This is a genomic window from Luteibacter sp. PvP120 (genome assembly GCF_054055715.1).
This window is the reverse complement of sequence record NZ_JBSRXP010000008.1, coordinates 56,304-162,568: the sequence shown is the minus strand read 5'-3', so window position 1 is coordinate 162,568 and position 106,265 is coordinate 56,304. Positions and strand designations below refer to the sequence as shown.

101 protein-coding genes, 10 tRNA genes and 1 riboswitch (1 of these 112 only partly in view) are annotated in these 106,265 nt (G+C 65.8%); of the genes, 68 read left to right on the top strand and 43 right to left on the bottom strand.

All coding sequences use genetic code 11. The features are described 5' to 3' along the window. Positions 1-276: 276 nt before the first annotated feature. The 9 genes from ACVKN3_RS16265 to ACVKN3_RS16225 all read right to left on the bottom strand — a co-directional run bounded on the left by ACVKN3_RS16265 (position 277) and on the right by ACVKN3_RS16225 (position 10,966). Positions 277-1,011 (bottom strand): UDP-2,3-diacylglucosamine diphosphatase, encoded by a 735-nt coding sequence (locus ACVKN3_RS16265; protein WP_354516525.1) that lies wholly within the window; start codon positions 1,009-1,011, stop codon positions 277-279. Next, complete coding sequence (locus tag ACVKN3_RS16260) at positions 1,008-1,748, bottom strand: peptidylprolyl isomerase (protein ID WP_354516523.1); 741 nt, start codon at positions 1,746-1,748, stop codon at positions 1,008-1,010. The genes ACVKN3_RS16265 and ACVKN3_RS16260 overlap by 4 nt, the downstream gene beginning before the upstream one ends. An 83-nt stretch (positions 1,749-1,831) precedes the next feature. After that, positions 1,832-3,352 (bottom strand): Ppx/GppA phosphatase family protein, encoded by a 1,521-nt coding sequence (locus ACVKN3_RS16255; protein ID WP_036142777.1) that lies wholly within the window; start codon positions 3,350-3,352, stop codon positions 1,832-1,834. A gap of 45 nt (positions 3,353-3,397) precedes the next feature. Then, positions 3,398-3,904: a hypothetical protein gene (locus tag ACVKN3_RS16250; RefSeq protein WP_036142774.1), complete on the bottom strand. Its 507-nt coding sequence runs from the start codon at positions 3,902-3,904 to the stop codon at positions 3,398-3,400. Then, positions 3,901-5,046: an MGDG synthase family glycosyltransferase gene (locus ACVKN3_RS16245; RefSeq protein WP_354516520.1), complete on the bottom strand. Its 1,146-nt coding sequence runs from the start codon at positions 5,044-5,046 to the stop codon at positions 3,901-3,903. Before ACVKN3_RS16245 ends, ACVKN3_RS16250 begins: the two co-directional genes overlap by 4 nt. Beyond that, on the bottom strand, positions 5,043-7,139 hold the full coding sequence (gene ppk1, locus ACVKN3_RS16240; protein ID WP_456992103.1) for a polyphosphate kinase 1: 2,097 nt from the start codon (positions 7,137-7,139) through the stop codon (positions 5,043-5,045). Before ppk1 ends, ACVKN3_RS16245 begins: the two co-directional genes overlap by 4 nt. A gap of 78 nt (positions 7,140-7,217) precedes the next feature. Continuing rightward, positions 7,218-8,495, bottom strand: a complete 1,278-nt coding sequence (gene phoR, locus ACVKN3_RS16235; RefSeq protein WP_036142768.1) for a phosphate regulon sensor histidine kinase PhoR — start codon at positions 8,493-8,495, stop codon at positions 7,218-7,220. A gap of 60 nt (positions 8,496-8,555) precedes the next feature. Continuing rightward, on the bottom strand, positions 8,556-9,245 hold the full coding sequence (phoB, locus tag ACVKN3_RS16230) for a phosphate regulon transcriptional regulator PhoB (protein ID WP_036142766.1): 690 nt from the start codon (positions 9,243-9,245) through the stop codon (positions 8,556-8,558). Between the two features lie 68 nt (positions 9,246-9,313). Further along, on the bottom strand, positions 9,314-10,966 hold the full coding sequence (locus ACVKN3_RS16225; RefSeq protein ID WP_285406399.1) for a M48 family metalloprotease: 1,653 nt from the start codon (positions 10,964-10,966) through the stop codon (positions 9,314-9,316). Between the two features lie 103 nt (positions 10,967-11,069). On the opposite strand from ACVKN3_RS16225, the gene grxC reads away from it, so the two are divergent. From grxC to ACVKN3_RS16210, 3 genes are all read left to right on the top strand, one after another. Beyond that, positions 11,070-11,339 carry a glutaredoxin 3 gene (grxC, locus tag ACVKN3_RS16220; protein WP_285406401.1) on the top strand — a complete coding sequence of 90 codons (270 nt, stop codon included), beginning with the start codon at positions 11,070-11,072 and terminating at the stop codon, positions 11,337-11,339. Continuing rightward, positions 11,339-11,728, top strand: coding sequence for a carboxymuconolactone decarboxylase family protein (locus ACVKN3_RS16215; RefSeq protein ID WP_354516515.1), 390 nt, complete (start codon positions 11,339-11,341; stop codon positions 11,726-11,728). The genes grxC and ACVKN3_RS16215 overlap by 1 nt, the downstream gene beginning before the upstream one ends. A gap of 127 nt (positions 11,729-11,855) precedes the next feature. After that, positions 11,856-12,878 (top strand): isocitrate dehydrogenase, encoded by a 1,023-nt coding sequence (locus ACVKN3_RS16210; RefSeq protein WP_285406403.1) that lies wholly within the window; start codon positions 11,856-11,858, stop codon positions 12,876-12,878. Between the two features lie 560 nt (positions 12,879-13,438). On the opposite strand, the gene ACVKN3_RS16205 is transcribed toward ACVKN3_RS16210, so the two are convergent. The 6 genes from ACVKN3_RS16205 to ACVKN3_RS16180 form a co-directional block, all read right to left on the bottom strand. Beyond that, positions 13,439-14,635, bottom strand: a complete 1,197-nt coding sequence (locus ACVKN3_RS16205) for a M35 family metallo-endopeptidase (protein WP_354516513.1) — start codon at positions 14,633-14,635, stop codon at positions 13,439-13,441. Positions 14,636-15,130: 495 nt separating this feature from the next. Continuing rightward, a complete protein-coding gene (locus ACVKN3_RS16200; protein WP_354516511.1) occupies positions 15,131-16,081 on the bottom strand; it encodes an aspartyl/asparaginyl beta-hydroxylase domain-containing protein in 951 nt (316 codons plus the stop codon). A gap of 76 nt (positions 16,082-16,157) precedes the next feature. Further along, a complete protein-coding gene (thiD, locus tag ACVKN3_RS16195; RefSeq protein WP_354516508.1) occupies positions 16,158-16,955 on the bottom strand; it encodes a bifunctional hydroxymethylpyrimidine kinase/phosphomethylpyrimidine kinase in 798 nt (265 codons plus the stop codon). Between the two features lie 139 nt (positions 16,956-17,094). Beyond that, complete coding sequence (locus ACVKN3_RS16190) at positions 17,095-18,483, bottom strand: PhoH family protein (RefSeq protein WP_354516506.1); 1,389 nt, start codon at positions 18,481-18,483, stop codon at positions 17,095-17,097. Positions 18,484-18,565: 82 nt separating this feature from the next. Then, entirely contained in the window at positions 18,566-19,027 is a 462-nt protein-coding gene (locus ACVKN3_RS16185) for a peroxiredoxin (RefSeq protein WP_354516504.1), read from the bottom strand. Positions 19,028-19,049: 22 nt separating this feature from the next. After that, positions 19,050-19,652: a glycine cleavage system protein R gene (locus tag ACVKN3_RS16180; RefSeq protein WP_036142741.1), complete on the bottom strand. Its 603-nt coding sequence runs from the start codon at positions 19,650-19,652 to the stop codon at positions 19,050-19,052. Between the two features lie 137 nt (positions 19,653-19,789). Between ACVKN3_RS16180 and dapA the strand changes: the two genes are divergently transcribed. From dapA to ACVKN3_RS16165, 3 genes are all read left to right on the top strand, one after another. Next, entirely contained in the window at positions 19,790-20,683 is an 894-nt protein-coding gene (gene dapA / locus ACVKN3_RS16175; protein WP_354516502.1) for a 4-hydroxy-tetrahydrodipicolinate synthase, read from the top strand. Positions 20,684-20,711: 28 nt separating this feature from the next. Next, positions 20,712-21,296, top strand: a complete 585-nt coding sequence (locus tag ACVKN3_RS16170) for a hypothetical protein (RefSeq protein WP_354516500.1) — start codon at positions 20,712-20,714, stop codon at positions 21,294-21,296. 234 nt (positions 21,297-21,530) lie between these two features. After that, positions 21,531-22,628, top strand: coding sequence for a hypothetical protein (locus ACVKN3_RS16165; protein ID WP_354516498.1), 1,098 nt, complete (start codon positions 21,531-21,533; stop codon positions 22,626-22,628). 317 nt (positions 22,629-22,945) lie between these two features. Here ACVKN3_RS16165 and ACVKN3_RS16160 read toward each other — a convergent pair whose 3' ends face one another. Further along, positions 22,946-23,029: a DUF3470 domain-containing protein gene (locus ACVKN3_RS16160; protein WP_354516528.1), complete on the bottom strand. Its 84-nt coding sequence runs from the start codon at positions 23,027-23,029 to the stop codon at positions 22,946-22,948. 921 nt (positions 23,030-23,950) lie between these two features. On the opposite strand from ACVKN3_RS16160, the gene ACVKN3_RS16155 reads away from it, so the two are divergent. Further along, positions 23,951-24,181: a hypothetical protein gene (locus ACVKN3_RS16155; protein WP_354516496.1), complete on the top strand. Its 231-nt coding sequence runs from the start codon at positions 23,951-23,953 to the stop codon at positions 24,179-24,181. Between the two features lie 121 nt (positions 24,182-24,302). Here the strand turns inward: ACVKN3_RS16155 and fdxA are convergent, their stop codons facing one another. Together fdxA and ACVKN3_RS16145 are read right to left on the bottom strand one after the other, a co-directional pair. Further along, positions 24,303-24,626, bottom strand: a complete 324-nt coding sequence (fdxA, locus tag ACVKN3_RS16150; RefSeq protein WP_354516494.1) for a ferredoxin FdxA — start codon at positions 24,624-24,626, stop codon at positions 24,303-24,305. Positions 24,627-24,655: 29 nt separating this feature from the next. Beyond that, positions 24,656-24,731: transfer RNA gene (locus ACVKN3_RS16145), tRNA-Glu, on the bottom strand. A gap of 210 nt (positions 24,732-24,941) precedes the next feature. Between ACVKN3_RS16145 and pcnB the strand changes: the two genes are divergently transcribed. The 7 genes from pcnB (at position 24,942) to ACVKN3_RS16110 (ending at position 31,953) form a co-directional block, all read left to right on the top strand. Then, positions 24,942-26,276: a polynucleotide adenylyltransferase PcnB gene (gene pcnB, locus ACVKN3_RS16140; RefSeq protein WP_456992096.1), complete on the top strand. Its 1,335-nt coding sequence runs from the start codon at positions 24,942-24,944 to the stop codon at positions 26,274-26,276. Continuing rightward, positions 26,273-26,770 (top strand): 2-amino-4-hydroxy-6-hydroxymethyldihydropteridine diphosphokinase, encoded by a 498-nt coding sequence (gene folK / locus ACVKN3_RS16135; protein ID WP_285401178.1) that lies wholly within the window; start codon positions 26,273-26,275, stop codon positions 26,768-26,770. Before pcnB ends, folK begins: the two co-directional genes overlap by 4 nt. A gap of 55 nt (positions 26,771-26,825) precedes the next feature. After that, positions 26,826-27,653, top strand: a complete 828-nt coding sequence (gene panB, locus ACVKN3_RS16130; protein ID WP_285401176.1) for a 3-methyl-2-oxobutanoate hydroxymethyltransferase — start codon at positions 26,826-26,828, stop codon at positions 27,651-27,653. A 9-nt stretch (positions 27,654-27,662) separates the two neighbouring features. Continuing rightward, positions 27,663-28,508 carry a pantoate--beta-alanine ligase gene (gene panC / locus ACVKN3_RS16125; protein ID WP_354516491.1) on the top strand — a complete coding sequence of 282 codons (846 nt, stop codon included), beginning with the start codon at positions 27,663-27,665 and terminating at the stop codon, positions 28,506-28,508. 138 nt (positions 28,509-28,646) lie between these two features. Beyond that, complete coding sequence (gene panD, locus ACVKN3_RS16120; protein WP_036142722.1) at positions 28,647-29,027, top strand: aspartate 1-decarboxylase; 381 nt, start codon at positions 28,647-28,649, stop codon at positions 29,025-29,027. 118 nt (positions 29,028-29,145) lie between these two features. Then, positions 29,146-30,780: a glucose-6-phosphate isomerase gene (gene pgi / locus ACVKN3_RS16115; protein ID WP_285401171.1), complete on the top strand. Its 1,635-nt coding sequence runs from the start codon at positions 29,146-29,148 to the stop codon at positions 30,778-30,780. Between the two features lie 165 nt (positions 30,781-30,945). Continuing rightward, positions 30,946-31,953 carry a hypothetical protein gene (locus ACVKN3_RS16110; protein ID WP_285401169.1) on the top strand — a complete coding sequence of 336 codons (1,008 nt, stop codon included), beginning with the start codon at positions 30,946-30,948 and terminating at the stop codon, positions 31,951-31,953. 14 nt (positions 31,954-31,967) lie between these two features. On the opposite strand, the gene parE is transcribed toward ACVKN3_RS16110, so the two are convergent. Together parE and ACVKN3_RS16100 are read right to left on the bottom strand one after the other, a co-directional pair. Beyond that, positions 31,968-33,857 carry a DNA topoisomerase IV subunit B gene (gene parE / locus ACVKN3_RS16105; protein ID WP_354516488.1) on the bottom strand — a complete coding sequence of 630 codons (1,890 nt, stop codon included), beginning with the start codon at positions 33,855-33,857 and terminating at the stop codon, positions 31,968-31,970. Between the two features lie 167 nt (positions 33,858-34,024). Next, complete coding sequence (locus ACVKN3_RS16100) at positions 34,025-35,824, bottom strand: aminopeptidase P family protein (RefSeq protein WP_354516486.1); 1,800 nt, start codon at positions 35,822-35,824, stop codon at positions 34,025-34,027. Between the two features lie 104 nt (positions 35,825-35,928). On the opposite strand from ACVKN3_RS16100, the gene ACVKN3_RS16095 reads away from it, so the two are divergent. From ACVKN3_RS16095 to truD, 8 genes are all read left to right on the top strand, one after another. Beyond that, complete coding sequence (locus ACVKN3_RS16095) at positions 35,929-37,608, top strand: CTP synthase (protein ID WP_285401162.1); 1,680 nt, start codon at positions 35,929-35,931, stop codon at positions 37,606-37,608. Then, the gene (gene kdsA / locus ACVKN3_RS16090; RefSeq protein WP_285401160.1) at positions 37,605-38,435 is read left to right on the top strand and encodes a 3-deoxy-8-phosphooctulonate synthase; all 831 of its coding nucleotides are present in this window, start codon (positions 37,605-37,607) and stop codon (positions 38,433-38,435) included. The genes ACVKN3_RS16095 and kdsA overlap by 4 nt, the downstream gene beginning before the upstream one ends. A 116-nt stretch (positions 38,436-38,551) precedes the next feature. Beyond that, positions 38,552-39,850 (top strand): phosphopyruvate hydratase, encoded by a 1,299-nt coding sequence (eno, locus tag ACVKN3_RS16085; protein ID WP_354516483.1) that lies wholly within the window; start codon positions 38,552-38,554, stop codon positions 39,848-39,850. Positions 39,851-39,872: 22 nt separating this feature from the next. After that, entirely contained in the window at positions 39,873-40,205 is a 333-nt protein-coding gene (gene ftsB, locus ACVKN3_RS16080) for a cell division protein FtsB (RefSeq protein WP_036144740.1), read from the top strand. Next, the gene (gene ispD, locus ACVKN3_RS16075) at positions 40,205-40,894 is read left to right on the top strand and encodes a 2-C-methyl-D-erythritol 4-phosphate cytidylyltransferase (RefSeq protein WP_285401156.1); all 690 of its coding nucleotides are present in this window, start codon (positions 40,205-40,207) and stop codon (positions 40,892-40,894) included. Before ftsB ends, ispD begins: the two co-directional genes overlap by 1 nt. Then, positions 40,894-41,367: a 2-C-methyl-D-erythritol 2,4-cyclodiphosphate synthase gene (gene ispF, locus ACVKN3_RS16070; RefSeq protein WP_036142695.1), complete on the top strand. Its 474-nt coding sequence runs from the start codon at positions 40,894-40,896 to the stop codon at positions 41,365-41,367. Before ispD ends, ispF begins: the two co-directional genes overlap by 1 nt. Next, on the top strand, positions 41,364-42,791 hold the full coding sequence (mgtE, locus tag ACVKN3_RS16065) for a magnesium transporter (protein ID WP_354516481.1): 1,428 nt from the start codon (positions 41,364-41,366) through the stop codon (positions 42,789-42,791). Before ispF ends, mgtE begins: the two co-directional genes overlap by 4 nt. A 9-nt stretch (positions 42,792-42,800) precedes the next feature. Next, positions 42,801-43,832, top strand: a complete 1,032-nt coding sequence (truD, locus tag ACVKN3_RS16060) for a tRNA pseudouridine(13) synthase TruD (RefSeq protein ID WP_354516479.1) — start codon at positions 42,801-42,803, stop codon at positions 43,830-43,832. Between the two features lie 3 nt (positions 43,833-43,835). Here the strand turns inward: truD and ACVKN3_RS16055 are convergent, their stop codons facing one another. Next, positions 43,836-44,378 carry a Smr/MutS family protein gene (locus tag ACVKN3_RS16055; RefSeq protein ID WP_354516477.1) on the bottom strand — a complete coding sequence of 181 codons (543 nt, stop codon included), beginning with the start codon at positions 44,376-44,378 and terminating at the stop codon, positions 43,836-43,838. Positions 44,379-44,495: 117 nt separating this feature from the next. On the opposite strand from ACVKN3_RS16055, the gene surE reads away from it, so the two are divergent. From surE to ACVKN3_RS16035, 4 genes are read left to right on the top strand one after another with little or no spacing between them, the layout of a single operon-like run. Beyond that, the gene (surE, locus tag ACVKN3_RS16050) at positions 44,496-45,278 is read left to right on the top strand and encodes a 5'/3'-nucleotidase SurE (protein ID WP_285401147.1); all 783 of its coding nucleotides are present in this window, start codon (positions 44,496-44,498) and stop codon (positions 45,276-45,278) included. A gap of 49 nt (positions 45,279-45,327) precedes the next feature. After that, positions 45,328-45,963, top strand: a complete 636-nt coding sequence (locus ACVKN3_RS16045; protein ID WP_354516474.1) for a protein-L-isoaspartate(D-aspartate) O-methyltransferase — start codon at positions 45,328-45,330, stop codon at positions 45,961-45,963. 29 nt (positions 45,964-45,992) lie between these two features. Further along, on the top strand, positions 45,993-46,601 hold the full coding sequence (locus ACVKN3_RS16040; RefSeq protein ID WP_285401143.1) for a YqaA family protein: 609 nt from the start codon (positions 45,993-45,995) through the stop codon (positions 46,599-46,601). Positions 46,602-46,624: 23 nt separating this feature from the next. Continuing rightward, entirely contained in the window at positions 46,625-47,674 is a 1,050-nt protein-coding gene (locus ACVKN3_RS16035) for a peptidoglycan DD-metalloendopeptidase family protein (protein WP_285401141.1), read from the top strand. 105 nt (positions 47,675-47,779) lie between these two features. Here the strand turns inward: ACVKN3_RS16035 and panE are convergent, their stop codons facing one another. The 3 genes from panE to ACVKN3_RS16020 are packed head-to-tail and all read right to left on the bottom strand — an operon-like array spanning position 47,780 to position 49,406. Beyond that, complete coding sequence (panE, locus tag ACVKN3_RS16030) at positions 47,780-48,721, bottom strand: 2-dehydropantoate 2-reductase (protein WP_354516472.1); 942 nt, start codon at positions 48,719-48,721, stop codon at positions 47,780-47,782. Positions 48,722-48,725: 4 nt separating this feature from the next. Beyond that, on the bottom strand, positions 48,726-49,103 hold the full coding sequence (locus tag ACVKN3_RS16025) for an Mth938-like domain-containing protein (RefSeq protein ID WP_285401137.1): 378 nt from the start codon (positions 49,101-49,103) through the stop codon (positions 48,726-48,728). A gap of 6 nt (positions 49,104-49,109) precedes the next feature. Beyond that, positions 49,110-49,406 (bottom strand): YhbY family RNA-binding protein, encoded by a 297-nt coding sequence (locus ACVKN3_RS16020; protein ID WP_036112039.1) that lies wholly within the window; start codon positions 49,404-49,406, stop codon positions 49,110-49,112. A gap of 85 nt (positions 49,407-49,491) precedes the next feature. On the opposite strand from ACVKN3_RS16020, the gene rlmE reads away from it, so the two are divergent. The 10 genes from rlmE to ACVKN3_RS15970 all read left to right on the top strand — a co-directional run bounded on the left by rlmE (position 49,492) and on the right by ACVKN3_RS15970 (position 55,925). After that, complete coding sequence (rlmE, locus tag ACVKN3_RS16015) at positions 49,492-50,142, top strand: 23S rRNA (uridine(2552)-2'-O)-methyltransferase RlmE (protein WP_285401134.1); 651 nt, start codon at positions 49,492-49,494, stop codon at positions 50,140-50,142. Further along, complete coding sequence (gene ftsH, locus ACVKN3_RS16010) at positions 50,139-52,073, top strand: ATP-dependent zinc metalloprotease FtsH (RefSeq protein WP_285401132.1); 1,935 nt, start codon at positions 50,139-50,141, stop codon at positions 52,071-52,073. Before rlmE ends, ftsH begins: the two co-directional genes overlap by 4 nt. Before the next feature lie 232 nt (positions 52,074-52,305). Then, a tRNA-Arg gene (locus ACVKN3_RS16005) sits at positions 52,306-52,382 on the top strand. 142 nt (positions 52,383-52,524) lie between these two features. Then, positions 52,525-52,601: transfer RNA gene (locus tag ACVKN3_RS16000), tRNA-Pro, on the top strand. Between the two features lie 23 nt (positions 52,602-52,624). Beyond that, positions 52,625-52,701: transfer RNA gene (locus ACVKN3_RS15995), tRNA-Arg, on the top strand. A gap of 14 nt (positions 52,702-52,715) precedes the next feature. Further along, positions 52,716-52,792: transfer RNA gene (locus tag ACVKN3_RS15990), tRNA-His, on the top strand. Between the two features lie 28 nt (positions 52,793-52,820). Further along, positions 52,821-52,896 (top strand) — tRNA-Lys (locus tag ACVKN3_RS15985). A 94-nt stretch (positions 52,897-52,990) separates the two neighbouring features. Beyond that, positions 52,991-54,640, top strand: a complete 1,650-nt coding sequence (locus ACVKN3_RS15980; protein ID WP_285401130.1) for a phosphoethanolamine transferase — start codon at positions 52,991-52,993, stop codon at positions 54,638-54,640. Between the two features lie 235 nt (positions 54,641-54,875). After that, positions 54,876-55,727: an alpha/beta hydrolase gene (locus ACVKN3_RS15975; RefSeq protein ID WP_456992110.1), complete on the top strand. Its 852-nt coding sequence runs from the start codon at positions 54,876-54,878 to the stop codon at positions 55,725-55,727. Between the two features lie 113 nt (positions 55,728-55,840). Further along, positions 55,841-55,925, top strand: a tRNA-Leu gene (locus tag ACVKN3_RS15970). 16 nt (positions 55,926-55,941) lie between these two features. Here ACVKN3_RS15970 and ACVKN3_RS15965 read toward each other — a convergent pair. The 4 genes from ACVKN3_RS15965 to ACVKN3_RS15950 all read right to left on the bottom strand — a co-directional run bounded on the left by ACVKN3_RS15965 (position 55,942) and on the right by ACVKN3_RS15950 (position 59,130). After that, the gene (locus ACVKN3_RS15965) at positions 55,942-56,610 is read right to left on the bottom strand and encodes a hypothetical protein (RefSeq protein ID WP_354516466.1); all 669 of its coding nucleotides are present in this window, start codon (positions 56,608-56,610) and stop codon (positions 55,942-55,944) included. 473 nt (positions 56,611-57,083) lie between these two features. Beyond that, a complete protein-coding gene (locus ACVKN3_RS15960) occupies positions 57,084-57,302 on the bottom strand; it encodes a hypothetical protein (RefSeq protein ID WP_354516464.1) in 219 nt (72 codons plus the stop codon). A gap of 167 nt (positions 57,303-57,469) precedes the next feature. After that, positions 57,470-57,628, bottom strand: coding sequence for a hypothetical protein (locus tag ACVKN3_RS15955; RefSeq protein ID WP_354516462.1), 159 nt, complete (start codon positions 57,626-57,628; stop codon positions 57,470-57,472). 116 nt (positions 57,629-57,744) lie between these two features. Next, the gene (locus tag ACVKN3_RS15950; RefSeq protein ID WP_354516460.1) at positions 57,745-59,130 is read right to left on the bottom strand and encodes an MFS transporter; all 1,386 of its coding nucleotides are present in this window, start codon (positions 59,128-59,130) and stop codon (positions 57,745-57,747) included. Between the two features lie 92 nt (positions 59,131-59,222). Between ACVKN3_RS15950 and soxR the strand changes: the two genes are divergently transcribed. The 10 genes from soxR (at position 59,223) to fabV (ending at position 69,926) form a co-directional block, all read left to right on the top strand. Then, positions 59,223-59,657: a redox-sensitive transcriptional activator SoxR gene (gene soxR, locus ACVKN3_RS15945; RefSeq protein ID WP_354516458.1), complete on the top strand. Its 435-nt coding sequence runs from the start codon at positions 59,223-59,225 to the stop codon at positions 59,655-59,657. Between the two features lie 180 nt (positions 59,658-59,837). Further along, complete coding sequence (gene tig, locus ACVKN3_RS15940) at positions 59,838-61,130, top strand: trigger factor (protein WP_285401002.1); 1,293 nt, start codon at positions 59,838-59,840, stop codon at positions 61,128-61,130. A gap of 54 nt (positions 61,131-61,184) precedes the next feature. Further along, positions 61,185-61,811 (top strand): ATP-dependent Clp endopeptidase proteolytic subunit ClpP, encoded by a 627-nt coding sequence (gene clpP / locus ACVKN3_RS15935; protein WP_369931343.1) that lies wholly within the window; start codon positions 61,185-61,187, stop codon positions 61,809-61,811. Positions 61,812-61,916: 105 nt separating this feature from the next. After that, positions 61,917-63,212: an ATP-dependent Clp protease ATP-binding subunit ClpX gene (gene clpX, locus ACVKN3_RS15930; protein ID WP_285400999.1), complete on the top strand. Its 1,296-nt coding sequence runs from the start codon at positions 61,917-61,919 to the stop codon at positions 63,210-63,212. A gap of 170 nt (positions 63,213-63,382) precedes the next feature. Further along, positions 63,383-65,890, top strand: coding sequence for an endopeptidase La (gene lon / locus ACVKN3_RS15925; protein ID WP_285400997.1), 2,508 nt, complete (start codon positions 63,383-63,385; stop codon positions 65,888-65,890). Positions 65,891-66,221: 331 nt separating this feature from the next. Continuing rightward, complete coding sequence (locus tag ACVKN3_RS15920) at positions 66,222-66,494, top strand: HU family DNA-binding protein (RefSeq protein WP_036112061.1); 273 nt, start codon at positions 66,222-66,224, stop codon at positions 66,492-66,494. Positions 66,495-66,510: 16 nt separating this feature from the next. Beyond that, positions 66,511-66,585 (top strand) — tRNA-Val (locus tag ACVKN3_RS15915). 9 nt (positions 66,586-66,594) lie between these two features. Next, positions 66,595-66,671 (top strand) — tRNA-Asp (locus ACVKN3_RS15910). Between the two features lie 86 nt (positions 66,672-66,757). Continuing rightward, positions 66,758-68,668, top strand: a complete 1,911-nt coding sequence (locus tag ACVKN3_RS15905; RefSeq protein ID WP_285400992.1) for a SurA N-terminal domain-containing protein — start codon at positions 66,758-66,760, stop codon at positions 68,666-68,668. A 52-nt stretch (positions 68,669-68,720) separates the two neighbouring features. After that, entirely contained in the window at positions 68,721-69,926 is a 1,206-nt protein-coding gene (gene fabV, locus ACVKN3_RS15900; RefSeq protein WP_354516453.1) for an enoyl-ACP reductase FabV, read from the top strand. Positions 69,927-70,002: 76 nt separating this feature from the next. Here fabV and ACVKN3_RS15895 read toward each other — a convergent pair whose 3' ends face one another. Beyond that, positions 70,003-71,298 carry a transglycosylase SLT domain-containing protein gene (locus ACVKN3_RS15895; RefSeq protein WP_354516451.1) on the bottom strand — a complete coding sequence of 432 codons (1,296 nt, stop codon included), beginning with the start codon at positions 71,296-71,298 and terminating at the stop codon, positions 70,003-70,005. After that, a complete protein-coding gene (gene gloB, locus ACVKN3_RS15890) occupies positions 71,295-72,062 on the bottom strand; it encodes a hydroxyacylglutathione hydrolase (protein ID WP_354516449.1) in 768 nt (255 codons plus the stop codon). The genes ACVKN3_RS15895 and gloB overlap by 4 nt, the downstream gene beginning before the upstream one ends. Before the next feature lie 163 nt (positions 72,063-72,225). Between gloB and ACVKN3_RS15885 the strand changes: the two genes are divergently transcribed. Genes ACVKN3_RS15885 through dnaQ form a run of 3 tightly spaced genes read left to right on the top strand, consistent with a single transcriptional unit; the run spans position 72,226 to position 74,116 of the window. After that, a complete protein-coding gene (locus ACVKN3_RS15885) occupies positions 72,226-72,918 on the top strand; it encodes a methyltransferase domain-containing protein (protein ID WP_036142590.1) in 693 nt (230 codons plus the stop codon). 5 nt (positions 72,919-72,923) lie between these two features. Beyond that, positions 72,924-73,394: a ribonuclease HI gene (gene rnhA / locus ACVKN3_RS15880; RefSeq protein WP_285400985.1), complete on the top strand. Its 471-nt coding sequence runs from the start codon at positions 72,924-72,926 to the stop codon at positions 73,392-73,394. Then, entirely contained in the window at positions 73,391-74,116 is a 726-nt protein-coding gene (gene dnaQ, locus ACVKN3_RS15875) for a DNA polymerase III subunit epsilon (RefSeq protein ID WP_354516446.1), read from the top strand. The genes rnhA and dnaQ overlap by 4 nt, the downstream gene beginning before the upstream one ends. 24 nt (positions 74,117-74,140) lie before the next feature. Here the strand turns inward: dnaQ and ACVKN3_RS15870 are convergent, their stop codons facing one another. After that, complete coding sequence (locus tag ACVKN3_RS15870) at positions 74,141-74,845, bottom strand: PP2C family protein-serine/threonine phosphatase (RefSeq protein ID WP_285400981.1); 705 nt, start codon at positions 74,843-74,845, stop codon at positions 74,141-74,143. A 144-nt stretch (positions 74,846-74,989) separates the two neighbouring features. On the opposite strand from ACVKN3_RS15870, the gene ACVKN3_RS15865 reads away from it, so the two are divergent. Beyond that, positions 74,990-75,079: transfer RNA gene (locus ACVKN3_RS15865), tRNA-Ser, on the top strand. A 737-nt stretch (positions 75,080-75,816) separates the two neighbouring features. Here ACVKN3_RS15865 and ACVKN3_RS15860 read toward each other — a convergent pair. Together ACVKN3_RS15860 and ACVKN3_RS15855 are read right to left on the bottom strand one after the other, a co-directional pair. Continuing rightward, the gene (locus ACVKN3_RS15860) at positions 75,817-76,560 is read right to left on the bottom strand and encodes a DUF5343 domain-containing protein (RefSeq protein ID WP_354516444.1); all 744 of its coding nucleotides are present in this window, start codon (positions 76,558-76,560) and stop codon (positions 75,817-75,819) included. Between the two features lie 1,275 nt (positions 76,561-77,835). Then, positions 77,836-79,221, bottom strand: a complete 1,386-nt coding sequence (locus ACVKN3_RS15855) for an MFS transporter (RefSeq protein ID WP_354516442.1) — start codon at positions 79,219-79,221, stop codon at positions 77,836-77,838. A gap of 324 nt (positions 79,222-79,545) precedes the next feature. Here ACVKN3_RS15855 and ACVKN3_RS15850 point away from each other — a divergent pair, with 324 nt between their 5' ends. Together ACVKN3_RS15850 and ACVKN3_RS15845 are read left to right on the top strand one after the other, a co-directional pair. Beyond that, positions 79,546-80,094 (top strand): hypothetical protein, encoded by a 549-nt coding sequence (locus ACVKN3_RS15850; RefSeq protein WP_354516440.1) that lies wholly within the window; start codon positions 79,546-79,548, stop codon positions 80,092-80,094. Between the two features lie 288 nt (positions 80,095-80,382). Continuing rightward, a complete protein-coding gene (locus ACVKN3_RS15845; protein WP_354516438.1) occupies positions 80,383-80,991 on the top strand; it encodes a hypothetical protein in 609 nt (202 codons plus the stop codon). Between the two features lie 53 nt (positions 80,992-81,044). Here ACVKN3_RS15845 and ACVKN3_RS15840 read toward each other — a convergent pair whose 3' ends face one another. Next, entirely contained in the window at positions 81,045-83,000 is a 1,956-nt protein-coding gene (locus ACVKN3_RS15840; RefSeq protein WP_354516436.1) for a WD40 repeat domain-containing protein, read from the bottom strand. Positions 83,001-83,076: 76 nt separating this feature from the next. Between ACVKN3_RS15840 and ACVKN3_RS15835 the strand changes: the two genes are divergently transcribed. Continuing rightward, on the top strand, positions 83,077-84,084 hold the full coding sequence (locus ACVKN3_RS15835) for a hypothetical protein (protein WP_354516434.1): 1,008 nt from the start codon (positions 83,077-83,079) through the stop codon (positions 84,082-84,084). 14 nt (positions 84,085-84,098) lie between these two features. Here the strand turns inward: ACVKN3_RS15835 and ACVKN3_RS15830 are convergent, their stop codons facing one another. From ACVKN3_RS15830 to ACVKN3_RS15820, 3 genes are all read right to left on the bottom strand, one after another. Then, on the bottom strand, positions 84,099-84,485 hold the full coding sequence (locus ACVKN3_RS15830) for a nuclear transport factor 2 family protein (protein WP_285400962.1): 387 nt from the start codon (positions 84,483-84,485) through the stop codon (positions 84,099-84,101). Between the two features lie 96 nt (positions 84,486-84,581). Next, positions 84,582-85,655: an alpha/beta hydrolase family protein gene (locus ACVKN3_RS15825; RefSeq protein WP_354516433.1), complete on the bottom strand. Its 1,074-nt coding sequence runs from the start codon at positions 85,653-85,655 to the stop codon at positions 84,582-84,584. Further along, a complete protein-coding gene (locus ACVKN3_RS15820; RefSeq protein ID WP_354516431.1) occupies positions 85,649-86,488 on the bottom strand; it encodes an AraC family transcriptional regulator in 840 nt (279 codons plus the stop codon). The genes ACVKN3_RS15825 and ACVKN3_RS15820 overlap by 7 nt, the downstream gene beginning before the upstream one ends. 155 nt (positions 86,489-86,643) lie before the next feature. Continuing rightward, positions 86,644-86,709: riboswitch (Fluoride riboswitch) on the top strand. Between the two features lie 71 nt (positions 86,710-86,780). On the opposite strand from ACVKN3_RS15820, the gene ACVKN3_RS15815 reads away from it, so the two are divergent. From ACVKN3_RS15815 to ACVKN3_RS15785, 7 genes are all read left to right on the top strand, one after another. Further along, positions 86,781-88,097, top strand: coding sequence for a voltage-gated chloride channel family protein (locus ACVKN3_RS15815; RefSeq protein WP_354516429.1), 1,317 nt, complete (start codon positions 86,781-86,783; stop codon positions 88,095-88,097). 96 nt (positions 88,098-88,193) lie between these two features. After that, entirely contained in the window at positions 88,194-88,592 is a 399-nt protein-coding gene (locus tag ACVKN3_RS15810) for a DUF2946 domain-containing protein (protein WP_354516427.1), read from the top strand. A 78-nt stretch (positions 88,593-88,670) separates the two neighbouring features. Continuing rightward, positions 88,671-89,603, top strand: a complete 933-nt coding sequence (locus ACVKN3_RS15805) for a hypothetical protein (RefSeq protein ID WP_354516425.1) — start codon at positions 88,671-88,673, stop codon at positions 89,601-89,603. 20 nt (positions 89,604-89,623) lie between these two features. Beyond that, positions 89,624-91,006, top strand: a complete 1,383-nt coding sequence (locus ACVKN3_RS15800) for a PepSY-associated TM helix domain-containing protein (RefSeq protein WP_354516423.1) — start codon at positions 89,624-89,626, stop codon at positions 91,004-91,006. Positions 91,007-91,088: 82 nt separating this feature from the next. Continuing rightward, positions 91,089-91,589, top strand: coding sequence for a YciE/YciF ferroxidase family protein (locus ACVKN3_RS15795; RefSeq protein ID WP_354516421.1), 501 nt, complete (start codon positions 91,089-91,091; stop codon positions 91,587-91,589). Positions 91,590-91,648: 59 nt separating this feature from the next. Continuing rightward, positions 91,649-91,882, top strand: a complete 234-nt coding sequence (locus ACVKN3_RS15790; protein ID WP_354516419.1) for a hypothetical protein — start codon at positions 91,649-91,651, stop codon at positions 91,880-91,882. A 38-nt stretch (positions 91,883-91,920) separates the two neighbouring features. Next, positions 91,921-92,145 carry a hypothetical protein gene (locus ACVKN3_RS15785; RefSeq protein WP_354516417.1) on the top strand — a complete coding sequence of 75 codons (225 nt, stop codon included), beginning with the start codon at positions 91,921-91,923 and terminating at the stop codon, positions 92,143-92,145. Between the two features lie 91 nt (positions 92,146-92,236). Here ACVKN3_RS15785 and ACVKN3_RS15780 read toward each other — a convergent pair whose 3' ends face one another. Continuing rightward, positions 92,237-93,787: a PAS domain-containing hybrid sensor histidine kinase/response regulator gene (locus ACVKN3_RS15780; protein WP_354516415.1), complete on the bottom strand. Its 1,551-nt coding sequence runs from the start codon at positions 93,785-93,787 to the stop codon at positions 92,237-92,239. An 87-nt stretch (positions 93,788-93,874) separates the two neighbouring features. Beyond that, positions 93,875-94,117, bottom strand: coding sequence for a hypothetical protein (locus tag ACVKN3_RS15775; RefSeq protein ID WP_285400942.1), 243 nt, complete (start codon positions 94,115-94,117; stop codon positions 93,875-93,877). A gap of 263 nt (positions 94,118-94,380) precedes the next feature. Here ACVKN3_RS15775 and ACVKN3_RS15770 point away from each other — a divergent pair, with 263 nt between their 5' ends. Next, positions 94,381-94,815: a DUF3757 domain-containing protein gene (locus ACVKN3_RS15770; protein ID WP_354516413.1), complete on the top strand. Its 435-nt coding sequence runs from the start codon at positions 94,381-94,383 to the stop codon at positions 94,813-94,815. A gap of 12 nt (positions 94,816-94,827) precedes the next feature. On the opposite strand, the gene ACVKN3_RS15765 is transcribed toward ACVKN3_RS15770, so the two are convergent. Beyond that, the gene (locus ACVKN3_RS15765; RefSeq protein ID WP_354516411.1) at positions 94,828-96,147 is read right to left on the bottom strand and encodes a dicarboxylate/amino acid:cation symporter; all 1,320 of its coding nucleotides are present in this window, start codon (positions 96,145-96,147) and stop codon (positions 94,828-94,830) included. A 107-nt stretch (positions 96,148-96,254) separates the two neighbouring features. Here ACVKN3_RS15765 and ACVKN3_RS15760 point away from each other — a divergent pair, with 107 nt between their 5' ends. Then, positions 96,255-98,897 carry a PAS-domain containing protein gene (locus tag ACVKN3_RS15760; protein ID WP_456992108.1) on the top strand — a complete coding sequence of 881 codons (2,643 nt, stop codon included), beginning with the start codon at positions 96,255-96,257 and terminating at the stop codon, positions 98,895-98,897. Here ACVKN3_RS15760 and ACVKN3_RS15755 read toward each other — a convergent pair. Continuing rightward, complete coding sequence (locus ACVKN3_RS15755; protein ID WP_285400935.1) at positions 98,894-99,547, bottom strand: response regulator; 654 nt, start codon at positions 99,545-99,547, stop codon at positions 98,894-98,896. The two genes, ACVKN3_RS15760 and ACVKN3_RS15755, sit on opposite strands and share 4 nt — an antisense overlap. Positions 99,548-99,641: 94 nt before the next feature. Between ACVKN3_RS15755 and ACVKN3_RS15750 the strand changes: the two genes are divergently transcribed. Next, positions 99,642-100,673: a YihY/virulence factor BrkB family protein gene (locus tag ACVKN3_RS15750; RefSeq protein WP_354516407.1), complete on the top strand. Its 1,032-nt coding sequence runs from the start codon at positions 99,642-99,644 to the stop codon at positions 100,671-100,673. 36 nt (positions 100,674-100,709) lie between these two features. Further along, a complete protein-coding gene (locus tag ACVKN3_RS15745) occupies positions 100,710-101,993 on the top strand; it encodes an Nramp family divalent metal transporter (RefSeq protein ID WP_354516405.1) in 1,284 nt (427 codons plus the stop codon). Here the strand turns inward: ACVKN3_RS15745 and ACVKN3_RS15740 are convergent. Then, entirely contained in the window at positions 101,983-102,951 is a 969-nt protein-coding gene (locus ACVKN3_RS15740; protein WP_354516403.1) for an NAD-dependent epimerase/dehydratase family protein, read from the bottom strand. The two genes, ACVKN3_RS15745 and ACVKN3_RS15740, sit on opposite strands and share 11 nt — an antisense overlap. 89 nt (positions 102,952-103,040) lie before the next feature. Here ACVKN3_RS15740 and ACVKN3_RS15735 point away from each other — a divergent pair, with 89 nt between their 5' ends. Both ACVKN3_RS15735 and ACVKN3_RS15730 read left to right on the top strand, forming a co-directional pair. Further along, positions 103,041-103,940: a LysR family transcriptional regulator gene (locus ACVKN3_RS15735; protein WP_456992073.1), complete on the top strand. Its 900-nt coding sequence runs from the start codon at positions 103,041-103,043 to the stop codon at positions 103,938-103,940. 41 nt (positions 103,941-103,981) lie between these two features. After that, entirely contained in the window at positions 103,982-104,392 is a 411-nt protein-coding gene (locus ACVKN3_RS15730) for a DUF6165 family protein (protein WP_036142521.1), read from the top strand. Here the strand turns inward: ACVKN3_RS15730 and ACVKN3_RS15725 are convergent. Beyond that, complete coding sequence (locus ACVKN3_RS15725; protein ID WP_354516399.1) at positions 104,389-105,465, bottom strand: glycosyltransferase family 9 protein; 1,077 nt, start codon at positions 105,463-105,465, stop codon at positions 104,389-104,391. The two genes, ACVKN3_RS15730 and ACVKN3_RS15725, sit on opposite strands and share 4 nt — an antisense overlap. A 44-nt stretch (positions 105,466-105,509) precedes the next feature. On the opposite strand from ACVKN3_RS15725, the gene ACVKN3_RS15720 reads away from it, so the two are divergent. Both ACVKN3_RS15720 and ACVKN3_RS15715 read left to right on the top strand, forming a co-directional pair. Then, entirely contained in the window at positions 105,510-106,238 is a 729-nt protein-coding gene (locus ACVKN3_RS15720; protein WP_354516397.1) for a 3-deoxy-D-manno-octulosonic acid kinase, read from the top strand. Next, positions 106,235-106,265, top strand: partial view of an MBL fold metallo-hydrolase gene (locus ACVKN3_RS15715; protein WP_354516395.1) — the 5' portion only. The gene runs 728 nt beyond the window's last position; 31 of the gene's 759 nt are visible here — the first part of the coding sequence; its start codon is at positions 106,235-106,237; its stop codon lies beyond the right edge, outside the window. Before ACVKN3_RS15720 ends, ACVKN3_RS15715 begins: the two co-directional genes overlap by 4 nt.

Below are 106,265 nucleotides of genomic sequence, written 5' to 3'. Positions count from 1 at the left end.
GTGCTCAAGGCACCGCGCACAATCGGCCTGCCACACTCCGCTCTCGACTTCGAATCTACCCCATCGAAAAGACACAAGCGCACGCACGTGCGCGACATCTTCTCGCGATGACCTGGGGCTGGCGCGTGAATCCGGGCGCTTGGCCTCAACAGATGTCGCGCACATCGTGCGCTCCTACATAGGCGCGGTCGCATGCGCGTATGTATGCGCGCGCGATAGGCGCGGTCGCATGCGCGTGTGTATGTTCGCGCGATGTGCGCGATCACATCAGTGCGTTCACATGTGTGCGTTGTGGAATCCGCGGAGCTGCGCGTCGGTGGCGTCGATGGTCAGCACCGAGCCCTGGTCGTACCAGTCGCCCAGCACGATGCGCCGGGCCGGACGGCCGTCGAGGTCGAAGGTGTGGATGGCGGGGCGGTGGGTATGCCCGTGCACCAGGCGCTGCACGCCGGCGCTGCGCATCGCGGTTTCGACGGCGGCCTGGTTCACGTCCATGATGGTCTCGTCGGTGCGCCCTGTGTGCGACTTGCTGTCGCTGCGCGCCTTGGCGGCGAACGCGCGGCGCGCCTCCAGCGGCATCGACAGGATCTGCGCCTTCCAGGCGGGCGTGCGTACCTGCGCACGCACGGTCTGGTACGCCACGTCGTCGGTGCACAGCACGTCGCCATGCATCAGTAGCGTCGGCACGCCTTCGATGTCGTGTACCGTGCCGTCGTCCAGCAGGGTCAGGCCGGCACGCTCGGCAAAGGCGTCGCCCAGCAGGAAGTCGCGGTTGCCGGCCATGAAGTACACCGGCACGCCGGCGTCGCTCAGGCGACGCGTGGCGGTGGCGATGCGGGTCGGCAGTTCGGCATCGTCGTCGTCGCCGATCCACGCTTCGACCAGGTCGCCCAGGATGTAGAACGCCGAAGCGGTGCGTGCTTCATCGGAGGCGAGGAACTGCTCGAAAAGCGTGGTGATGGCGGGCCGTTCATCGTCCAGATGCAGGTCCGCGATGAACAGCGTGCTCATGCGGCCTTCGGCGTCGCGGCCTTCTTGTCGGCCTTCTTCGTGGCTGGTTTGGCCGGAGCCGCGTTGCTCTTGGTGGCTGCCGGCGTTGCGGCGGCCGCAGAGGACGCGTGGGCCGGAGCGGCCTTTTCCTCGCCGACCACGTTGGCCGAATCGATGATCACCAGCGGGTTGGGGACATCGCCGACGAACGGCCCTTGAGCGCGTGTGGGCAGGGCGGCGATCTTGTCCACCACGTCCATGCCCGAGACGATCTTGCCGAACACGGCAAAACCCCAGGTGAGGCCGCTCTGGTTGCTGACGTAGTCCAGCCGGCGGTTGTCGACCAGGTTGACGAAGAACTGCGACGTGCCGGAGTTGGCGTCGGCACCACGGGCCACGGCCACCGTGCCGCGGAGGTTGGACAGACCGTTGTCCGCCTCGCTGGGAATGGCGGCGCGCGTGCGGCGCTGGGTGAGGTCGCGGCCGTAGAGGCCGCCCTGTACCAGATAGCCGTCGACCACGCGATGGAACACCGTGCCGTCGTAGAAACCGTCACGCACGTACTGGAGGAAGTTGGCAACGCTCTTGGGTGCCTTTTCCGGGTACAGCTCCAGGGTGAAATCGCCCTGCGTGGTGTGCATCACCACCCGGGGATGCTCCGCGGCACCGGTGGCCGGGGCCGTGGGTTTCGCGGGTTGCTGGGCCAGGGCGCCAAGGGGCAGGGCGAGCAGGACGCTGGCAAGGACGGCTTTGAACATGGGTGACCGATCGCGGCGGCGGAACAGGTCACCGATGATACGCCCCTTCGCGAAAGCGTTCGCGCGCACGGGGGCGATTGCGCTCATTCGGTCACGATTTCCAGCTCCAGGCCCAGCTCGGCCAGCGGTTCGCGCTCTTGGTCGAGGTCGGCCTCGGTCAGCGGGTGCTGGTCCAGCCAGTCGGCGGGCAGGGTGAGGCGCAGGCGCTGGCGCGTGGCGACGGCACGGATGCGTGGCAGCGCCTCGGCACGGCGCGCACGACGGAACAGCACGCCCAGGCGCAGGATGGCGGTGATATGCCGGGCCAGCATGCGGTAACGCACGGGAAGCGCGGCGATGACGGATTTTTCCGGCTTGCGTCGGTGCGATTCGACGATCGCCGCCAGCAGCTGTTGCTCCTGGCGCGAGAAACCCGCCAGGTCAGCATGGCGCAGGATATAGGCGCCGTGTCGCTGGTGCTGGCTGTGCGCGATGGCAAGACCCAGCTCGTGCACGCGCGCGGCCCACGACAGCCACTCGCGACCGTCGTCGTCCAGTTTCCACACCTTGGCCAGCTGGTCGAACAGGCCCAGCGCCGTGGTCTCGACGCGCCGTGACTGCGCGCGGTCCACGCCGTAGCGTGCGGCCAGCGCGTCGATGCTGGCCATGCGCGGGTCGGTGCCGGCCGAGCGGCCGATCAGGTCCCACAGCAGGCCTTCGCGCATCGAGCTTTCCGACACGCGCAGGCGTTCGATGCCCAGCGCCTCGAAGGCGGCCTCGTAGATGGCGACGCCGCCGGCGAAGACTTCGGCGCGATCCTCGGGCAGCCCCGGCAGCTTGAGCGCGCCGCCGGATGCACCCTGCTCGATCAGGGCCTCGCGCACCGCGGCCAACGCTTCCGGGGTGATGCCGTCGTCGGAGAGCTTCATCGCGCGGACCACGGCACCGATGGCCTTGGAGGTGCCCGAGGAGCCGTAGGCATCCGCCCAGCCGGCTTCCCGGTAATCCTCGGAGAACTGCTGCAGCAGCACGCCGATCTCGCGACGCGCGCGCAGCCAGCGCTTGCGGGTGATCTTGCCGCCCGGGAAGAACCGCAGGGTGCTGGCGATGCAGCCCACCTGCACGCTTTCCGTCAGCAGCGGCGACGTGCCGCGGCCGATGATGAACTCCGTGCTGCCGCCGCCGATGTCGATCACCAGGCGATGGTCGCGCGAGGCCGGCAGGTCGTGGGCGGCACCGAGGAAGATCAGGCGGCCTTCCTCGCGACCCGACACGATCTCGACCGGATGACCCAGCGCCGCTTCCGCCGCGGACAGGAAGGCATGCGGGGAGGCCAGCCGGCGTACGGTGTTGGTCGCCACCGCGCGGACGTGCAGGGCGGGAATGCCGGCGATGCGCTGGCCGAACCGCGCCAGGCTGGCCAGCGCCGCGGCGCGATGGCCGGCGTCCAGCGTGCCGTCCGGTCGCAGGCCGATCGCCATGCGCACCGAGTCGCGCAGGCGGTCGATCACGCGGGGCTCGCCGTGCTCGTAGCGGGCCACCACCATATGGAAGCTGTTGGAGCCCAGATCGACCGCGGCGAGGAATTCACCGTCGTTGATCTGCGATTTGCCTGTAGATGCCAAAAGGGATGTCCGCAGCAACGTATCGACGGATTCTGGCACGGTCCGTCAGCGTGGGGTAGGCGCACGCTGCGGTTTGGGCAGCGCGGACAGCACGAAAAGCACGACGCACAGGAAGCCGAACACCCAGTAATCGGCGGGCGCCGGGCCCCACCAGTGGCGATGCCAGGGCACGTCGACGGGGTCGAAACGAGCCAGCCCGAAGGCGGGGTTCAGCACGAACCACAGGCCGTCTTCCACGACCCAGAACAGCATGATGCAGGCGATCGTCCGTACCTGCGCGCGCCAGCTCCAGTAGCCCTGGAACACCATCGGGAAATGGAAGAACAGCGCGATGAACGGAAACACGTAGGCGTGGTAGCCGGTCATGGCGCGACCGCCCCAGAACAGGTCGAGCAGCCAGTGGTGTTCGATCCGCCAGGTGGGCAGGCTGGTCGCCCAGCCATGCGCGCCCTCGATCTCGATCTCCACATGCGCGAACAGGAAGGCCAGCAGCAGGGTGAAGGCCGCGGTGGCGAGCACCGCCAGCGCGCGTCGTCCCGGGGCATGGATCATGCGGTGCCCCGCAGGTCGAGCACCCGGGCGATCACGTCGCGTGCCGCATGGGGCCGCCCGATGGCGCGGGCGCGGGCGGCCATGGTGGCAAGCAGGTCGGGTGCGTCGCGCAGCACGTCGACGCGCCAGGCCAGGGCCACGGCGTCGATCGCCTTCCACGCCGCGCCCTGTTCCAACAGGTAGTCGGCATTACGTTCTTCCTGGCCGGGTATGGGGGCGTTGACGATCATGGGCAGGCCCATCGCCAGGCACTCCGAGGCGGTCAGGCCGCCCGGCTTGGTGATGGCCAGGTCGCAGCAGGCCATGACCTCGTCGACGCGACGCGTGAAGCCCAGGGGGAACAGGCGCCCCGCATGCCGGGTCGCGGCCAGGGCGCGCAGGCGTTCAAGCATGGCGGCATTGCGTCCGGCGAGCACCACCAGCTGGAAGGTGCCGCCGGCGGCCAGCAGCGTGTCGGCCAGCCGGTCCAGTTCGCCCACCCCGGCGCCCCCACCCATCACCAAGAAGGTGGGGCGCGACGGATCCAGGCCGAAGCCGGCGGCCAGTGCCTGGCGATCGTGTGGACCGGCAAAGGCCGGCATCAGCGGGATGCCGGTGGTATGAACGCGGTCGGCCGGCAGGCCCACGGCTCGCATGCGGTGAGCGATCTCGGGACTGGCCGCGAAGTAACCGGCCATGCCGTGCACCACCCACAGGCGGTGCAGGTCGAAGTCGGTGACCTGCAGCCATACCGGGGTATCGATGCGGCCCTTGCGGATCTGCCGGGCCAGCATCTCGGCCGGCAGGAAATGCGTGCAGACGATGGCATCCGGCGCGAACGCGGCGATCGCCGTGCGCAGGCGCCGCGTGTTCAGGCGCTCGATGGTGCGCCGCATGCGCGCAGTCACGGCATCCGGATGGGTGTCGTCGGTGATGCGATAGAGCATGCCCCACAGCCGCGGATAGCGCGTGATCAGGCTGAGGTAGAAGTCGGCGTAGATGCGCCGGAACGTGGCGGGCACGTAGTGCATCACGTCCAGGTGCTTCGCCTCCACGTCGTGGCCTTCAGCAGCCAGCGCCGCCACCGTGGCCTCCAGTGCCTCCGCGGCGCGCACGTGCCCGGCGCCGGCGGAGACCGACAGGAACAGGACGCGCCGGGTCACCCGCAATACGCCGAGAGCAGCGCCTGCTGCGCGCTGTGCGGTGCCTCGCCCATGGCGGGCTGGTTGCGCGTGTAGCGGCCATCTGCGCCGAGCAGCCATGCCTGCGTGTTGTCGCGCAGGTAGTTTTCCAGGGTTTCGCCGTAGACGCGGGCGGCCAGCTCCGTGTCGAGGATCGGCACGGCCACTTCGATGCGGCGCATCAGGTTGCGCTCCATCCAGTCGGCGCTGGCGCAGTAAAGCTCCGGCGCGCCGTCGTTGCCGAACCAGTAGACGCGGCTGTGCTCGAGGAAGCGACCGATGATCGAGCGCACGCGGATGTTGTCCGACACGCCCGGGATGCCCGGGCGCAGGGTGCAGGCGCCACGAATGATCAGGTCGATGCTGACGCCGGCCATGGAGGCGCGGTAGAGGGCTTCCACCACGTGCGCCTCGTTGAGCGCATTGAGCTTGGCGACGATGCGTGCGGGCCGGCCGTTTCGTGCGTGCTCGATCTCGCGTTCGATCTTGCCCATCACGCTGCTGTAGAGGGTGAACGGCGAATGCAGCAGGCGCTTCAGCTGGATCATCGGGCCCAGGCCGGACAGCTGCTGGAACACCTTGTGGATGTCCTCGCCGATATCCGCGTTGGAGGTCATCAGGCCGATGTCGGTGTAGCCTCGGCTGTTGCCCTGGTGGTAGTTGCCCGTGGACAGGTGCACGTAGCGGCGCAGCCCGCCGGCTTCGCGACGCACGATCAGCAGCATCTTGGCGTGGGTCTTGTAGCCGACCACGCCGTAGACCACCTGCACGCCGGCCTCCTGCAGGCGCGTGGCCAGGCCGATGTTGGCTTCCTCGTCGAACCGGGCGCGCAACTCGATCACCACCGTGACGTCCTTGCCGTTACGCGCCGCTTCCACCAGCAGATCGACCAGCGGGGAATCCTTGCCCGCGCGGTAGAGGGTCTGCTTGATCGCCAGCACGCCCGGGTCCGTCGACGCGCGGCGCAGCAGCTCGATCACGGAGACGAAGGATTCGTACGGGTGGTGCAGCAGCACGTCGCGCGCGCCCAGCACGTCGAATTCGTTGACGCCTTTGCCGAACGCCGGGGAAAGGCGGGGCGTGAACCGCGGGAATTTCAGGTCCGGGCGGTCCACCTGGTCGTAGATCAGGCCCGAGCGGATGATGTTGACCGGGCCGTCGCAGCGGTAGACGTCGGCGTCTTCCAACTGGAAGTTGGCCACCAGCATCTCGGTGATCGCACGCGGGCAGTCCGCACCCACTTCCAGGCGCACCGGGCGCGCGTAGCCACGGCCGACCAGCTCCTCGCTCAGCGCGCGGGCGAGGTTCTCCACCTCGGCTTCCTCCACCACCAGTTCGCTGTTGCGGGTGACGCGGAACTGATAGGCCGCGCAGACGCGGAAGCCGGGGAAGATCTCGTCCGCGAACGCCTGCAGCACTTCGGCCAGGAACACGAAGTCGCCGTCGTTGCCGTCCACTTCGCCGGGTACGTGGATGATGCGCGGCAGCGAGCGCGGCGCGCGGACCAGCGCCATGTGGCCCTCGCGACCGAACGCGTCGCGGCCTTCGAGCACCACGGCGAGGTTGAGCGTCTTGTTGAGGATGCGCGGGAACGGGTGGGCCGGATCGAGGCCCAGCGGCGACAGCACCGGCATGATCTCGTTCTGGAAATAGCCCTGCAGCCAGCGGCGCTGGCGATCGCTCCACGCTTCGCGGGTCAGGAAACGGATGCCCTCCCGTTCCAGTGTGGGCAGCAGTTCCTCGTGCCAGATGATGTAGAGCTCGCCGACCAGTTCCAGCGTGCGCTGGCGGATGCGGGTGAGGAGATCCGCAGACGAGAGCCCATCCGCGCCAGGCACCGCCGCGCCCAGGGCATGCTTGTGCTTGAGCACGGCCACGCGAACCTCGAAGTATTCGTCGAGGTTGTTGCTGACGATGGTCAGGTAGCGCAGGCGCTCCAGCGCGGGGACATCGGGATCGCGGGCCTGGGCCAGCACACGGAAGTTGAATTCCAGCGCCGCCAGTTCACGGTTGATGTAGAGGTCGGGGTGGCCGAGGTCGACGGGCTCGCTCATTCGTTCCGCTGGTCCTTTCATGACGTCCGATGGTGGCGCATGGACGATCATGCCGGAAAGCGGCGTCGCAGCAACCCGCCGTCGCGTGCCGGCCACGAATCAGCCGTGCAGGCCGGCGGCTTCGTGTAGCCGGGCCGCATCGGCCAGGCGTTCGCTGCCGAAGACGCAGGCGAAGGTGGAGCCCTTGCCGGGTTCGCTCTCGATCACCAGCCGTGCCTGGTGCAGATTTAGCACGTGCTTGACGATGGACAGGCCCAGGCCGGTGCCGCCGGAGTCGCGCGAGCGGCTGGACGATACGCGATAGAACCGCTCGGTCAGCCGGGCGATATGCGAGGCGGGAATGCCGAAGCCGGAATCCTGTACCGAGAATCGGGCCCCTTCCTCGACCGCGGCCCAGCGGATGACGATCTTGCCGCCCGTGGGGGTGTAACGCACCGCGTTGCTGACCAGGTTGGAAAACGCGCTGTGCAGGTCCTTCGGCGAGCCCATCAGGTCATGCCCCGTGGCCACGTCCAGCGACACGGTATGGCGGCCCTGGCTCAGCGCCTCGGCCTCCTTGCGCAGGCTGGCCAGCAGGGGTGCCATCGCCACGGGCTCGTCGGCGACGTGTTCCTGGGTTTCCAGCCGCGACAGCGTGAGCAGGTCTTCCACGATCTGGCCCATCCGCTTGGACTGCGCGCGCATCTCGTCCAGGACCGGGGCAAGCTCAGGCACGTCTTCGGGGTCGAGCAGTTCCAGGTAGCCGTGGATCACCGTCAGCGGGGTGCGCAGCTCATGCGACACGTTGGCCACGAAATCCCGCCGGATCTGTTCCAGCCGGGTGAGGTGGCTGGTGTCGCGTGCCAGCAACAGGCGCTGGCGGCTCCCGAAGGGCAGCAGCGTGGCGGTGACGTGCCGGTTCGGATGCCCGGGCGCGGTTACGTCATTGAGCGGTTCGCGCGCGCCGTCGGCCAGCCATTCGGACAGGTCGGTGTTGCGCATCAGGTCGGCCAGCACCCGGCCACGGTCGCGCGCCTGTTTCAGCCCGAGCAGTTCCTCCGCCGCATGGTTGAACCAGCGCACGTGGTGCGAGTGGTCCAAAAGGACCACGGCATCGGGCAGGGTCCCCGCGGCGCTGCGCAGGTCACGCAGGCGGGAGGCGATTCGGCGGGTGCGGGTCATGAGACGGTCATACTCGGGGGCGTGCGTGGCGGTCGAAGGCAACATTGGCCGTGTGTTGTGACGGAACAGAGACAGCAGCACGACGATTTGCCCCAGCGCGACCACGGTCACACCGACCAGGGGCGCGTGCACCAGCCAGCCGGCCACGCCGCCCAGAACGAGTAGGGCCGCGCAACCGGCGGGAAGGCGCCAGGAATAAAGGAAACGGTGTGACATGACGGGTACGGCCGGTGGTCGTTCAGATGCTCGGACCATAGCGTGCCCGCCCGCGCAAACCTAGGTGCTGGCGGAGAAGCGATAGCCCGCGCCGCGCACCGTTTGCACCATGTCGTCGAGTTTCCACGGCTCCAGCGTCTTGCGCAGGCGCCGGATATGCACATCCACGGTGCGTTCCTCGACGTAGACGCTGCCTCCCCAGACATGGTCCAGCAACTGGGCGCGGGAGTAGACCCGCTCCGGATGCGTCATGAAGAAGAACAGCAGCCGGTACTCGGTCGGGCCGATGGGCACGGCCTCCTCGCCGGCGAACACGCGGTGGGCGGGTCCGTCGATGCGCAGGCCGCCCAGCTCGACCACGCCTGAGCCGTCGTCGCCCTGGCTGCGGCGCAGGACCGCCTTGATGCGTGCGATGAGTTCGCGGGTGGAGAAGGGCTTGATGACGTAGTCGTCCACCCCGGCTTCCAGGCCGTTGACCCGATCCATCTCCTCGCCGCGGGCGGTGAGCATGATGATCGGGATTTCCCGTGACAGTTCTTCCCGTCGCAGGCGTCGGGCCAGTTCCAGTCCGCTGGTGCCGGGTAGCATCCAGTCGAGCAGGATCAGGTCCGGAACCCGCTCGGAAATGGCCATCTGTGCGGCGCGGGCGTCCGCGGCGTGAGCCGCGTCCATACCCGCCTTGCGAAGTGCGAACGCGACCATGTCGCGGATCGAAGCTTCGTCTTCTACGATGAGAATGCGCTTATGCACGCGTGGGCCGCTCGGTGGCTGTGACCGTCATATTGCAGCCTTGCAGTGTTACACGGGAATGACAACGGTCACATTCCGTTTCTCAGCAAGGTACGAGACCCGGCCCACTGGCTACGGCCGTCGGGGTTGTCGTCCGTTGTAATGCGCCGTTTGCGCAGCTCCAGCAGCAGCGGGGTGAGGTCCGCGATGCGCGCCTGGACGCGCGATCGCTGGTAATAATCCAGGTCGTTGCGACCCAGCAGCCGTTTCAGCTGCTCCATGGCGTCGAACGGCCGGCCGGAGAGGTAGGCGCTGTCGGCATACGCTTCCGCGGCCCGGACGCCGTCGCCTGACAGCTCGCTGGCCCGTGCGAAGGTGCGGTAGATGTCCGGGTCCTCGCTGTCGTCCAGCATCGGCCGGAGCATGGCGGTGGCGATGCGGGCGTCCTCGACCCGTCCGGTGCCGGTGAGGGCACGGGCGTAACCCAGGGCCACCGCGCGGTTACGCGGCGAGTTGTCGTGCAGGGCCTTGTAGATCGCCATGGCGTCGCCGTGGCGGCCCGCGTTCTCGTAGGCGTCGGCCAGGCCCAGGCGCAGCACGACGCTGGATGGCGCCTTGGCCAGCAAGGGCTGCAACTCGGCGGCGGCCTGGGCGCCCTGGCCGATGCGCAGCAGGCAGAGGGCGTAGCCGTAGCGGTTGGCCGCGGTGTCGAAATCCTTCCGCTTCAGGTTGGTCGCGTAATACGGCGCCAGCTGGCGTGCATCGCCCGAGAGCACGCGCACGCGCTCGCGCATCAGCGCGTAGGTGTCGTCGACGCCGTCCCGGGCCACCTTGCCCGAGGGCGATATCAGCGTGGTCGGGTCTTTCACGAAGAGTACGGGCGCCGTGCTCTTCTCCCAGGTGGCCTTGTCCAGCGTCGGCTGGCGCGGCCGGTTGGCCTGGGCCTCCTCCAGCGTGCGGGCGCGCGCCTTGGCCTCGCTGATGCGCGCCAGGGTGACCGGATGGGTCTGCAAGAGTGCGGGCAGGGCTTCTTCGCCCTGGCCCACGCGCAGCGTGTCCTGCATGCGGCCGAAGAAGTCGCCCATGGCCTCGGGATCGTAGCCGGCACGGGATAGGGTCTGGATGCCCACGCGGTCGGCTTCCACCTCGTCCTTGCGGGTGAAGTTGATCTGCCGCTGCATCAGCAGGCCTTGGCCGCCCATCAGTACGGCCGGTGCCGCATCGCCCATGCCGCCGCCGGCACCCGCTGCGATGGCGCCAAGCAGCACCAGGGCCATCAGCGGCGCGTTCTTTTTGGAGTCCTCGAAGGCGCGGTAGAGGTGGTTCTGGGTGATGTGGCCGATCTCGTGGGCCATGACGCCGGCCAGTTCGCTCTCGTTCTGCGTGATGTTGATCAGGCCGGCATTGACGCCGATGTAGCCACCGGGCGCGGCGAAGGCGTTGATCTGGGTGTCGCGGACGATGAAGAACTGGAAATGGTCCTTGGGCCGGTCGCTCGCGGCGACCAGCCGATAGCCCAGATCGTTGATGTACTGGTCCAGCAGGGCATCGTCCACCGTCAGGTCGAGCGCATGCATCTGGCGCAGCATCATCGCGCCGTATTCGTCGGCCTCCCGCGGGCTGATCAGCGCATTGGCCGAGCTGCCCAGGTCGGGCAGGCGGACGTTGTCCTGCGCGCCGGCGGCGAAGGTGGCGAGCGCGGCGGCGGCGATCAGGGGCAGGCGGAGACGTGGGGTACGCATAGGTGCGAGGACGATACCATCACCCGGTGGCGAACGATTGCCTTGTAAAATAGCCCCCGGATCGCCATTTTTCATCCTCATCCCGGCTTGGAGTTCCCCTCCCGTGTCCACCCCCGACATCACCATCTATTCCACCGCGGTGTGCCCCTACTGCGTGGCCGCCAAGAATCTCCTCAAGGCCAAGGGCCTGGCCTGGAACGAGGTGCGCATCGACACGGACCCGGCCCAGCGCGACCTCATGCTGGAGAAGAGCGGCGGCCGCCGCACGGTGCCGCAGATCTTCATCAACGGCACCCATGTGGGCGGGTTCGACGACCTGGCCGCGGCCGACCGCAGCGGCCGGCTGGCCGAGATACTCGGGGCGGCGCACTGATGGCCGATAAGCGCGTCGAGGAATTCACCTCGTTCCGCCAGCGGATGAACGAGCGCATCCTTGGCGAGGACAACCAGGTGGTGCGCCGCTTTTTCGCCCTGGACACCCAGACCTACCGGGCAGGCGCGCTGGACGTCAAGACCAAGGAAATGCTCGGCCTGGTCGCCTCCATGGTGCTGCGCTGCGACGATTGCATCAGCTACCACGTGGCCCAGTGCAAGGAGGCGGGGGTGAACCGCGACGAGTTCTTCGAGGTGTTCAGCGTCGGCCTGGTGGTGGGCGGCTCCATCGTCATTCCCCATCTGCGTCGCGCCGTGGATTTCCTCGACTCGCTCGAGGGCGAACCCGCCACGGATGCCGCCGCCTGCGCGGATCATCCCGCCGCCTGATCGACCCTGGCGCCCGCCGGGCGCCATCCTTGAAGGAAGAGGGCCGGATCGCCGATAATTGGGCGATTTTTCTCCCCACGCGTGCGCTTCGGCACGTGTCATGCGACACACCTTCAGGAGTACTCCCATGAGCAAGACGATTGCCGTGATCCCCGGCGACGGCATCGGCCCCGAGATCATGGACGCGACCATCCGTGTCCTCGACGCCCTCGACTGTGGCCTGTCCTACGAGTATGTGGACGCCGGCGTGGTCGCGCTCGAAAAGCACGGCGACCTGCTGCCGCAGGCCACGATCGACACCATCGCCAAGCACAAGGTCGCCCTGAAGGGGCCGCTGACCACCCCGATCGGCGGCGGCTTCACCTCGATCAACGTCACCCTGCGCCGCAAGTTCGACCTCTACGCCAACGTGCGTCCGGCGATCAGCTTCCCGGGCACCAAGGCGCGCTTCGAGAACATCGACATCATCACCGTGCGCGAGAACACCGAAGGCGCGTACCTCGCCGAAGGCCAGACGCAGACGGGCGAGGGCGACAACGAAGTGGCCGTGTCGATGATCCGCAACACCCGCCCGGGCATGCAGCGCATCTGCCGCTACGCGTTCGAGATGGCCCGCCAGAAGGGCCGCAAGAAGGTCACGGCGGTGCACAAGGCCAACATCATGAAGACCTCGTCGGGCCTGTTCCTGACGGTGGCGCGTGAAGTGGCCAAGGATTACACGGACATCGAGTTCAACGAGATGATCGTGGACAACGCCTGCATGCAGCTGGTGATGAACCCGTACCAGTTCGACGTGATCGTCACCACCAATCTCTTCGGTGACATCCTGTCCGACCTGTGTGCCGGTCTGGTCGGTGGCCTGGGCCTCGCGCCGGGCGCGAACATCGGCAAGGATGCGGCCATTTTCGAGGCCGTGCACGGTTCGGCGCCGGATATCGCGGGTCAGAAGAAGGCCAACCCGTGTGCGTTGCTGCTTGCCGCGGCGGATATGCTGGATCACCTCGACATGGTTGCCAAGGCTACCCGCCTGCGCAGCGCGATCCGCGATGTGATGGATGCTCGTGATCGCACGACGCCGGATGTCGGTGGTACGGGTACGACGGATACGTTCGGCGATGCTATCGTGGAGCGTATTCGCGCTACGGCGTAAGGCTCGATCGTTCTTGAAAGACCTCGCGAGATTCGCGAGGTCTTTTTTTTGACTATTTTGGGCGTGTAGGGCTCGCCTTCGGCATCGCGCTGGGCCTTGGAGCCTTGGGGCGTGGAGCAAGAGCCGGCGGGTGCCACCCTCGGGGCCACGCCTGCGGCGACCCGTAGGAAAGGCCGCTAGCGCGGCCGTGTATCTGGTTCGCGCACATCGTGCGCTCCTACGCGCGGCCGTGTATTGATTGCCCTTCGGGCCCGGGTCGGGCTTCGAACGGGGATTTTCAATTCGCCATCCCTGGCTCAGCGAAATGTCCGGCCGTCCTGGCCGGCCCCCTTCGGGCCTGATCCGTTCGAACCCCTCGCCTGCGGCTACCGGCCCCGAGGGTGGCACCCGTCGGCTCTTCCTACCGGTAAGGCGTGTGGTAGGAGAGCGCGGTGTCGGTATGCCTTAGCTGTGATGGCAAAAACACTATTTTGCTTGGTCGAAGCAGATCCTCGCCTGCAACGAATTCTAAATTCTACTACCAGGGCATCTGAGAAGAATTTTCCTGCTTGATACTCTTCTCAAGGCTGGACGAGTGCATTAAAAGTTCCGACGTAGTACATCACGTTGTCAGCATTACGTACTGCGTTTTTTCTGTTTTTAGTTGTCAGATTGTGTGCCCCCGACATGCCATAGGCATAGTCTCCAGTTGACGATTCCCGCCAGTCGACGAAGTGTGAGTATTCATGGACTAGCGTCAGTAGTTTGCTGTCGTAGGGGCCATTGCTGCCGGGTAGTGCGAAGAAACGATCGCACAGATTTATCGTACTGTTACTGGTGTTGGTCCATGCCGCCGTTTCAGGCGAATACTCACTCGAGCAGCCGCAGAGATAGCTTTCCGCGCCGACACGGAGATAAATAGCGTTGACGCTTTTTATCATGACGAAGTCGTCATTGTCCTTCCAGTAGTTGGTATAGCTAGGGCGGCTCAGGTAAGCCTGACCTCGGTTTTCGGGCAACCCAAACCAGTATGTATACGCATTGTCTGCCCTGATCTGGCCAGTGTATGTTTTATTCCCGACGTCGTCCTTTCCTTCCTTTACTTCGAAGAGCCCTTCAAGTGCGTGGAGTGCCTTCATGGTCAGGCCTGGCGCCGCTCCACGAGCGGCTGCAACGATGTTCATCTGATTTGCGGTGCAGGTTGCCCCTACGCCACTGGCCGACGCTTCGTTTCGCTTAAGAAGTGCCATGCCTTTATCGGCGACGATCTCTTCGGTATTGCTCACTTCTACAGCGTCCGAGCTGTTGGCTATTTCTCCCGAAGCATCTGTTTCTATTGTCCTGACAAAATCCTGGCTGTAGCGAACCCGGTAACGTCCTCCTGCCGTCAGGTCGTAGTCCGCTGCCAGGTCCAGATGGTGCGACAGCATCTGTCCGGGATCGATGCGAACAAAGAAGTGTGAGGGATTGACAGGTGATATGCGGACATACCGTCCAATAAACGTTGCGGGACGTCCTTGCTGATCCGTGACCTCGAAGACATTCCCCATCAAGTGGCCATCAGGCGTGAACAATGGCGTGCGGTGACGAGGGAGGTAAACAGGGTGGTCGCTCACGTTACGGATCGTTACGGTCAGCTGGTTCGACGATACGGCCCCTTGTAGTGCTTGGCCATCAATGTGGACCTGGAGCGTTGTACCGTCCTGTGCGAAGGCGGGCAGTGCGACGACCAAAGCGACCCATACAGCAATCCGGCGAAAAACCTTGCAGCGTTCCATTGAGAAATTCCTTCTTCAAAGCGTGTACATAAGAATGCTCTACACGATCGACGAATGCAGCGATTTTGAAATAAAAGTCCATTTTTTCAGATTTATTCTATGTTTTCGTATTCATTACGCAGGAGCGATGCGTGATGGATATTTCGACGTTGGCATGGGTAGATCGACTAGGCCCGGTGTGACGACTCATCCGTTTCACCACAGCAAGCGCTCGCCTGCGCCGGATACTTCTCGCCGCACCATGTCTGCCACTTCCGCGTATTCCGCGTGCGCTGGCTGGGTAGCAGGTGGCCGTTCTGTGGGCCGAAGCCGCGGCCGGTGATGACCCTGAGTACGAACTCCAGGCCGTCGTGGACGTACCACGGCTGGGCCTGGCGATCGCGCGAGCCGACACGGCGGACCCAGATGGATTGTTCGGGGAGGCGTCGGTCGTCGACGAGGTGGCCGATGACGTTGGCACGGTGGAAGCAGGCGGTACGACGTCGGAGCGGTGGATCAGCCGCGATAGAACGGGTAGGGCGCCAGGAAGATCAGCCAGATTGCCAACACGATGCAGACGTACTTGACCAGCCGGAACAGCTTCGGGTGGGCTTTCTTGAAGCGGCGGGTGCGCTCGCGGCCGCGCTTGTTGAGGGCGAACATACGGTTGACGAAGCCGACCTGTTCGTTGCCGTCGTCGCTGTTGGGCGAGGCGGTGATGGAGCCCATGAATGCGCCGACGCGCTTGTTGATCGCCGTCATCATGCCGCTCTTCAGGGGGCGCTCGACATCGGCGAACAGGATGACGCGGGTCTGGTCGGTACGGTTTTCCGCCCAGTGCACGTAGGTTTCGTCGAAGACGACATCCTTACCGTCGCGCCAAGCGTGCATCTCGCCGTCGACGAAGATGCGGCACTCGTCGGAGTTGGGCGTGATCAGGCCCAGGTGGTAGCGCAGCGAGCCGGCGAAGGGGTCGCGATGCGGGTTGAGCTTGCTGCCGGGTGGGAGCAGGGCGAACATCGCGGCCTTCACGCTGGGGATGGCGTTGAGCAGCTTCACCGTTTCGGGGCAAAGCGTTTCGGCGGAGGTCAGCGGCTCGCCGTACCACTTGAGGTAGAAGCGCTTCCAGCCTTGCTTGAAGAAGGAGTTGAACGAGGCGTCGTTGTGTTTCTCTGCGGAGCGGATGAAGCCCTCGTCGAACAGGTGCATCGCTTCGGCGCGGATCGCCTGCCAGTTGGTCTGCAACAGGTCGAGCTGCGGGAAGCCGCTGCGGTCCAGGATGGGGCGGGCCGGCACAGCGGAGAACGCGTACATCAGCAGGTTGTACGGGGCGAAGATGGCGGAGTGATCGACCAGCTGGCGATCGAAGCGCAGGCGCGAGCGACCGCGCAGGTGCACCCGCAGCACGCACAGGGTGAACAGGATCAGGACGTACAGGACGATGAAGCGGGGTCCGAGCAAATTCATGTGCGGCGACTCGACGTGGACGAGCGATACATGCGGCCGAAGCGGCCCGTATCAACGCGTCTAGGATACTCCGCCGTCAATGGCCGAGCACGTGAACCTCGCCGCCTCCGGGTTTCCAGGCGCGCCGGAATGCCCCGTTCGTCCATGCGATGGCCTCACGGACGGCGGCGCGCGGCGATTTGCCTCGGGCCAGTGCGGCCGTGACGGCGGCGGCCAGGGTACAGCCGCTGCCGTGGCCTTCGATCGGCAGGCGCGGATGGCGCAGTTCGATGACGCCACGGGCGTCGTAGTAGCGATCGACCAGTTCCCGCCCTTTGCCGTGGCCACCCTTGAGCAGCACGCCACGGGCGCCCAGGGCGAGCAGGTCGGCACCGGCGGCGTCCAGGTCGCGCCCGAGCGGCCTGCCGAGCAGCACCTCGGCTTCGGGACGGTTCGGCGTGAGCACGTCGGCCAGCGGGACCAGGCGGGTGACCAGTGCCTCCAGCGCGTCCTCGTCCAGCAGGTGCCGTCCGCTGGTGGCCCGCATGACCGGATCGACCACCAGCCACGCAGGCTGCCGGCGCCGCATCTGCGTCGCCACGAGTCGGGTGATCGCGGCGCTACCGAGCATGCCGGTCTTGACCGCGGCGATGGGGAAGTCGTCGAACAGTGCATCCAACTGGCTGCGCACATGGGTCACGGGCACCGTGTGCACGGCGGTGACGCCGCGCGTGTTCTGCGAGGTGACGGCGGTGACCGCGGTGAGCCCGTGCGTGCCGCGTGCGTGGAAGGTTTTCAGGTCGGCCTGGAGGCCGGCGCCGCCGCCGGCATCGGAGCCGGCGATGGTGAGGGTGTTGGGGCGGACGGCGGGGCGGGCATTGGGGCGGAGGGGCATGGGGCTGATGATAGCCTGGCCTCGGAAGGCGGCCCTGGTAAGGGACCCCGGCCCGGTCTTTGGGGACCGGGGCGGGGTTGCTTCGCGAGCAGGCTCGCTCCTACAGGGTCGCGAGCAGGCTCGCTCCTACATTTCCTCTTTAAAGCGCTTCGGAGGCGAAGTCGGCGAGTCTGGAGCGCTCGCCGCGTTTCAGGGTGATGTGCCCGGAATGGGCCCACATCTTGAAACGGTCCACGGCGTAGGTAAGGCCGGAGGTGGTTTCGGTGAGGTACGGCGTGTCGATCTGCTCCACGTTGCCCAGGCAGACGATCTTGGTGCCGGGGCCGGCACGGGTGATCAAGGTCTTCATCTGCTTCGGCGTGAGGTTCTGCGCCTCGTCGATGATCAGGTAGCGGCTGAGGAAGGTGCGACCGCGCATGAAGTTGAGCGAACGGATCTTCACGCGCGAGGCCAGCAGGTCGTTGGTGGCCTGGCGTCCCCACGAGCCGCCTTCCTCGGGATTGGCGAGCACTTCGAGGTTGTCGGTGAGCGCGCCCATCCACGGCGTCATCTTTTCTTCTTCCGTACCGGGAAGGAAGCCGATGTCCTCGCCGACCGACACCGTGGCGCGGGTCATGATGATCTCGCGATAGCGCTGCTGGTCCATCACCTGGGCCAGGCCGGCGGCGAGCGCGAGCAGCGTCTTGCCGGTGCCGGCGGTGCCCAGCAGGGTGACGAAATCGACGTCCGGGTCCATCAGCAGGTTGAGCGCGAAGTTCTGCTCGCGGTTGCGCGCCGCGATGCCCCACACGCCGTGCGCGGCGTGGGTGTGGTCGTCCAGCAGCACCAGCTTGGCCTTGCGGTCGTCCTCGTCGCCGGTGATCTCGAGCACGCGCAGCTCGACGTCGTTCTCGCCCGGCATGTAGAGGCATTCGTTGGCGTACCAGGGCTCGTCCTCGCGGACGCTCACCTCGTAGAACGTGCGGCCTCGCTCGTTCCACGAGCGCAGTTCCGGATGCCGGCTCCAGAAATCCTCGGGCAGGGCATCCGACCCTGTGAACAGCAATGCGAAATCGTCCAGCGCACGGTCGTTCTCGTAGTCTTCCGCATCGATGCCGTAGATCGACGCCTTGATCCGGAGGTTGATGTCCTTGCTGACCAGGATGACCTGCCGGTCGGGGTACTGGTCGCGCAGGTCGATCACCGCCGCCAGGATCTGGTTGTCCGCCTTGCCGTTGCCGTGGCCGGCACGCTGCTGGAAGAACAGCCTGCCCACCGCGCCGCGTTTCAGCTTGACGCCCTGCGGGTTGGATAACTCGATGCCGCCGCGGATGCCTTCGCCGCCACCGCGCTCGATCAGCTCGTTGATGAACCGACTGACCTGCCGGCCGTTGCGCGAGACCTCGGAGCCGCCTTTCTTCTTTTCGTCCAGTTCCTCCAGCACCGTCATCGGTATGAAGACGTCGTGTTCCTCGAAGCGGAACAGCGAGGTCGGATCGTGCAGCAGCACGTTGGTGTCGAGGGCGTAGATGCGCTTGCTTCCGGTCATACGGAAGTCACCTCATGTGGAGGTTGCGAAGACCGGCCGCACGGCGACGGCCGGGGGTGGGAGCCGCATGACGCGGAATCCGTCACGCGGTGGGAACACGCTCTAGCACGGCCTGCGCATGGCCGGGGACCTTCACCCCGCGCCACTCCGCGGCGACCTTGCCATGGGGATCGATCAGGAAAGTGCTGCGCACCACGCCCAGGTAGCGCTTGCCGTAGAGCACTTTCTCGTGGATGACGTCGAACGCCTGGCACCAGGTTTCGTCGGCATCGGAGACGAGTGGGAAGGGCAGGGACTGCTTGGCGGCGAAATTGGCGTGCGAGCGCACGGAATCGCGCGATACGCCGACAACTTCGGCGTTACGGGCCTGGAACTCCGCGTAGAGGTCGCGGAAATCCTTCGCCTCGCTGGTGCAGCCCGGGGTGCTGTCCTTGGGGTAGAAGAACACCACCACCCATTTTCCCTTCAGCGCGGCCAGTGACAACGACGAGCCGTCGCCGAGGGTACCTTCGAGTTTCGGAAGCTTCGTGGTCTTTCCGGTCATGCGTGGGTGTCGATCCTTGGGCTCAGAACTTCACGGGGTCCATGATGGCGTCGAGGTTCAGGCCATCGCACAACTCGAGGAAATCGTCGCGCAGCGCGGCGATGTGGGTTTCGGACGGAATGCCGATGGTGATCTGGGCCTGGAACATCTCCGCGCCCGTCTGCATGGCCTGGTAGCGCATGGACGACAGCTGCTCGACGCTGATGTCGCGCCGGGAGAAGAACTCGATGATCTTGACCAGGATGCCCGGACGATCGGCGGCGATCACCTCGACCAGGTAGGGCAGCAGGTGCGACGTCGGCTCGCGCGGGGTGGTGCGGTAGTGGACGATCTGCAGTTCTTCGTCGCGCGCCAGCTTGCCGAGCGAGGTTTCCAGCTTGGCCACGGCATCCCAGGCGCCCGATGCCAGCAGCATGACCGAGGTGTCGTTGCCGATGGTGGAGACGCGGGCATCGGCCAGGTTGCAGCCGGAATCCGCGATGCGCTTGGCCAGCGCGAGGATGGGTGCGCGGTGCGCCGGCGACAGCGTCGAGATGAGAAGCTGGTTGTCGGTGGTGGTGGTGCGTGCTGCGGAACGATTCAAAGGCTTAGGTACCCATGGCGCGTCCCGCGGGGGCGGAACCATCGCTTCGGCGCCAGCTTACTTGCCCCCGTCGCACGCTAGCAAGACACCCGCGCGGGATCGCCGCCCGATCGGCCGAATGGACTACCCGGAAACGCCCCGGTAACATGGGAACGGCTGATTACTCAACGGGTTCCACCTTGGATATCTCTGGAAGCATCACCGCGCTGGCCACCCCCTTCGCCGCGGACGGTTCCCTCGATCTGGATGCCTTCGGCCGCCTGCTGGACCAGCAGCTTGCCGGTGGCACGCAGGGCGTGGTGGTGGCGGGCTCCACGGGCGAGGCGCATTTCCTCGAGCACGACGAGTTCGAGCGCCTGCTGGCGTTCGCCGTCAAGCACGTGGACCATCGCATTCCGGTCATCGCCGGCACGGGCGAGGCCGGCACCGCCCGCACCGTCGCCACTACGCGCCGCGCGAAGGCGCTGGGCGCGGACGCGGCACTGGTCGTGGCGCCGTTCTACGTGCGTCCCACCCAGGACGGCCTGCGTCGGCATTTCCTTGCGGTGGCCGACGAAGGCGGCCTGCCGGTCATCCTCTACAACGTGCCGTCCCGCACCGGCTGCGACATCGCGCCGGAGACGGTAGCCCAACTGCGCGACCACCCCGGTATCATCGGCATCAAGGAGGCCCGGGGCGATACGCAGCGCATCCAGGCACTGGCGGAACTTATCCGCCCGGATTTCGTCTACCTCAGCGGCGACGACGGTTCGGCCCACCAGGCCATGCTGGCGGGTGCCGCGGGGACGATCTCGGTCGTGGCCAACCTGGTGCCGGAGGCTTTCCGCGCGTTCTGCGATGCCGCCCGCTCAGGTGATGCCACCCGCACCGCACGCGAAGTCGCCCGCCTGGCGCCGCTCATCGACGCGCTGAACTGCGCGCCGAACCCGATCCCGGTCAAGGCGGGGCTGAGCGCGCTGGGGCTCGGTTCCGCGGCGCTCCGGTTGCCGCTGGTCGAGCTCGAATCCGGCCCGGATCGGGCAAAGCTGCGCGAAACGCTCTCCGCTCTGGCACCATTGGCGTCTGCCGCCTGAAGCATCCCATTCAACGGAACCTTAGTTCATGAAGAAAACCTCGTACGCGCTGGTCGTCCCGGCACTCGTCCTGTCCGCCCTGCTCGTGTCCGGTTGCGGCGCGTTCCGCTCCACCAAGGAGTGGCAGAAGGCCCAGCAGGAGGCCCCGCTCGAAATCCCGCCGGGCCTGGATACCCCGTCGACGAGCGCTGCGCTGGTCGTGCCGGACGTCGGTGCCGGCGCGGCCGATGCCAAGGCTGCGGCCATGAATGCCCCGGTATCGGACGGTTTCATCCTCACGGATGCCCCGGACGCCGCCTACCGTCGCATCGGCGAGCTGCTGAGCGTCGGCGACCTTGGCAAGGTGGTCGGCCACGACGACGCCAACTACACCTACCAGATCGCCGCCACCACCGGCGCCCCGGAAAATCGCCCGGGTCTGTTCAAGCGCATGTTCGGCGGCGGCAAGCAGGCCGACGCGCAGGATGCCCCGGCCTCGGCGCAGGGCGGTGTCCACACCGTGGTGCTCGCCGTCACGCCCAGCGGTTCGGGCAGCGAAGTACGTGCACAGGGCGATGCCGGTGGCGTTCGCCGTGTGGTCGACTCGCTGAAGTCGCGGATGGGCAGCAAGTAACCGCACGCTGCACACCGCACGCCTACGAAAGAACGCCGCCCTCGAGGCGGCGTTTTTCGTTCTGACCCAACCGGCACGGGGGTAGGTGCCGAATATCGACATCGTTCGCCTACAGCCTAGGTGGGATGGGTGCCGTGCGGATCCGGGCGCACAATCATGCCGCCGGCCCCCCCCTGGGTAGTGCGCTTTCGTCCCCGTGCCGGCATGCCAGGAAGCAAGACGACAGGAGTCGACATGTCCGCTCATATCTCACTTTCACGCTTGTTCTCGGTCGCGTTCGGTTTAACCGCTGCGGGCTGCACCATGGCGCCGGTTTCCGAATCCCACCAGCCGGCGGCGACAGAGCAGGCCCTCCCGGCGGTAGCGAGGAAAGCGCCTGCCCGTGCCAGCGCCCAAACGACCGTATCGACAGCCGGGATGATCGGGTCATCTGACAAGGGTGGCGTGCTCGGGGGCTTCCATCCACCGTCGGGGGGCGCGAATCCTCCACCTCCGCCGGAAAATAGCGACGACGCGCTTGCGTTGTCGCACGACGAGGAAGGCGCGTTGGTCGTGAGCAAGGAAGAGCAACGCTTCAACGAGACATATCCCGATTGCGATCGCAGCGCCAATAAACCCGTCTTCCTTTGTTCGGGAATCCTTTTTCGAGCTACGAGGTATTCGCCGAATTACCACTCCTGGGTACCTAATTCATCCAGTTCCAAGCCAGGAGGCGTGTCTTTCGCATACCTGCGCAAAAACGTCACCTTCAGTGCGTTTTCGACATACACCAACGGCTTTATTACGTATGCACCCCTTTCGACCCCGCCCAGCCTCTACCAGCTGGAGATACTGTGTGCGTTTCCAACCGACGGCGGCACCGATGTGCGGTCCGATCAGGGATGCGGCTATGCTAAGACCTACCCACGGGACAGTGGTCCGTGCCAGTCGCAAGGCATCACGACATCGGATCAATGGTTGGCACATTTCTGGGCCGTGGGTGTCGCGAATCGTCACCAGCATTCCTGTGGCTTCGCCCTCGCTATCGGTACGGCAAATTCCGCGCCTGCGTTCATGGAGGTTCTAGCCGCGCACAGGGCCGTCAGGGACCAGCAGGCGCTGCCGTGGAACGAAATTATAGTGAAGAGCTGGGCGGATAGGCCGAATGCCATCGGCATCGAGTCGTTCTTTTATTTCAGCCAAACCGCGGGTCTGAGTGACGCGCAGAATAGTCAGCGCGACTTCTACACGACAGTTGGCGCCTGGCGTCCACTGATTCGAGTGACTTTGCCTGCGCAGAACGGAGGCGACGTGACCTTCAAGTACATACCGGCGGAGCAAGGCGTGCGCTGATGCGTGTTTGGCGGCGGCAAACAGCCCGACGCGCACGATGCCCGGGCCTCCCAGGCCCAACGCGATCGGGATGGAGGCATTCTTTTATATGGGCAGGACTAATGGCTTGGCAGATGCCCAGGCCGTGCAGCGCAATTTCTACCTCACGGTAGGCGTATGACGTCCCCTCATTCGCATGATGTTGCCCAGCACCATGGGAGCAAACGTGACGTTCGATTACGTCTCCCCGGAACAAGTTGCCCATGAGGGGTGTGCGATATGGAGGACGATCGGGGATCACCAGAAGGTGGTGACCCTGACGGAAGCAGGGGCGAGCCTTAGCGCCGGATCAGATCGATCTTGCCCGGCTTGCCTTCCCAATCCTTGGCGTCCGGAAGGCCGTCCTTGCGCTCGGTGATCACCTTCCACGGCGCAGGGCGGTGTCCACACCGTGGTGCTCGCTGTCACGCCCAGCGGTTCGGGCAGCGAAGTACGTGCACAGGGCGATGCCGGTGGCGTTCGCCGTGTGGTCGACTCGCTGAAGTCGCGGATGGGCAGCAAGTAACCGCACGCTGCATGCCGACGAAAAACGCCGCCCTCGAGGCGGCGTTTTTCATTCTGGCGCTGTCACTGAGGAGCGAGTGCCGGATATCGGCATCGTTCGCCTACGTCATAAGTCAGATGGATGGTGTTCGGTCCCGAGCTTACGATGGATGCGACCGCAAGGGCCGGTCGTACGCTTTCGCCCCATGCGGCAAGCCCAGGAAGAAAGACGACAGGAGTCGACATCTCCACCAGTACTTTGCTTTCACGCTTGTTCACCGTCGCGGTGTGTTTAACCGCTGCTGGCTGCACCGTAGCCCCGGTTTCCGAATCCGGACAGCCGGCGGTGGCACATCGAACCGTCCCGGCGACAGCACGGAAATCGCCGGTACATACCAGCGTCCCAGGGGCCGGATCGACAGCCGGCACGATCGGGTCATCTGACAAGGGTGGCGTGCTCGGGGGCTTCCATCCACCGTCGGGGGGCGCGAATCCTCCACCTCCGCCGGAAAATAGCGACGACGCGCTTGCGTTGTCGCACGACGAGGAAGGTGCGTTGGTCGTGAGCAAGGAAGCGCAACGCTTCAACGAGACATATCCCGATTGTGATCGCAGTGCGAACAAGCCTGTGTTTCTGTGCTCAGGCATTATTTTTCGTGGCACGGCTTACTCGCCGTCCTACCATGTGTGGGTTCCCAATCCCTTCAACCCCCAAGGGGACGGTGTGTCGTTTTCCTATCTACGGCAGGGCGCGACATTCTCCAAGCGCCATGGGAGCACTGGGAGCCGAATCGTTTGCGGTGCAGAACGAGTTGATCATCGGCAGCTGGAAAGACAGGCCCGACGCGATCGGGATCGAAGCATTCTTTTATCTGGGTCAGAGTAAGGGCTTGGCGGATGCGCAGGCCGTGCAGCGTGATTTCTACCTCACGGTAGGTGTATGGCGTCCCATTGTGCGCATGACCTTGCCCCGCACGATGGGTGCAAGCGTGACGTTCAGCTACGTCTCCTCGGAACAGGGTGTTCGCTGAGGGAAATGCGATGCGAAGGACCATGGGGCGACTAACGAGGTGACACTGACGGAGGCCTTGGAGCGCCGATAGCTCGCCTCTGCCTGGGGCTAAGTCGCTCGCCACGGGGGGGCGGGTCGCCTCAGCGCTGGATCAGGTCGATCTTGCCCGGCTTGCCTTCCCAGTCCTTGGCGTCCGGAAGGCCGTCCTTGCGCTCGGTGATCACCTTCCACTCTTTCGAGAGTTCGGCATTGAGCTTGACGAACGCCTCCTGGCCCGCGGGGACATCGTCCTCGGGGTAGATGGCGTTGATCGGGCATTCCGGCTCGCAGAGGGTGCAGTCGATGCACTCGTCCGGATTGATGACCAGGAAGTTCGGGCCCTCGTGGAACGCATCCACCGGGCACACCTCGACACAGTCCGTATACTTGCACTTGATGCAGTTGTCAGTAACGACAAAGGTCATGCGGACAGGTTATGCGCCGAGAAGGAAAGTGGTGCTCCCTACGAGGTTCGAACTCGTGTTCCAGCCTTGAGAGGGCCGTGTCCTAGACCACTAGACGAAGGGAGCGGGTCGTACTCGGGGTACGAAGCGCGCTAGTATAGCCAAATTCCGGCTGTCGGCAACGGTTTTCTAGCCCGCTCGTCGGACGGGGTCTAATTCGTTACATTTGACCCATTCATCCCGACACCGGTTGCCGGTGGGGGCAGCCACTTGCTCGGACGCGGACGCGTTCGCCAGGACCAAGACCGCTTGAATCCCGAAACCAGGAATGAGGTCGTGCCGAAGCTTCGCGTCATTCCGCGCGACCAGCACGCCATTTCCCGCAAGAACATCAGCAAGGCCGCCCTGCGCGTGCTTTACCGACTCCACGACGCGGGCTTCGCGGCGTTCCTGGTCGGCGGCGCCGTGCGCGACCTGCTGCTGGGCGGCCACCCCAAGGACTTCGACGTGGCTACAGACGCCACGCCCGACGAGGTCAAGGGGCTGTTCCGCAACTGCCGCCTGATCGGCCGGCGCTTCCGGCTGGCCCATGTCGTGTTCGGCCCCGAGATCATCGAGGTGGCCACGTTCCGCGGCACGGGCGAGGAGGGCGGTGAGGGCGATCGCCATATCGTCGACGGCCGGATCGTCCGCGACAATATCTGGGGCACCATCGAGGAAGACGCCATCCGGCGCGACTTCCGGGTCAATGCGCTGTACTACGACATCGCCGACTTCAGCGTGCGCGATTTCGTCGGCGGCATGCAGGACCTGGACGACCGGAGCATGCGCCTGATCGGCGATCCGGAACTGCGCTACCGGGAGGACCCGGTACGCATGCTGCGCGCCGCCCGCCTCGCGGCCAAGCTCGACTTCACGATCGATGCCGCCGCCGCGGCGCCGTTCGCCACGCTGGGCAACCTGCTGACGGAAGCCGCGCCGGCACGCCTGTTCGACGAGTCGCTCAAGATGTTCCTCGGCGGCCACGGCTTGAAGAGCTTCAAGATGCTCGAGGGCTGCGGCCTGCTGAAGTTCTTGTTCCCGGCCACGGCGCGCGCGCTGGAGCGCGGCGACCACGCCTTGCGCTCGCTGGTCGAGCAGGGGTTGGCCAACACCGATGCCCGTATCGCGGAGGGCAAGTCGGTCACGCCGGCATTCCTCTATGCCGTGCTGCTGTGGGGCGAGGTGCGCGACCAGGCCCATGGGTGGATCGCCCAGGGCTATGACGCCAACGAGGCCTGGCAGCTTGCTGCCGTGCGCGTGGTCGGTGAACAGTGCCAGCGCGTGGCGATCCCGCGTCGCTTCACGCTCACGATGGAAGAGATCTGGTCGCTGCAGCCGCGGTTCGAGCAGATCCACCGCAAGCGTGTATTCCGCCTGATGTCGCACCCGCGTTTCCGTGCGGCCTTCGACTTCCTGCTCCTGCGTGCCTATGAATCCGAGGGCATGCGCGAACTCGGTGAGTGGTGGGCGCACGCCCAGCAGCTCCCGCCGGAAATGCTCGCCGCGGCCCTGGGCGGCGGTGGCGTGCCGGCGCACGAACCCGCCGCATCGTCGGGCGCCCCGGCCCGCAAGCGTCGTCGGCGGCGCAAGCCCACCGGGCGCGGCAAGGGTGGCTCGGGCGACGCGTGAGCGCCACGGCCTTCATCGGCCTGGGCGGCAACCTCGGCGATGTGTGCACCCGGCTGCACGCCGCCATCGCTGCACTGGACGCGTCGCCTGGCCTGCGCGTCACCGGGCGATCGCGGTTGTTCAGCACGCCGCCGTGGGGGCAGCTGGACCAGCCGGACTTCGTCAACGCGGCGATCGCCGTTTCCACGACGCTCACGCCCCACGCCCTGCTGGATACGCTGCTTTCGGTCGAACAGGCCTTCGGGCGCGTGCGCGAGGGCGAACGCTGGGGCCCGCGCACGCTCGACCTGGATCTGCTGGCGTTCGGTGACGCCACGATCGCCGACGACAGGCTGACGGTGCCCCACCCGCGCATGACGGAGCGTGCCTTCGTTCTCCTTCCCCTGGCGGATATCGCGCCCGCCGCCGTGCTGCCCGGGCTCGGGTGCGTATCGCATCTGCTCAAGGCGGTCGATACCACCGGGTGCCGGGCCCTTCCATTGGTGGTTCCTTGACTTCACACCGCCTGGGCGGACAATCCCACCTTTCCCGCGGCAAGACGAGAACAGCGTGTACGTCGAAAAAACGAGTGCGCCGGCACGCAAGCCGGTGACCGTGCCGGGCCTGAGGGCGATGAAAGCCGAAGGTCGGAAGATCGTGATGCTCACCGCCTACGATGCCAGCTTCGCCGCGCAGCTGGAAAGCGCCGGGGTCGATGTGGCCCTCGTGGGCGATTCGCTCGGCATGGTGGTGCAGGGGCGCGCCAGCACGCTGCCGGTCACCGTCGACGAGATGGTCTACCACACGGCCGCCGCCGCCCGCGGCCTGGCGGCGACGCTGCTGGTCGCCGACCTTCCCTTCATGAGCGATCGCGACATCGACACCGCGATGGAGGCCGCCGCGCGCCTGGTCGGGCAGGGCGGTGCGGCCATGGTCAAGATCGAAGGGGCCGGACGCGTCTGTGCCATCATCTCGGCGCTGGCGGAGCGCGACATACCCGTGTGCAGCCACCTCGGCCTCACCCCCCAGTCGGTCAACCGCTTCGGTGGCTACAAGGTGCAGGGCAAGACCCGGGAAGCCGCCGACAAGCTTCTGGCCGACGCGCAGGCGGTGGAGGCGGCCGGTGCCGACCTGCTGGTGCTCGAATGCGTACCCTCGGTGCTGGCGAAGCGGATCACCGAGGCGCTGACTATTCCGGTTATCGGCATCGGCGCGGGGGTGGACTGCGATGGCCAGGTGCTGGTGGTGTACGACCTGCTGGGCCTCACCCCGGGCAAGCGTCCCAAATTTTCCAAGGATTTCCTCGCCGGACGCGATTCCATCCAGGGTGCCATCGCCGCCTACGTCGCCGACGTGCGCGAACGGCGCTTTCCCGGCGCCGAACACAGTTTTACCTGAGGACACCCGATGCAGACCGTTACCGATGCCGCCGCGCTCCGCGCCACCGTACGCGGCTGGCGCTCCGCCGGCCAGAACGTCGGCTTCGTGCCCACCATGGGCAATCTCCACGCGGGCCATCACTCGCTGCTGAAGCTGGCGCGCGCCCGTGCCGACCGCGTCGTCGCCAGCGTGTTCGTCAATCCGACCCAGTTCGGGCCGGGCGAGGATTTCGAGCGCTATCCGCGCACGCTCGCCCAGGACCAGGCCGGCCTGGCCGAGGCGGGCTGCGACGTGCTGTTCGCCCCGGAGGTGTCGACGCTCTATCCGTTCGGTGCCGCCGCCAGCGTGAGCATCCATGTGCCGGTCGTCACCGACACGCTGGAAGGTGCGCACCGCCCGGGCCATTTCGACGGCGTGGCGACCGTGGTGGCCAAGCTCTTCAGCCTGGTGCAGCCGGACCTGGCCGTGTTCGGCCAGAAGGATTTCCAGCAGCTGAAGGTGATCGAGCGGATGGTCGCCGACCTTTCGTTGTCGGTGAAGGTCATGTCCGCACCCACGCTGCGCGACGACGATGGCCTGGCCCTGAGCTCGCGCAACCAGTACCTGTCGTCGCAGGAGCGGGCACGGGCGCCGCAGATCCACGCCACCCTGGTGCAGATGAAGGACCTGTTCGCCCAGGGCCATAGCTGGCAGGCGCTGGAGCAGGCCGCCAGGGCGCGGCTCGAGCGGGCCGGTTTCGTGCCCGATTACGTCGCCATCCGCCGCGCCGACGACCTCGCCGAGCCGGCGCCGGAGCAGCGCGAAGGCCTGATCGCCCTGGTGGCCGCCCGCCTGGGCGGCACACGCCTGATCGACAATCTCGTCTTCGACTGATTCCCTTCACAAACGGGGACTTGCGTTTCCGCGCGTGGTCCCCCATAAAGCGCTCCGACAGAGGAAGCCTACGCGACGGACGGGCCACCCTCCGTTAGAATGGGCGTTTTTGCAGCCACCCATCCCCCAGAGACCGCCATGCAGCTCAACATGCTCAAGTGCAAGATCCACCGCGCCACGGTGACTCACGCCGAGCTGAACTACGAAGGTTCGATCGCCATCGACGGCAACCTGCTCGACGCCGCGGGTATCCGCGAGTACGAGCAGATCCATGCCTGGAACATCAGCAACGGCGAGCGCTTCGTCACCTACGCGCTGCGCGCGGACGAGGGCTCGGGCATCCTCTCGGTCAACGGTAGCGCCGCGCGTCGCGTCTCCGTGGGCGACCTGGTGATCGTCGCCGCGTTCGCCAGCCTGTCCGAGGCTGAAATGGCCAAGTACAAGCCCGACCTGGTCTACGTCGATGCGCACAACCGCATCACGCACACCAACCATTCGATCCCCAAGCAGGCAGCGTGAAGCCTGGGCGTCGTCGCACGATCCTGCGGCGGCGCCTGTAACACATCCACACAATCCGCCCACGCTGCACTGCGGTAAGATCGGGGTTCCCCCTTTCCGTTGCAGCCAAGTGGAAGCCATGGACTCAAAGCACCCCCGCCTGCCCTCGTTCGAGGAGCACGCCTCCCGCCTCGCCAAGACCACGCTACGCGAACTCGTCCAGGACGATGCCCGTGGTGAGCGCCTGCGTCGGCGCATGGGCCCCATTCTCCTCGACGCCTCCCGCCAGAAGCTCGACGTGGCGGCGCTCGACGCCGTCGGCGAGTACATCGAAAGCACCGGCTGGAAAGCCGCGCGCGACGCGATGTTCGAAGGCAAGCACATCAACACGTCCGAAGACCGCGCGGTGCTGCATACGGCCCTGCGTGGCGGTACCTCGCGTCACCCCGCGGCACCGGCCGATGTCCGCAAGGAGGTCGCCGATGCGCTGGACAAGATGGAGAAGCTGGTCAACGCCGTACACAAGGGTGACGGCGAGTCGGTCGGCCTGATCGGCGGCGTCACCGATGTGGTCAACATCGGCATCGGTGGTTCGGATCTCGGGCCGCGCCTGGCCGTGCACGCCCTCGAACAGTTCCATGTCGAAGGCATCCGCAGCCACTTCCTCACCAACGTCGACGGGCAGGCCGCCTACGACCTGATGAAGAAGCTCGATCCCGCCCACACGCTGGTGATCCTGGTCTCCAAGAGCTTCAATACGCAGGAAACCCTGCTGAACGGCGGCGTGTTCCGCAACTGGATACTCAAGGCCAACGGTGGCGACGAAGCGAAGACGTCGAAGCATTTCATCGCCGTGAGCTCCAACGACGAGGCCGTGCACAAGTGGGGCGCCTCGCAGGTGCTGCCGATGTGGGACTACGTGGGCGGTCGCTACTCGTTGTGGTCGGCGGTGGGCGCGTCGATCGCGTTCGCCATCGGCATGAACGGTTTCCGTGATCTCCTGTCCGGTGCCGCGGAAGCGGACGACCATTTCCGCACGGCGGCATGGAAGGACAACCTTCCGGTCCTGCTGGCCATCGCCGAGGTCTGGAATCGCAACATCCTCGGTACCACCAGTCGCGCCGTGATCCCCTACGTGGATTCGCTTGCCGACCTTCCGTCCTACCTGCAGCAGCTGGAGATGGAAAGCCTGGGCAAGCACGTGCACCCGTCCGACGGCAGCGAAGTGGCGGGCAAGACGGTCCCGGTGGTCTGGGGCAGCATCGGTACGAATGCGCAGCACGCCTATTTTCAGGCGTTGCACCAGGGTACCGATGTGGTGCCCCTGGAATTCATCGGCCTGGTCAAGCCGGCGCATCCGCTGCGCGAGAACCAGGATGTGCTGACCGCCAACCTGCTGGCGCAGGCCGCTGCGTTGTCCCTGGGCAAGACGTTCGAAGAAGCCCTGGCCGAAGCGAAGACCGGCACCGAAGACGAGCGTCGCGCCCTGGCGGCGCAGCGCACCTTCAAGGGCGATCGCCCCAGCACCGTGTTCATGCTCGACTCGCTCACGCCGCATTCGCTCGGTGCGCTGATCGCGCTGTACGAGCACAAGGTGTTTCTGCTGGGTCACCTGTGGGGGATCAACGCATTCGACCAGTGGGGCGTCGAGCTGGGCAAGGTCATCGCCAAGCAGATCTACCCCTCGCTGAGCAACGACAAGGATGCCGGCGACCTGTCCCAGTTCGACGCTGCAACGCGCGCTCTGATCGAGGCGATTCGTAGTCGTCGCTAGGCGCAGGGCCGCCGCGGCGTCACGCGGCAAGGTGCGAATGAAAAGGCCTGGCATTGCCAGGCCTTTTTCGTTGCCGGAAAACGACAGGTCGCACCTACGTCCACTGGCTGATTGTTCGACGCCGAGGTAAACGAGATAGTCCCCCTCTACAGGGAGACATACGCTATGGAATGGCTGACTACTCGTCGAGCGATCCTTTTTTTACTGGGTACATGCCTTGCCGGCTGTGCCACGCACCCAGCCACCCCTGTGCCGGAGCGGGCATCGAACCAGGCGTTATCGAGTTATGGCGCGGTCGCGCCGTCCGCAACGGTTCGGGAAGCCGGCCCCGTCGTCCTGCAACACATTCAGCAGCGTTACGGCGAGACCGGTGTGGGTGATTGCCGCCCCTACGCTGAAGCGCAGTTCCTGTGCTCGGGCATCCTGATGCGGGCAACGGCGTTTTCCACCGCCTACCGTTCGTGGTTGCCCAACCCGGCCACGGCGAGCTGGGGCATATCGTTCTCCTGGCTTCGGCGCGACTCGGACTTTCCGGAGAACTACCCGTCAGGCAACGGCTTTATCGTCTACCCGCAAAACGTCGCCGATCAGTGGGGCGACTACCATCTGGACGTCGCCTGTATCTATCCGCGTGACGCCTGGACGGGCGCCCCGAGGCGCTGCACCACGCACCGGGCCACGTGCCAGACACTCGGGATAACGACGGCGGAGCAGTGGTTGGCTAAGGGCTACAACGATGACGAAAACCAGTGTGCGTTCAACGTCGACCGGACGCGGGATGACCAGAACCAGTCGTGGAATCAGGTAAAGATCATCCGCGACCGGCTCAATGGCATGGGCTACCTGTTCGCCCGCAACGAAGTGGTCCTCAAGGAGTGGCCTCAGGACGTCGGCGCCAGAATGCCGGTCGAGGCGTTTTTCTATCGGGACAACTGCTTTGCGACGGACACGCGCAGGCACGTCAGGTTCGCAGCCGATACGGACGCGAGCGGGAAGGGCGTGTGCAATCCAGCGACCATCGCCGCGCAGCGTGCTGAGATCGCAAGGAAAGACCAGGCGGATTTCGTCGTGCACACCGGCCGGTGGGTGCCCATCATTCGCTGGACCCCGACCGTGAACTCGACCGTCAGGGCCACCTTCCGCTACATCGAGTCAGATCAGGGGCCCAAGTAAGGCATGCGGGGCGATCAGACTTCCAGCGTCGCCAGGTCGCCCTTTTCTTCCAGCCACTGCTTGCGGTCGCCCGCGCGCTTCTTGGCCAGCAGCATGTCCATCAGCTTGGCGGTGCCGTCGTCGGTATCGATGGTCAGCTGGACGAGGCGGCGGGTGTCCGGATGCACGGTCGATTCTCGCAGCTGCGCCGGGTTCATCTCGCCCAGTCCCTTGAAGCGCGTGACGCTGACGGCACCCTTCATCTTCTCCCGCTCGACCTTTTCCAGCATCAGGCGCTTCTCTTCCTCGTCCAGGCAATAGAACACCTGCTTGCCCACATCGACGCGGAACAGGGGCGGCATGGCGACGAACACGTGGCCTTCGATGACCAGGCTGGGGAAGTGACGCAGGAACAGCGCCGAAAGCAGGGTGGCGATGTGCAGGCCGTCGGAGTCCGCGTCGGCCAGGATCACTACCTTGCCGTAACGCAGGCCGGAGAGGTCGTCCTTGCCGGGGTCGCAACCGATGGCCACGGCAAGGTCGTGGACTTCCTGCGAGGCGAGCACGGCGGTGGACTCGACTTCCCAGGTGTTGAGGATCTTGCCGCGCAGCGGCAGGATCGCCTGGAAATCCTTGTCACGCGCCTGCTTGGCCGAACCGCCGGCGGAATCGCCCTCGACCAGGAAGATCTCGGTGCGGGTGAGGTCGGTGGAGGCGCAGTCGGCCAGCTTGCCGGGCAGGGCGGGGCCGGAGGTGATCTTCTTGCGGACCACCTGCTTGGCCGCCTTGAGGCGCGCGCTGGCACGCTCGATGGCGAGCTGGGCGATCTTCTCGCCCAGGTCCACGTGCTGGTTCAGCCACAGGCTGAAGGCATCGTGCACCACCCCTTCGACAATGCCGGCGGCGGCGCGCGAGGACAGGCGTTCCTTGGTCTGGCCGGCGAACTGGGCGTCCTGCAGCTTCACGCTGAGCACGAAGGCCAGGCGCTCCCAGACGTCTTCCGGCGCCAGCTTCACGCCGCGCGGCAGCAGGTTGCGCAGGTCGCAGAACTCGCGGATGGCGTTGGTCAGCCCCGAGCGCAGGCCGTTGACGTGGGTGCCCCCCTGCGCGGTGGGAATCAGGTTGACGTAGCTTTCCTGCACCAGGTCGCCTTCCGGCAGCCAGGCCAGGGCGACGTCCAGCGCATCGGTCTCGCGCGAGAAATGCTTGACGAACAGCTGCGGGGGCAGCGCCTCGGCGCCCTGCAACTCGCCGCGCAGGTAGTCGGGCAGGCCGTCCTCGAAGTACCACTCGGTCGTTTCGCCGGAGGCCTCGTCGTGCAGGCGCACGGTGAGGCCGGCGCAGAGCACGGCCTTGGCGCGCAGCAGGTGCTTGAGCTTGGAGACCAGGATCTTCGGCGTATCGAAGTACTTCGCGTCCGGCCAGAAGCGCAGCGTGGTGCCGGTCTTCTTCTTCGGCACGGTGCCGATGACTTCCAGGTCGCTGGCCCGGTCGCCGTCGGCGAAGCTCATCCGGTATTCCTGGCCCTCGCGGCGGATGGTGACATCCACGCGATTGGACAGCGCGTTGACCACGGAAACGCCCACGCCGTGCAGGCCGCCGGAGAAGGCGTAGTTCTTGTTGGAGAACTTGCCGCCCGCATGCAGTCGCGTGAGGATCAGCTCGATGCCCGGCACCTTCTCTTCCGGGTGGATATCCACCGGCATGCCGCGGCCGTCGTCGGTGACTTCCACCGAGCCGTCGTTGAAGACGGTGACCTCGATGGTCTTGGCATGGCCCGCCAGGGCCTCGTCCACCGAGTTGTCGATGACCTCCTGCGCCAGGTGGTTCGGCCGGGAGGTGTCGGTGTACATGCCCGGGCGGCGCTTGACCGGGTCAAGCCCGCTGAGGACTTCGATGTCTGAGGCGTTATAACGAGTATTCATCAGGTATCACCCTTCGTAGCCACCCAGCATGGAATAGCCCCGCTACACGGTCAAGGTAGGAGCGCACGATGTGCGCGAAAAGCCAACGGAGCGTTGAAGCCGTAACCTCACCGCACCCCCATCGCGCACATCGTGCGCTCCTACACCGGGATGTGACGTGCGGCGCCTCAAACCGGCGCGCAATGCCACTCCAGCCACGCCCGGTCCTCACCCTCCAGCAACGGTGACAGCGCCGCCCGCACGGTGGCGTGGTAATCGTCCAGCCAGGCACGCTCGGACGGCTCCAGCAGGCGCGGTTCCAGGCCGCGACGATCGAACGGGCAGAGCGTCAACGTTTCAAAGGCGAAGAAATCACCGAACTCCGTGCTATCGGCCTGGGTCACCACGGCCAGGTTCTCGTGGCGGATGCCGTGACGGCCGGGCTTGTAGAGGCCGGGCTCGATCGAGGTGATCATCCCGGTCTCCAGGGGCACAAGGGCGCCGCCGGCCACGGGCGGGCGGATGCCGTGCGGCCCCTCGTGCACGTTGAGGAAATAGCCCACGCCGTGACCGGTGCCGTGGCCGAAGTCCATGCCGGCCGCCCACAACGGCGCCCGGGCCAGCGCGTCCAGCTGCGGACCGCTGGCGCCCTTGGGGAAGCGGGCGCGAGACAGGCCGATCATGCCCTTGAGCACGAGGGTCGAGTCCCGGCGCTGCTCGTCGGTGACCGGGCCCAGGGCCAGCACGCGGGTGATATCCGTGGTGCCGCCCAGGTACTGGCCGCCGGAATCGATCAGCAGCAGGCCTTTTGTCGCCAGCGGACTGAACTGTGCTTCGGTGGCGCGGTAGTGGGGCAGGGCACCGTTCGCCTGGTAACCGGCGATGGTGGAAAAGCTTTCGCCGACGAACCCGGCTTGTGCCGCGCGCGCCTCGCGCACGATCGTGTCGACGTCCAGTTCCGTGAGCGGCTCGCCGGCCAGCAGGCCGGTTTCGATACGGCGGAAGGCGCGGGCCAGCGCGGCCCCGTCACGACGCATGACGTCGCGGATATGGTCGAGCTCCTCCGGCGTCTTTCGCGCCTTTTGCGCCGTGGACGGCGCCGCGGCACGTACCTGCCTGACGGACGAGGGCAGGCCCTCCAGCAGTGCGACGACGACCCTGGCCGGATCGACGAGCAGCACGGCATGCTCGGGGAGGGCGGCCAGCGCGGAGGCAGCGGTCGAGTAGTCGGCAAGCGCGATGCCGTCGGCAGCCAGCGCCGCCTTGATGTCCGCGGGCACCTTGGCCGCGTCGATGAACAGCGTGGCCCGCTCCTCCGCGATCAGCAGGTGGGCCAGGAACACCGGGTTGTAGTCGACGTCCCCACCGCGGAGGTTGGTCAGCCAGGCGATGTCGTCCAGGCTCGAGACAACGTGATGCGTGGCGCCTGCGCGACGCATGGCCGTGCGCACATGGCGGAACTTGTCGGCGCGGTCGACGGCGGCGAACGGGGGCCGGTGGGCGAAAACCGGCGCGTCCGGACGACCCGGGCGCTCCGGCCAGGCAACGGCAGGCAGGTCGAGGTCGGTGCGCAGCGTCGCGCCCACCGCCGCCAGCCGCTTGGCCAGCCCTTCGGCACCCGCCAGCGACAGGCTGTCACCCGCCACGGCCACGGTATCGCCTGCGCCGACCTGCTCGACCAGCCAGCCGACATGTTCCGGCGTGTGCGCCACGTTCAGTTTCATCAGGGGCAGGCCGCTGCCGGCCAGTTCGGCCTCTGCCTGAGAGAAGTACCGGGAATCGGTCCACACGCCGCCGCCGCTGGCGGTGACCACCAGGGTGCCGGACGACCCGGTAAAGCCCGAAAACCACTCCCGGGCCTGCCAGCGCGGGGGCAGGTACTCGGAGAGGTGCGGGTCGGCCGTGGGCACGACGACGGCGGCGATGCCTGCGTGGGCCATGGCGGCGCGCAGGGCCTGGAGACGGGCGGGGATGGGCGTATCGGTCATTTCGCCATGGTAAAGCCAAGGCGGCCGCACGGCACGTTCATCGTGCCCCTCGCGAGTGGGGGCACACTTGGGTAAAATACCGGTTTCCAGCACTGGCTGCTCGCATGACTCCCCTGATTTTCGTCACCGGCGGTGTGGTGTCTTCCCTCGGGAAGGGCATCGCAGCGGCGTCGCTCGCGTCCATTCTCGAGGCGCGGGGTCTCTCCGTCACCATGATGAAGCTCGACCCGTACATCAACGTGGACCCGGGCACCATGAGTCCCTTCCAGCATGGCGAGGTCTACGTCACCGACGACGGTGCCGAGACCGACCTGGACCTGGGCCACTACGAGCGCTTCGTCCGTACCCGTCTCACCGGCAAGAACTCCATCACCGCCGGCAAGATCTACGAATCGGTGATCCGCAAGGAGCGCCGCGGTGACTACCTCGGCGCCACCGTGCAGGTCATCCCGCACATCACCGACGAGATCAAGCACTCCATCCACGAGGCGACCCGCGGCTACGACGTGGCGCTGGTCGAGGTGGGCGGCACCGTGGGCGACATCGAATCGCTGCCCTTCCTCGAGGCCATCCGCCAGCTGCGCATCGAGCACGGCGCGGAAAAGTGCATGTTCGTGCACCTCACCCTGGTGCCGTATATCAAGGCCGCCGGCGAGATCAAGACCAAGCCCACCCAGCATTCGGTGAAGGAACTGCGCTCCATCGGCATCCAGGCCGACGTGCTGCTGTGCCGCTGTGAGGAACCGCTGCCGGACGCGGAGCGCCACAAGATCGCGCTGTTCACCAACGTGCCCAAGAACGCCGTCATCAGCACCATCGACGTCGACGTCATCTATAAGCTGCCCATGTGGCTGCATGAGCAGGGCCTGGACGAGCTGGTCATCAAGCGCCTCGGCCTCGATGCCGGCCCGGCCGACCTCTCCAGCTGGGTGCGCACGGTGGAAGCCGTCGAACACCCGCGCGACGAGGTCAACATCGCCATCGTCGGCAAGTACGTCGAGCACAAGGACGCCTACAAGTCGCTCGCGGAGGCCCTGCGCCACGGCGGCATCAACCAGACCACGCGGGTCAACCTCAACTGGGTGGATTCCGAGGATGTCGAGGCCCGCGGCGCGCGCACGGTCCTGGGCGATGCGGATGCCATCCTGGTGCCCGGCGGCTTCGGCAAGCGCGGTTTCGAGGGCAAGATCCTCGCCGCGCAGTTCGCCCGCGAGACCGGCGTGCCGTACTTCGGCATCTGCTACGGCATGCATGCCGCCGTGGTTGAATTCGCCCGCAACACGGCGGGGCTTACACAGGCCGATTCCAGCGAGAACGACCGCAACACGCCCGATCCGGTGATCGCCCTCATCACCGAGTGGACCACCGCCACCGGCGAGACGGAAACCCGCAGCGAGCGCTCCGACCTCGGCGGCACCATGCGCCTGGGCGCGCAGGAATGCCGCCTCAAGGCCGGCACGCTGGCCCGCGAGCTGTACGGCGAGGACGTGGTGCGCGAGCGCCATCGCCACCGTTACGAGTTCAACAACCGCTACCGCCAGTCCTTCGAAGACCTGGGCCTGGTGATCTCGGGCAAGTCGATGGACGACCTGCTGGTCGAGATCGTCGAACTGCCGCGCCATGTGCATCCGTGGTTCCTGGGTTGCCAGGCGCATCCGGAATTCACCTCCACCCCGCGCGAGGGCCATCCGCTGTTCATCGGCTTCGTCCGCGCCGCCCGTGAATACAAGGCCGTGCGCGAAGGCGAACGGCTCGCCACCCGTTCCGAGGAGTCCGCTGCATGAAGCTTTGTGGTTTCGATGCTGGCCTCGACCAGCCGCTGTTCCTGATCGCCGGCCCGTGCGTCATCGAGTCGATGCAACTCCAGCTGGATGTTGCCGGCAAGCTGAAGGAGATCACCGGTCGCCTCGGCATCAACTTCATCTTCAAGTCCAGCTTCGACAAGGCCAACCGCTCGTCCGGCGGCAGCTTCCGTGGCCCCGGTGTCGAGGAAGGCCTCAAGGTGCTGGAGGCCGTGAAGCGCCAGATCGGCGTGCCGGTCATCACCGATGTGCACGAATACACCCCGATGAACGAGGTGGCCGCCGTGGTCGACGTGCTGCAGACCCCGGCCTTCCTCTGCCGCCAGACCGACTTCATCCAGAACGTCGCGAAGGCCGGCAAGCCGGTCAACATCAAGAAGGGCCAGTTCCTCGCCCCCTGGGACATGAAGAACGTCGTGCAGAAGGCGTTCGACGTGGGCAATCACGACATCCTGGTGTGCGAGCGCGGCGCCAGCTTCGGCTACAACAACCTCGTGTCGGACATGCGCTCGCTCGCGGTCATGCGCGAGACGAACTGCCCGGTGGTGTTCGACGCCACGCATTCGGTGCAGTTGCCGGGCGGGCAGGGCACCACGTCGGGCGGCCAGCGCGAGTTCGTGCCCGTGCTGGCGCGTGCAGCCGTCGCCGTCGGCGTGGCCGGCCTGTTCGCGGAAACCCACCCGGATCCGTCCAAGGCGCTGAGCGACGGTCCCAACGCGTGGCCGCTCGACCAGATGGAAGAACTGCTCGAGACGCTCATGGAACTGGACGGCGCCGTCAAGCGCCGCGGTTTCGCCAACCACGCCTGATGCGCATGCGCCGGGGTATCTCCGGCGCCGACGCAATGCATTCGTCCTGATCGATACGGCTGGCCTTATGCTGTCCGTTATCGTCCTGAAGTCATTCACCTCGTAACGGGAACAGCATGAGCACTTCGATCACCACGATCCACGCCCGCGAAATCCTCGACTCCCGCGGCAATCCGACCCTCGAAGCCGAAGTCACCCTGGCCGACGGCTCGTTCGGCCGTGCGGCGGTGCCCAGCGGCGCCTCCACCGGCACGCGTGAGGCCGTGGAGCTGCGCGACGGCGACAAGGGCCGTTACGGCGGCAAGGGCGTGCGCAAGGCCGTGTACAACGTCAACGGCGAGATCGCCAAGGCGCTGGCCGGCTACGACGCGCTCGACCAGAAGGGCCTGGACGCCAGGCTGATCGCGCTGGACGGCACCGACAACAAGGGCAAGCTCGGCGCCAACGCGCTGCTGGGCGTTTCCATGGCCGCCGCGCATGCCGCAGCCACCTCGAAGAAGCAGGCACTCTGGCAGTACCTGATGGTGGACGGCGGCGGCACGCTGCCGGTGCCTATGATGAACATCATCAACGGCGGCGCGCACGCGGACAACAACGTCGACGTGCAGGAATTCATGGTGCTGCCCGTGGGCGCGCCCAGCTTCGCCGAGGCCCTTCGCTACGGTGCCGAGATCTTCCACGCGCTGAAATCGGTGCTCAAGGGTCGCGGCCTCAACACGTCGGTGGGTGACGAGGGCGGCTTCGCGCCCAACCTCAAGTCCAACGTCGAGGCGCTGGACACCATCCTCGAGGCAGTGAACAAAACGGGCTTCAAGGTAGGCAGCGAGATCCTGCTCGGCCTGGACGTGGCCAGCTCGGAGTTCTTCAAGGACGGCAAGTACGACCTGGAAGGCGAGGGCAAGGTGTTCACGCCCGAGCAGTGGGTCGACACGCTGGCCTCGTGGTCGAAGCAGTACCCGATCGTCACCATCGAGGACGGCATGGGCGAAGGCGACTGGACCGGCTGGGCGCACCTCACCCAGGCCATTGGCGAAGGCATCCAGCTGGTCGGCGACGACCTCTTCGTGACCAACCCGAAGATCTTCCAGGAAGGCATCGACAAGAAGATCGCCAACGCCATCCTGATCAAGGTCAACCAGATCGGCACGCTGTCCGAGACGCTCGAAGCCATCGACATGGCCCATCGCGCGAAGTACGCCGCCATCGTGTCGCACCGCTCGGGCGAGACCGAAGACACCACCATCTCCGATATCGCCGTGGCCACCACCGCGACGCAGATCAAGACCGGCTCGCTCTGCCGTACCGACCGCGTGGCCAAGTACAACCAGCTGCTGCGCATCGAGGAAGCCCTGGGCGCCAAGGCCAGCTATGCCGGCCGCAACGCGTTCCCCAGCCTCTCGAAGCTGCCGGGCTGACCCGGGCTTGAGCAACGCGGCAATCCTGCGCTGGATCGGCCTGATCCTCGTCATCATCCTCATCGCGCTGCAGCTGAAGCTGTGGGTCGGCGGTGGGGGTATGGCCGAGGTCGATTCGTTGCGTGCCTCGGTCGCCCAGCAGACGGCGGACAACGCCGCCCTGCAAAAGCGCAACCAGGCCCTGGCCGCGGACGTGGAAGACCTGAAGCACGGCGAACAGGCCACCGAGGCGCGCGCGCGCCAGGAACTGGGCCTGGTCAAGCCGGGTGAAACCTTCTATCAGGTGGTGGAACCGGGGGCCGCGGTCAGCGCGCCACCCCCGCCGCCGCCCGTCGCCCCGCCCGGCGGGCAGTGATGGACGCGTTGTGGTGCGTGCTTCCCGCCGCCGGCAAGGGCGTCCGGGCCGGCGGCGATCGTCCCAAGCAATACCAGCCCATCGCGGGACGGCCGTTGCTGGATCACACACTGGCGCGGCTGGCCGCACATCCCCGCATCGCGGGGCTGGTGGTGGTCATCGCCGCGGACGATCGGCATTTCGCTTCCGTGGACGCCGTGGGCGGCAAGCCGCTGGTGGTGGCCACCGGCGGGGGCGAGCGCAGCGACTCCGTGCTGGCCGGGCTGATCGCCCTGCCGGCCTCGGTGGGTGGCGACGACTTCGTACTGGTGCACGACGCGGCCCGACCGTGCGTGCGCGCCGCCGACATCACGCGGCTGATCGATCTGGCCGGGGCGGGCGAGGGCGGCCTGCTCGGGGCGCCGCTGCGCGACACGCTGAAACGGGCGGATGACACCGGCCACAGCGCGGGCACCGAACCCCGCGAGGGCCGTTGGCGTGCCTTCACGCCGCAGATGTTCCGTCGCGGCGCGCTGGCCCATGCACTTGGCCTTGCCGCCGACGCGGGTATCGTGGTCAGTGACGAAGCGATGGCCATGGAGCGCGTGGGTGTATCGCCGCTCCTGGTCGAAGGCGCGGAAGACAATATCAAGGTGACGACGCCGGCCGACTTCGCGCTGGCGGAATTCCTGCTGCAGAGGACTCGATGATGCGGATCGGCCAGGGTTTCGACGTCCACGCGTTCGGCGACGGCGACCACGTGATGCTGGGTGGTGTGCGCGTGCCGCACGGGCAGGGCGTGCTGGCGCACTCGGACGGCGACGTGGTGCTGCACGCCCTGTGCGACGCACTGCTCGGTGCGCTTGCGCTGGGCGACATCGGCAAGCATTTTCCGCCGTCGGACGAGCGCTGGCGCGGGGCCGACAGCCGCAGCTTCGTCCGTGCGGTACGCGACATGCTGGCCGGGCGTGGCTACCGGCTCGGCAATGCCGACCTGACGGTGATCTGCGAGTCGCCCAAGGTGGGGCCCCATGCACAGGCCATGCGCGAGACGATCGCCGACGACCTGGGTGTGGATATCGACCGCATCAGCATCAAGGCCACCACCACCGAGACGCTGGGCTTCACCGGACGGCGTGAGGGCATCGCGGCACTGGCCACCGTGCTGGTGCTGCCCACGTGAGCGAGACCGAGTCGCGCACCTCGACGCCCCGCCTGCACGACAGGCTGGAGGCGATCACGGGGTTGCTGCGGCGGCGCGAAGACCTGCTCGCGCACGCGGGCGCGGCACCGGACGATGACGGTGCCGCCATCGGCACCGCCGACGCGGAACTCCAGGCGCGCCTTGACGAGCTGCATCCGGCCGACCTGGCCGACGTGCTGGAATCGCTGCCGCTGGAAGATCGCCTGGCGGTCTGGCAGCGCGTCCGTTCGGACCGCGACGGCGAGATCCTGTTGGAAGTCTCCGATTCGGTGCGCGAAACGCTGATCGCGGACATGGACGACAGCGAGATCCTCGCAGCGGTCGAGCCGCTGGACGCGGACGAACTGGCCGACCTGGTCGACGACCTGCCGACTGAAGTGCTGCCCGAGCTGATGGCCAGCCTGGACGCGCAGGAACGCGAGCGCGTGCAGGCCGCCATGTCCTACGAGGACGACCAGGTCGGTGCGCTGATGGATTTCGACATGGTCACCATTCGCGAGGACATCAGCCTCGAGGTGGTACTGCGCTACCTGCGGCGTTTCGACGAACTGCCCGCGCAGACCGACAAATTGTTCGTGGTCAACGCCGGCAACGTGCTGACCGGCGTGCTACCGCTGCACTGGCTGCTGGTGAATTCGCCGGACCGCATGGTCCACGAGATCATGGCGCCCGACGTCAATACGTTCCGCCCGGAAGACGATGCCTACGACGTCGCCCAGGCCTTCGAACGGTACGACCTGGTCACCGCGCCGGTGATCGATCACCAGCAGCGGCTGATCGGTCGCATCGCGGTGGATGCCATGCTCGACTTCCTCCGCGAGGAAAGCGAAACCGAAGCACTGTCGCGCGGCGGCCTGCGCGAGGAAGAAGACATCTTCGCCTCGGTGTGGAAATCGGTACGCAACCGCTGGGCGTGGCTGGCCGTGAACCTCGTCACCGCGTTCATCGCGTCGCGGGTCATCGGCCTGTTCGAGCACTCCATCGAGAAGCTGGTCGCGCTGGCGGCGCTGATGCCCATCGTGGCAGGCATCGGCGGCAACTCCGGCAACCAGACCATCACCATGATCGTTCGCGCCATGGCCCTGGAGCAGGTAGGGCCCTCGCAGGCCAAGCGCCTGTGGCGCAAGGAGCTGGGCGTGTCCCTGATCAACGGCCTGGTCTGGGGCGGCTGCATCGGCGTGGTGGCCTGGCTGCTCTACGGCAGCGTGTCGCTGGGGCTGGTGATGACCTCCGCGATGACGCTGAACCTCCTTCTTGCCGCTTTCATGGGTGTGGGCATCCCGATGCTCATGACCCGCATGGGTCGCGATCCCGCGCTGGGCTCCAGCGTGCTGATCACGGCCGTGACCGACAGCGGCGGTTTTTTCATTTTCCTGGGGCTGGCGACGATTTTCCTGCTCTGAAGGCCCGATATGAACGACTCCAACGAACTTCCCTTCGCGTTCGGCGAACCGCCCCTGCGTGGACGCCTGCGTTCCCGTGCCGAGGACTTCTTCGTCGAGGAAATCCTCGGTTACGAAGCCGACGGCGCGGGTGAGCACGCGTTCCTGCTGGTGGAAAAACGCGGCCAGAACACCGAATGGGTGGCGCGCGAGCTGGCCAAGTTCGCCGGCATCCAGGCGATGAACGTCGGCTACGCGGGCATGAAGGATCGCCACGCGGTGACACGCCAGGTATTCACCGCGCACCTGCCGGGCAAGGCCGATCCCGACTGGTCGGCATTCCCGGGGGAGGACGTGACCATCGTTTCCGCCGCGCGCCATTCGCGCAAGATCAAGCGGGGCGCACTGCGCGGCAACCGCTTCGTGATCGTGCTGCGTGAGGTGGAAGGTGAGCGTGATGCCGCCGAGGAACGCCTGCGCGCCATCGCGGCACGCGGCGTGCCCAACTACTTCGGCGAGCAACGTTTCGGCCTGGGTGGCAACAACGTGGACCAGGCCCGGGCGATGTTTGCCGGCCGCCGCTTGGATCGCGACAAGCGCTCCATCCTGCTTTCCGCCGCGCGCTCGCACATCTACAACGGCGTGCTGGCCGAGCGCGTGCGTAACGGGCAGTGGGACACCCCGCTGGATGGCGAGATCTGGTCGCTGGAAGGCTCGCGTTCCTGGTTCGGCCCCGAGCCTTTCAACGACACGCTGGCCGAACGCCTGGGCCGCTTCGACATCCATCCGTCCGGCCCGCTCTGGGGCGATGGCGACACGCCGGCCGCCGACGCGGCGGGCGAGCTGGAGCGATCGGTGGCGGCACGCGATGCAGACCTGGCCAAGGGCCTTTCCGGTGTGCGGATGGACCAGGAGCGGCGCGCGCTGCGCCTGTTGCCGCGCGACCTGGCCTGGCGCTGGCTGGACGACGACAGTGTCGCCGAGGGCCGTGCGCTGGAAGTCTCCTTCGGCCTGCCGGCGGGTGCTTACGCCACCACGGTGCTGCGCGAACTGGCCCGCTGAGCCTCAGCCCTTGAGCAGGACCACCACCGCGCCGGTGCCGCCCTGCATCGGCAGGGCGGAGGCGAACGCGACCACGTCGTCGCGGCGACGCAGCAGCCGGTCGGTCAGCCCTTTCAGGACGGGGCCGGCGGCTTTCGAGCGCAGGCCCTTGCCATGGATGATCCGCACGCAACGCAGGCCGTCGTGCCGGCATTCGGCGAGGAAGTCGGCAATGCTCAGTTGCGCGGCCGCGGCGTTCATCTGGTGCAGGTCCACCTCGGCCTGGATGCTGAACTGGCCGCGCTTGAGCTGCTTCAGCAGCTTGGGTGGATAGCCGTCGCGCAGGTAGAACAGCTCTTCGCCCACTTCCAGGTCGGCCGGGTCGTAGTCGAACAGCAGGGAATCCGCCGGCACGGCGGCTTCGTCCGCGTCGCGCATGTGCGGATGGGGCGCCGGTCGCGGGCGCTCCGGCCGGCTTTCCACGGGCGCCATGGGCCGAACGTCGCCGATCGCCTGGCGAAACAACAGGCTGTCGTCGTCATTGACCGTAGGCGCGCGTCGCTTCATGTCCGACATCCTAGCTGGCCTTTCGTGAATCCCGCTGCCCGGTCCGGTAGACTTGCCGGGTCGGGCGACTACCACCTGGGGTGGGGTCGCCGCACCCGTTTTTCGATCTGGATCAGCATGCAAGTTCTGGTGAGCAACGACGACGGCGTGGAGGCTCCGGGTATCCGGATTCTCGCCGGACGTCTGGGCGAGTTCGGCACGGTGACGGTGGTCGCCCCGGACCGCGACCGGTCGGGGGCGAGCAACTCGCTCACCCTCGATGCGCCCATCCGTGCGCAGCGCATGGACAACGGCTTCTATCGCGTGGCCGGTACGCCCACCGACTGCGTGCATCTCGCCTTGTCCGGCCTGCTCGAGCACACCACCGACATCGTCGTGTCGGGCATCAACAACGTCGCCAACCTGGGCGACGACGTCATCTATTCCGGTACGGTCTCGGCGGCGATGGAAGGCCGGTTCCTCGGCCTGCCGGCCATCGCGGTCTCGCTGGTCACGGGCGAGGGCACGGGCCGTCACTTCGATTCGGCCGCCAGCGCCGTGATCATGCTGATGCAGCGCCTGGTCGTCGACCCCCTGCCGGCCGACACCATCCTCAACGTCAATGTGCCCGACCTTCCGTGGGACGCGATCCGCGGTTTCGAGGTCACCCGCCTGGGGCGCCGTCATCGCGCCGCGCCGGCCATCCGCACCGAAGACCCGCGCGGTCGCCCCCTGTGGTGGATCGGCCCGCCGGGCGAGATCGACGACGCCGGCCCCGGTACGGATTTCGACGCGGTGCGCCGTGGCTATGTGTCGGTCACGCCGATCCACACCGACCTCACGCGCTTCCAGGCGCTGGAAAAAGTCAGCAGCTGGATGCTGGCGCTTTCCTCTGCGATGGACAGCGAGGAGGCCGCCTGACGTGGTGAACCTGCACGCTCTTCCAGCCTCGGCCCTGCGCGGCGAAGGCATGACTTCCCAGCGCGCACGGGATCGCCTCGTCACCAAGCTGGTCGAGGAAGGCATTCGCGACGAGCGCGTGCTGGAGGTCATCCGCCAGCTGCCACGTCATCATTTCATCGACCAGGCGCTGCATTCGCGCGCCTACGAGAACACCGCGCTGCCGATCGGCCACGGCCAGACCATCTCGCAGCCGTGGATCGTCGCCCGCATGACCGAGGCGCTGATCGAGCGCGAGGTACCCGGGCGTGTCCTCGAGATCGGCACCGGCTCCGGCTACCAGGCCGCCGTGCTCGCGGGCATCGTGCCCACGGTGTACACCGTGGAGCGCATCGAGGAACTGCTGCGCCAGGCGCGCCGCCGTTTCCGCCAGCTGGGCATCGAGAACCTCCGCTCCCGTCACGACGACGGCAAGCTGGGCTGGGAATCCGACGCACCGTTCGACGCCATCATCCTTACCGCCGCGGGCGACCGCGTGCCGACCAAATTGCTGGACCAGCTGCGGCCGGGTGGGGTGCTGGTGGCTCCCGTGGGCGGCCCGAGCCAGCAGTTGCTGGTGCGGCTGCGCAAGGGCGACGACGGCACGGTGGTCCGCGAGGAACTGGGGCCCGTGAGTTTCGTGCCGCTGCTCGGCGGCATCGGCTGATGCCGTCACACCACAAGGGAAACCGCTGAATGCGGATGTTTTCGTCGCTTTACGAACGCGCCATCGTCTGGGCGCGCCATCGTCACGCCGTTCGCTACCTGGCGGGCCTGTCCTTCGTCGAGGCCTTCATCTTCCCGGTGATGCCCGAGGTGATGCTGGCGCCGATGATGCTGGCGGAGCCGCGCAAGGCGTTTCGCTACGCGAACTGGAGCCTGCTGTTCTCGCTGCTCGGTTCGCTGGTCGGCTACATGCTGGGCCATTTCGCCTTCGAGGCGCTGAAGCCGCTGCTCGATTCGATGCACCTGCTGGCACCGATCATGCGCGGCGTGGAAAACCTGCAGAAGGACATGGCGTCGCATTCGTTCGGCCTCTACATCGTCCTGGCGATGGCCGCGCTGCAGCCCGTGGTGCCGATGAAGTTCGTCACCTGGGCGTCGGGCATCGTCGGGGTGCCGCTGCTGCCGTTCCTGGTCTGCATGCTGGTCGGGCGCGGCAAGCGTGTCTGGCTGCTGGCCCTGCTCATCCGTATCTTCGGCGAGCGTGCCGAAAAGATGCTCCGTAAACACATCGAGTGGATAGGCTGGGCTGTTATCGTGGCCGTCGTCCTCCTGGCCTTGTGGTGGTTCCTGCTGCGATGAACGACCGAGAAAGGAAATCCGCGATGTCCATGCTCCGTCCGCTGGCCCCGGCCGTCGTGCTCGGCGTGGCCGTGGTCCTTTCCGCCTGCACGCCCACCAGTTCCGTCGTGGTAACGCGTGCACCAGGCAGCTATACCTCGTCGTCGTCGAACGCTCCGTCGCCGCCGCCCCCGCCCGGCGGCAGCTACCGGGTGGTGAAGGGCGACACGCTTTACAGCATCGCTTTCCGTAACAAGGTCGATTTCCGTGACCTGGCCGGCTGGAACAACATCGCCTCGCCATTCACCATCTGGCCGGGACAGGACCTGCGCCTGTCGCCGCCGGGCCATGACGGCGGCAAGCCGGCACCGGCCCATGCCACGGCACCGGTGATCGCCGCGGTACCGACGCCTGCCGGTCATCCGGCCCATGTGGCGCCGCCCACCGGTACGCCGGTGGCCTCCGCGCCACCTGCCGCGTTGCCTCCCGGTACGGTGTCGCCCGCTACCGCGCCGCCCCTCCCACCGGTGGGCGCCGCGGCCGCCACGGCAGCGTCTTCCGTGCCGGCCCCCGCGACCACGACCAACACCCCGGTCGTCGTCGCTGGCAAGCCGGCCGAGTCGGTCGTGCCGCCCCCGACCGCCCCGGCCACCGCGCCGGCACCGGTGGAAAACCCGCCGGCCGCCACGCCCATCGTCGCCAGCGGCGCCACCCGCAGTGCCGGCGGCATCAACTGGCGCTGGCCGGCCGACGGCACGCTGATCAAGAAGTTCGCCTCCGGCGACGCCATTCCCGGCATCGAAGTCGCCGGCAAGGCCGGCGACCCCGTGCGCGCCGCCGCCGATGGCGTGGTCGTCTACAGCGGCAACGGGCTGGTCGGCTACGGCGAGCTGGTCATCATCAAGCATAGCGACAGCTTCCTTTCCGCCTACGGCCACAACCGCAAGCGACTGGTCAAGGAAGGCGAAAAGGTGAAGGCCGGCCAGTCGGTGGCCGAGATGGGTTCATCCGGCGCCACGCGCGACGAACTGCAATTCCAGATTCGCCGCGACGGTAACCCCGTCGACCCCCTACAATACCTGCCGCAGAAATAATTCCCGCGCCACGCGCACCCGGATCCAATGGCGGTTGTAGGAGCGCACGATGTGCGCGATCAGGGCGTGCCGGGGTGTTGGAGCAACGCGGGCGGCCGCGCGGCGTCAGGAGGCGTGGTGTTTTAGGGTGCGGGTTTCGAAGGCCTGGAGATGGGCGTAGGCCACCTCAAGCATGGGCGCGGCCAGACCCGCCTCGCGTGCCCGCCGCAGCATGTCGCCGACCAGATGATCCGCTTCGACGCGTTGGCCCGACTCGAGGTCGCGCAGCATCGAGGCGGTGACGGGCGAGCCTTCTTGCGTGAAGGTTTTCCACGCTACCGAGCGCGCGGCATCGGGTACCGGATGGCCGGCGTCGCGCGCTACCGCCAGGCATTCCTCGTACAGGCGACCCATCAGCTCGCCGCCGTCGTTCGTGGCGAGGATGTCGCCGACGGCGGCGCGAAACAGGCATGTGGCGCCGGCGAGGGTGGTGATGAAGGTGAACTTGGCCCAGAGGGCGCGCTGGATATCGCTTGCGTGGACATGATCCACACCCGCCGCGGCAAAGGCCTGCGCGATGGCCGCGCAACGGCCGTCGTGCGGCTGGCCGTCGCGTTCGCCAAAGGTCACCGAAGCGCCGCTGCCCAGGTGGAGGATATCGCCCTCGGGGCCCTTGGTCGCGCTGATGAAGCACAGGCCGCCCAGGACCTGGTCCGGCCCAAAGCGGCTGTCCAGCGCCGGGTAGTGCGCGAGCCCGTTGAGGATCGGCAGGATGACCGTCCGTTCGCCGACCGCGGGATCGATGGCTTCGATCGCCGAGTGCAGGTCGTAGGCCTTGCAGGAAACCAGCACCACGTCGAAGGCGCCGGCGTCGCCGACGGTCGCGGCCGTGGTGGTTCGCACGGCCAGCGTGGCGTCGCCGAAAGGACTCCGAATGGTCAGCCCCCGAGCGGCCAGCGCAGCTTCCCGCTCGGGGCGGACCAGGAAGGTGACATCCGCACCGGACTGGGCCAGGCGGCCCCCGAAGTAGCCGCCGGTCCCGCCAGCGCCGAGGACCAGCCAGCGCATGGGATCAGCCCGCCGGAAGGATGAAGGCGGCCAGGACCTTGCGACCCTCGCCGGCCAGCAGGCTGTAGGTGCGCGCGGCGGAGCCGTTGGTCATCGCCTCCACGCCGATGCCCTTCTTCAGCAGGCCGGCCATGAAGGCGGCCGGCGGGAACACCTGGCGCTCGCCGGTGCCCAGCAGCACCAGTTCCGGGGACAGGGCCACGAACGTCGCCACATCGTCGGCGGAAAGCTGGCTGGCATCGGTGATAGCCCAGTTCTCCACCACCTGCTCGGGAGTCAGCAGCAGGCTGCGGTGGAAATCCCGATCGACGATGGTGACCGTATCGGCGCCCACGCGGCGGACGAAGAGATACTCACCCGGGTGTTCGAACGACAGGTCCATGCTGGTTTACCGGGGCAGGGCGAGCTTCGGGTCCTGCTCGTTTCGACGGAACAGGACGACGATGTGGCCGATTTCCTGGACGTTCTCGGCACCGGTCTGGCCGGACAGGAAGGCGATCTGGGCCTGGCGCTCGTCCTTGTCGCCGCCGGAAAGCTTGACCTTGACCAGCTCGTGGATATCCAGGGCCTGGGCCAGTTCCTTCGCCACGGCCTCGGTCGCGCCCTTGTTACCGAGCAGGATGACCGGTCGGAGATCGTGGGCGAGACTGCGGAGGTAGCGGCGCTGTGTAGGGGAAAGCGACATTGCGTTCAGGTTCGATGTGCGGCGGACAGGTGGCAAAGGGTATCATGCAAGGCCTGCTCCTTATTAAGTATCCGGTCGAAAGCCCATGGCACGCAGCAAGACCAGCTCCCGTTGGCTGAAAGAGCACTTCGACGATCCCTACGTCAAGAAGGCTCAGGCCGAGGGTGCCCGCTCGCGCGCCATCTACAAGCTCGAGGAACTGATCGAGCGCGACCGCCTGATCAAGCCGGGCATGACCGTGGTCGACCTCGGGGCCGCCCCCGGCGGCTGGTCGCAGCTGGCCCGCCAGCGCATGGGCGACACCGGCAAGGTGATCGCCCTGGACATCCTGCCCATGGCCAGCCTGGCCGGCGTGGATTTCATGCAGGGCGATTTCCGTGAGGAAACGGTACTTCGCGAACTGGAAACCATGCTCGAAGGTCATAAGGTCGATCTTGTCCTCTCGGACATGGCCCCCAATATGTCCGGTGTGGCACTGGCCGACCAGATCCGCGCGATGGACCTGTGCGACCTGGCCCGGCAGTTCAGTCTCGACTGGCTCAAGCCGGGAGGGTCGTTCCTGGTGAAGCTGTTCCAGGGCGTGGGATTCGACGAGTACCTCAAGACCTTGCGCGCTGACTTCAGTCGCGTGACGATGCGTAAACCGAAAGCCTCCCGCGCTCGTTCGCCGGAGGTGTATGCACTGGCGACCGGGCTCAAATCCGCGTCCCGGCAACCAGGCGAGAACCGCGCATGAATGAGATGGCAAAAAATCTGTTGCTCTGGCTGATCATCGCGGTGGTCCTCCTGACCGTGTTCCAGACTTTCAACCCGCACAGTGGCTCGTCGCAGGACATGTCCTACACGACCTTCGCCCAGCAGGTGGATAACGGGAACGTCGCCAGCGGCACGATCACCTCCACGGCGCCGCCCACCATCACGGGCAAGCTGAAGGACGGCGGGGCGTACCGCACGGTGGTCCCCGTGGTCGGCCTTTCCTCCAGCGATCTGGTCAAGCAGATGCGCGACAAGGGCGTCGAGCTTCGCCAGGAGCCCGCCGACAACGGCTTCTCGCTGCTCGGCCTGGTCTTCAACTGGCTGCCCATCATTATCTTCGTGGCCGTGCTTATCTGGTTCATGCGCCAGATGCAGGCCGGCTCCGGCGGTCGCGGTGCCATGAGCTTCGGGCGTTCGCGCGCCAAGCTGCAGGGCGAAGACCAGGTCAAGGTCAACTTCAACGACGTCGCGGGCTGCGACGAGGCGAAGGAGGAAGTCGGTGAACTGGTCGAGTTCCTGCGCGACCCCGGCAAGTTCCAGAAACTCGGCGGCAAGATCCCCCGCGGCGTGCTGATGGTCGGTCCTCCGGGTACCGGCAAGACGCTGCTGGCCAAGGCGATCGCCGGCGAAGCCAAGGTGCCGTTCTTCTCGATCTCCGGTTCGGATTTCGTCGAGATGTTCGTGGGCGTCGGCGCCAGCCGCGTCCGTGACATGTTCGAGCAGGCCAAGAAGCACGCCCCCTGCATCATCTTCATCGACGAGATCGACGCCGTCGGCCGCCATCGTGGCGCCGGCATGGGTGGCGGTCACGACGAGCGCGAGCAGACCCTCAACCAGCTGCTGGTCGAGATGGACGGCTTCGAGGGTACCGAAGGCATCATCGTCATCGCCGCCACCAACCGTCCGGACGTGCTCGATCCCGCGCTGCTGCGTCCGGGTCGCTTCGACCGCCAGGTGGTCGTCGGCCTGCCGGACGTCAAGGGTCGCGAGCAGATCCTCAAGGTGCACATGCGCAAGGTGCCCACGGCCACCGACGTGGAGGCCATGGTCATCGCGCGCGGCACGCCCGGTTTCTCCGGTGCGGACCTTGCCAACCTCGTCAACGAGGCCGCGTTGTTCGCTGCCCGCGAGAACGCCCGCGAAGTGCGCATGAGCCACCTGGATCGTGCCCGCGACAAGATCCTCATGGGTGCCGAGCGCCGCTCGATGGCCATGAACGACGAGGAAAAGAAGCTCACCGCCTATCACGAGGCCGGCCACGCCATCATTGGTCGTCTGGTGCCCGAGCACGATCCCGTCTACAAGGTCACCATCATCCCGCGCGGCCGTGCGCTCGGCGTCACCATGTACCTGCCCGAGGGCGACCGGTACAGCCTGAACAAGGTGGCGATCGAATCGCAGCTGTGCTCGCTGTACGGCGGTCGTGTGGCGGAGGAGGTGATCTTCGGCCATGACAAGATCACCACCGGCGCGTCCAACGACATCGAGCGCGCCACGAAGATGGCACGCAACATGGCGACCAAGTGGGGCCTGTCCGACGAGCTGGGTCCGGTCATGTACGGCGAGGAAGAAGACGAGGTCTTCATTGGTCGCTCGGTGACGCAGCACAAGAGCGTCTCCAACGAGACCGCGCGCAAGATCGACGAAGTGGTGCGCACCATCCTCGATCGCGCCTACGCGCGCAGCAAGGAGCTGCTCACGACCAACATCGACAAGCTGCACATCATGGCCGAGGCCCTGTTGCTGTACGAAACCATCGATGCGCGACAGATCGACGACATCATGAACGGTCGCGAGCCGGGTCCTCCGGCCGACTGGCAGAAGCCGGGCTCCACGCCCCCGCCGCCTCCGCCGCGCGGTGACGCCGGTGCGGCGCCGGACAAGGTCGGCAATCCCGCTACACAGATCTGATCGAAGAAGGCGGCCTCCGGGCCGCCTTCGCGTATCGGAGGTCGGGCCGGCGGCTTGAGTTGGCATGCGTGCGAAGGCGCATTCGGACGGCTAATTGAACGTTGCGTTATCCGGTTACGAAAAAAGTTTCAGAAAAGTGTTGACGCACAGCCTCGATATCTGAATAATTCCGCTTCTCGGCACGGCGCTAACGACTCCCAACGTTATCGCCGGGGTCAACGTTTCAAAGTGTGCGCCCGTAGCTCAGTTGGATAGAGTACCAGGCTACGAACTTGGTGGTCGGGAGTTCGAATCTCTCCGGGCGCACCATCTTTAAGCAGAAAGCCGACGCGTCAGCGCGACGGTAGCGATAGTTGAAAGTGTGGTGTGTTCATACGGATTGACGGGCTTGAGTTAGACCCGTAACATTTGAAGGCTTCAACCCGGTATATGGGGCTGTCGCTTAGAAGTTCGGGGTATAGCTCAGTCTGGTAGAGCGCCAGCTTTGGGAGCTGGATGTCGGGGGTTCGAATCCCTCTGCCCCGACCAATGGCGTTCTACGTACAGTGCCTGCGCCTGTAGCTCAACCGGATAGAGCATCGGCCTTCTAAGCCGACGGTTGCAGGTTCGATTCCTGTCGGGCGCGCCAGAACGTGTTTTATGGTGGGCGTAGCTCAGCTGGTTAGAGTACCGGATTGTGATTCCGGATGTCGTGGGTTCGAGTCCCATCGTCCACCCCACTTACAACGTGGTTTGCGAGTTTAAAACGGGCCGTTAGCTCAGTTGGTAGAGCAGTTGACTCTTAATCAATTGGTCGTAAGTTCGAATCTTACACGGCCCACCAATTTGAATCAGGCACTTAGAGCAATCTAGGTGCCTTTTTTTATGGTCTTGCTTCATCAGTCGCTCGCGAACTTCCGGGCCAGACAGGATGCCCGATGCCCGTGTTCCAACGATCCTCGTCACACCGTTCCCGCTTTGCGTTGCCCGCCTGGCTGCTGGCCGTCGCCGTCGCCCTCTACATCCTGCTGGTGCTCAACCGCAGTCTCTGGGCGGAAGTGCATGAAGCGCTGTCCGCATCGCGAGGCGCGGTCGGGTTCGGCGCGCTTGGGGTGGCCGTCTATTGCCGCCTGATCGGCAATCTTGCCCTGACCATCGCGCTGGTGACCTGGCCGCGCATCGGTAAGCCGCTGCTGGCACTGCTGATCGTCGTCTCCGCGGCCAGCGCCTACTACGCGCAGACCTTCGGCGTGCGCCTCAACGAAGAAATCATCCAGAGCATCTTCGAGACGCAGCGCGCCGAAGCCATGGCGATGATCACCCCCGGCTCGGTGGGCTGGATCGCCCTGTTCGGCGTGCTGCCTGCAGTGCTCGTCCTCGTCGTGCCGCTGCGCTTTGCCCGCTGGCAGCGAGATCTCGGCTGGCGAGCCATCGTCATGTGCGTCGCTGCCGCGCTACTGCTCGTGCCGCCCCTGCTGGTCGGTCGCACGTACGTCTACTTCGAGCGCAACCACCGCACGCTGTACGAGGTATTCAACCCGTACGCGGCGCTCAGCGGCACGTTCCACTACCTGCAGCGTGACGTGTTCCGCCGCAAGACCACCATGACGCCGATCGGCACCGACGCCACGTTGGCACCGAACGCCGCGATGGCAGCGCGCAAGCGGATCGTCGTGCTGGTGGTGGGGGAGACCGCGCGCGCCGAGAACCAGTCGTTGCAGGGTTACGCACGCGACACCAATCCCGAGATGAGGCGCGCGGGCGTGACGTACTTCACCGATGCATGGTCGTGTGGCACGGCCACCACCGTGTCGGTGCCCTGCATGTTCTCGAACATGACGCGGGAGAAGTTCGACAAGCCCGTGGCCAAGGCGCACTGGAACGTGTTGGACGTGCTGCAGCATGCCGGTGTGGATGTGTTCTGGCGCGACAACGACGAGGGCTGCAAGGACGTGTGCCTGCGGGTGCCCAACGACGACGTCACCAACGACAAGGTAGCCGGGCTGTGCAACGCCGATGGCTGCCTCGACGAGGTGCTGTTGGCCGACCTGCCGGCGCGCCTGGCACATACGCGTTCGCCGGCGCTGCTGGTGCTGCACATCAAGGGCAGCCACGGGCCGGCGTACTTCCAGCGCTATCCCGCCGCGTTCAACGTGTTCAAGCCTGGATGCGATACCGCGGAGGTGCAGACATGCACCTATGCGCAGACGGTGGCCAGCTACGACAACACCATCCTCTACACCGACCACATCCTGGGTCGCGTGGTGGATGCACTGAAGGCGGCGCCCGAGGTCGATAGCGTCATGATGTACCTGTCCGATCACGGCGAGTCGCTGGGCGAGAACGACGTCTACCTGCACGGCGCCGATTGGGACACCGCACCCAGTCAGCAGAAGCATATCCCGATGCTGATGTGGTTCTCGCCGGGGTGGGTGCGCGATGCCGGCGTCCGCATGGCATGCCTGGACCAGCGACGCGTACAGCCGTCGAGCCAGGACAACCTGTTCCATACCCTGCTGGGTTTCTTCGACACCCGCACGAGCGTGTATGTGCCTGCGCTCGATCTGCTGGCCGGCTGTCGCGGCTGACCCGTGCCGATGGGCCCGATTCACGCCATCTTCGTGACACCGCCAGGCCCTGTCGCCCGTCCATGATTCGACCACGTTGACCGCCAGGTCGCACGGCGTGCGGGCGGATGCGGTCGGGCTTCATCATCAGGGGGTTCGCATGAAACGTTGGATCGTGGTTTTTCTTCTGTCGCTCCTGCCGGCGGTGACGCCTGCGGCCGAGCCGGTCTGGCAACCCGCGCGTGGTCTCACGCAGATGCCGCTGTGGCCGGACGCACCACCGTCATCGCCTGCGCCCCCGGGTCCGGAATACGTGTCTACGGGCAGCGATCTCATCGGTGGCAAGACGGTCACGGCGATCCATAACGTCTCGATACCGACGATCACGGTCTATCCGCCCTCGGCACCAGGCAACGGCACGGCCGTACTGGTGATTCCCGGCGGCGGGTTCTCGATCCTGGCCATGGACCTGGAAGGTACCGAAGTATGCGACTGGCTCGTGAAGCGGGGCGTCACCTGCGTGCTGCTGAAATACCGCATCCCTAGTGCGCCCTACGACTGGACCTGCGACTGCCGCCCGCATAACTTCGCGCTGTCGGTGCCGTCCTACCAGGACACGCAGCGGGCGATGCGGCTGATCCGTTCGCACGCCACGGCCTGGCATGTCGATGCAGGCAAGGTCGGCGTACTGGGGTTTTCGGCGGGTGGTTTTCTGGTCGCCGAGGCAAGTACGAATTTCCGGCGCCGGGTCTATCGTGCTGTCGATGAGGCCGACACGCTCAGCGCGCGACCGGACTTCGCTGTGGGCATCTATCCGGGGCACCTGACCGCCGACCGGGCGACGCTTAATCCCACGGTACGTGTGCCGAAGGATGCGCCGCCCACGTTCCTTCTCCAGGCGGAGGACGATCATGTGGACGGGGTGGATCAGGTGTTGGTGTACTACCGGGCGCTCAAGGAAGCAGGCGTGTCGGCGGAGCTGCATGTCTACCCGCACGGTGGCCATGCGTTCGGGCTGCGACCGACGGCCGAGCCGATTACACGGTGGCCCGCCCTGGTCGACACGTGGATGGAAAGCATCGGGATGCTTCCGTCTTCAGGAAAATGACCCTTTGGGGGAGTGACCTTGCGTAGGTCATGGGGTCCAGGCGTCCGGACGATGTCGCGTTGCCAATCGTCTGGTGGACCTCGGCCCGGCGGCACCCTAGAATGGCGCCGCGGGCGAGAGTGGCGGAATTGGTAGACGCACCAGATTTAGGTTCTGACGGGGTAACCCGTGCGGGTTCGAGTCCCGCCTCTCGCACCATCCTTCTTCAGATGGATCAGAACGCAGTAATGCTGTTTCTGTCTGACGAGCACCGGGCGCCTGCGCATGCATTCATTTGCGTGGGGAAATTGCCAGCCGCCGGCATGAAGCAGTTCACGTAGGCCCATGTGCTGCCTTGACCAGGACCGGGCACGTAGTCCGATAACGAGCTTCGGCAACGGCTATCCACCACGAGTTCGCCGGTGATGGTGCCGGCTGAGTCCAGGCTGTAGTTCGCACTTCCCCGGTGCGCTGAATTCTGCCCGGCCGGTACGACGTAAGAACCAGGCGCGATCGCCTGAATGAATATAGCCTCTGCGTTACGCTTTGCCCTAACTGCGGGCTCCACCGGATGCTCGTCACGACATACGCCGCCGCCGAGTGTCTCAGGACTCCAGCGCGAAACCGCGCTATACGATGCGCTGGAGCCCATGCTTGCACAGATGCGCTCATCCAGATCTTTCGTAGCCTGGGGCTGCGAATCGTGCAGGTACACATAGTCGCCGTTTTGCAATTCGATAAGCTTCTGCTCGACGAGTACGTCGACACCATGCTCGTCTTTAAGCATGACGTGGCGAACCACGGTTCTCTCGCTGTTGGCAGAAACCGATGCGTGCTGCGATACGACCTGGGCTGTGGCAACGATCGGAAAGGTAAGGATGCCTGTGATCAACATGAGACGCATGGTTTGTCCTCGTTCGGTTCGAGGTTCCAGCGTCGCGTTGTTCGCCCGTCAGCTCCATACGAGGATTCTGAAAAGTTGACGTCAGCGGTCTTGTGCTTGCCAGTCTGGCGATATGCGCGATGGTGACCCAGACCTCAGCCAAAGCGCCGGCCGCGATCCCCCAAGTACGATGCCAGGACGTGGGCTGTGGCGGACTTTAACTAAGCCTGTCCATGAGCTTGAGAAATCCCAGCGCCGCCGCAAAAAGCCCTGCTGTAGCAACGAAGGGATGTCAGCGTGCCTCGGCGTTGATCTTCGACGTCTCCGCCATGAGTTTGCCGATTTCCGCGCGGATTTTTTCCAGGTCGTCAGGTGTCATGCACAGCAGCCCGGGTCTCTGGTGTTCGAGTGAACGTGAACCCTCATGCTTACTTGAACGTCACGCATGATCCATACGACCCATCTGAAAAACTGGTTGGAACGTTCAGCAAGCTTTAGAGCGTCAGCTTGACGACGGCGGCGATGATGGCCGCACCGGCGCCCAGCGCGCCGACGATGATCGACCCGAGGGCAACAATGGGGTAGTAACGTTGCTCGGCCTGAATCTTCGAAGTTTCGGCGCTGACCTTCGAGTTTTCGGCACTGAGCTTCATGGTCTCGGCCATCATCTTGGAGATGTTCGCGTGGATCAACTCGATGTCGGCGGCGTTCACGGTTCTCGTCTCTTCCATGGATTCTCTCCTAACTTATCACTGCGATTTGGAACCGCCGCAGCGCCCCACGAGCCGGAGAACCAGCCCATCGTGCCTACGCTGATCGCCAGGCCCGACCCCGCCACGGCGGCGGGGTAGCTGGTGGCGCGCAGGGATCGGATGCGGCGCTACACGGCCCCCAGCAGCTTGGCCAGCGCGAAGGCGGCACCAAAGACGCCACCAGCGGCAACGAAGGGATACCAGCGTGCCTCGGCATTGATCTTCGACGTCTCCGCCATGAGTTTGCCGATTTCCGCGCGGATTTTTTCCAGGTCGTCGGGTGTCATGCGCAGTAACTCGGATGTCTGGTGTTCGAATGAACAAGGACCCTCATGCTCGCGTAAACGCCACGCGTGATCCATACGATCAATCTGAAAAACAGCCGTTATCGACGATCGGGTAATCACCCGTCCGCCCGCGTCCTGCGCGCCACGATCGTCGCCAGCACCGCGAGCACCAGCGTGATGGCAAAGTTCGCCATGAACGCGGCTGTATGCGACACGTCGAGCAGTGCGGCGAACATCGTGCCGCCGATGGCGAGCGTCGTGGCCACCATCAAGGATTCGCACAGTTGCAGCGCCGAGCTGTTCCGGCCTTGCTCGTGCGTAGCCGACATCGAAAGCGCGAGGACCGACAGCGTGCCGTAGAGCATGCCCATGCCCAGGCCCGTGAGCAGCCAACCCGCGACTGCCGCAGGCACGGGCATCCAGGCGAACACGGCGCAGGAAACGATGCCGACGCCGAGCACCATCAGGGCGGTGCCGCGCGTCAGCAATTGCAGGCGGGAGATCGTTGCGTAATGGCCCTGATACCACGAGCCGGAGAACCAGCCGATCGCGCCCACGCTGATCGCCAGCCCCGACCATGTCGGCGACAGCCCGTGCTGCTGGGTGAAGACCAGCGGCAGGAAGGCTTCGGCGCCGAAGAAAGCGGAGGCCGCGATACCGCGCAGGGCGATCACCGCGGGCAGGCCACGGGCGGCGCGTAGCGTGCCGGCGGGCAGCAGGCGGCGTCCGCAGAACAGCAGCAGGGCGAGCGACGGCAGCAGGAGCGTGGCGGCGAGGATCCCTCGCTCCTGGCCCGCGGCGAACAGCAGACAGACGCCGAGCGAGGCGCCGATGGCGTCGGGCAGTCGCGTAGCCGCGTCGGGAGCCTTGCCCGACGGCGCGGGCAGGGAGCGCAGCGCGCCACGCAGACCCAGCGCGGCGGGTACGGCCAGCACCGGTACGGCCAGGAACACCCAGCGCCAGCCCACGTGCTCGACGATGGCCCCGCTGACGGCCGGTCCGATCAGGGCGGGCACGACCCAGCCGGCGGAGAACGAGGCAAACACCTTCGGTCGCAGGGAAGCCGGATAGAGCCGCGCCACGATGACGTAGAGCGCCGGCGACAGGCAGCCGGCGCCCAGTCCCTGGACCAGGCGTCCCAGGAGCAGCATCGGCATGGTCTGCGCGAGACCGGCCAGGAGCAGGCCGACGACGAAGCCGGCCAGGCCGGTCCACATGGCCGGGGCCGGGCCGCGGCGATCGCTCCAGCGGCCGGACAGGGCCATGCCGATGACGCTGGTAGCCAGCACGCCGCCGAAGGCCAGGGCATAGACACGCAGGCCGTCCAGTTCGCGCGCGACCGTCGGCATGGCGGTGGTGACTGCCAGCGCCTCGAAGGCGATGAGTGAGATCAGGCTGACCATGCCGAGGGTGGCGGCCCGGTAGCGCGGGCCGAGGATGCCCTCGTCGGCGGGTGTGGCGGTATCGGAAAGGCGATCGGGTTCGGGGGTTCCCACGTGCATGCTGGCGTCCTTGGGGGTGGCGAGTGTCGCACGCTTGCATACGGCGACCGGGAGGGTCAGCATGAGACCTGAACCAATATTGAGGTCAACATATGCGGGAACTGAGCGTGGGCGAGGTCGCCCGGCGCGCGGGCGTAGCGGTGTCGGCGCTTCACTTCTACGAGCGCAAGGGGCTGATCCATAGCCTGAGGACGTCGGGCAACCAGCGTCGCTTTTCCGCCGACGTGCTGCGCCGGATCGCGGTCATCCGTGTCGCGCAGCGGGTCGGCATGCCGCTGGAGGCGATACGGCAGGCGCTGGCGACCTTGCCGGACTCGCGCACGCCGACCCGGGAGGATTGGGCGAGGATGTCGGCGGCCTGGCGCGAGGAGATGGATCATCGGATTACGCAACTGCTTAATCTGAAAGATAAACTGGCGGATTGCATCGGCTGCGGCTGTCTCTCGTTGACGGCCTGCGCCTTGGCGAATCCAGGGGATTCGCTGGCGGCGGATGGCGGCGGTCCTCGGCGCTGGAGTCCCGGATGAGGCAGGTTGCGGCGGTGGGAGGGCAAAACGTAGAATGGGCAGTCATTTGCGGGGTTTTTTCGCCGTCGGAGACGAAAGTCGCGGCGACGCGTCCGACATTCGCGGTGGGTCCCATTGTTCTGGTTACGGCGACGGAAGCTCGCCATCGCGCCACGTCATGTGGCGGTTTCAGGAGAGGTCATGCAGGTTTCGGTTGAGAATGTCGGCAAGCTCGGGCGCAAGCTCACGGTGAAGTTCCCGGCGGAGCGCCTGGAGTCGCAGGTGAACGCGCGCATCGCGGAAATGGGTCGCACGGTCCGCCTGAAGGGCTTCCGTCCGGGCAAGGTGCCCACCACGGTGATCAAGCAGCGCTTCGGCGCGCAGGTCCGTGGCGAGGCCCTGTCCGAGCTGATCGGCAGCACCCTGCGCGAGGCCGTCGAGCAGGAAAAACTGCAGCCGATCGCCAACCCGGCGGTGGACACCACGGGCAATGCGGAAGCGGGCGAGATCGCCTACACCGCCACGTTCGAGGTCATGCCGGAGTTTCCGGCGATCGACGTCGCCGCCCTCGAGATCGCCCGTCCCAAGGCCGAGGTCAAGGACGCCGACATCGACAAGATGATCGAGACGCTGCGCACCCAGCGCCGCAGCTTCGACGAAGTGACGCGCGCCTCCAAGGACGGCGACTTCGTCATGTTCGAATACGCCGCCGAAGCCGGCGACTACCGCTTCCCGGCTGAAGGCCTGGAGCGTGCGGGCAGCGTGCTCGGCTCCGGCACCCTGTTCAAGGCGCTGGACGAGGCCCTGACCGGTCGCACCGCGGGTGAGGACCTGGTCCAGGACGTCGCCTTCCCGGACGATTTCCGCAACCCGGAGCTCGCCGGCAAGACCGCCAAGGTCACCTTCAAGATCGTCAAGGTGCAGGAGCCCAACCTGCCGGCCGTGGATGCCGAGTTCGTCAAGCTGTTCGGCGTGGTCGACGGCGACCTGGAAACCTTCCGCAAGGAAGTCCGTGCCAACCTCGAGCGCGAGCTGAAGGCCACGGTGATGGCCCGCCTGAAGTCCGAAGTGGCCGAGAAGCTGGCCGCCGCCTATCCGGACCTGGAAGTGCCCGAGCTGATGGCCGACGCCGAGGCGCGCAGCCTGGCGGCCGGCAACCTGCCGCGTGGCCAGGAACCCAGCCCGCAGATGGTCGCCGAGGCCGCCCCGTTCGCGCGCAAGCGTGTCGCCGCCGCGCTGCTCATGGGCGAGATCGCCCGCAAGAACGAGCTGCGCCTGGACCGCAAGCGCATGGCCGAGATGCTGACCGCGATCGCCTCGACCTATGAAGAACCGGAAAAGGTCATTGAACTGTATAACAGCGATCCCCAACTGATGTCGGGACTGCAGAACCGCGTGATGGAAGATCAGGTGGCCGAGTGGGTGGCGGACAACGCCAAGTCCACCGACCAGGAGCTGAGCTTCGACGAGGTAATGCGACCGATCGGCGCGTAAGCACCGATCCTCTTGCAACAGCCGGGCCCCACACCTAGGAGAGACCGCATGTCCATGGCTCCGATCCAGAACCTCAACCTGGTGCCCATCGTCGTCGAGCAAACCTCGCGCGGCGAGCGTTCGTACGACATCTACTCGCGTCTCCTCAAGGAGCGCATCATCTTCGCGGTCGGCCCGGTCGACGATTACATGGCTAATGTGATCGTCGCCCAGTTGCTGTTCCTGGAGTCCGAAAACCCGGACAAGGACATCAACCTGTACATCAACAGCCCGGGTGGCTCGGTCACCGCGGGCATGGCGATCTACGACACGATGCAGTTCGTGAAGCCGGACGTGAGCACCATGTGCATCGGCCAGGCCGCCTCCATGGGCGCCCTGCTGCTGGCCGCCGGTGCCGCGGGCAAGCGGTATTCGCTGCCGCATTCGCGCATCATGATCCACCAGCCCTGGGCCGGTGGCATCTCGGGTCAGGCCACGGACATCGAGATTCACGCCCGTGAAATCCTGACCATGCGCGAGCGCCTGAACGCCATCCTTGCCCACCACAGTGGCAAGACGGTCGAGGAAATCGCCCGGGATACCGAGCGCGACCGCTTCATGAGCGGCGCCGAGGCCCAGGCGTATGGCCTGATCGACTCGGTGCCCGACAAGCGCGCGGTCGATACCGTCCGCTCGGCTTGATTTGAACGTACACGCTTGTGAAAACCGGCACTTCGCCCCTGATTCCAGGGGCGAAGTGCTGTGCTATTCTCAAAGCGCACCTGGATTATCAGTAGGGCCCAAAGCATGAGCGACGAGCGGCAAAGCCGTTCCAACGACGGCGGAAAGATTCTTTATTGCTCCTTCTGTGGCAAGAGCCAGCATGAAGTGCGCAAGTTGATCGCCGGCCCCAGCGTGTTCATCTGCGACGAATGCGTTGAGCTGTGCAACGACATCATTCGCGAGGAACTCGAAGAGAAGGCGGCCTCCGGCCGTACCCAACTCCCCAAGCCGCGCGAGATCATGGAAGCCCTCGACCAGTACGTGGTCGGGCAGACGCGCGCCAAGAAAGCCTTGTCGGTGGCGGTGTACAACCACTACAAGCGCATCGAGTCGCGCCAGAAGAACGACGATGTCGAACTCGGCAAGTCCAACATCCTGCTGATCGGTCCGACCGGCTCGGGCAAGACGCTGCTGGCGGAAACGCTGGCGCGCCTGCTCAACGTGCCGTTCACCATCGCGGATGCCACCACGCTGACCGAAGCCGGTTACGTGGGTGAGGATGTCGAGAACATCATCCAGAAGCTGCTGCAGAAGTGCGATTACGACGTCGAGAAGGCGCAGAACGGCATCGTCTACATCGACGAAATCGACAAGATCTCGCGCAAGAGCGAGAACCCGTCGATCACCCGCGACGTCTCCGGCGAAGGCGTGCAGCAGGCCCTGCTCAAGCTGATCGAGGGCACGCTCGCCTCGGTGCCGCCGCAGGGTGGCCGCAAGCATCCGCAGCAGGAGTTCCTGCAGGTCGATACGCGCAACATCCTGTTCATCTGCGGCGGTGCGTTCGCCGGGCTGGACAGGGTGATCCAGCAGCGCTCCGAGACCACGGGCATCGGCTTCAAGGCCGAGGTCCGCTCCAAGGAGCGCACGGAAAACGTCGGCAAGACGCTGTCGGAAGTCGAGCCGGCCGATCTGGTCCGTTTCGGCCTGATTCCCGAGTTCGTCGGGCGCCTGCCGGTCGTGGCCACGCTGGACGAACTCGACGAGGCTGCCCTGGTGCAGATCCTCACCGAGCCGAAGAACGCGGTCACCAAGCAGTTCCGCAAGCTGTTCGACATGGAAGGCGCCGAACTGGAATTCCGCCCGGAGGCCCTGGCCGCCATCGCCCGTCGCGCGCTCAAGCGCAAGACAGGCGCTCGTGGGCTGAGAACCATTCTCGAACAGGTGCTGCTCGACACGATGTTCGAGATCCCCTCGCTGGAGCACGTCAGCAAGGTGGTGGTCGACGACGCCGTGATCGACGGTCAGGCGGAGCCCTACCTGATCTACCGCGGCAACCTGCAACAGCAGCGTATCGCGGGTGAGGGCGGCGACGCGGCCTGATTCCATCGGCATCGCAGCGCTACCGCGGCCCCGGCGTCCATGACGCCGGGGCCGTTTTCTTTCGTGGTTCCGCTCTTGATCGTTCCTTCGCGAACCACCACTTGACGTGTATGGCGGCTCCGGCGCAGTGTCGGGGCGAGCCCAAAAAACCTGAGGGAAAACCCAAGCACATGGCGAAGAATCGCAACCAGACCACGAGCGGATCCGAGCTGGACCTACTGCCGGTCCTGCCCCTGCGTGACGTCGTCGTCTATCCGCACATGGTCATCCCGCTGTTCGTCGGGCGCGACAAGTCCATGCGTGCGCTGGAGCGGGCGATGGAAGGCGAGCGACAGATCCTGCTCGTCGCGCAGAAAAGCCCAGACATCGACGATCCGGCGATCGAGGACCTGCACCAGGTCGGCACGCTGGCCGGCGTCCTGCAGCTGCTGAAACTGCCCGATGGCACCGTCAAGGTGCTGGTCGAGGGCCAGTCGCGCGTGCAGATCGAGGCATTCGAGGACGAGGCCGGCATGATGAGCGGCCGCTCCCGCGTCATCGAGCCGGTGTACAGCAAGAACGAGCGCGAACTCGACGTCGTCTCGCGTTCGCTGGTGTCGCTGTTCGAACAGCTGGTGAAGCAGAGCCGCAAGCTGCCGCCGGAAATCCTGGCGACGCTCTCGGGCATCGACGACCCGTCGCGCCTGGCCGACTCCATCGCCGCGCATCTCTCCGTGCGCATGGGCGACAAGCAGCGCGTGCTCGAGACATCCGACGTGGGCGAGCGGCTGGAGCTGCTCATCGGTCTCGTCGACGGCGAGATGGACCTGCAGCAGGTGGAAAAACGCATCCGCGGCCGCGTCAAGTCGCAGATGGAGAAGAGCCAGCGCGAGTACTACCTCAACGAGCAGATGAAGGCCATCCAGAAGGAGCTGGGTGAGGGCGAAGAGGGCACCAACGAGATCGAGGAACTGCAGAAGAAGATCGACGCCGCCGGCATGCCCAAGGCGGTACTCGCCAAGGCACGCCAGGAGTTCAACAAGCTCAAGCAGATGTCGCCGATGTCCGCCGAGGCCACCGTGGTGCGCAACTACCTCGACTGGGTGGTGGGCGTGCCGTGGAAGAAGCGCAGCAAGGTCCTCAAGGACCTGGCGCTGGCGCAGGAAACCCTCGACGCCGACCACTTCGGCCTGGAAAAAGTGAAAGAGCGCATTCTCGAATATCTGGCGGTGCAGCAGCGCGTCAATACCATGAAGGGTCCGATCCTGTGCCTGGTCGGTCCGCCCGGCGTGGGCAAGACCTCGCTCGGCCAGTCGATCGCCAAGGCAACCAACCGCAAGTTCGTGCGCATGAGCCTGGGTGGCGTGCGCGACGAAGCCGAGATTCGTGGTCATCGCCGCACCTACATCGGTTCGATGCCGGGCCGCATCGTGCAGAACCTCAATAAGGTCGGCACGAAAAATCCGCTGTTCGTCCTGGACGAGATCGACAAGATGTCGATGGATTTCCGTGGCGATCCGTCGTCCGCCTTGCTGGAAGTGCTGGACCCGGAACAGAACAACGCCTTCAACGATCATTACCTGGAAGTCGATCTCGACCTCTCCGAGGTGATGTGGATTGCCACGGCCAATTCGCTGAATATCCCCGGCCCGCTGCTCGACCGCATGGAAGTGATCCGTATCCCGGGTTACACCGAGGACGAGAAGCTCAACATCGCGCAGAAGTACCTGCTGCCCAAGCAGCTGAAGGCCAACGGCCTGAAGGTGGAAGAACTGGGTATCGACGAAAGCGCCCTGCGAGACATCGTGCGCTACTACACGCGCGAATCGGGCGTGCGCAACCTCGAGCGCGAGATCTCCAAGATCTGCCGCAAGGTGGTCAAGGAAATTGCCCTCGGCACCGTGCCGGCCAAAGCCAAGGCCAAGGTCAAGGCGACCGGCAAGGCCGTGAAGGGCAAGGTGCTTGCCCCCGACCTGGTGCGTGTGGATGGTGACAACCTCGACCATTACCTCGGCGTGCGCCGTTTCGACTTCGGTCGCGCGGAGCAGCAGAACGAAGTGGGTCTGGTCACCGGCCTGGCGTGGACGCAGGTCGGCGGCGACCTGCTCAGCATCGAGGCCTCCGTGGTGCCCGGCAAGGGCCGTCTGGTCCACACCGGACAGCTGGGCGATGTCATGAAGGAATCGATCCAGGCGGCACTGAGCGTGGTGCGTGCGCGCGTGGCCGGACTGGGCATCGAGCCGGATTTCCACGAAAAACTGGACATCCATATCCACGTGCCCGAAGGTGCGACGCCGAAGGACGGCCCCAGCGCGGGTATCGCGATGGGTACGGCGCTTGTGTCGGCGCTGACCAAGGTACCGGTGCGTTCGGATGTGGCGATGACCGGCGAGATCACCCTGCGTGGTCGCGTGTTGCCCATCGGTGGCCTGAAGGAGAAGCTGCTCGCGGCGCATCGCGGCGGCATCAAGACGGTCATCATCCCGGAAGAGAACAAGAAAGACCTGGTCGACCTGCCGGAAAACATCACCAGCTCACTCGACATCCATGCGGTCAAGTGGATCGACGAAGTGCTCGACCTCGCGCTGGAACGGCCTATCGGCCCGAGCAAGAAGGGCGACGGCGATGCCGGGGTGGAGCTGCCTCCGACCACCGGTCGCAAGGGCAAAGGCAAGGGTTCGCCCGCGCTGACGCACTGAGTTCATCCACGTCGTCGAACGTCAAGGGGCGCGGCGCACCGCGCCCCTTTCGTTTTCGTCGTCCTGTCACGATCGTCTGGCGATAATCGTTTTCGTTGCGCCGCGCAAGTCTCCGGACAGCATGCATATGCGCTGAAAGCGTTGGTATTGCTCGTATTGCGGTAGGGGGAGGGCACTGGTATAAAGTCCGCTCCGCCATCGCCTGCGCCGCAAGGGCGCCATGTATCGCGGGGTTGCTGAGTCATGCCACACGGTGAGATTCGTAACCTGACGTCTTCTCACCAAGGATCGCCGTCCGGCGGTTCGAATTACCTTTGAAAGGAGTTACCTGATGAATAAAACCGACCTGATCGCCGCTATTGCCGAAAAGGCTGAACTGTCGAAGGCCGATGCCGGCAAGGCACTCGAGGGCCTGATCGAAGCGGTCAAGGACACCCTCAAGAAGGGTGAAGACGTCGCCCTCGTTGGCTTCGGCACCTTCAAGCTGCGCAGCCGCGCCGCTCGCACGGGCCGCAACCCGCGCACCAACGAAGAGATCAAGATTCCGGCGTCGAAGGTTCCTGCCTTCACGGCTGGCAAGGCGCTCAAGGATCACGTAAACTAAGTGGTCTTACCGGAGGGGGTGCTTAGCTCAGCGGTAGAGCGTCGCCTTTACACGGCGCTGGTCGGGGGTTCGATCCCCTCAGCACCCACCATCGGGAAGTGGAGTGGTAGTTCAGTCGGTTAGAATGCTGGCCTGTCACGCCGGAGGTCGCGGGTTCGAGTCCCGTCCACTCCGCCATTGTCTGCAGAGGCGCCCGTGTGGCGCCTTTGTTTTATCTACACGCCGGTCAGGATTGGCCCGGCGCATACCGTGCGAGTCGCATCATGCTGCAAGCCCTGCGTAACAAGATCCACGGCTGGCCCGCCGCCATCGTCCTCGGTGTCTGCGTGTTCGCCGTCGCGTTCTTCGGTATCGAGTCGTACTTCGTGTCGCGCGTCGACACATACGTCGCGAAGGTCGGTGATCACGAGATCTCGCAGCAGGAGTGGCAGGATCGCCTGAACGCACTGCGCCAGCAGGCCGCACAAGACCCGAATTCCCCGTTCACCGCCGCCGATCTCGAAAAACCCGAGCTCAAGCAGAAGGTGCTGGACGGCATGATCAGCCAGGCGCTGCTGCAGCAGGCCAACACCGACCTGGGCCTCACCGTGTCGGACGCCGCCGTGCGTTCCGCCATCGGCACCGATCCCGGCTTCCAGGTCAACGGCCAGTTCAGCCCGGAGGCTTATCGCGCAATCCTCTCCATGCAGGGCATGAGCCCGGCGATGTACGAGGCCAAGATCCGCGCGTCGCTTGCCACCCAGATGATCCCGGAAGCGATCTCCGCGACCACGCTGGTCACCGACGCCGACGTCGACAACTTCTTCCGCCTGCACGGCCAGCAGCGCGACCTGCGCTACACCGTGCTGCCGCGTCCGTCGCTGACCGACACCAACGTGTCCGACGCCGATATCGATGCCTTCTACAAGTCGCACATCGCCGACTACACCACGCCGGAACAGGTCTCGGTGCAGTACCTCGAAGTGAAGCAGGCCGACCTCAAGCCCGGCGCGCCCACGGACGCGCAGCTGCACGAGTACTACGACAAGAACAAGCAGCGCTACGCGCAGCCCGAGCAGCGCGAGGCGTCGCACATCCTCATCAACGTGCCCAAGAACGCCACGCCCGATCAGCAGAAGGCCGCGCTCGATAAGGCCAAGAAGATCGCCGCCGAAGCCACGCCGGACAACTTCGCCAAGCTGGCCGCCGAGAACTCGGACGACATGGGCTCCAAGCGCACCGGCGGCGACCTGGGCTGGCTGGAGAAGGGCGTGGCCAACGCCGCGTTCGATGCAGCCATGTTCGGCCTTAAGAAGGGCGAAATCACCAGGGAGCCCGTGCTGTCGCCGGAAGAGGGCTACCACATCATCTGGGTGCGCGATGCGCGCGAGGGCGATGCCAAGCCGTTTGCCGACGTGCGCGCGCAGCTGGCCGCCGACTGGGCCAAGGGCGAGGACGAGCGCCTCTACAACGAGCGTGCCGGTCAGCTCGCCGACCTGGCCGAGCGCAATCCCGGCTCGCTCGAGCCCGCCGCGAAGGAACTGGGCATCGAGATCAAGACCACGCCGATGTTCGGTCGCAACGGCGGTGAAGGCGTTGCCGCCGATCCGAAATTCGTCGCCGCGGCGTTCAGCGACGACGTGGTCAACCAGGGCAACAACTCCTCGCTGGTGCAGGTGCAGAAGGGCGACGCCGTCGTCATGCACCTGGATAAGCATGCCGCCGCGGCGCCCAAGGCCCTGGCCGACGTCACGCCGGCGATTCGCCAGCGCATCCTCGACGAGCGTGTGGACGCTGCCGCGAAGAAGCAGTCCGACGACCTCGCCGCGCAGCTGAGCAAGGGCGGCGACCTGGCCGCGCTGGTCAAGGCGCCCGTGCAGACGCTGACGGGCGTGGAGCGCAGCAAGCTCGCTGGCGTCAAGGATGCGCCGCCCGCCGTGTTGCAGCGCGCGTTCTCGCTGCCGCATCCGGTGGATGGCAAAGGCAGCTGGAGCGCCTTGCCCGTCGGCAACGGCACGTATGCGCTGGTCACGGTGGACAAGGTGACCGACGGTGACCCGGCCAAGGTCGAGAAAGCCCAGCGCGTTGCCCTGCGCGGCCAGATGATCGACGCGATGGCGCAGGCCGCCACCCTCGAGTACATCCAGGCGCTCAAGGCGCGTGGGGAGATCAAGGTCGCCAACGACCGGCTCTGATCGCGATCGCGCGTATTACAATGGTGGCCTTGTCGCGTCGAAGGAACCACCCGTGATCATCCAACCCAAGGTTCGTGGCTTCATCTGCACCACCGCTCATCCGGTCGGCTGTGCGAAGAACGTGGAAGAACAAATCGCCATCACCCGTGCCAGCGGTGCCTTCGCGGAAGGTCCGAAGCGGGTGCTGGTGATCGGCGCCTCCACCGGCTACGGCTTGGCATCGCGAATCACCGCCGCGTTCGGGCAGGGTGCGGCCACGCTGGGCGTGTTCTTCGAGAAACCGTCCAGCGAGAGCAAGACCGGCACCGCCGGCTGGTACAACTCCGCCGCGTTCGACACGCTGGCACGGCAGGCCGGGTTGTACAGCCGCTCGGTCAACGGCGATGCCTTCGCCGACGAAACCCGCGCCAAGGTCATCGAGCTGATCAAGGCGGAGATGGGCGGCACGATCGACCTGGTCGTCTATTCGCTGGCCTCGCCCGTGCGCAAGTTGCCCAAGACCGGCGAAGTGGTGCGCTCCGCGCTGAAGACCATCGGCGAGACGTTTACCGCATCTTCCGTGGATACCAACAAGGATGCCGTGATCCAGGCATCCGTCGAGCCGGCCACGGAGCAGGAAATCCAGGACACCGTGACCGTCATGGGCGGTGAAGACTGGGCGCTGTGGATCGACGCGCTGAGCGAGGCCGGTGTGCTTGCCGAGCATGCCACCACCATCGCGTACAGCTACGTCGGCACGGAAATCACCTGGCCGATCTACTGGCACGGTACGCTCGGCCAGGCGAAGCAGCACCTGGACCGCACCGCGAAGGAGCTGGCCAGCCGTTACGCATCCAGCGGCCTGCGTGCCTACGTCGGCGTGATGAAATCGGTGGTTACCCAGGCCAGCTCGGCCATTCCCGTGATCCCGCTCTACGTGTCCATGGTCTTCAAGATCATGAAGGCCAAGGGCATCCACGAAGGCACCATCGAGCAGATCAACCGCCTGTTCCACGAGCGGCTGTATCGCGCGGACGGCCAGGCGCCGGCCACGGACGCCGAGGGCCGCGTGCGCCTGGACGACTGGGAGCTGCGCGAGGACGTGCAGAACGAGTGCAAGGCGCTGTGGCCGAACGTCACGACGGACAACCTGCGCGAGGTCACCGACTACGCCGGCTACAAGCACGATTTCATCAAGCTGTTCGGTTTCGAGGCGGAAGGCGTGGATTACAGCGCCGACGTCGCGCCGGACGTGCAGTGGGATGTCGTACAGGTCTGATGGCGCGGGGCGCCACCTCGACGGGTGGCGCCCGGTGACACGTCGCGGTAGCGCGGCGCAATGCGACCGATAGCGCTCAGCGCGCCGTGAGGCGCAGCACCTGACCGGGCTTGACCGCTTGCGTCTGCAGGTCGTTCCACTTCATCAACTGCTGCACGCTGACCTGGTGGCGACGGGCGATCGTCCATAGCGACTCGCCGTTGTCCACCTTGTGGATCACCACGTCGTTCTTCGGGATTTTCTTCTTCTTGGACTCGGACGCAGAGGCGACGGATGTCCTCTTGCCCTTTGCCTTGGCGTCACCCTTTGCCTTGCCGTGGCTGCCGGTCTTGCCCTTGGCCACCGATGCCGACGACGTGTCGTTGTCGTCGGTGTCATCCGACGCCGGGCTGTCCGCCACATCGGCCAGCGTGGCGACTGGTCCCAGCCGGTACTGATCGGCGGCGGACTTCGGCAGCAGCAGCGTCGCGGACACCGTGCCCTTCGTGGTGCGGTAGGCCGGATTCAGGTCGCGCAGGTCGGTCACGGACAGGCCCGACTGCTTCGCCGCCTGCGACAGCGACTGCGGATTGGAGACCTGCACCACCTGCAAGGCGTCCTGGTGGTCCTGCTTCGGCAACTGCACGTTGAAACGCGCCGGGTCGCGCACGATGCACGCGATCGCCATCAGCTTGACCAGGTGTTCCTTCGTGTTGGCCTTCATCGGCACGTCCGGCAGGCCCTGGTCGTCGGACGGACCGCCGTGCCTGTCGATGGTTTTCTTCAGGCCGAACTCGCCCGCGTTGTAGGCCACGTCGACCAGGCGCCAGTCGCCCAGATCATCGTAGTAGCGGCGCATCATCGTCATCACCGAATCCGTGGACTTGGTGATGTCCAGGCGTTCGTCGTAATTCTTGTCCACGCGCAGGCCGAGCGTGTGTGCCGTCTGCGGCATGATCTGCCACATGCCGGCAGGGCGGTTCTTCGCGCCGGGCACATGGCGATACTGGCTTTCCACCCAGGGCAGCAGGGCGAACTCGCCGGCCACGCTGTGCTGCATGGCTGACTTGTGCGCATAGACGATCAACGGCAACACCTCGTTGACCTGCTGCTCGAAGCGGTTCGGCATCTTCGTGTAGGTGCGCGCCCAGGCCATCACCTGAGGGTCCGCTTCGCAGCCGGGCATGCCGAAGCTGTCGCGCATGCTCGCCCAGAAATCGGCCGGTGGCGCGGGACGCAGCAGCTTCGGTGCCATCGTCACGTCGTCGATCGGGGCCGTCTGCGGCGCGGGGGCCACGGGCGCCGTCGGCACGCGCGGCGTCATGCCGGTGGCGCAGGCGGTCAGCAGGAAGGGTAGGAGGGAGGGTAACAACCGCCGGTGGAGTGTGGTCATGCGCTGAAGCTGTCCTTGGCTCGGCGCAGCGCGGCGAACCGCTCCGTCCGCGTGGCGTGGGCCTCGCCTTGCGCCTGGGCCCAGCGGGCCACGGCCTCGCTGTCCACGCGCAGGAAGGGATTGGCGGCGTACTCGTCGGCGAGGCGGCTCGGCACGCTGGGCCGGCCCTCCTCGCGCAAGCGCGCCACCTCGTCACGACGGAGGCGCAGGGCGTGGTTGTCCGGGTCCACCGTGAGGGCGAAGCGGATGTTCGACGCGGTGTATTCGTGCGCGCAACAGACCAGGGTCTCGGGCGGCAGATCGGCGAAGGTATCCAGCGAGGCCAGCATCTGCTCCGGCGTGCCTTCGAACAGGCGGCCGCAGCCGATGCTGAAAAGCGTGTCGCCGCAGAACAGGAAGCCTTCGCCGGCATAGGCCACGTGCGTGCGCGTATGCCCCGGCACGGCCATCACCCGGAAGGTGGCGCGCGGCGCCTCCAGCGTGATGACGTCGCCGTCTTCGACGAAATGGTTCTTTGGCTGGATGCGCGGATCGGCCGTGGCGTAGACCTCGACGTCGTGATCGCGCACGAGGTCGGACACACCGCCGATGTGGTCGTTATGGTGGTGCGTCAGCAGGATGGCCCGCAGCTGCCAGCCATGCTCGCGAAGCGCGGCTTCGACGGGGGCGGCTTCACCGGGATCCACGACGAAAGCCTGGCCTTCGTCGTCGGCGACCAGCCAGATGTAGTTGTCGCTCAAAGCCGCGACGGCAACCCAATGCATCGGGCGAACTCCGTGACGTGGATCGGGCGCGAACACCCAGGAATGGCCGCCTTGCACCTGGGGCGCGGGGCGGGGACGCCGGAATATATCAGCCGTGTCGTACCTGCTCGTTAGCCGTTCGTTAACCCCTGCGCCGCGCCAGCAGCCGTTACACTTCACCTCCATGGCCGCTTTCGCCCCCGACATCTACGTGACGCCCCAGGTCCGCAAGCTGCTGGCGGACGAGGCGGCGGTGCTTGCGCCGCTGCTCGCGCGCTGCACGGGCGACCACGGACTGCACCTGACCACGTCCGCCCAGGCCGAGCCCCCGGCGATGCCCCTGCTGGGCCACTGGGCCACCGTTCGCGTCGCCGGAGCCGCCCTGGGCGGCGACATCCGGGCCAGCGGCCTGGAGGCCCTTCCGTTCGCCGACGAGGCGTTTGGGGTAGTGCTGCTGCGGCACGCCCTGGAGACCACCGCGCGGCAGGACAACCTGCTGGACGAGGCCATCCGCGTCCTGGCGCCGGGCGGCATGCTGGCGATCACCGGCATCCATCCCTTCGGCCTGTGGTCGCCATGGGTGGCCCGCCAGAGCCGGGCCCCGCGGCCACGGCTTACCTGGCCGTGGTGGTGGAGCCAGCGCCTGGTCCGCGACGAATTCGAGCTGTCGATGCCGCGCCGCGTCGGCAGTGCGTGGCCCCGTGTGGGCGGCGCGTCCGGCCCGGGATCCCTGGTGGGTGGCGGTTATTTCCTCGTGGCGCGCAAAAAGCGTCCGTCGGCGGTACCCTTGCGCCCCCGCATGGTGGCCGTGCCGGCGCCGATCCCCGGCACGCTGGCCTCCGGTGCCCGCCGTAACGCCCGTGAACCCCTAAGCTGAGCCGCATGACCGATACCTCTACAGATACCGATACCGTCGAAGTCTTCACCGATGGCGCCTGCCTGGGCAATCCCGGTCCGGGTGGCTGGGCGGCGCTGCTGCGCGCCAAGGGCATCGAGAAGATGCTCGCCGGCGGCGAACGCGACACCACGAACAACCGCATGGAGATGATGGGTGCCATCTCTGCGCTGGAGGCGCTGACCCGCCGCTGCAAGGTGCACCTCATGACCGATTCGAAATACGTCATGCAGGGCGTGCAGGAGTGGGTGCCCAAGTGGCGCCGCAACGGCTGGAAAACCGCCGACAAGAAGCCGGTGAAGAACCAGGACCTGTGGATTCGCCTCGATGCCGCCGCCGCCGCGCACACCGTCACCTGGGAATGGGTGAAGGGCCACAACGGCCACGTGGAAAACGAGCGCGTGGACGTCGCCGCGCGCGACCAGGCCATTCTCTACAAGGAGGGCAAGGTGGCATGAGGCAGATCGTTCTCGATACCGAAACCACGGGCCTGGAAGCCCACCTCGGCCATCGTCTGGTGGAAATCGGCGCCGTCGAGATGATCGGCCGCCGTCCCACGGGGCGGAACTTCCACACCTACCTCAATCCCGAGCGCGCCATCGACGAGGAAGCGAGCAAGGTCACCGGCATCAAGGACGAGGACCTGGTCGACCAGCCGCTGTTCCGCGACAAGGTGGACGAGTTCCTGGCCTTCATCCGTGGCGCCGAACTGATCATCCACAACGCGGCGTTCGACGTCGGCTTCATCGACGCCGAACTGAAGCGCCTGGGGCCGGAGTACGGCAAGACCACCGACCACGCCAGCGTGCTGGATACGCTGGCCATGGCGCGCGCGATGTACCCCGGCCAGCGCAACAGCCTGGATGCGCTGTGCAAGCGGCTGGGCGTGGACAACACCAAGCGCGACCTCCACGGCGGCCTGCTGGACGCCCAGCTGCTGGCCGAGGTCTATATCGGCATGACGTCGGGCCAGGTCGTGCTCGACCTCGCGTTCGATGCGTCGAAAGACCACGAGCGCACCGACGTGCTGGGGGAGATCGTCATCACCCGTCGTCCCGTGGTGCGGCGTGCCACGGATGAAGAACTGGCCCTGCACACGGCGCGTCTGGATGCCTTGGACAAGGCCGCCGGCGGGAAGAGCGTCTGGCGCGCCGTCGAAGCCGACAGCACGATCCACTGAAGCCGACCCACTGAGCCCGTCGGGTTAGCTCGCGGCGCGCAGCAGGATGGCGGTGATGTTGTCGCGGCCGGTGCCGGAGACGGCCTCGAGCAGCAGATGGTCCACGGCCTCCTGGGCGGCGATATCCGTGCGTGCCACGATCTCGCCGATGCGCGCGTCCGCCACCTCGTCGGTGAGCCCGTCGGTGCACAGCAACAGCCGCGCTCCCGAGGTGAGCTGGCCCTTGGCCAGGCCGATATGCAACTGGTCGGGCGCGGTAATACCCAGCGCCTGGGTGAGCACGTTGCGCTGGGGATGTGCCCGCGCCTGCGCTTCGGTCAGTTCGCCCGCCTCGACCAGGGCCTCCACGATGGAGTGGTCGTGCGACAGGCGCTCCAGCGCCCCATCCCAGCGGTAGATGCGACTGTCGCCCACCCAGGCTGCCTCGTAGGCACGCCCGATGATCCGCACGGCGGCGATGGTGGTGCCCATGGGACGCGACTCCGGCAGGCCGACGGAACGGGCGATCAGCGCCTCGTTGACCCGCTGCACGGCATCCACCAGCGACTGCCCGGCCGACACCTGGGCCACCACGCCATCGCGGGCCGTGGCCGAAGCCACCTCGCCATGCCGATGGCCACCCATGCCGTCCACGACCAGGAACAGGCCCAGCCCGGCGTCGGCGTAATAGGTGTCCTCGTTGCGCGTACGGCGCAACCCGGTATGCGTGCCGTGTCCGAACTCGATCATGGGTGCCTTGGTGAGCGAAAGGAGAGGGCGCCAGGCCCCGGTTTCCCGAGCAGGATGCCGCATGAAAAGGCGGTTGTCACGGCAAGGAAGAGCCACTATCATTGCGGGCCCGGCAGAGCGAAAGCCCTGCCGTCGACCGTTCACGGAGAGGTGGCAGAGTGGTCGAATGTACCTGACTCGAAATCAGGCGTTGGTGAAAGCCAACCGTGGGTTCGAATCCCACCCTCTCCGCCAGTTCCGCAAATAAGCCCCTGGATTAAGGGGCTTTTTTGTTGCCTGCGATTTATCGTCCCTATGCTGTATTCCTCTTGCAAGCGGACGGCTACGGACGAGTGTGTGGGTAGATCGCGCGACGCCTCGGCCCTACGCGGTCGTTCGGGCAGGGGTAGGTGCTGAGCTGTTCGCGCGACGCGCTCCTGCACATGCCTATATGGGCTAAGCAGTTCGCGGCGGTGTCTCCACCGCGCGGCTACGCGTCAGGGAAATCGTCGAGTGCAACGAGCGACAGCAAAACGGAAGACGCCGGTTAGGGCGCCTTCCGGGTGCTGCGCTTAGCCCGGAGGGCTGCGCCAATGCGTGCAAACGTATTCCAGCTGTCCTTTACGGAAGCGGGTGTACGAGCACACATGCACCGTCTTGGCAGTGGACATATGTCCTCCAACAAGCCGGTTTGTGAGGGCGATATCGAAATTACCGGGTCGTTGGGGGTATACTTCCCATCGTTATATGGGCCGCGGTAACCGGTAGAGGGACGCCCTCGACCACCTTGCCGTGATGCTGGCTAGGTCGTTCGGAACTCGTTGGTACTCACCTTTCCCGAGGCGACTATCAACACCGAACGAATCTCACCAGCGTTTGCCTACCTAGCGCCTCAACTCAAGCCTGTTTTGCGACGGGGTATTTGAGTTGGGGCGTTGCTTTATCTGGGCCTCTCGCGGCGGTAAGCATCAGCGAGCGGCCACGGTCTAATGTCATGAGACGTCCTCCTCGTCGGCAGTAGCCTCATCTCCCATAGTGTCGCGATAGTTCTTCAAGATAAATTCCGTCATCTTGATCACTCGGTCCCACTGCTTCTCCGTCATCTGCCCAGGTAGGTAGATCACGCCATCCTGACCGCCGAAGATCGGAATCGGGATCTTCACCATGTCGTCCCTAGGCGGCTTCGGCCTCGTGGCGTCGTGTGGGTTTGCGGGGGGGAGGGGTGGAACGGGGACTTTACTGGCTGACGATTTGGTCCTCCGCTTACCTCCCGCGCTAGCTGGAGCGGCGGGAGCCTTCGCATGAGGGCTGACCGTGATGCCTGCGTCTTTCGTGGCGGAAAGAAAAAAGCTGATCGACTTTGATAGCGTAGAGCCACTGATCTCGTACTCGCGGAACTTCTCCGCGAGCATGTTCGTCGTGGCGCTTTTAAGTGAAAAGGTGCCATCAGTTACGGCGCTATAGGACGTGCGGACCATTTCACTGAATAGCGACTTAGACTTTTCTTCGTCGGCCACGACAAAGTCGAGCAGGAGATCAGTGGGCGCGCCATTCTCGTCTGTGAGCCCGAACCACTTAAGCGTCGCGATTAGAGCGGACTGTTCTGACCCTGAACGCTTGCTAAGAAAGCTGCGATCTATAACTCCCGGCATCACGTCATGGCTGCGCAGCTCGTCTATGAGGCCGGTAAAGCTTCGATAAGTTGAGTACGGCGGCTTAATGCTCTTTTCGCTCATGACGTACTCCTTCATCTTGCGAGATAATGGCCGGCAACGCATTGTGACGTAGCGGCCAGTACCCATGCAAGAGAGCGGCCGATGCCATATGGTGGCACGGCGTCAGGAAGAAATGCAAGGCATGACGCGTAAATAAAGTTAACAGATTGTTATTTGTGTCTGAATGACTTAATTATGATCATCACAAATTGTGATGTATCAACAGCTTGCGTAAACAAGTAAGAATGTTCACGAATGACAGTCTGTGAGCTTCTATGAGCGACCGTGAACGTCCGTGATCGTCCGCTCGTGTTGATGCGCGAGATCTGAAGGTATCTGGCTTCTGATGGAGTCGTCTCACGACATGAGAGGGTGTTAACCACTACTGCTCGGCACCACAAAGGCTCTAGAAGTGATAGAACTGAGGTGCTGAGTTGTATGTCGGGATTGACCAAGCGCCGCCGGGCGACCTCAATCATTACGATACCGGAGCTGATTTTGCACCCACTTCCATCGCTCCGAGGGCTCCACGCGCAACGGATGCGGAAACGGCTCGTCGATGGGGCGCGGTCTGCCGGGAGAAGCAAGCCGTGACGCTTCAGGTAGGTGCGCTGAGGTTCGAACGTTGGCGTGTCGGCGGGATTGCCGCACCACGCCGGGATGCCGTAGTCGTGCGCGGGCACGTAGTTCAGGACCTCGTGCAGCGGTTCCCCTTCGCCGCGTAGCTTGCGGCGTAACTCGATCAAGCGCGGCGCCATCACCGTGCGCGACCAAAGCCCCAGCGCGCTAGCGTCGAGCCGTGGTGCATCGTACTTACACCTCAACGACGGTCGTGTCCCCGGATTCGCTGCGATCCAGTCGGCCAGTACCTCTTTTCGATGCTCCATCCAGAGCGGGAGCATCGCTTTGTAGTCGTTGCCATCGAGCAGCGCGAAGGGGTTGGCATCCTCCGGTGATGCGCATCGTTGAGGATCGCCCAGTGGACTGGATCGATAGTCTCGCGGCGGGAACGCGTCCGGTAACGTCGCTTCGTAGGCATGCGGCAGGCCCCTGCCGGGCGACCTAGATCCGGATGCAGTGGTTCAACGTCGAGGTGTAGTGCCTTCAGTGCGGCCAGCATCTGAGCGCGCGCGTCGCGCTCCGCCGGCAGTAGCGGATGCGACTTCCGTTGACCGACTACAACCGCGAGATACCCCACGACAGCCTTGGTGGGTTGACGCCTGCCGAGTTCAGGCAGCAAATGATCCGGCCGCCTCGGGTTATGGTTGGCCCTAACTAACGGGGGGGCGACAATAGCTACTGGGAAATCGCTTCGAGCGGGATGCCAAGGGTGCGTCGTCCCATCAGGCCGATAACCAGGATGACGACCGCCATCGCGCCCGCGATAAGCACGAACACGCCGACCGTGCCGAATTGCCCAAGGACCGCGGCGATCAGGAAAGCCGTGAAAATCCCCGAGAAGCGGCTCCACGAATACACGAACCCGACGGCGCGCGCGCGGATGCTCGTCGGGAAAAGCTCGGACTGATACGCGTGATAGCTGTACGACATGATGTTGTTGGCGAGCGTCAGGCAGATACCGAGGCTCACGAGCAGCACCGCCCCGGCCGCCTGGCTGAACCACAGGCCGCAGACGATGCTTGCCGCGGCCATCAGCACGATGACCGTTTTTCGTTCGAAACGGTCGGCGACGAACAGACCGATCAACGGTCCGACCGGCGCGGCGAGCGCGATCAGCGTCGAGTACATCAGGCTCGTCGTGACGGTGATGCCCTGTTTGACCAGCAGCGTCGGCACCCAGTTGGCGAAGCCATAGAACCCGATGGTCTGGAACACGTTGAAGGTCGCCAGCATCAGCGTGCGACGCCGGTACGGCGTGACCCACAGATCGGCGAAACGCCCCTGCGCACGTATCGGCAAGGCGGGCGCGGGCGGAGGCAAGGGATACCCTGCCTCCGCTTCGACCCTTGCTTCGAGCGTGCGCATGACACGGTCTGCTTCGTCGAATCGCCCTTGCTGCGCGAGCCATCGGGGGCTCTCCGGTAAGGCCCGGCGAATCCACCAGACGAACAGCGCACCATGCGCGCCGATCAGCACGACCCAACGCCAGCCGTCGATTCCGAACGGGGCACGCGGCACCAGCAGGTACGACAGGAAGGCGACCACAGGTACCGCAGTGAAGCCGATGGCTTGTTCGCAGGCGAACGCGCGGCCGCGAACGTGCTTCGGCACCAGTTCGCAGATATAGGTGCCGATCGTGACCAGCTCGACGCCGATTCCCACGCCCGCGATGAACCGCCAGAGATTGAGGCCGTAGGCGGTGTGCTGGAACGCCATCACGACATTCGCCAGCGTGTACCACAGCAACGAATAGGTGAAGATCGCGCGCCGCCCGAAACGGTCGGCGAGGAAACCGCACGCAAGGGTACCGACGAACAGCCCGGCAAACAGTGCGGCAATGAAACTCGCTACACCCGTGGTGCCGAACAGGCCTTGCGTCGTCGATGTCAGCAGGCCGCCTTTGACCAGTCCCGGCGCGACATACCCGGTGTAGAGAAGGTCGTACAGCTCGAAAAAGAAACCCAGGCTCAACAGCACCACCAGCTTCCAGATCGACCGCGTGGCCGGCAGTCGATCGAGCCGCGCGGAAATCGTGCCGGGATCGATGGCGGACGGCGTCATGATGTTTTCCCAGGCAGACCCATGAGCACGACCCGACCGATCATCAACGAAAGGCCAAGCATGCCACGGCTCGGTTACAACCGAAGACGCCCCAACCAACAAAGGCATCGGGTACGCCCGGTTTCGGCACGAAAAGCCGGTAAATCGATAGGCTTACGCTCTTGTAAATGCAAGTCCAATCAATTTCTCCTATATTCACCTGCGTCGTATGATCTCGTCTTCGGTTGTTACTCGGTGCTGCGTGCATTTCACTCGCACTGCGTCCTAACGACCGCTCAAACGCAGTCACGCCAGTGTCGCCCAAAGCTGCTTGAAGGAACCAGAATGGAAGTAACAGGAGATATGACGGCCGGTGAATCCATTAGCGCCATGGCCTATATCAAGGGTCGAAGAGGCGTATCACCACGGCAGATGAAACTGGTCCTGTTGATCTGTATGTTGGTGATCGGCATCCCTGTCGGGGGATGGGTGTCGGGATCATGGACCGCGGCCGCGATGTCGGTCGAGTTCGCCTTCATTGGCGCTTGGGTGGGCTTGCTGATAATCCAAAGACTGGCCAGCTCTTCCATGCGGAAGGCTCTTGCTACGCGAGGTCAGGCATACGAGCAGCCGCTCACGCTTCGCTTAACCCCTGAGGCGCTAGTCTATGATTTGGGCGACCTGAAGATGACCGCCAATTGGCGTTGCGTCACGGATCTCTTTCAAACCCGCAAATACTGGGTGTTTCTGGTCCAGAGCAGCGCCATGGTCCTTCCTCGCCGCCTTTTCCCAACCTCCGAAGCCGAACAGAGATTTATTGCCGAGGCCATGTCGCGGATGACGGATGCGGCGCGTGCGAGAAGCCCGGATGCGGCCGTGCTGATCGGCAGTTAACCCTTCAAGACCGGCCGTCTGGCAGCCGTCATGCGGTAGCGTGATCGAGGCGGTGAAGCCCTCGGCGCGCAACAGATCGCACACGCGCATCGGCTTACCCGCAATGGGAGTACTAGTTTTACCAAGACATCGCCAAGCCGTTATGGCTATTCTTGCGGGCTAGATCTGATGACGTTGCGACGACGTACTTCGCGCGATAGATGTCATGGGAAGTACGTCCGGGACATCCATGGCAAGTCGTTCGGGCTGAAAAATCCAATGGTCCGGTACAAGAGGAAATGGAAAAGGATGTTGAAGCATGTAGCTATTTTTTGCCTTTGTGCGGCAGGCGGTGCCTCGCTGTCGGCCGCTCACGCCGCCGATGCGCATCGGTCAGTCGATGCGCGCACGCTGGACGTGGCGGGCGTTAAAACCGGCATGGATTTCAACGAAGCGCGCACGGCGCTGGCTGCGCATTTTCATGCTGCATCTTCCGATATCAAGCAAGATCCCTATCCCGGTGAAAATCCGGTCACTCATACAAAGCTGCCCAGTTATGTGGCTTACGAGAAAGACGGGGCCAAGGTGACGGTTCATTTTGAGGGCCGGGTTCCGGTCGATAAGGCACGCCCTCTTGTCGTCTCGCAGATCGATTACGAGCTGCCCTGGTCCACGCAGAACTCTCAGGCCATGGCTAAAGCGGCCTTGGAGAAATATGGCGAGCAGTCCAACGCACCCAATAAGCTGCCGATGCAATGGTGTGTTAATCCCAGTCGCAATGCGGGCATGGGATGCAGCGTGACCCCTCAGGCCGTGCTCACGCTCAGCCAGGTCCACATGACGCTAACGGACCCGGCCTGGTCCGATGCACGCATACAATTTATCGAAGCGTCGCATGCCAGCAAGCCGAGTTTCTGACGCGATAAGCCGAGAGTGGGGCGACACGTCCCTGAACGTGACGCGAGGTGCCTTCACCCGTCGGAAGGCACGTCCCAGGCGACAAGTCCGTTCTCGCAGCGTCCCCACAGACGCTGCCCGGACGGGCTCCACTGGAGTTGCGTAAGCCCCCGGCATCCCGCAGCGTCCGCTTGCAGCGTGAGCGAGCGGCCGCTATCCAGGTTCCATAGCACTGCAACGGTCTTGCCGGTACCGGGGCCAAGGGCCAGCCGGTGACCGTCGGGCGAGCCGACCGCTGTTCCCAGTGAATCCTGCCCGGGCAAGGTCAGCGAGTAGCGCAGCTTGCCACTGGCGACGTCGACGACATGCACGCCGGGATGGCGCGTCTTCCCTTCCATCAGCACGAAGCCGACCGCGATCCAGCCGCCCTTGACGGAGCCGAAGGGCTCCGGTGTCCACTGCGCCATGCCGGTATCGTCGGTGGGGTCCACCTCGCCGAAGCGACGCGGCAAGGTCACGACGCGCCGCACGCGGCCCGTCTTGCCATCGAGTTCGGTCAGCCCGTAGACGTCTTCGACCCATGTATTGGCCATTGCGCCGTCCCAGCGCACCGGCTTGATCTGCCCGTTACCGCGCATGGAACCTTTCATCATGTCCTGGCGGGGGGAGGCAAAACGCAGCGTGTATGGCCAGCGCGTGCCATCGGCCATCGGTGGCGCGACCGCTTGCCATACATCGAGCGTATCGCGGCCTGCGCGATAGTCGTGGCGGTACGTCAACGGCACGCCATGGCCGTCGTGGAAGTAGCTCATGTACCCGTCATCCGGCTCGGTCGCGGTGTCGAATGCCATGGGATGCTTCGCCAGCGACCCGGTCGTCGCGTCGAAGCGCATGACGAGCCCATCGGCCGTCATGTACGCGGCTTGCCCATTCGCCTCGCGCGACAACAGCCACTTGGTGAAAAATGTCGACGGCGTCCACAGCTCCCGCGGCTCGCCGCTGGCATGAGGCGACCAGTGAAGCAGTGCTTGCGGATAACGGCGAACGAGCAAGACGCTGCCGTCGGCGAGCACCGCGAAGTCATTCATGGCCTTGAACGACACGATCGCTTGCGCTTCGAGCACCTCCGCGTGGGCGTCCGGCGCCGTGAGCTTCGGCTCGGTCGGCGCGGGGCCGGGCGGGGAGGGTGCTCGCCAATGCTCCGCACTCAAGCCAAGCTCCACGTCGGCGTGGGGCAGCGTGCTCAACGCGTCGAAGACCGGGCCGAACAGGTCCTCCGGCACGCTGCTGCGGTGCAGGCGCTTCGGCGGGCCCGGACTGAAAATGTTCAGACCGGCCGCATTGCGCATCTGGCCTATGATCCCGCCCCTGGGATTTGGGTAGTCGTCATTCCGCGTCAGATGAACCGCCGTGGCGGGGTGACCGAGCACAGCGTCGAGCTGCGTCACGTTGGCGATGGCGATACTGGTGCTGCGGCCCAAGGCACCGTGACTGCGTTCGGCGCTGCCGCTCCAGTACGCGAACTGTTCGGTCAACAGAGCCATGCGCTCACTGTCCGATCGAAAGCGCATGGATCGCTCCATCCGGGCCATGCGATCGGGAATCTCCGACGCCACCAGTGCGCCGTCGCGAACGTCCTGTTCCAGCCTGGGCAGGTCGAATCGGCGCACGAGGTCTTTTACGAGATCGGGGCGCCGCGTCAACAGCACGTCGCCCCACGCGTCATCCATCCTGGACAACGGGTTTCGTCCGGCTTCCTCATGCAAGGGGCCCAGGTGTTTCAGTGCAGCGACGACCATCGGCAAGACCTGGTCAAACGGCAGGGCGACGACGATGTCTACCTCGTCGAGCCGTTGCCCATCCTTCGCCAATTGCGGCGACTGCAGCGCTTTAGGCAGACCGCCGTCGATGTCCTCGGTAGCGCATGGCACGATGGCCCAACCCTGCGGCAGCGTGGCGGCGTTGCTGACGCCGCTATAGCTGACCGCGGCGAGCCATATCGCGTACTTCCGCAGGCCTGAGGATTTCATGTGTTCTGCGTATTTCTCATGTGTGAATTATCCTGCGCTTCCTGTCGTGAGGTCTACAACAACATCCATGATCCCCATGAATATGCAGGCCATGCTGATCGGCTCCATGATCTTCATGGTGTCCCTGGTTTCGCTTGGGCTGTTGATCGTCTGCCTGCTGGCTTTCCTGATTCCGCGTTTCAGGCGCTACATGCTCGCACGGCGTTGGCGGTTCGGCGTGCTGGTCGTCGGCCTGGCGGTCGTCAGCGCGCCCGTCGTCACCATCGTGGGCGAGGCGTGGCTCGACGAGCGCGCACACCATCCGCGTCTGGACCACGAGGAAGTGCTGGGCGAGCTGGTGCTGCCGGCGGGCACGCAGGTCTATCTCGAATACCTGAAACCCTTCAACGACCTGAGCGGCGATCCCATGCCGTATGGCATGCAAAGCCTCAAGCACGCCGAGTTCGATCGGGCGCCGGGAAGCATCCTGGGGATGCGCGTGCGACGTCTGGCGTTGTGGCAAGGCCATGGCAATGCGACGGTGGAGACGATGGCCGCGGCGGACGTGCAAGGCTGGCGATGCGAGCCCGGCAAGGTCGAGTTCCGCTTTCCCTTCGGTGCTCACTTCACCTTGTCAAAGTGGCGCCTGGAAAGCTGCATGCTGGCACCGGGCAGCACCATCGGTGGCATCGTCTGGCCGGGACCTGTCAAGGTGTTTTCCACGAAGGAGGGGGAATGGGACGTGGCGTCTGACGATGCGGCCACCCGGCTTCTGGGCCTTGACCTGCGGCCGCTGAGCATGCGCCTGAACGGTCCTCACGGCGATGTGGTGACGTGGTCCGGTGTACTCGACCACGCCCTCGACGTCGGCCCTATCCACTATGCCGCGGGCATCGAGGTACGCAGTTACCAGGGGCATCTGCTCTTTATCCCGCGGCCGGACATGCCGGCCATCGATAAGCGGACAAAGACGCCAATCGAGCAGGACCATTCGGTGGTGCAGCGTGTGACGGGGGAGGTGCTGGGTGTGCGTCCGAACCACGAGGTGGGAATACGTAACGTCGACGAACTCTTGGTCCCGGATGAGCTACTGGTTCCCAACTGATGACATTCGCACGCTCAGGCGGTGTCCAGATCGAAGGGAGTCGTCGGAGTTCCCTGATGGAATCGCATTTGCCACCGGTCGCCTGACCGTTGCCACAGTGAACTCCGCAGTGTGTGTGCGGCGACAGCACCATCTTCCCCGATGCGGACGGTTCGATAGGTCAGCAAAACTAGACTGTCGCACTGAAGCTCCGCTCGAAACCGGTCGGCCTTGATCGTTGCCTCGGATAAATCATCCGGAAGGGATGAGAGCACTTCCTGCCGACCATACGTTGCCCCGGAACGACCGATCTCTCGAAAATCATCGTGCAAGAGCTCGCCCAGACGCGCGCGGTCCCTGCGAGTCATAGGCGTATGGAGTTCGACCTCCAAGCCGACGAGATCCGCCATCAGACCGTCCATAACGTTTGCTCCTGTGGGGGATTTTCACTCTAAGCCACGACCGCCTCAGGTCAAGCGTGAATAGTTATCTGCGCGGCTTCTTCGACCGAGCCAAGCCTACCGAAGCGCCCCTCGAAACACCGCAATCGCCTGAGCTATCGCCGCAGCGTGCGCCTGGTCCTGATGCGTTGCCTTTGCGCACTGCGGCACGACCTTCGTCGCGGCCGGCTGGCAGTTGCCCAGGAAGTCGTAGTGGGTCGCACCCTGCAGACGTTGTTCCTTCGCCCCAGGAACCAACGTCGCCACCACATCGGCATTGGTTGCCGCGGGCGCCACGGTGTCCGCGGTACCCACGAGGATCGACACGGGCACCGGCATGCGGCGAAGTGAATCCGTGGCCAGGGCCTGCACGATCGCAGGCGCCATGACGAAGACGGCACGTACGCCCGGCACGGCATGGTCACCGGCGGCATCCTTGAAGCGCGCCTGCATGTCCGGATCCTTCAACCAGGCGCCGATGTCGCGTGCCGTCAGGTCGGGCGCTTCGAGCTGGGGTGCGCACACGCCATCGTCGGGGTGCTTCTGGCAGAAGTCGGCGAAGTGTCGAACATCCACGCGCGCGCCACCCGCGACGAGCGCAGCGAATCCGCCGGCCGAGAAGCCCGCGACGCCAAGGCGCGTGCCGTCGATGTGCGGTGACAGTTCGGGGTCGGCCTTGACCGTGTTCCAGGCGGCCTTCAGGTCCTCTGCGCGCTCCCACCACCATGCGGCGCCATTCGCCGTGATCGGCTCGCGTCCGTTGCTTCCCGGGTGGTCCACGGCGATGACGACGAAGCCTGCGCGGGCGAGTGCCGTGCCGAACCAGGCCATCATGCGGGCCGTGCCGCCGAAGCCGTGCGAAAGCAGCACCACGGGATAGCGCCCCTTCGCCAGCGGCGCCTCCGCGGCGGCGCGTCCCGTCACGAACAGCGGGGCGTCGGCCGGCCCGATGACCAGAGGCGTTTCACGGGCACCCTCATCGGCCGGATACCACACGGTGATGGCCACGGCCGACGATCCGTCGGCATGGCGCAGTGCGGCAGTGGGCGTGGTCGTGGATCGGTGGGTTTCGCCCACGGCGGCTATGGCTTGTCCCCCCAGGATCGAAAGCCCCAGTGCGGCGACGCTGCGTATCAAGCTCGCTTTCAGCATGTGCGACTCACTCCTTCCACGGGGATACAGATATCGACGCCGCCGTAACCGGTCGCCGGATTGAACAAGGCGTCGTAGCGTTCGAAGTCGGGGGCATCGATCGGGACGAAGCCCGCGGCGGGGAGCCAGTCGCTTAGCAAGGCCCGCCAGGTACGGGGGATGGAGCCGATGTGGCCTGCATGACGGGCAACGACGTACCGCTGGCGGGGCAGGCGCAGCCGCCGATATCCGCGGGGTGCCTGGCCGACGTTATCGACCTCGTAGCCGGCAAGATAATCCAGCCGGCCTTCGTCATCCGTCGTGCGGCACACGCCATAGGTGTACTGGCATGTACCGAGCGATTGTTCGGTGTGCAGGCGCTGCCACTGCGATGGGATGCCCGCCGTGTCGCTGGACAGGTAAGACGCGTCGATGCCGGTCAGCAGCAGCGGGCCGATCTCTTCCGTGCGCAGCATCGGCGCCGGGCCCACCGGCTCTTCCATCACACGCATGGGGGCGAGTGTCGCGAGCCCCTCGACGTGACCGCGCTTGCGCACGTCCTCTGGCGGCAACCCGAATGCATCGCGGAACGCGCGGGTGAACGCTTCATGCGAGCCGTAGCCGGATGACAAAGCGACAGGAAGGATGTTCGGTGCACCCGCGGCAAGATCGGCGGCGGCCTGGCTCAGTCGACGCACGCGGATATAGCGGGCGACGGACCAGCCCGTGGCGGCACGGAAGAGGCGTGCAAGGTGAAAGGCCGATACCCCTGCAGCATCCGCGACATCACCCAGCGAGAGTTCGTCGCCCGAATGACTTTCGATGTACCAGACTGCGCGTTGGACGGCGGCCATGTCCCTTTCCCCGTGGTATCGGCGAATGATACGGGGGATGCCGGCCCGCCATTTGATGGTTCTTGCCAGGGCCCGCTCCGCGAAACGATACGGGCCTGGCGCCTTGCGTGACTCCGGCACACACGGTTGACGCCGCCGCAGGCGCCACTTACGCTCCCCACCACGGAGATGGCATTCCTCCGCGAACCGCCCCCTCGGGGGCTGATGATGCCTACATGTCCTGGGTTTCCCGGGGATGTAGGCACGCGTGCCGCAGCCCCGCCCAGGTGGTTTCCTCCGATCTGGACGCCCGATGCGCGCCTTTCGCTCCCTCGAACAATGGGAACTCTTCCCTTATATCGGCAAATGGCTGTTGCTCGCCTGTGCCGCCGCCGTGCTGGCCGGCACGGCCTCGGCCGGGTTCCTGCTCAGTCTGGACTGGGCCACGCGGACGCGTGAAGCCACGCCCTGGATCATGGTGCTGCTGCCCGTCGCCGGCTTGGTCGTGGGCTGGGCCTATGACCGGCTGGGAAAGCCGGTGGAGGCCGGCAACAACCTGATCATCGACGAGATCCACGACCCCCGGAAGGTGATCCCGCGCCGCATGGTGCCGCTGGTCTTCATCGGCACGGTGGTGTCGCATCTGTTCGGGGCCTCGGTCGGGCGCGAAGGCACCGCCGTGCAGATGGGTGGTGCCCTGGCGGATCAGGTCACGGTGCTGTGCCGACTGCGGCCGGAGGATCGCCGGGTGCTGCTGATGGCTGGCATGAGCGCCGGCTTTGCCGCCGTCTTCGGTACCCCGCTTGCCGGGGCGCTATTCGGGCTGGAAGTGCTGGCGATCGGCCGCCTGCGTTACGACGCGCTGTTTCCTTGCGTCATCGCGGCGATCGTCGCGGACCATGTGTGCCTGGCCTGGGGCGTTCACCACACCGTGTATGTCGTGGGTACCGTCGCCCCGCTGACGGCCTGGTCCGTGGCTGCGGTTATCGTCGCCGGCATCGCCTTCGGCTTGGTCGGCCTGCTGTTCGCCAAGGCGACTCATGGGATGGGGGCGCTGATGAAACGGCTGGTCGGTTATCCGCCGTTGCGACCCTTCGTGGGTGGCGCGGTCATCGCCGGATCGGTCTACGTGCTTCATACGCAGGCTTATATCGGCCTGGGCATTCCGACGATCGTCGCGGCGTTCGATCACCCCCTGCCGTGGTGGGACAGCGTGGGGAAGTTCGGCTATACGGTGGCCTCGCTGGGGGCCGGATTCAAAGGCGGCGAAGTCACACCGTTGTTCTTCATCGGCGCCACCCTGGGCAACAGCCTGGCGCCGCTGCTGCATCTTCCGTTTGCCATGCTGGCGGGCCTGGGTTTCGTCGCCGTGTTCGCAGGCGCGGCCAACACCCCGTTGGCCACCACGGTGATGGCCATCGAACTGTTCGGTCCGGCGATCGCACCTTTTGCGGCCATCGCCTGCGTGGCGAGCTACCTGTTCTCGGGGCATACGGGCATTTATCACGCACAGCGCCTGGGCCGCGCCAAGCATGTGCGTCACGTGCCGGAAGATCTTCGCCTGGGGGAATGGCCGGCCTATCGGCGCAGGCAACGGGACCATTCGACCACCGACGTGCCCGAGTCATGAAAAGCGTGCACGGATCCGGAGGCGACGCGCGAACCGCCAGCGCATCCACGCATCCGTCGTAAACGCTGGGCCGGCGAACTATGCCATGATCTGGATATGGGTCCAGGGTTCGGGAGTTCCGAGGTGTTTTCACGGGCATCGCAACGCAGGTGGTTTGCATGGCTGGCATTCGCCGCGCTGTGCCTGAACCTCGTGGCGCCGTCCGTGTCCCGGGCCCTCACCGTCGAGGCGTCCTGGCTCGACCTGGGTGCCTGGTGTACCGGTCAGGGGCCGAGCGATCCGCACCCGGACAAGCCCGATCCGCTGCATCACGGTGAGGCCTGCGGTTATTGCGCGCTCGCCGCGCAGCAGCCGCTGGTCCCGACGGCGTCGGTGGTCCTGTCCGTTCCCGTGGCGGCCGCGACAGCGACCCGCAGTCTCCCGACGATGGCATGGGCTCACGCGCTGCCTCCCGGCGCCACGCTTCCGCGCGGTCCCCCCAGCGCCCGCGGTTGACGATTCGGCCCGCCGTCGCTGTACGGCGTCTTCCTCGTTCGCTGCAGGCGCCCATGCGCCTTGCTGGGGTTTCCGGTTATGTACAGATCTTGCCTGACCCGCGCGCTTTCGGCTGCGCTCGTCGTTTCCCTTTCGCTGGGCTCGCTCTCCGCACATGCCTGTGCGTGTGGCTGCGGTATTTTCGATGTCGGCACGGGGGGCTTGCTGCCCAACGGCGCCAGGAACACGCTTTCCCTTCAATACAGTTACCTGGACCAGCCGCGGAACTGGGCGGGTAGTTCGTCCGCACCCGCGGGGCAGAACGACGACAAGCACATCCGCAGCGAGTTCTACCTGGCCGGGTGGCAGCACATGTTCAGCCGGGCATGGGGCCTCCAGGTCGAAGTGCCCTATACGGCACGGCACTTCACGACCACGGACGATGACACGGGTGTGGTGGGCAGCCACGATCACGCCGCGCTGGGCGACATCCGCATCATGGGGATGTATACGGGCTTTTCGGGCGATATGTCGTCGGGGCTGGTCTTCGGTCTCAAGCTCGCCACCGGCGACTGGCGTTACAAGGGCTTCGACCGGGATACGGCCATCGGCACGGGCACGACGGATATCCTTCTGGGTGGCTATCACCAGACCTACTTCGGTACCGGCTCCTGGGGCGGTTTTGCGCAGACACAGCTGGACCAGGCGATGAACACGCGGGCAGGCTATCGCCCCGGCACGGAGCTGGACAGCGCGTTCGGGATCTACCCTGCAGGGTGGACGTTCGCGGGCGGCGCGCAGGTCACGCCGATCGTCCAGGCGCTGGTGTCCTTGCGCGCCAAGGACCATGGCCTCAACGCCGCACCGGGCGACAGCGGCTACGAGCGCGTGCTCGTTTCCCCGGCGGTGGAGTTGAAAGTCCGCGCGTTCCGCCTCTACGCGGATGTGGAGCGACCCGTCTTCCAGCATGTCAACGGCAACCAGCTGGTGCCGCACTGGCAGGGCAAGCTGCTTGCCAGCATCAACTTCTGATCCGTCAACCGAACTCTCCGATGACCCACGCAGCGACATCATCGTCCCGCGCCACCTACCGCCTCATCTGGCGCTGGCATTTCTATGCCGGGCTGTTCTGCCTGCCGTTCATCGTCTGGCTGGCCACCACCGGCATGATCTACCTGTTCAAGCCGCAGATCGAACCGTTTCTGGAAAGGCAGTACGCGCATGTCACCGACGGCCCGGCCCGGCCGGCCTCGGCACAAATAGCGGCAGCACTAGCGGCGGTGCCCGGTACGGTACTCAACGCCTACGAGCTGCCGTCCAGCCCCACGGCCGCGACCCGGGTGCTGGTGGGGAAGGGCGCCCATGTCACCCGTGTGTTCGTCGACCCCTCCAGCGCGAAAGTGCTTGGCGTGGTCGGCGAGGACGATCGGTTCATGCGGGTGATCTTCTACCTGCACGGCGAACTGCTGCTGGGGACGAAGGGCTCGATGCTGGTGGAGCTGGCGGCGTCGTGGACGATACTGATGTTGCTGTCCGGTCTTTACCTCTGGTGGCCGCGCGGCGGTCGCGTCATGGGCACGCTTGTGCCGCGCTTGAATGCCGGTGGCCGCGTGTTCTGGCGTGACCTCCACGCGGTCACGGGATGCTGGATTTCGCTGATGGCGTTGTTCCTGCTCGTGTCAGGACTTCCCTGGAGCAAATCCTGGGGCGGCATGTTGCAAACGGTGCGACAGGCCTACGCCGCCTCTGCCGCGGCGCCCGACTGGACGCTCGGCAGCGCGGCCGAACGGGCGACGAATCGCGCCGCCAACACACCGATTGCCGATGAACACGCGATGCATCACGGCATGGCGATGGACATGCCGATGGGCGGTGGTCCCGACTATGGGGCGATCGACCGACTGGTGCCGACGGTGGCTGCCCTTGCCCTTCCGCCACCGGTGCTGATCGCGCCACCTTCAAAACTCAAGCCGAACTGGACGGCCCGGTCCGACACGCAGAATCGGCCACAGCGCGTGGATGTCGTCCTGGACGCCGCCACCGGGACGGTAACCCGCCGCACCGCCTTCGCCGATCACCCCTTGCTGGATCGGCTGATCGGCTACGGCGTGGCTATCCACGAGGGACAGCTGTTCGCGCCGCTCAATCAGTTACTCGGCGTAGTGACGGCGCTTGGCCTGTTGACGCTGTCCACCAGCGCCGTCGTGCTGTGGTGGCGGCGTCGTCCCGCAGGCACGCTGGGTGCGCCGCCGGCACACGCGGGCGCGCGGTACCCCCGGTTGATCGTCGCGCTGCTTGTCGTGCTGGGACTGCTGCTGCCCCTGCTGGGCGTCACGATGGTGCTGGTGCTTCTGGCCGAGCATGGGCTGCTTCGGCGCTTTCCGTCTACGCGGCACCTGCTGGGGCTGTCCGGGCCTTCCGTGCGACGACGCTGAAACCTTTTTCTTCACCGCGAACCGAGTCCTTCGTGACAACTTGCGGAGTACGTTGGAGGCTCATCCCAACGGGAAAGCCCCCATGACGATCAAGACCATCGAAGAACTCTTCATTCACGAACTGTCCGACATCTACAGCGCCGAAAAGCAGCTGACCAAGTCCCTGCCGCGCATGGCTCGTGCCTCGACGGCACCCGAACTCAAGGAAGCTTTCACGTCCCATCTGGAAGAAACCCAGGGTCAGGTAGAGCGCATCGACCAGATCGTTGAATTACTCGATATTCGCCTCAAGCGCATCAAATGTGCCGCCATGGAAGGTCTGGTGGAAGAGGGCAAGGAAGTCATCGAAACGGTAGAGGCGGGCCCGCTGCGCGACGCGGCGCTGATCGGTGGTGGGAACAAGGTCGAGCACTACGAGATCGCGTCGTACGGCACCCTTGCCGCCATGGCCAAGCAGCTTGGCTACAAGGATGCTGTTCCGCTTCTGCTTGAAACTCTTGCGGAAGAGAAAGCCGCGGACGAAAAGCTCACCATGTTGAGCGAGCGCCTCTCGACGCAGGCAAAGGCCGAAAAGGCAGCGTGAGACGAACCGCGCGGGCGCCCTGTGCGGCGCCCGTTTCTGCACGAAATACGGAGCGCGCTATGAGCGAACATGTGAGCACCTTGAGTGAGGTGGTCATCTATATTGCGCCGCCGGCAACGGTCCGCGGACGCTGGCGGGTGCGATCGGACGGCCGCCCCGAGAAGGAAGTCGAGACGGAGCATGCGGCGGTGGCATTTGCGGCCGAACACGCGCGGATGATCGAGAATGCCGGCGGCGCCGCCATCGTCAAGATCGAGCGTGCGGACGGGAGCTGGGAAACGTTTCGGACGTGACGGTCCGCGAGCCTGATGGGGATGCAGAAAGTGGGTGAATGGTGTACATTTGTACGATGTACAGCAACTACCGCTGCATACTCCATACCGAGCCGGCGCCCGAGGGGCCAGGTTACGTAGGCTCGTTCGAGGTCGTCGACCATCGCGGCGACACCGTCCAGGTGGGCCGGCACGACGCGGTGTATCCGCGCATGCAGCAGGCACTGGAGCAGGTATGGGCCATGGGCCGAAACGCCGTCGCCGCGCTTGAAGCGAAGCGTTAACGGTCTGGCCTGCTGGCAGCGATGCGTGCCGTCATCGAACGATTGAACGGATGGATAAGGCCAGCCGCGCGACTCATGGAACGGGTCGTCCTTATCGTGGTCTTCCATCGGCCGTCGCACCGAGACAGTTGTCGATCGCACGCATGAAATACCTCGCCGTGAAGGGCTTGACCAGCACGGCGGTGTCGCCTGGCAGTCGCGTGTCCAGGTCGTCGCCGGCGTAGCCGGTGATGAGCAGCACCGGCATGCCGGGCAGGCGGTCATGGCACTGTCGTGCCAGCTCGCAGCCGTCGGTCGGTCCTTCCAGGCCGATGTCGCTCACCACCAGATCCCAGTCCATGCGCGTGGCCAACGTGGCCATCGCCGTTTGCGCGTCCGCCACGGACGTCACGTCGTGGCCCGCTTCGCGTAGCAGTTCCGCCAGGGGCTCGCGCACGTGCGCCTCGTCGTCCACCAGGAGCACCACGGCCCGGCGGGACGGACGCGACGCGGTTTCGGTGAGATATGACGTGCCGGCGGTCGCGCTTTCGTCGGACGCCAGCGGCAGCCAGATGCGCACGCGCGTGCCGACGCCGATCACGCTGGCAACGTCGATGGCGCCACCGGACTGGTGCACGTAGCCATGCACCTGCGATAGCCCCAGTCCGGTACCGGCGCCTTGCGGCTTGGTCGTGAAGAACGGCTCGAAGATGCGTTCCAGGCTGTCCTGGGGAATGCCGACGCCCGAGTCGGTGACCTCGATCAACGCGAACCCGTGCTTGCCGGACAAGGGCAGGCTTTCATGCAGGTCGCCCGGAACGACGGTGCGCCGCGCGCGCAGCTGGATACGACCGTTGACGTGCGAGGCATCGCGCGCATTGAACAGCAGGTTCAACAGGGCGACTTCGAGTTGCGCGTCGTCGACGTGCACCTCGGGCAATGCCGGCTCGACCGATACCTCCACACGGCCCTCCTGGCCCGGGCCGGGGCGCAACAGCGCGGCGATGGCAGGCAGGCGTCGTCCGAGGTCGACCGGCCGTGGATTGAGCGGTGCGCGTCGCGAAAAGGCGAGCAGCCGGTGCGTCATGCGGGCAGCGCGGTCGACGAGCTCGCCACCGCGGGCGGCCAGGCGCCCACATTCGTCGAGCCTGCCCTTGGCGATAAAGACGTTGAGCAAGTCGAACGAACCGGCCAGCCCTTGCAGGACGTTGTTGAAATCGTGCGCGATGCCGGCGGTCAACTCGCCGATGGCGACCATCTTGTTCTTTTGCAGCGCCTGGGCTTCCAGTTGCCGGCGTGTGGTGACATCGGCCACCACGCCACATATCCGCAGCGGTTGGCCGTCCGTCCCGAACTCCGTGCGGCCCAGCGGCGCGATCCAGTGGATGGACCCGTCGGGCCATTTCACGCGGACCTCGCAACGCAGGGTGCCCTCGACAAGGGCGCTGCGGAAGGCGGCGGAGAACATTTCGCGGTCGTCCTCGAGCACGTGCTCCAGCGCTATCGCCAGGCTCCAGCGCGGCTGGAGTACCTCGTAGCCGAACATCTGGTCGTGTCGTAGCGAGCGCAGCGTTTCCTCATCCGATCGCAGATCGAGCTGCCAGATGCCCAGGTCGGCGCTCTGCAAGGCGAGGTGCAGCAGCTCCGGCGGGAAGCTTTCCATGGGTGACCTCGACTTTGAGGAAGCGAGGGTTGCCAGCCGGGCGTGAAGCGATGGTGATACAGCCGCTTGAAACTGAATCCAGCCGGCTCACCCGTCGAGCGGATCGTCGTCGTGCAACTCGTCCATCCAGCCGCGTCGGCGGTGCAGTGCCCACTCCACATGTTCGGAAAACAGCGTCTCGATCGGGTCGCCATTCACCATGGCGGCCAGGTGTCCGGAGGTGACGCTACCGAGGTACTCGGCCTGGTCGGGAAAGCCGGCGATGCCTTCCCGGTCCAGTTGGGCGAGGACGGCGCGCAGGTTGGTGTGGCGGGCGTGCTGGACAGGCATGGAAGGCAGGTGGCCTCGGGGCGTTCCTCATGACATCGGCGGCCCGGACCATGTCTTGAGTGCGCGGAGGCATGACGCGCTTCCCGGGCTAGGGAGCCGTTCATCTGGGGCCGAAGAAATCGTTGCCCTTTTACGGAAGGCAAGCGTCAAGGCCATGTTAGCCAAGCCAATGTGGCGAGGTGTACGTTTTGCCCGAGAACGTCCGCCGTCCCTGTGTGGCGTTAAGGTGGATCACCAGCCGCAAGGCGCATAGGGAGTGTGCAATGAGCAGCACGAAGACGATGACGGTTTCGCTGGCGATGGCCATCGCCATGACCGCCTGGGCCACCCACGCCGCCGCCGCGGATATGTCCTGCCCGGCTGCCGGGTCGATCAGGCAGAACGGCGAGACGAAGGATGGCGATATTGCCTATGAGGCCGTGTCCGGCGCTCACACCTGGAAGGGTGAGGTCTCGCAATACGACGACGCGAAACTTCACTTGGAGGGGTTGTCCTTTGCCGGTGCCTCGCTGGTCAACAGCAAGGATAAACACTGGGCGTCGTGTGACTACAAGGCCACGGACGGCAACAGCCTCCGCATGAGTCTCGACATGGAAGGCAACGCGGTGTCGCCGGCGAACGCCAAGGCGTGGAAAAGCGTCGCCGCGGGGAAGGAAACCTGCACGCAGTCGACGAGCGAAGCCTGCACTTTCAAGTGACCGGCGACTACGTCACCCGGCCAGGTCAGTCCGGGTGACGTAGTTCGACGCTTCCGGCGACAGCGCCGCATCCAGCGCCTCCCGGTCCAGTGCTCCCTCCCAGCGCGCGACGACGACGGTGGCCACCGCATTGCCGATGAAGTTGGTCAGCGAGCGGCATTCGCTCATGAAACGGTCCACGCCCAGGATCAGCGCCATGCCCGCCACGGGCAGCGAGGGCACCACGGAGAGCGTGGCCGCCAGCGTGACGAAGCCGGCGCCGGTCACGCCCGCCGCTCCCTTGGAGCTGACCATGGCCACCAGCAGCAGGGTCACCTGTTCGCCGAGGGTGAGCGGTGTGTTGGTCGCTTGCGCGATGAACAGCGCGGCCAGCGTCATGTAGATGTTGGTGCCGTCCAGGTTGAACGAGTACCCGGTGGGCACCACCAGGCCGACCACCGACTTGTCGCAGCCCGCGCGCTCCATCTTCTCCATCAGCGAGGGCAGGGCCGCTTCCGAGGACGAGGTGCCCAGCACCAGCAGCAGTTCGGCCTTCAGGTAGCGCATCAGGCGGAAGATGGAGAACCCCGCGCACTTTGCCACGGTGCCCAGCACCACCACCACGAACAGGATGGCCGTGCCGTAGAAGGTGGCGACGAGGAACAGCAGGTTGGACAGCGACTCGATGCCGTAGCGGCCGATGGTGAAGGCGATGGCGCCGAAGGCACCGATGGGTGCGGCTTTCATGAGCAGGTGCACCAGCGTGAAGACGGGCGCGGTCAGGGCTTCGAAAAACGACACCACGGGCCTGCCGCGCTCGCCGGCCAGTGTCAGCGAGATGCCGAACAGCACGGCGAACAGCAGCACCTGCAGGATATTGCCCGAGGTGAACGCGCCCACCACGGTGTCCGGAATGATGTCCAGCAGGAAGGCGGTCAGCGAGATGTCGTGGGCCTTGGTGGTGTAGGTGGCGATCTCCTTCGTCGACAGGGTGGCGGGATCGATGTTCAGGCCCGCGCCCGGTTGCACCACGTTGGCCACGACCATGCCGACGATGAGCGCCAGGGTCGAGAAGACGAGGAAGTAGAGCATCGCCTTCAGCACCACGCGGCCGACCGCGTTGAGATGAGGCATGCCGGCGATGCCGGTGACCACGGTGAGGAAGATCACCGGCGCGATGATCATCTTCACCAGCTTGATGAAGGCGTCGCCCAGTGGCTTGAGCGACTCGGCGAAGGCCGGCCAGTAGTGACCCAGCACGGCACCGAGGGCGATGGCGACCAGCACCTGCGCGTAGGTCTGGCGATACCAGGGCCGGGGAGCGGCGACGGGAACGGACTGCTGCAGGGACATGACGCGATACCGTAGGCTGCCCCGGAGGGGCGGATGCACCCTTGTAGCCCGCGCGTCCCGATCGGCCCATAGCACATTCCGGCTAGGCTCCCCGCGGCTGTGCGACCATCGCGGTCATGTCCCGAGTGCGCCTCGTCCGCCTGTTCCCCGTGTGTGCGCTGGCGCTGGTCATCGCCGGCACCGCGGCCATGGGCGGGTGGTGGGCGTGGCATCGCGCGCTGGCGGTCACCGCCGCCCAGTCGGCGGATCGTCTCGAACTGCACGCGCTGGCGGTGCAACGCCTGATCGACCGGTTCACCGTGCTGCCGGACGTGCTGGCGCTGGATCCGGCCCTGCGCGCGGCGCTGTCGGACACTGGCGGGCCCCTGCCGACCCTGGCGCTCAATCGCAAGCTTGCCCAGGCCAACGGCGCCGTGCATGCGTCGACGCTCACGTTGCTGGATCGGCACGGCCGGGCCGTCGCGGCCAACAACTGGGATACCCCCACAAGCAACGTCGGCCTGGACTATCGGTTCCGACCGTATTTCCAGGAGGCGATGCGGGAGGGGCACGCCACCTTTTATGCGATGGGTGTGTCCACGGGCGTGGCCGGCTATTTCATCGCGCGTGCCGTCGACGACGAGCAGGGCCGGCATGTCGGTGTGATCGTGGTGAAGATCACCCTGGACGACGTGCGTCACGACTGGGCTCGCGACGACGACACCGTGCTGCTGGCTGACCGTTATGGGGTGGTCTTCCTGACCAACCGCGATGCCTCGTGGTTGTATCGGCCACTGCAGGCATTATCTCCGCGAGATGCGGACGCGATCCGCGCCACCCGCCAGTACGGCGATCGCGCGCTCGTGCCGATGCGCACCGTTACCCTGGGCGAGGCAGGCGCGGACGCGCGACGCGTCAGGGTGATCTCGCCGTCGCTCGACGGCGAGGTGGTCTGGGCCAGCCTGGCCCTGCCTCAGCAGGGCTGGACCCTGCACCTGCTGGCTGACGCCCGCCCGGCCATGACCGCTGCGCGCGACGCCGTGCTGGTGGTGCTGGCGGTGTGGCTTCCGATCGTCCTGTTCGGGCTGTTCCTGCAGCAGCGGCTGCGCCTGGCCCGGCTGCGCCAGCGCAGCCGCGAGGAGCTCGAGCGCATGGTGGCGCATCACGCCGCCGCGCTGCGCTCCGCGCAAGACAGCGTGGTGGCCGCGGCGCACGAGGCCACCCAGGGCGCCGACGGCAACCTGGAACACCTGCCGCAGGGCGTGAGCGTGATCGACGCGTCGCTGCGGCTGGTCGCGTGGAACACGCGCTACCGGGAGATCTTCGGGTTCCCCGAGGAATACATGCGCGTGGGGCGGCCTATCGAGGACTTGTTCCGTTTCAACGCACGGCGCGGCTTGCTGGGCCCGGGCGATCCGGAGGAGGCGATCCGCCGCCGGCTGGATTACCTGCGTGCCGGCAGCCCGCACATGTACGAGCGCGAGCGGCCCGACGGCACCACCCTGGAAATACGCGGCAATCCGCTGCCGGACGGTGGCTTCGTCACCAGTTATGCCGACATCACGGCGTACAAGGCCGCCGCGCGCGAACTGCGGTCGCTGGCGACCAGCCTGGAACGCCGGGTGGACGAGCGCACGCGCGACCTGCACGACGCCAAGGCGGAAGCGGAACGGGCCAATCGCTCCAAGACCCGTTTCGTCGCCGCCGCCGTCCACGACCTGCTGCAGCCGCTCAATGCGGCACGGCTGTTCGTCGGCGCGCTGGCGGCGGGGCGCCTCGACGCCGCGGAGCGCGAGCTGGTGGAGCGCGTCCGCAGCGCCCTGGACACGCAGGACGAATTGCTGGCCAGCCTGCTGGACGTGTCGCGGCTGGAAGGGGGCGCGGTCGAGCCGCGCTTTGCCGCCGTGTCGCTGGCATCGCTACTGGCCGACCTGGCGAAGCAGTTCGGGGTGCTGGCGGCATCGCACGGCCTGCGGCTGCGCTGCGTCACCGGTCGGGCCGTCGTGCGAAGCGACGCCTTGCTGCTTCGCCGCGTGCTGCAGAATTTCCTGTCCAACGCGATCCATTACACACCGCGTGGCGGCGTGCTGATCGGAGCGCGCCGGCAAGGCGACGCGGTGCGCATCGAGGTTTGGGACACGGGGCTTGGCATCCCGGAGGCGAAAACCCGGGCGATCTTCGACGAGTTCCTGCGCCTGGACAACGGCGTGGACCGCGAGCGGCGCAGCGCGGGCCTGGGGCTGTCGATCGTCGACCGGATCGGGCGGCTGCTGGGCGCGCCGGTGGCGGTACGCTCGCGTCCGGGCAAGGGCAGCGTGTTCTCCATCACCGTGCCGTTATGGCAGGGCCCTTCCGCGACGACAGCGACGGCCGCCGGCGCGGAGGACGAATCGCCGTTCGCCGGTGCCCGGGTCATGCTGCTGGATGCCGACGGCGTGACACGACAGGCCACGACGCGGCTGCTGGCGTCGTGGGGCTGCGAGGTGGCGGCCGCGGCCAGCGCGAGCGAGGCGATGCGCCACGCGGAAACCGACGCGGTGCCCGCGATCCTCCTGCTGGAGGACCCGATCGACGGCATGACGGGTGAGGCACTGCGCCTGGCCCTCGGCGCACGCTGGGGCGGCATGCCGCCCACGCTGCTCATCGCGGAGGCGCCCTCGGCAGCGGATGTGGAGCGTGCGGCCGCGGTCGGTGTGCGTTACCTCACGCGACCCCTTGCCCCGGCGCGCCTGCGCGCGGTCATGAGCCGCATGCTGATGGTGTCCGGCTAACCCGGGTGGGAGCCGTCGACGCCTTCGTCGACATCCAGCGATCGCACCAGCACCGCGGCCTGCGTGCGCGAGCGGCATTCCAGCTTCGACAGCACGGCGGTCACGTGAATCTTCACGGTGTTCTCCGCCAGGCCCAGCTCGGCGGCGATCTGCTTGTTGAGCAGGCCCTCGGCCATCAGCATCAGCACGCGGAACTGCGCCGGCGTGAGCCGGGCCAGTCGCGCGGCCAGGCGGGCATCGTCGTCGCTGCGGTCGGCACGTGCGCCGACGAAGGCGGTGCCCCCCTGCATCACCTCCGCGACCGCCGCGCGCAACACCTCGGCCGGTGCGGATTTGGAGACGAAACCCGCCGCGCCGAACTGTTGCGCGCGGCGCACGTTGCGCGGATGGTCGTTGGACGACACCACCAGCACAGGCACCTCCGGATGCTCACCGCGAAGCCAAAGCAGCGACGAGAAGCCCATGGCCCCCGGCATGGTCAGGTCCAGCAGCACCAGGTCGACCGGCTCGCCAGCGGCAAGCACCGCCTCCATCGCGCTGTGGCTGGCCGCCTCCAGCGCGCGACCGCCCCGCAGGGGCTCGGCCAGCGCGTGCAGCAGGGCGCCACGGAACATCGGGTGATCGTCGGCAATGAGCAGGTTGAGCGGCATGCGGCGATTCTAGGGGCAGCGGGCCGGGTTCACATCACGTGCGCTCCATGTTCCACGCTGTATCAAGGCCATTGGATCGATCAGGAGGCAGGGCATGACCGGCGGAGCTATCAAGCGCACCATCGTTTCCGCGGTGGACGGCTTCAGCGACGATGAGTTGATGACACGTGCGGCGGCGCTGGCGTTCTACGCCGCTTTGTCGTTCGCCCCCCTCCTGCTCCTGCTGATGTGGGTGATTTCGGTGCTGCATCCGGAATGGCGCGATCAGCTGACCCAGACGCTGTCGTCCGTGGTCGGCAGCCGCGCCGCGGGCGCCATCGACAGCGTGATCACCAGTGCGAAAGCACATCCGCGCCTGAGCGACATCGCCGGCATCGTCGGCCTGGGCGTGACCCTGTTCGCCGCCTCGGCGGTGTTCGCCCAGTTGCAGGGCACGCTGGACCGGGTCTGGCGGGTGAAGCCCCGGCCGGGCGAAGCCGTCGGCGCTTGGTTGCGCGCGCGCGGCCGGGCCTTCGCGCTGCTGGGCGGCATGGCGTTCATGATGATCGTCTCGTTCATCGTCAGCGCCATCATCCAGACGATGATCCGCGGCGACTCGACGGCGTGGAGCGCCGTGGAATACGGGATCTCCGTGATCGTGTTCGTGGCGGCCTTCGGCGCGATGTACAAGGTGCTGCCGGATGCGCTGATTGACTGGAGCGAGGCGCTTATCGGTGCGGTACTCACCACGGCGCTGTTCCTGGCAGGCAAGTACGTCATCGGCCTGTACATCCAGTATTCCGACGTGGGCGGCGCATACGGCCCCGCCGGCGCCTTCGTGGTGCTGCTGACCTGGACCTATTACTCGTCGATCATCGTGCTGCTCGGCGCCGAGCTGACCCGCGGCGTGGCCGACGCACGTGGCAAGCCGATCCGCCCCAGCCCCCACGCGGTGGAGATCGAGGCCGCGCCTGCCGAGGTCAAGCCGAAGGACTCGCGGGCCGCGGCGCTGGCCCGCGCCTCGCGCACCCCGCGTACCCGCATCCCTCCGGCGGCGGTGGCCGGCTCCCTGTTCGCCGCGGGCGTCGTGCTGGGTGCCGTGATGCGGTCCGGCGCGCGTGGTCGCCGTCCGGGCCGCGGGGTATAACGGCATGGGATGTCCGGACGGAACGATCGCGATCGCATGCTAGACCAAGTGAAAACACCGCCACGCGACCCGGCCATGGTCGACGTGCTGTCGGGGCGCCGCCGCGGGCTCTCCGCGCTGCTGCCGTTCGCCGGGCCCGCGATGGTGGTGTCGGTGGCCTATATCGACCCGGGCAACTTCGCGACCAATATCCAGGCGGGCGCACGCTACGGTTATGCGCTGCTGTGGGTGGTGCTGCTAGCGAACCTGGTCGCCATGCTGTTCCAGAGCCTGTCGGCCAAGCTGGGCATCGTGACCGGTCGCAACCTCGCCGAGCTGTGCCGCGACCGCTTGCCCAAGCCGCTGGTCTACGTCATGTGGGTAGTGAGCGAGCTGGCCGCCATGGCTACGGACCTGGCCGAGTTCCTGGGCGGCGCGATCGGCCTCAGCCTGCTGTTCCACATGCCGTTGCTTGTCGGCATGGGGATTACCGCCGTGGTCACGTACGCGTTGCTGCTGCTGGAAGGCAAGGGCTACCGTCGCCTTGAGCTGACCATCGGCGCGCTGGTGGGCGTGGTGGGTTTGTCGTACCTCGTGGAACTGTTCATCGCGCCCGTCGGCTGGAAAGCGCTGGGGCAGCAGATCTTCGTGCCGAACCTGCCCGACAGCGCGGCCATCGCCATCGCCGTGGGCCTTATCGGCGCGACCGTGATGCCGCATGCCCTGTTCCTGCACTCGGGCCTGACCGAGCGCCGCGTGCAGCCAAGGAACGATGCGGAGCGGACGCGGATCATCCGGTTGTCGAACCTGGAAGTGATCCTGGCACTGACCCTGGCAGGCCTGATCAACCTGGCCATGGTGGTGATGGCGGCCGGCGCGTTCCACGGCAGCCACCCCGACGTCGCAAAGATCGAAACCGCCTACCAAACCCTGATCCCGCTGCTTGGCGGTGCCGCCGCCACCATCTTCCTGGTTTCCCTGATCGCCTCAGGGTTTTCCAGCTCCGTGGTGGGGACCATGGCGGGGCAGATGATCATGCAGGGCTTCGTCGATTTCCGCATTCCGATATGGCTGCGGCGCGCGATCACCATGCTGCCCAGTTTCGCGGTGGTGCTGGCCGGCGTGGACGCGACCCGCGCCCTGGTGCTCAGCCAGGTGGCGTTGAGCATCGCGCTACCGTTCCCCATGATCGCCCTGGTCTGGTTCACCAGCCGGGACGACGTCATGGGCGCGTTCCGCAACGGCCGTCTGGTGGTGGTGCTGTCGGCGCTGGCTGCGTTGGTCGTTCTGGGGCTGAACGTGCTGTTGCTGCTGGATGCGTTCGGGATGGTTACGCTGTGACCGACGGGCCGATCAGGCCCATGCCCTGCAACGTCGTGCGCAAGGCCGTTTCCGGTGCCGTGCACGGCACGTCCGCGAGGAAGGCACGCAGGCGTGCATCGTCCAGCAGGATTTCCTCGTCCCACAGGTAGCGCATCTTGCGCACCTCGCGCATGGTTTCCATGAAGGGCGCGACCAGGGTCGCCATCCACCACGGGAAACGGCGCAGGGGCAACTCACCCCGACCCGACGCCTGCCTCAGCGCATCGGCCAGCGTGTACCCCGTGAGCACATGGCCGCCGAAGTGGAAGCGCGCGAAGGTATCCAGTTCGGCGTCGCGTTCCAGCAGCGCCACGAGCGTGGCGGCGACGTCCGGCAGGTAGGCCCAGGTGTGGCGCAGTGACGGTGCGCCGGGGTAGCGGATGTCGCGCAGCGGCTTGCCGGGCGTGAGGATGCCCTGGGCCAGCCAGTTGTTGCCGCTGCGCGGCCCGTAGAAATCGCCGCAGCGCAGGACCAGGCTGCGTACTCCCTCGCGCGCCGCGGCCTCCAGGCGTTCCTCCACGGCCACGCGGATCTCGCCCTTGCGTGAGGGCGGATGCTGGGGCGCGTCCTCGGCGATCAGGGGGTACGTGTCGGGACCGTAGTTGTAGACCGAGCCCGGCAGCACGATCCGCGCGCCGACGGCGCGCGCGGCGGCGATGGTGTGATCGATCATCGGCAGCACCACGCGCTCCCAGCCCTTGTAGCCCGGCGGGTTGACGGCATGCACGATGGCCTGCGTGCCCTGCGCGGCGCGGCGGACGTCGTCCGCGTTCATGGCATCGCCGTGGATCCAGTGGAGCGCGCCGTCTTCGGCCTTGCCGGCGTGGCGGGTCAGTGCCTTGACGGTCCAGCCGGCAGCGGCCAGCGCGCGGGCGGTTTCCCCGCCGATGCCGCCGGTGGCGCCGAGGACTAGGGCAGTGCGATGGGATCGGGTCATGGCGGTATCTCCAGGGGGTGGACCGAGTCTCGGCGCTGTCGTGGTATTCGTAAATTGCATAAGGGCGCATGGGTGCCATACATTTACGTATGGCCAGCCGCGAACCCGCCTGGGATCTTTTCCGTTCTTTCCTCGCCGTGATGCGCGAGGGAAGCCTTTCCGCGGCCGCGCGTTCGCTGGGTATGACCCAGCCCAGCCTGGGCCGGCACATCCGGGAGCTGGAAAGCGCCCTGGGCGTGGACCTGTTCTCGCGCGTGCCGCACGGGCTGCTTCCCGCCGATGCCGCGCTGGAACTGCTGCCGCACGCGGAAGCCATGGCGTCCGCGGCGGCGTCCGTGCGGCGCGCGGCCTCCGCCAGCCGCGACACCTTGCAGGGTGTGGTCCGCATCACCGCCAGCGAGGTGATCGGGGTGGAAGTGCTGCCGCCGATGCTGGCCGGTTTCCGGCGCGCGCACCCACGCATCGTCATCGAGCTGTCGACCACCAACCGCACGGAAAACCTGCTGCGCCGCGACGCCGACATCGCCGTGCGCAGCGCCGTGCCCCAACAGGACGCCCTGGTCGCACGGCACGTCGCCGACATCCCCATCGGGCTTTACGGTCATGCGGATTATTTCGCCGTGGCCGGGCGCCCGCGTCGTGTCGCGGACATCGCCAGCCATGCGCTGATCGGCTACGACGAGGAAAAACCGTATATCCGGGCCCTGCGTCCCGCCGATGTCCCCTACGCGCGCGAACACTTCGCGCTGCGCACGGACAACGACCTGGCGGCGCTGGCGTCCATTCGCGCCGGCTTCGGCATCGGTTTCTGCCAGGTGCCGCTGGCGCGACGCAACGGGCTGGTTCGCCTGTTCCCGAAGACGCTGGAGGTGCCGCTGCGGCTGTGGGTGGTCATGCACGAAGACCAGCGCCGCAGTCGCCGCGTGCGCGCCGTCTACGATCACCTGGTGGAAGGCCTGACCACGTATGGGGCGTCCGGCAACGCGTAAAACTGTTAACCTCCGGCGCCTGACAGACCGGAGATTTGCCCATGAGCCTGATCCATACCCCCGTCTCTTATGGCGAGCTGATCGACAAGATCACGATCCTGCAGATCAAGCTCATGGAAATCCAGGACGATGCCAAGCTGACCAACGTGCGCAACGAGCTGGAACTGCTCGACGCGACGTGGAAAAACGACAAGGCCTCCGAGACCGACATCACCGACGAGCAGGCGCGCCTTCTCGCCGTCAACCAGCGCCTGTGGAAGATCGAGGACGACATTCGCCTGAAGGAGCGCGCGCAGGCGTTCGACGATGCGTTCATCCAGTTGGCGCGTTCGGTGTACATCGAGAACGACGAGCGCGCCGCGATCAAGCGCGAGATCAACATGAAGCTGGGCTCCACGCTGGTCGAAGAGAAGTCGTACCAGGATTACCGCGCGCCGCAGACCGGCGCTTAACGCAACGGCAGTTGCAGGAACGCCGCGCAGGCTTCGAAGCGCTCGCGCATGTCGTCCACCTCGATGAGGTCCATGACGCCGGGCTTTTCGATCTTGGTTCCCCAGGCCAGCTCGGCGGCCGGCTTGCCCAGGAAACGACGCGCGGCGGCATCGTAGCGATCGACGCACCAGCGGCGATCGGAATAGGGACCGGAGCGGTGCGGGTTGCTGGCGGCATGCAGCCCCAGCACCTTCACCCCGGCCGCGTTGGCCATGTGCATCGGGCCGGAGTCCGGCGTGAGGATCATGGCCGAGCGCTCCAGCAGGGCCATGAAACGTTTCAGCGTGTCCTTGCCGGTCAGGTCCAGCGGCGCCGAGGCGGTGGCCGCGAGGATGCGATCCGCCAGTGCCCGCTCGCCCTCCGACGGCCCGCCGACCAGTGCCACGCGCAGGCCGCGTGCCATGGCATGGTCGATCAATGCCGCATAGCGGTCCACGCGCCAGTTGCGCAGCGCGTGGCTCGACATGGGGCTGACCAGCAGGGTCGGCGTGTCGCCCGGAAGCTGCTCCGCGGCCCAGACCCTGGCGTCGTCCGGCACCGGGATGTCCCAGCGAACCCCGGTCTGCGTCAGGCCCAGCGGCTCGACGAAGCTGCCGAGCGCATCCAGCACGTGCTGCCCCGAGCGCGCCGGAATCCGTTCGCGGATGAACAGGCCGTGCAGGTCCTTCGAACGCGCGCGGTCGTAGCCGATCCGCCGATCCGCGCTGACCGCCAAGCTGAGCAGGTTGGAACGCAACGCCACCTGCATGTGTAGCAGCGCGTCGAAGCGGCGTCCGGCCAGCGCCTGCCTTACCTCGCGCAGGCCCTCGCGGCCCTTGCCCTTGTCGAAGGTGATGAATTCCACGCCGGACAGGTCGCCCACCAGGCGTCGTTCCAGCTTGCCCACCAGCCAGGTCAGCCGCGTGGATGGCGCCTTTTCCTGCAGGGTGCGGACCAGCGGCACCACGTGCGTGACATCGCCAATGGCGGAGGTGCGCAGGATGCAGAGGCTGGAATCCCCCGACGGGAGCGGACGGCTTGTTAGACTGGACACGATCGGAGCACCGGATGAGTGGCTGCGCAAGGGCGGCCGATGAAATGAAAGAGCAACGAGTGGAGGAGGGCGCGGACGGTACGATTCTGTTCGACGCGACCCGTGCACCTCAAGTCGACGCGCGGTGGTTCTCGCCCGAATACTGGCGCGAGCGCGGCGCCCTGCGCACGCAATCCGGCGGCCGCGGCGGCGTGGCGGTGGTCGATACGCCCGCCGGTGAAGCCGTGCTGCGGCATTACCGGCGCGGCGGTATGGTGGCCCGTCTGCTCGGCGACCGCTACCTTTTTACCGGACGCCGACGCACGCGCAGCGATCGCGAGTTCCGCCTGCTGGTGGAACTGCAACGTCGCGGGCTGCCCGTGTCGCCGCCGCTGGCGGCCCGTTTCGTACGCCAGGGCATGCGTTATTCGGCCGACCTGATGACCCTGCGCATCCCGCGGGCGTCCACCCTGGCCGAGCAGCTGCAGCAAGGCGCCTTCACCCCGGCGCTGGCCGGCCAGGTCGGTGCGTTGATCGCGCGCTTCCACCGCGAGGGTGCCTGGCACGCCGATCTCAACGCACACAACATCCTCGTCGGGGCCGACGGCCTCTACCTCATCGATTTCGACCGGGGCCGGCTGCGCGGCGTGTCCCGTCGCTGGCGCCATGCCAACCTGGATCGCCTGAAGCGCTCGCTGGTCAAGCTGGGCGCACGCGACGTCGCGGGAGACACCTTCGACACCACGCTATGGCCGGCCTTGATGGACCACTACGAAAGGAGCCTGGGCGCATGACGTGGAACCTGCATTTCCTCGGCACCG

What these genes read in the sequence shown, in the direction of transcription:
- ACVKN3_RS16265 (WP_354516525.1), bottom strand. Translation starts at nt 1,011, where the DNA reads ATGAGCACGCTGTTCATCGCGGACCTGCATCTGGACGATGAACGGCCC.
- ACVKN3_RS16260 (WP_354516523.1), bottom strand. Translation starts at nt 1,748, where the DNA reads ATGTTCAAAGCCGTCCTTGCCAGCGTCCTGCTCGCCCTGCCCCTTGGC.
- ACVKN3_RS16250 (WP_036142774.1), bottom strand. Translation starts at nt 3,904, where the DNA reads ATGATCCATGCCCCGGGACGACGCGCGCTGGCGGTGCTCGCCACCGCG.
- ppk1 (WP_456992103.1), bottom strand. Translation starts at nt 7,139, where the DNA reads ATGAAAGGACCAGCGGAACGAATGAGCGAGCCCGTCGACCTCGGCCAC.
- phoR (WP_036142768.1), bottom strand. Translation starts at nt 8,495, where the DNA reads ATGTCACACCGTTTCCTTTATTCCTGGCGCCTTCCCGCCGGTTGCGCG.
- ACVKN3_RS16225 (WP_285406399.1), bottom strand. Translation starts at nt 10,966, where the DNA reads ATGCGTACCCCACGTCTCCGCCTGCCCCTGATCGCCGCCGCCGCGCTC.
- ACVKN3_RS16215 (WP_354516515.1), top strand. Translation starts at nt 11,339, where the DNA reads ATGGCCGATAAGCGCGTCGAGGAATTCACCTCGTTCCGCCAGCGGATG.
- ACVKN3_RS16210 (WP_285406403.1), top strand. Translation starts at nt 11,856, where the DNA reads ATGAGCAAGACGATTGCCGTGATCCCCGGCGACGGCATCGGCCCCGAG.
- ACVKN3_RS16205 (WP_354516513.1), bottom strand. Translation starts at nt 14,635, where the DNA reads ATGGAACGCTGCAAGGTTTTTCGCCGGATTGCTGTATGGGTCGCTTTG.
- ACVKN3_RS16200 (WP_354516511.1), bottom strand. Translation starts at nt 16,081, where the DNA reads ATGAATTTGCTCGGACCCCGCTTCATCGTCCTGTACGTCCTGATCCTG.
- thiD (WP_354516508.1), bottom strand. Translation starts at nt 16,955, where the DNA reads ATGCCCCTCCGCCCCAATGCCCGCCCCGCCGTCCGCCCCAACACCCTC.
- ACVKN3_RS16190 (WP_354516506.1), bottom strand. Translation starts at nt 18,483, where the DNA reads ATGACCGGAAGCAAGCGCATCTACGCCCTCGACACCAACGTGCTGCTG.
- ACVKN3_RS16185 (WP_354516504.1), bottom strand. Translation starts at nt 19,027, where the DNA reads ATGACCGGAAAGACCACGAAGCTTCCGAAACTCGAAGGTACCCTCGGC.
- ACVKN3_RS16180 (WP_036142741.1), bottom strand. Translation starts at nt 19,652, where the DNA reads ATGGTTCCGCCCCCGCGGGACGCGCCATGGGTACCTAAGCCTTTGAAT.
- ACVKN3_RS16170 (WP_354516500.1), top strand. Translation starts at nt 20,712, where the DNA reads ATGAAGAAAACCTCGTACGCGCTGGTCGTCCCGGCACTCGTCCTGTCC.
- ACVKN3_RS16165 (WP_354516498.1), top strand. Translation starts at nt 21,531, where the DNA reads ATGTCCGCTCATATCTCACTTTCACGCTTGTTCTCGGTCGCGTTCGGT.
- fdxA (WP_354516494.1), bottom strand. Translation starts at nt 24,626, where the DNA reads ATGACCTTTGTCGTTACTGACAACTGCATCAAGTGCAAGTATACGGAC.
- panC (WP_354516491.1), top strand. Translation starts at nt 27,663, where the DNA reads ATGCAGACCGTTACCGATGCCGCCGCGCTCCGCGCCACCGTACGCGGC.
- panD (WP_036142722.1), top strand. Translation starts at nt 28,647, where the DNA reads ATGCAGCTCAACATGCTCAAGTGCAAGATCCACCGCGCCACGGTGACT.
- pgi (WP_285401171.1), top strand. Translation starts at nt 29,146, where the DNA reads ATGGACTCAAAGCACCCCCGCCTGCCCTCGTTCGAGGAGCACGCCTCC.
- ACVKN3_RS16110 (WP_285401169.1), top strand. Translation starts at nt 30,946, where the DNA reads ATGGAATGGCTGACTACTCGTCGAGCGATCCTTTTTTTACTGGGTACA.
- parE (WP_354516488.1), bottom strand. Translation starts at nt 33,857, where the DNA reads ATGAATACTCGTTATAACGCCTCAGACATCGAAGTCCTCAGCGGGCTT.
- ACVKN3_RS16100 (WP_354516486.1), bottom strand. Translation starts at nt 35,824, where the DNA reads ATGACCGATACGCCCATCCCCGCCCGTCTCCAGGCCCTGCGCGCCGCC.
- ACVKN3_RS16095 (WP_285401162.1), top strand. Translation starts at nt 35,929, where the DNA reads ATGACTCCCCTGATTTTCGTCACCGGCGGTGTGGTGTCTTCCCTCGGG.
- kdsA (WP_285401160.1), top strand. Translation starts at nt 37,605, where the DNA reads ATGAAGCTTTGTGGTTTCGATGCTGGCCTCGACCAGCCGCTGTTCCTG.
- eno (WP_354516483.1), top strand. Translation starts at nt 38,552, where the DNA reads ATGAGCACTTCGATCACCACGATCCACGCCCGCGAAATCCTCGACTCC.
- ispD (WP_285401156.1), top strand. Translation starts at nt 40,205, where the DNA reads ATGGACGCGTTGTGGTGCGTGCTTCCCGCCGCCGGCAAGGGCGTCCGG.
- ispF (WP_036142695.1), top strand. Translation starts at nt 40,894, where the DNA reads ATGCGGATCGGCCAGGGTTTCGACGTCCACGCGTTCGGCGACGGCGAC.
- truD (WP_354516479.1), top strand. Translation starts at nt 42,801, where the DNA reads ATGAACGACTCCAACGAACTTCCCTTCGCGTTCGGCGAACCGCCCCTG.
- ACVKN3_RS16055 (WP_354516477.1), bottom strand. Translation starts at nt 44,378, where the DNA reads ATGAAGCGACGCGCGCCTACGGTCAATGACGACGACAGCCTGTTGTTT.
- surE (WP_285401147.1), top strand. Translation starts at nt 44,496, where the DNA reads ATGCAAGTTCTGGTGAGCAACGACGACGGCGTGGAGGCTCCGGGTATC.
- ACVKN3_RS16045 (WP_354516474.1), top strand. Translation starts at nt 45,328, where the DNA reads ATGACTTCCCAGCGCGCACGGGATCGCCTCGTCACCAAGCTGGTCGAG.
- ACVKN3_RS16040 (WP_285401143.1), top strand. Translation starts at nt 45,993, where the DNA reads ATGCGGATGTTTTCGTCGCTTTACGAACGCGCCATCGTCTGGGCGCGC.
- ACVKN3_RS16035 (WP_285401141.1), top strand. Translation starts at nt 46,625, where the DNA reads ATGTCCATGCTCCGTCCGCTGGCCCCGGCCGTCGTGCTCGGCGTGGCC.
- panE (WP_354516472.1), bottom strand. Translation starts at nt 48,721, where the DNA reads ATGCGCTGGCTGGTCCTCGGCGCTGGCGGGACCGGCGGCTACTTCGGG.
- ACVKN3_RS16025 (WP_285401137.1), bottom strand. Translation starts at nt 49,103, where the DNA reads ATGGACCTGTCGTTCGAACACCCGGGTGAGTATCTCTTCGTCCGCCGC.
- ACVKN3_RS16020 (WP_036112039.1), bottom strand. Translation starts at nt 49,406, where the DNA reads ATGTCGCTTTCCCCTACACAGCGCCGCTACCTCCGCAGTCTCGCCCAC.
- rlmE (WP_285401134.1), top strand. Translation starts at nt 49,492, where the DNA reads ATGGCACGCAGCAAGACCAGCTCCCGTTGGCTGAAAGAGCACTTCGAC.
- ftsH (WP_285401132.1), top strand. Translation starts at nt 50,139, where the DNA reads ATGAATGAGATGGCAAAAAATCTGTTGCTCTGGCTGATCATCGCGGTG.
- ACVKN3_RS15980 (WP_285401130.1), top strand. Translation starts at nt 52,991, where the DNA reads ATGCCCGTGTTCCAACGATCCTCGTCACACCGTTCCCGCTTTGCGTTG.
- ACVKN3_RS15975 (WP_456992110.1), top strand. Translation starts at nt 54,876, where the DNA reads ATGCCGCTGTGGCCGGACGCACCACCGTCATCGCCTGCGCCCCCGGGT.
- ACVKN3_RS15965 (WP_354516466.1), bottom strand. Translation starts at nt 56,610, where the DNA reads ATGCGTCTCATGTTGATCACAGGCATCCTTACCTTTCCGATCGTTGCC.
- ACVKN3_RS15955 (WP_354516462.1), bottom strand. Translation starts at nt 57,628, where the DNA reads ATGACACCCGACGACCTGGAAAAAATCCGCGCGGAAATCGGCAAACTC.
- ACVKN3_RS15950 (WP_354516460.1), bottom strand. Translation starts at nt 59,130, where the DNA reads ATGCACGTGGGAACCCCCGAACCCGATCGCCTTTCCGATACCGCCACA.
- soxR (WP_354516458.1), top strand. Translation starts at nt 59,223, where the DNA reads ATGCGGGAACTGAGCGTGGGCGAGGTCGCCCGGCGCGCGGGCGTAGCG.
- tig (WP_285401002.1), top strand. Translation starts at nt 59,838, where the DNA reads ATGCAGGTTTCGGTTGAGAATGTCGGCAAGCTCGGGCGCAAGCTCACG.
- clpP (WP_369931343.1), top strand. Translation starts at nt 61,185, where the DNA reads ATGGCTCCGATCCAGAACCTCAACCTGGTGCCCATCGTCGTCGAGCAA.
- clpX (WP_285400999.1), top strand. Translation starts at nt 61,917, where the DNA reads ATGAGCGACGAGCGGCAAAGCCGTTCCAACGACGGCGGAAAGATTCTT.
- lon (WP_285400997.1), top strand. Translation starts at nt 63,383, where the DNA reads ATGGCGAAGAATCGCAACCAGACCACGAGCGGATCCGAGCTGGACCTA.
- ACVKN3_RS15920 (WP_036112061.1), top strand. Translation starts at nt 66,222, where the DNA reads ATGAATAAAACCGACCTGATCGCCGCTATTGCCGAAAAGGCTGAACTG.
- ACVKN3_RS15905 (WP_285400992.1), top strand. Translation starts at nt 66,758, where the DNA reads ATGCTGCAAGCCCTGCGTAACAAGATCCACGGCTGGCCCGCCGCCATC.
- ACVKN3_RS15895 (WP_354516451.1), bottom strand. Translation starts at nt 71,298, where the DNA reads ATGACCACACTCCACCGGCGGTTGTTACCCTCCCTCCTACCCTTCCTG.
- gloB (WP_354516449.1), bottom strand. Translation starts at nt 72,062, where the DNA reads ATGCATTGGGTTGCCGTCGCGGCTTTGAGCGACAACTACATCTGGCTG.
- ACVKN3_RS15885 (WP_036142590.1), top strand. Translation starts at nt 72,226, where the DNA reads ATGGCCGCTTTCGCCCCCGACATCTACGTGACGCCCCAGGTCCGCAAG.
- rnhA (WP_285400985.1), top strand. Translation starts at nt 72,924, where the DNA reads ATGACCGATACCTCTACAGATACCGATACCGTCGAAGTCTTCACCGAT.
- dnaQ (WP_354516446.1), top strand. Translation starts at nt 73,391, where the DNA reads ATGAGGCAGATCGTTCTCGATACCGAAACCACGGGCCTGGAAGCCCAC.
- ACVKN3_RS15870 (WP_285400981.1), bottom strand. Translation starts at nt 74,845, where the DNA reads ATGATCGAGTTCGGACACGGCACGCATACCGGGTTGCGCCGTACGCGC.
- ACVKN3_RS15860 (WP_354516444.1), bottom strand. Translation starts at nt 76,560, where the DNA reads ATGAGCGAAAAGAGCATTAAGCCGCCGTACTCAACTTATCGAAGCTTT.
- ACVKN3_RS15855 (WP_354516442.1), bottom strand. Translation starts at nt 79,221, where the DNA reads ATGACGCCGTCCGCCATCGATCCCGGCACGATTTCCGCGCGGCTCGAT.
- ACVKN3_RS15850 (WP_354516440.1), top strand. Translation starts at nt 79,546, where the DNA reads ATGGAAGTAACAGGAGATATGACGGCCGGTGAATCCATTAGCGCCATG.
- ACVKN3_RS15845 (WP_354516438.1), top strand. Translation starts at nt 80,383, where the DNA reads ATGTTGAAGCATGTAGCTATTTTTTGCCTTTGTGCGGCAGGCGGTGCC.
- ACVKN3_RS15840 (WP_354516436.1), bottom strand. Translation starts at nt 83,000, where the DNA reads ATGAAATCCTCAGGCCTGCGGAAGTACGCGATATGGCTCGCCGCGGTC.
- ACVKN3_RS15835 (WP_354516434.1), top strand. Translation starts at nt 83,077, where the DNA reads ATGAATATGCAGGCCATGCTGATCGGCTCCATGATCTTCATGGTGTCC.
- ACVKN3_RS15830 (WP_285400962.1), bottom strand. Translation starts at nt 84,485, where the DNA reads ATGGACGGTCTGATGGCGGATCTCGTCGGCTTGGAGGTCGAACTCCAT.
- ACVKN3_RS15825 (WP_354516433.1), bottom strand. Translation starts at nt 85,655, where the DNA reads ATGCTGAAAGCGAGCTTGATACGCAGCGTCGCCGCACTGGGGCTTTCG.
- ACVKN3_RS15820 (WP_354516431.1), bottom strand. Translation starts at nt 86,488, where the DNA reads ATGGCCGCCGTCCAACGCGCAGTCTGGTACATCGAAAGTCATTCGGGC.
- ACVKN3_RS15815 (WP_354516429.1), top strand. Translation starts at nt 86,781, where the DNA reads ATGCGCGCCTTTCGCTCCCTCGAACAATGGGAACTCTTCCCTTATATC.
- ACVKN3_RS15810 (WP_354516427.1), top strand. Translation starts at nt 88,194, where the DNA reads ATGGGTCCAGGGTTCGGGAGTTCCGAGGTGTTTTCACGGGCATCGCAA.
- ACVKN3_RS15805 (WP_354516425.1), top strand. Translation starts at nt 88,671, where the DNA reads ATGTACAGATCTTGCCTGACCCGCGCGCTTTCGGCTGCGCTCGTCGTT.
- ACVKN3_RS15800 (WP_354516423.1), top strand. Translation starts at nt 89,624, where the DNA reads ATGACCCACGCAGCGACATCATCGTCCCGCGCCACCTACCGCCTCATC.
- ACVKN3_RS15795 (WP_354516421.1), top strand. Translation starts at nt 91,089, where the DNA reads ATGACGATCAAGACCATCGAAGAACTCTTCATTCACGAACTGTCCGAC.
- ACVKN3_RS15790 (WP_354516419.1), top strand. Translation starts at nt 91,649, where the DNA reads ATGAGCGAACATGTGAGCACCTTGAGTGAGGTGGTCATCTATATTGCG.
- ACVKN3_RS15785 (WP_354516417.1), top strand. Translation starts at nt 91,921, where the DNA reads ATGGTGTACATTTGTACGATGTACAGCAACTACCGCTGCATACTCCAT.
- ACVKN3_RS15780 (WP_354516415.1), bottom strand. Translation starts at nt 93,787, where the DNA reads ATGGAAAGCTTCCCGCCGGAGCTGCTGCACCTCGCCTTGCAGAGCGCC.
- ACVKN3_RS15775 (WP_285400942.1), bottom strand. Translation starts at nt 94,117, where the DNA reads ATGCCTGTCCAGCACGCCCGCCACACCAACCTGCGCGCCGTCCTCGCC.
- ACVKN3_RS15770 (WP_354516413.1), top strand. Translation starts at nt 94,381, where the DNA reads ATGAGCAGCACGAAGACGATGACGGTTTCGCTGGCGATGGCCATCGCC.
- ACVKN3_RS15765 (WP_354516411.1), bottom strand. Translation starts at nt 96,147, where the DNA reads ATGTCCCTGCAGCAGTCCGTTCCCGTCGCCGCTCCCCGGCCCTGGTAT.
- ACVKN3_RS15755 (WP_285400935.1), bottom strand. Translation starts at nt 99,547, where the DNA reads ATGCCGCTCAACCTGCTCATTGCCGACGATCACCCGATGTTCCGTGGC.
- ACVKN3_RS15750 (WP_354516407.1), top strand. Translation starts at nt 99,642, where the DNA reads ATGACCGGCGGAGCTATCAAGCGCACCATCGTTTCCGCGGTGGACGGC.
- ACVKN3_RS15745 (WP_354516405.1), top strand. Translation starts at nt 100,710, where the DNA reads ATGCTAGACCAAGTGAAAACACCGCCACGCGACCCGGCCATGGTCGAC.
- ACVKN3_RS15740 (WP_354516403.1), bottom strand. Translation starts at nt 102,951, where the DNA reads ATGACCCGATCCCATCGCACTGCCCTAGTCCTCGGCGCCACCGGCGGC.
- ACVKN3_RS15735 (WP_456992073.1), top strand. Translation starts at nt 103,041, where the DNA reads ATGGCCAGCCGCGAACCCGCCTGGGATCTTTTCCGTTCTTTCCTCGCC.
- ACVKN3_RS15730 (WP_036142521.1), top strand. Translation starts at nt 103,982, where the DNA reads ATGAGCCTGATCCATACCCCCGTCTCTTATGGCGAGCTGATCGACAAG.
- ACVKN3_RS15720 (WP_354516397.1), top strand. Translation starts at nt 105,510, where the DNA reads ATGAAAGAGCAACGAGTGGAGGAGGGCGCGGACGGTACGATTCTGTTC.